Origin of the sequence: Mesorhizobium sp. M0833 (assembly GCF_040319905.1) — a bacterium.
In the GTDB taxonomy this organism is placed as follows: domain Bacteria; phylum Pseudomonadota; class Alphaproteobacteria; order Rhizobiales; family Rhizobiaceae; genus Mesorhizobium.
The window spans coordinates 57,672-173,014 of the sequence record NZ_JAMYOQ010000003.1; the positions used below are offsets into that span (position 1 = coordinate 57,672).

The following is a 115,343-nucleotide window of genomic DNA, read 5'->3' on the forward strand; positions in this document are numbered from 1 at the left end:
GACTCTGTTTTTCGGAACGCTGCAGGCGGCGTGGCGAAAAGCCCATTCTCCATTTTGTAATTCCTCACTGTCTCAGTCCAATCGGCGTTCTTCAACGAGCAAAACTGGTGTTGGTTCCGCCTCTCCGTCGGGGAATGCGGGCTGGCCAGGCGAAGCCACCATTATGGGTTCAAGCAGGCTAGTCTCGCGCGGCAAGATCAGCGTCGCGAGATCGGGGCCTCGGCGACCAAGTCGCGTAATTGCTAGCCGGCGGGATTCAGCTCGTATCCTGATGCGCCGGCTCTGGACACGGTCCGCGAAGGCTGAAATTGTGACCGGTACTTCCAGTTGCAAATTTGGTTGGGCTCGCCGGGGATGGCGCTGGTTTCTGAAGACATTGCCAGCCATCCGGCATTGCGTCGGCACGTCCAGGCTCAGTCGGGGACGCTGCTCCAGACCTATGAAGCGAACCCGCGGCTGGCTTCGGTGTTCGCCACGCAACAACGCTGGCTGATGGCCCACATCGGCCTTGCCTTGTATTTCGATCGAGAGTCGGACGACCATCGCAAAGGACTTACGTCCGCACGGTTCATGGACGGAATCCGCCGGCATTCGGTGGCCAGCCGCAACACCGCCGATGCCTTCCTGAAGGAGATGCTGCATTACGGTTTCATCCGGCATCTGCCGATTAAATACGGGCGCATCCGCCCCTTTGAGCCGGTCGCGGGCACTCTGGAGACGGTTGCCGGCTGGGTCATGGCTCATCTGAAAACGCTGGACAGCTTGGACGGTGGATCTCGACTGGCTGCATTCGTCGCACAACCGGACGTGCTCGCCAAACTGCAGCCGCTGGTGGCCGACGGCCTGCTTTCGTCGCATGCCGTGCGCGAGCCAAGACAGACCTTTTCCTTGTTCACCTGGCTCGACAATGGCGGCATCGTCATGGATTGGCTGATGTCCGGCGTCGATCCCGATCATGCCGACCTGGACCGAATTCCGACTGGTGTGGTCTCAATCGGAGATTTCGCGAACTGGCTCAAGCTTTCCCGGACCCACCTGTCACGCAAATTGCGCGCTGCCGAAGAACTTGGCAGCATTGGCTGGCTGGGCCAGCGCGGTCATTCGGTCATGTGGGTGTCGAGCGAGTTCTATCAGGAATACATGACCGCCCAGGCGGTCAAGCTCGCCATCATCGATGCAGCCTTCGACAGTTGTGTTGTAACTCCCGACGCCAGCTGAACCGCGAGCCGAACGCCGTCGTGGCGGGCTTGGAGCCGCCGCGACGAAGGTCTGGCATTTCAATCGATATCGAACGACACGCCCTGCGCAAGCGGCAGCGCCTTGGAATAATTCACCGTATTGGTAGCGCGCCGCATATAGGCCTTCCAGGCATCGGAGCCGCTCTCGCGGCCGCCGCCGGTTTCCTTCTCGCCACCGAAGGCGCCGCCGATTTCGGCCCCTGACGTGCCTATATTGACGTTGGCGATGCCGCAGTCCGATCCGTCGACGCCAAGAAAGCGCTCGGATTCCTGCAGGTCGCGGGTAAAGATCGATGATGACAGCCCCGCTCCCACCGCATTGTGTTCTTCTAGCACGGCGTCGAAGTCCGAATATTTCATGACGTAGAGGATGGGCGCGAAGGTCTCCTCCGTCACTGGCGAAACCTGCCGCGGCATTTCGACCAGCGCCGGACGCACATAGTAGGCCTCGGGATGGCCGTTCTCGACCCGCATTCCGCCGGTTATCTTACCGCCATGCGAAGCCGCCTCCTCCAGCGCCTTCTGCATATTCTCGTAGGCAGCCTTGTCGATCAGCGGGCCGACCAGCGCGCTTGTCTCCAGCGGATTGCCGACCGAGACGCTTTCATAAGCCTTCTTCAGGCGAGGAACGAGCTGGTCGTAGACGCTCTCATGCACGAACAGGCGCCTGAGCGTCGTGCAGCGCTGGCCGGCCGTGCCCATGGCGCCGAAGGCGATGGCGCGGAGCGCCATGTCGAGATCGGCCGTCGGGCAGACGATGCCGGCATTGTTGCCGCCGAGCTCCAGCACGGCACGGGCAAAGCGCTTCGCCAGCCGTGGTCCGACATCCCTGCCCATGCGCGTCGAGCCGGTGGCCGAGACCAGCGGCACCTTGGGATGATCGACCAGGATCTCGCCGACGGCGCGATCGCCGATCAGAACCGGCGCCAGCCCCTTCGGCGCATCGCCGAAACGCTCTGCTGCACGCTTGAAGATCGCTTCGCAGGCGAGCGCCGTCAGCGGTGTCTTCTCGGACGGCTTCCACACCACCGCGTCGCCGCAGACCAGCGCAAGTGCAGCGTTCCACGACCATACCGCGACCGGAAAGTTGAAGGCCGAGATGACCCCGACGACGCCGAGCGGATGCCAGGTTTCCATCATGCGATGGCCGGGACGCTCGGTGGCGATGGTCAGGCCGTACAGTTGCCGGGAAAGACCGACGGCGAAATCGCAGATATCGATCATCTCCTGCACTTCGCCAAGACCCTCGGATGGGATCTTGCCGACTTCGATCGACACCAACCGGCCAAGCTCGGTCTTGTGTGTGCGCAATTCCTCGCCGAGCAGCCGCACCAGTTCTCCACGCTTGGGAGCTGGTACCTGCCGCCACGCCAGGAAAGCTTTGTAGGCATTGTCGATGGTCGTCGTCGCATCGGCCGGCGAGATGGTCTTCAGCGCGGCGATCTGCTCGCCGGTCACCGGGCTGCGCACGATGAGGTCGCCGCCCGTGAGCGCGCCTTCGGCAACGCCCAGTTTCGCCAGAAGCCCGGCCGTTTCCTTCGCAATCGTCATTTTCATCCCTTTCAGATCCCGTCGCTCATATGGCGTCGGGCCAAGCCTGGCGCCATACCCGCCCCTGCCGGTCGGCACACCAGGCGCTGTCATGGCGTGGCATTACTCGCTTCAGGGAAAAATCGCCACCCCGGCATGGTCTAACCAAAGGTCAGACCGTTGAACCAGGCGAAGGCGTCGGATCAATGCGCCGTTTGCTTGGCGCCTTCTTTCATCAGCCGGTCGATATGCATGCGGATATGCGCTGCCTCGGCGGCGGTATTGGCAAGCGCGATGGCGCGGTCGAAAGCGACGCGCGCCTCCTCGCCGCGGTCAAGCTGCATCAGCAGTCCGCCTTTGAGGCCGAAGAAATGGAAATAGCCGGAAAGCCTTCCCTCCAGCGGCTCGATCATGGCGAGTGCGGCTTCCGGTCCACGCACCTTGGAGACCGCGACGGCGCGGTTGAGCGTCACCACCGGCGACGGCTGCATCTGCTCGAGCAGGCCGTAGAGCAGGTCGATCTCGTTCCAGTCCGTATCCTCGGGCTTTTCCGCCCGCGCATGCAGTGCGGCGATCGCCGCTTGCACCTGGTAGGGACCGGGCTTGCGATGGCGCAACGCCTTATCGACCAGCGCCAGGCCTTCATCGATCATCTTGCGGCTCCACAGGCTGCGGTCCTGGTCTTCGAGCAGCACGATCTCGCCGTTCTCGTCGAAGCGGGCAGGCGAGCGTGCATGCTGCAGCAGCAACAGCGCCGTCAGTCCCATGATCTCCGGCTCGGTCTGGAACAGCCTGAGCAGCAGCCGGGCCAGCCGGATCGCCTCTTCGCAAAGCGGCGCACGCGCCGATGCCTCGCCGCTATTGCTGGAATAGCCTTCGTTGAAGATCAGGTAGACCATGGCAGCGACGGCGGCGAGCCGTTCGGAGCGCTCGACCGCTCCCGGTGTCTCGAACGGCACCCCGGCGTCGGCGATGCGCGCCTTGGCGCGCGTGATACGCTGCTCCATGGCGCTCTCACCGACGAGGAAGGCGCGCGCGATCTGCTTGACCGTCAGGCCGGAGACGATGCGCAACGCCACGGCGATCTGCTGTGTGGCCGGCAGGTCTGGATGGCAGCAGATGAACAGCAGCCGCAAAATATCGTCACGGTAATGCGCCCCGTCCAGCCGCTCGGCGACGTCGCTCTCGGCATCTTCCAGGTCGGAGATCTGGTCCTCCTCCGGCAGCGGCGCCTGCTTGGCGCGCTTGCGCACCGCATCGATGCCGCTGTTGCGGCCGACGAAGATCAGCCAGGCGGCCGGATCGCGCGGAGGACCGTTTTTCGGCCAGTTGTTCAGTGCCCTCAGGCAGGCGTCCTGGAATGCTTCCTCCGCCGCGTCGAGGTCGCGGAAATAGCGCAGCAATGCCCCCATCGCCTGCGGGCGAGCGGTGCTGATTGCCGTGCTGATCCAGGCGAGTTCGGTCATGCGGAAACCTTGGCGGGATTGAAGAGCGAGACCGGCCGGATTTCGTAGGAGCCGCCGCTCGGGTTGACCTCGGAAAGCTCGCGCGCGAAGTCGACGGCCTCATCGAGGTCGGCGCATTCGAGCGTGTAGAAGCCGAGGAACTGTTCCTTGGTTTCGGCAAACGGGCCGTCAATGACGATCGATTCGCCCTTGACCTTCCTCAGCGTCGTCGCCGCGGTCGTCGGCAAAAGCCGCGCCACCGGGCCAAGCCGGCCCGCCTGGGCATATTTTTCCTGCACACCCAGAAGTTTTTCCATGACGGCATCGTCCTGCTCCTTGCTCCAGGAGCAGACGACGTCTTCAGAGGCATAGCAGAGGATCGCGTAGAGCATGGTTCGTCCTTTTCTCTGTCAAAGGACGAAACACTAGGACCGATGCCGACATGGCGTCGACAAAAAAAATACGCTGCGGTCCGACGTCAGCTCTCTCTCGCCTTCAGCCATCTCAAGACCAGGGCCTCCTCGTCGTCGAGCCCGGCGACCGAGCGCTTGCCTTTGTTGGCATCCGCCATTTCGTCAAGCAGCCGTCCTTCCGACCAGGCACGGAACACTTCTGGATGGATGTAGCATTGGCGACAGACCGCGCGTGTGTTGCCGAGCCGCTCGGCAACCTTGTCGATGACATTGTTCATCACCCGCTTTTGCTGCGCCTGGCTTTCGGGACGTTCGGTTTGGGCAAACAGCGACGCGGCATGAATGGTGCCGCCCCAGGTTCTGAAGTGCTTGGAGCTGAACTCCGCTCCGGCGTTTTCCCTGATATAGCGGTTGACGTCGTCTGAGCGCACCGGATGCCTGTTTCCGTCCTCGTCGAGATACTGAAACAACTTCTGCCCCGGCAGGTCCTGCGCTCCACGCACGACCTTGGCAATCCGGCGATCGACAAGCTTCAATCTCCATTCCTTGCCGGATTTGCCGACGAAGGCAAAACGCAGGCTTGAGCCCCTGATGTCGACATGGCGGTCCCGCAGCGTGGTCAGCCCAAAACTCTTGTTGTCGCGTGCATAGGCGGCATTGCCGACACGGATCATCGTGTTGTCGAGCAACCAGACTATAGCCGCCACGACGCGTTCCAGCGGCAGGCCGTGACGGCGCAAATCGACGTCGATCTGCCGCCGCAGTTCGGGCAGGCCTTCGGCGAAGGCGACCAGGCTCGAATATTTGACGCCGTCGCGCTCCTCGGCCCAGTGCGGATGATAGCGGTATTGCTTGCGCCCGCGCTGGTCCCGACCGGTCGCCTGGATGTGACCGTCGGCATCCGGCGAGATCCAGACATCCGTCCAGGCCGGGGGGATGGCGAGCGCCTTGATGCGTGCCAGCGCCTCCCCGTCGACAATCCGCCCGTCGGGTCCTTTGTACGAGAACCCCTTGCCCGAACGCAGCCGGCGAATACCGGGTTCAGTGTCGATGACATAATTGAGCGAGGCCCGAACGGCCGAGGCTTGCGCGCCGTTCTCCGGCGCTCCATTCTGCCGCACCCCGTTCTTTGGTGCAGCTTTCCTCACAGCCGATTGGCCAGACGACGATCCGGATTTGTCCAGCATGTCCTCTCCACGGAATTTCCGTAGATAAGCCGCTTGCCGGCTGCGGGTTCCACCGCCTCTTGATCTCTTGGTTCCAGCCTATCGCCGCCGCCGTGCAACGAAGACGTGCGTCATCACGCCTTTTCTAGGACGACCGGTATGACGTCGACCGCCTGTTCGCCGACCTGCCCGCCCGTGGTTTTCAACACGCCGACGATCGGCGCCACATCGGAGTAGTCGCGGCCGTAGCCGACCGTGATATGGTCGTTGCTTGCCCGCATGCCATTGGTCGGATCGAATTCCTGCCAGCCGGCATCGCGTCCGCACCACACCTTGACCCAGGCGTGCATGGCGTCGGCGCCTTCGAGCCGCGGCTTCCCGCGCGGCGGGATGGTGCGGAGGAACCCGCTGACATAACCCGCGGGAATGCCGAGGCCGCGCAGGCCGGCGATCATGATGTGGGAAAAATCCTGGCAGACGCCGCGCTTCAGGCCGAAGGCGTCGCTGGCCCGCGTCTGCACGGTGGTCGCCTCGCCGTCATAGGTGAAATCGCGGTGAATGCGGTTGCACAGAGCCATGGCCGTGCCGACTGTCGAACTGCCGGCACTGTCTTTCGCATAGGCAGTGATTGCCGGGTCGATGCCGGCATGATCGCTGGCGGCCAGAAAGTGATGCGGCGACGCCGGCGCCAGCGAGTGCACGGCGCCGAGTTCTTCCCTCAGCCGGCGTATGTCCGGCGATACGTCGAGCCCGGGCTCCGGCCGCGATACAGAAACACGCGCGCTCATCCTGATGTCGAGCGCATCATGCGCGTCACGAAAGGCGATCGAGGTGACACTGTTGCCGAAAAAGTCGGAAAAGTCGGAGCGTTCGCTGGGCGCCGGCACAAAGGACAGTGAAGCGGCGACGACGCGCTGCACGCCAGGGATGGTCGGCGGCAGCACGCGCACCTGATGGCGGCCGCCGCCGGCCGCCGCATCATAGTCGTAACGCAGGTGAAGCCTGATGTCGTAGAGCATGCTGTCTCTACCCGAAATAGGCTTTGGCGAGGCTGTTGTAGAGCCCGCCGATTTCATTGGCGAGATCGCCGAGGGCCTCGGCCGTCATGTCCGAGGGCTCCTTGATGGCGATCGACGTGTTGAGCTGCAGAATTTCCTTGGCCGCCGGCGACATATGGCCTTCAGCGCCGACGGAGGGCAGCAGCGCGATTTCGGCCTTCAGCCGTTCGAGCTGGAAAAGGATCGAGCGCGGGTTGAGCGGATCGAGCGCCAGAAGGTCGACCACCGTGCGCCGCCCCGCCTGCACCGGATATTGCCGACGGTGCGTCATGACGCTGTCGCCGATCTCCAGCATCATGTCGAGTGCGCCTTCAGGCGCCTGGGCTCTGGTCAGCCGGGCGAGCGTGCGGGCGATCTGGATGCCGCGTTCGAGCCTGCGGCCGATTTCGAGGAAACGCCAGCCGGCAAAGCGGTACATGTTCTCGTGCAGCAGGCCGGAAAACCCGGCCAGCTTGCGCAGGATCACCGTCATTGCCCTTGTCGCGTCATCGCCCGGCGCCACCGTCGCGGCAAATTGATGGATGGTCTTCGACAGATCCTTCAATGCCAGCCAGCCATCCGGGGAGAAACGGTCTCGGATCTGTCCGGCACTGTAGACGGCGCTGTCCAAGGTGCTGATGAGCCCCAATGGGATTGCCGTCTCGACATCGATGCCGAACGGCGCGAGATGGTCCCTGATATCGGCGAGCAGCGGCATCTCGGGATCGGATGTCTCGGCCAGCCGCACATGGTAGGCGCGCAGGATGCGCACCGTGTCTTCCGACCGCTCGATATAGCGCCCAAGCCATGTCAGGTTTTCCGCCGCGCGGCTGGGCAGGCTGCCTGGCAAGGTTCGGGTAAAGCTGTCGTGCTCCTGCGGCAGCAGCGTCTCGCGCTCCACCGGCCTGTCGCTGACCACCCAGACATCCGCCGCCTGGCCGCCGCGCTGCATGGCGATGGCCGTCGGGTCGAGCGAAAAGCCGACACGGGCAAAACCGCCCGGCATCACGGTCCAGCCTTCGGGCGTCCGCGCCAGATAGACGCGCAGGCTTGCCGGCCGCGGCTCCAGCCAGCCGCCGACATAGACCGGGGTGGTCGATAGCGTCACCACTTCCTGGCCGACGAAGTCGCCGCCGTCCCGTTCGATCCGGGCGACGAGTTCGGCCCGCTCCTCGACCGACAGCGCTGACCCGAGCTTGGTCGAGCCGTCATCCTCGAAGGCAAGCCGCGTCGACAGCGCCGGGCCGATCACCATGCTATCGATATTGGCGAGCACATGCTCGCGCTCCGCCTCCTGCCCGCACCACCACGTCGCGACGGTCGGCAGCAGCAGCTCCTCATTGCGCAGTGCGCGCGAAATCTTCGGCAGGAAGGCGAGCAGCGCGCGTGTCTCCATCAGGCCCGAGCCAAGCGCGTTGACGGCCGAAACCGCCCCCTGCCGAACCGCTTCGACCAGCCCCGGCGTGCCGATCTGCGAGTCCGGCCGCAGTTCGAGCGGATCGGCGAAGGCGGCGTCGAGCCGCCGCCACAAGACGCTCACCGGCATCAGCCCCGAAACCGTGCGCACCATCAGCCTGCCGCTCGAGACAGTCAGGTCCTCGCCCTCGAGCAGCATGATGCCGAGATAGCGGGCGATATAGGCATGTTCGTAATAGGTTTCGTTCAGCGGTCCCGGCGTCAGGATGGCGACACGGCCGCCGGCTTGCTTGGCCATGCCGATCAGCGCATCGCGAAAACGGCGGAAGAAGCCGGCCAGGCGGTGCACATGCATTTCGCCGTAGATGTCGGACAGCGCCCTTGTGGTGGCGACGCGGTTTTCCAGTGCGAAGCCGGCGCCGGATGGGGCCTGTGTGCGGTCGCCAAGCACCCACCAGCGGCCGTCCGGGCCACGGCCGAGCTCGAAGGCGCAGAAATGCAGGAAATGGCCGCTGGCCGGCCTGGTGCCGACGACCGGCCGCAAATATTCCGGGCTGGCCGCGATCAATCCGGCCGGCAGAATGCCTTTCTCGACCAGACGGTTCGGCCCGTAAATGTCGGCGATGGTCTCCTCGAACAGATCGGCGCGCTGGACCAGGCCGGCGCTGATGTCAGCCCATTCCTGCTCCTCGATCAGCAGCGGCACATGCGCCAGGGGCCATTCCCGCTCGTTGGCGCCGGCCTTGTCATAGACGCGGTAATAGACGCCGGCATCGCGCAGGTATTGGTCGGCGCGGGCGAAGCGCTGGGCAAGCTTTTCCGGCCCCAGGTCCTCCAGCGCCTCGATGAAGTGCCGCCAGGCCGGCCGCGGATTGCCCGACGCATCGACCATCTCGTCGACCACGCCGTCGATCGGCTGGTAGTGCTCCAGCAGACTGTGGGTTTGCGGCTTGCTGCGCAGCCTTTTGTGATTCCCCTTCGCCATGGCTGATCAGAGTCTTTGCGGTCGCCGAAGGTCAAGGGTCATCGGGAAATCTTCAGAGGCTTCTTCGTTGCGCAGCACATAGCTGGACGGCGTATGGCCACGCGGCTCGAAGCGGGCGAGCCGCCGCGCCTCCGCTTCGTTGCCGTTGACGGGGAACGTGTCGTAGCTGCGCCCGCCGGGATGTGCGACGTGGTAGACGCAACCGCCGACCGCGCGGCCCGACCAGCGGTCATAGATGTCGAAGACCAGCGGCGTGTTGACCGGCAGCGCCGGATGCAGGCCCGACGCCGGCTGCCAGGCCTTGAAGCGCACGCCGGCCACCGCGATCTCGCGGTTGTCGGTCGCCTTCATCGGCACCAGGCGACCGTTGCAGACGACCGCGTGACGCTCCGGGTTGAGCCCCTCGGTCTTCACCTGCAGCCGCTCGACGGAAGAATCGACAAAGCGCACGGTGCCGCCGATCGCGCCTTGCTCGCCCATCACATGCCACGGCTCCAGCGCTTGCCGCAGCTCCAGCTTGATACCGGCATGCTGGACCTCGCCGCAGAACGGGAAGCGGAATTCGAGCTGGGCGTCGAACCATTCCGGACGGAATGCAAAGCCGTTCAGCTTGAGGTCGTCCAGCACATCGAGAAAGTCAGCCCAGACATAATGCGGCAGCATGAAACGGTCGTGCAGCGAGGTGCCCCAGCGCACGAAGCGGCCGTCGAGCGGGTTCTTCCAGGCCCGAGCGATGATGGCGCGCACCAGCAATTGCTGCGCCAGGCTCATGCGCGCGTTGGGTGGCATCTCGAAGCCGCGGAATTCGACCAGCCCGAGCCGGCCGGTCGGCCCGTCCGGCGAAAACAGCTTGTCGATGCAGATTTCCGAGCGATGGGTATTGCCGGTCACGTCGGTCAGAAGGTTGCGGAACAGCCGGTCGACCAGCCACGGCAGGGGTGCGGCGCCCTTGTCCGGATGCGGCACCTGCGCCATCGCGATTTCGAGTTCGTAGAGCGAATCGTGGCGTGCCTCGTCGAAGCGCGGCGCCTGGCTGGTCGGGCCGATGAACAGGCCGGAGAACAGATAGGACAGCGACGGATGCCGCTGCCACTGCAGCACCAGGCTTTTCAACAGGTCGGGGCGGCGCAGGAACGGACTGTCATTGGGCGTTGCGCCGCCCACGACGACGTGGTTGCCGCCGCCGGTGCCGGTATGGCGGCCATCGATCATGAACTTGTCGGCGCCAAGCCGCGTCTGCCGCGCCTCCTCGTAGATCGCCGTGGTCGTCGCCACGCAATCCTGCCAATTCGCAGCGGGGTGGATATTGACTTCGATAACGCCGGGATCAGGTGCCACACGGATGACGTTGAGGCGCGGATCGTGCGGCGGGCCGTAACCCTCGATATGCACAGGCAGGCCAATAGCCTTTGCCGCGTTCTCCGCCGCCGCGACCAGTTCGAGATAGTCCTCCAGCGCCTCGACCGGCGGCATGAACACACAAAGCCGTCCGTCGCGCGGCTCGACCGCCCGCGCCGGGCGCCCGCCGCCGCCGATCTCGGTGATCTCCTGTTCGACACGGTCCTGCTGGCCGGTGGCGGCCGTGAAGGAAACGGCCTGCTGGCGTCGCGCCATCTCCTCGGCGCCTTCCAGCTCGGCCGGAGCGGGCGAAGAAACAGAACCGGGCAAGATCGCCTCACGCGCCGGCAACGATCCGCGCGGCAGCGATGGATCGACGGGCACGATGTAGGGGAACTGCGCCGGCGGCACGTAAGGCAGCGTGCCGAGCGGCAGGCGGTAACCTACCGGTGAATCTCCCGGCACCAGGAACAGCCTGCCGCGCCGCGTCTTCCACTTCTCCGAGCGCCAGCGCGGTCCTGACGCCTGGCTGTTCCAGCGCTGGACAGGCAGCACATAGCCCGACGGCTTGGTCAGCCCGCGTTCGAACACCCGCGCCATGCGGCTGCGCTCCTCCGGGTCCTCCAGCTTCGAATTGGAAGGATCGACGTTGTCAGGCAGCTTGCCCTCCTTGAGCAGCCATTCGGCGGGATCCTCATAGGCTTCGCTGACCATCGTCTTGTCGATGCCGAGTTCGTCGGCAATCGCGGTCAGGAGGCTCTCGGCCTGCATCGGTCCGACATCCGCCTCGCTCTTTTCATGCGCGATCAGCGACGGGTCGCTCCACACCGGCTCGCCGTCGGTGCGCCAGTAGAGCGAGAAGGTCCAGCGCGGCAGGCTTTCGCCGGGGTACCACTTGCCTTGCCCGTAATGCAGGAAGCCGCCCGGCGCGAAGCGCTCGCGCAGCCGGCGGATCAGCGCATCGGCCTTTTCGCGTTTGGTTGGCCCGACGGCGGCGGTGTTCCACTCTGCAGCCTCGAAATCGTCGATCGAGACGAAGGTCGGCTCGCCGCCCATGGTCAGCCGCACGTCGCCGGCCTGGAGCGCGGCATCGACCTCGACCCCCAGCGCGTCCAGCGCCTGCCAGCTCTCGTCGGAGAACGGCTTGGTAATGCGCGGATGCTCGGCGATGCGGTCGACCCGCATGTCGAAGCCGAACTCGACATTGGCGAAGCTCGCCATGCCGGAGATCGGCGCGGCGTTGCGGAAATGCGGCGTTGCCGCGAGCGGCACATGGCTTTCGCCGGTGAGCAGGCCGGAGGTCGGGTCGAAGCCGATCCAACCGGCGCCCGGCAGATACACCTCGCACCAGGCATGGAGGTCAGTGAAATCGGTCGCCGTGCCGGGCGGCCCGTCAAGAGCGACGAGGTCGGGCTTCAGCTGGATCAGATAGCCGGAGACGAAGCGCGCGGCGATGCCGAGGTTCCTCAGTATCTGCACCAGGAGCCAGCTCGAATCCCGGCACGACCCCTTGCCGGCGGCCAGCGTTTCCTCGGGCGAGAAGACGCCGGTTTCCATGCGCACGATATACGCGATCTCGCGCTGCAGCCGCGCATTGAGGTCGACGACAAAATTGACGGTGTTGGTCGGGTGGCGCGCGATGGTTTTCAGGAATGCCTCCAACAGCGGCCCCGCCGGTTCCGGCGTCCGGTAGATGGTCAGATCGTCCCTGATCTCTTCGGGGTATTCGAACGGAAACGTCTCGGCCGAGGGCTCGACGAAGAAATCGAACGGATTGTAGACCGTCATGTCGGCAACGAGATCGACCTCGATCTTCAGTTCCGTCACCGGCTCGGGAAAGACGAAGCGGGCCAGGAAATTGCCGTAGGGGTCCTGCTGCAAATTAACGAAGTGATTTGCCGGCCCGACCTTCAGCGAATGGCTGAGCACCTTGGTGCGGGAATGCGGCGCAGGCTGCAACCTTATGACTTGCGGGCCTAATACGACCGGCCGGTCGTATTTGTAATGGGTCAGGTGATAGACGGCTGCCAGAATTGCCATGGTGCCCCTGAAGTCGGCGTTTCAAAAGGAGTTCGCTGAACCCTGACACGAATGCTGAGCATTCTCCAAGCAGAGATGTTGCGCTGCACCTAAATTAAGCAGCTTTCATAGCTCACGAAACGGAGCGCCGACCCCGGGATTCCGCAGTGTGGCGGCAACACGTTGCAACGCTGCAGAGCCGAAGGCCGGCGGGTCAGCACCGGGCACTGTCCCGCCGATATCGATGATCGGCAGCACACGCGATGCTTGGTCGATAAGAAGCTGAAAGAAAAACCCGCCTCGGTGGGCGGGTCGTCGGCGCCGATTGGCACCATAGCGAAATTAGTAGCATAGCTGCCGGAACAAAGCAAGAACAAAATGTGGCATGGTCGACGAAAGTTGCCGATCTCCCGCTTTGCGAGGGGAGATACCAGTTACGGGCATCCTGGAAGCGGAGCCTGAACCCTAAAAGAACGCCTGCAACCCGGTCTGCGCCCGTCCGAGGATCAGCGCATGCACGTCATGCGTGCCCTCATAGGTGTTGACGGTTTCCAGGTTCTGGGCGTGTCGCATGACGTGGTAGCCGATCTGGATGCCATTGCCGCCATGCATGTCGCGGGCCTGGCGGGCGATGTCGAGCGCCTTGCCGCAATTGTTGCGCTTGACGAGCGAGATCATCTCCGGCGCCATCTTGCCTTCATCCATCAGCCGCCCGACGCGCAGGCTGCCCTGCAGGCCGAGCGCGATCTCGGTCTGCATGTCGGCGAGCTTCTTCTGGAAAAGCTGCGTCCCGGCCAGTGGCTTGCCGAACTGCTTGCGATCAAGGCCATACTGGCGGGCGCGGTGCCAGCAATCCTCGGCCGCGCCCATCGCACCCCAGGAGATGCCGTAGCGCGCCCGGTTGAGGCAGCCGAACGGTCCTTTGAGACCCGAGACATTGGGCAGCAGCGCATCTTCGCCGACCTCGACGCCTTCCATCACCACTTCGCCGGTGATCGATGCGCGCAGCGACAGCTTGCCGCCGATCTTCGGTGCCGACAGCCCTTTCATGCCCTTTTCCAGGACAAAGCCGCGAATCTGGTTGTCATGCGCGCCCCCAGTTTCGTCGGACAACTTTGCCCAGACGACGAAAACATCGGCGATCGGCGCGTTGGAAATCCACATTTTCGAGCCGGAGATCCTGTAGCCGTTCGCGGTCTTCTCGGCCCGCGTCTTCATGCCGCCCGGGTCGGAACCGGCATCAGGTTCGGTCAAGCCAAAGCAGCCGATCCATTCGCCCGACGCCAGCTTCGGCAGGTATTTCCTGCGCTGTTCTTCCGAGCCATAGGCATGGATCGGATACATCACCAGCGACGACTGCACGCTCATCATCGAGCGATAGCCGGAATCGATCCGCTCCACTTCCCGCGCGACCAGCCCGTAGGTGACGTAGTTGCCGCCGAGCCCGCCATATTCCTCGGGGATGGTAATGCCGAGCAGACCCGCCTCGCCCATTTCGCGAAAGATCCCGGCGTCGGTCTTTTCCTCGAGGTAGGCTTCCTCGATCTTCGGAGCGAGCTTGTCGGCTGCAAACGCCGCGGCGCCATCGCGCACCATGCGCTCGTCCTCCGAAAGCTGGTCCTCGATCAGGAAAGGATCATCCCAGACGAATGCGTTCTTGTCGGCGGCCATGGCTCTCGGTCTCCCAAACTCATGCATGTCGCCCAAAGCTTGCCCGCGGGCCTGACCCGAGGGTGTTCGGCAGCCTGGAGATAACGACATGCATCGAAACAGAAATCTTGAAACGCGCGGCTTATCGGCTCCCGTCCTGAAAAAATCAAACGAAATAGCTTCGCCGATCCATGAGCATTGGTGATGGATCATCAATGTCGAGCGCCGCCGTCTGACCTGCCATAGCCCGGCTCGCGAAATTATTTCCGCTTTAACGCATCGGCCAACGCGGCGCCGAACGCGCCCTGCTGCGCCGGCTGCTCCGGCTGGCGTTGGGGCGCCGGCGCGCGCGGCACCGCCCTGCTGCCATTGTCGCGTGGCTTCGGTGCGCCACCGTCGCCATCCTTGCGCATCGACAGGCCAATGCGCTTGCGCTTGATATCGACGTCGACGACACGCACCTTGACCACGTCGCCGGCCTTGACCACCTCATGCGCGTCCTTGATGAACCGATCAGCCAGTTGCGAGACGTGCACCAATCCGTCCTGATGCACGCCGATATCGACGAAGGCACCGAAGGCCGCGACATTGGTGACGGTGCCTTCAAGCTGCATGCCGGGCTTCAGATCCTTGATGTCGTCGATGCCATCGGCAAAGGTCGCGGTCTTGAAGCCGGGGCGCGGATCGCGGCCGGGCTTTTCCAGCTCCGCCAGGATGTCGCGCACCGTCGGCAGGCCGAAGCGCTCATCGACGAAGACGCGCGGATCGAGCGCCTTGAGTGCGGCGCTGTCGCCCATCAGAGAGCGAACGTCGCGCCCGCAGGCCGCAACGATCTTCTTGGCCACGCCATAGGCTTCCGGATGCACGGCGGAGGCATCGAGCGGCTCGCTGCCGTCGGGAATGCGCAGGAAGCCGGCGCATTGCTCGAACGCGCGGGGTCCAAGGCGGGAGACCTTCAACAGCTCGCGGCGGTTTGCGAACGGGCCGGTCGCGTCCCGGTGCGCAACGATCGCCTCGGCCAGCGATGCGCCGAGACCCGAAACCCGCGCCAGAAGCGGCGCTGACGCCGTGTTGAGGTCGACGCCGACGGCGTTGACCGCATCCTCGACCACCGCTTCCAGCGAGCGGCCGAGGCGGTACTGATCGACGTCGTGCTGATACTGGCCGACGCCGATCGACTTCGGCTCGATCTTGACCAGTTCGGCGAGCGGATCCTGCAGGCGCCGGGCGATCGACACCGCCCCGCGCAGCGACACGTCGAGGCCGGGAAATTCCGCCGCCGCCGTTGCCGAGGCGGAATAGACCGAGGCACCGGCTTCGCTGACGATCACCTTGAGCGGCTTCGGCCCGGACCCGGCAGGCATGTCAGCCAGCATGTCGGCCACCAGCCTTTCAGTCTCGCGGCTGCCGGTGCCGTTGCCGATCGAGATCAGCTCGACCTTATGCAGCCGGATGAGCTTGGCCAGTTCGGCCTGCGTGCCGCGGACATCATTCTTCGGCGGGAACGGATAGACCGTCGTCGTCGCCAGCAGCTTGCCGGTGCCGTCCACCACCGCCACCTTGACGCCGGTGCGAATGCCCGGATCGAGGCCCATCGTCGGCCGTGAGCCGGCAGGGGCGGCAAGCAGCAAATCCTTGAGATTGCGGGCGAAGACATGGATCGCTTCTTCCTCGGCCCGTTCACGCAAGTCCCGCATCAGATCGAGCGTCAGGTGCAGCGACAGCTTTATGCGCCAGGTCCAGCTGGCTACTTCCATCAGCCAGCGGTCTCCCGGCAACTGGCGGCCGATGGCATAAGCATCGGCAATCATCCGCTCGACCGGCTTCACCGGCGAGGCATCGTCGGCATCGACCTCGATGTCGAGCGACAGAACCTCCTCGTTGCGGCCGCGCAGCATGGCCAGCGCGCAATGGCTCGGCACGTTGGCCCAGCGCTCTACATGGTCGAAATAGTCCGAAAATTTGGCGCCGGCCTCCTGCTTGCCGTCGACGACGCGCGACCGCAGGAATGCGCGTTCCTTCATATAAGTCCGCAATCTGCCGACCAGGTCGGCATTCTCGGCGAACTGCTCGGACAGGATGTCGCGCGCACCCTCGAGCGCTGCCTTGGCGTCTGCCACGCCTTCGCTGATGTAGGCCAGCGCCAGCTCGGCGGGCATGGCCGTACGGTCGGCGAGAATAGCTTCCGCCAGCGGGCCCAGCCCACGCTCGCGCGCGATCTCCGCCTTGGTCCGGCGCTTCGGCTTGTAAGGCAGGTAGATATCTTCGAGTTCCGCCTTGGTCACGGCAGCAGCGATTTTCGCTTCAAGCTCCTCGGTCAGCTTGCCCTGCTCGCGGATCGAACCAAGGATGGTGTCGCGGCGCGCGTCGAGTTCGCGCAGATAGGCGAGCCGCTCGGCAAGATCGCGCAGCTGCGTGTCGTCGAGGCCGCCGGTGACCTCCTTGCGGTAGCGCGCCACAAACGGGACTGTCGCGCCGTCGTCCAGCAAACCGATCGCCGCCGCAGCCTGTTCGGGCCGCGCGCCGATTTCGGCGGCTATGATGGTTGCGATGCGCTTGATGTCGGATGCCATGTCCTACCTGTCGTTGGTCGAAAAGAGCAGCGACCATAGGCGGAGACGCCCGCTGCGCCAACCGCAGCGTTTTCAACCCGCTGAAAGGTCCACAGGAAAGCTGCATGAGCGGTACAGATCGGATCAGACCATCCGGCTCAGCGCCTCGAAGAAAGAAATCAAATCCAGATCGAGCGGATCGTCGACCGGTACCGGCTGCGACGACATCTTTGCGATTACCATTTCAGCCATCGGATTGACGTAAAGCCACTGGCCGTGGATGCCGATGCCGCAGAAGGCGCCGCTTGCCGCGCCCGTCTGGTACCATTTGTTGCGATAGCGGCCACGCGGAAACAGGGACGCCATCGTGCCGCGCCGCCATGCCTCGGCGTCACCGCCGGTTTCGGTCGTGTCGCGCATCCAGGCTTCCGGCACGACGCGGCGGCCATTGGCCACGCCGCCTTGCCGCATCATCTCGCCGACGCGCGCAAGGTCGCGCGGTGTCACCGAAATGCCGCCGGCGGTACGCGCCGTGCCTTCCATGTCGACTGTCACCGAGGCGTCGCCGACGGCGCCGAGCGGCTCCCATAATTTCTCGCGCATCAGATCGGCGAAACGCTGGCCAGACGCGCGTTCGAGCAGGATGCCGAGCAGGTCGGAATTGGGCGAAAGGTAGCGGAACGTCCGGCCATGCGGCTCGGTCAGGCCCTGCAGCGTCGTGAGGAAAGTGGCCAGGCTCTCGGTGCCCCCGCCTGGATTCCACAGCATTGCACGGCGATAGCGGGCGAAGGCGCTTTCCGGATCGAGATAGGCCTCTTCGAAATCGAGGCTGACACTCATGTCGAGCACGTGCCGCACACGCGCATCGCCATAGGCCGAGCCGACGGCTTCGGTCAGGTAGCGGCTTACCGGAGCCTGCGGATCGAAAATCCCCTCGCCTTCCAATATGCCGGCAACAATGGCGGTCAGCGACTTGCTGATCGAAAAGACGATGTGGCGCTCACCGAACTCCATATGCGGTGCAAACCAGTCGCCGACGAATTTGCCGGCTTTCATGATCGTCAGCGCGTCGGTATCGGAGCGCGCGAGAAACGCCGCGACAGTCTCCGCGCCGCCTGCAAGGGCGACCTTTTCGCCAAGTAGCCCGCCGAAATCCTGCGCCGGCGCCTCGCTGCTGCCCGGCCTTGCCGTCACGGCAGCGCTCGGCACCAGTTCGCCGACATTCTGGAACGACCACCGGCTGAACGGGCTTTCCCGCCAATTGCCGAGCAGCACTTGGTTTCGGGCAAAGCCATACCTGGTCTCGAACGCGGTCTTGCCGGTCATAGCGTTTCCTTCAGGATCTTTTGGCCGAGTTTCAGGCGAGCGCCGCGGCGATGGCGTGCACCGCTTTCAGCGTCGCCACAGAATAGGCGACGTTAGTGAAATCCGGATAGCTCGAAAGCTTGACCACGACCATTTTCGTATCCCAGTCGATGTGGATCAGCTGCCCGAACACGCCACGGCACATCAGCGCCCGCGAGCGCGGATCCTCGATCCAGAACTGGTTGCGATAGCTGCCTTCCGGCAGGCTGGGGCTGAAGTCCGGCCCATGCCTGCCGTTGCGCGTCGCCTCGATCCACTCGGCCGGCACGACGCCGCCGCCATTGTCGAGGATCAGCTGGCCGAAGCGGCCATAGTCGCGCAGCGTGGCGTTGAAGCCGCCGTCGGCAACCGCATAGCCGGCGCTGTCTACGGTGAAGCAGGCACTTTCATCCGCGCCGAGCTTTTGCCAGAGCTCTTCCGAGACCAGCTGCGCCAGGCGCTTGCCGCTCACCCGTTCCATGATGAAGGCAAGCACGTCGGTCTCGATCGAGCGGTATTCGAAGGCAGCGCCGTGCGGCCGGCTCTTTTCCTTGAGCCCCAGGATCAGTTCGAACATATGCGATGGCCAGCGCAATTCCGGATCGCAGTCCGGCGGCACCGGCTTCCAGCCGGTGGCGACATCGACCTGGCCGATGTCGGAATAGGGGTCGGTGTATTCCTCGGAAAAGCGCACGCCGCTCGTCATGTCGAGCACATGCTGCACGCTGGCGCCTGCCCAGCCGGTCGCTTCCAGCTCCGGCAGATAGGTGGTCACCGGCAAACCCGGATCGATCAGTCCGCGTCCGACCAGAATGCCGAACACCGAGGCCGTGACCGACTTCGCCATCGACTGTGACAGATGCAGCGTGCGCTCGGTCATGCCGTTGAAGTAGCGCTCATAGGCGACCTTGCCGCCCTTCAGCACCAGGAAGCCGTCGGTGTAAGTCTCGTCAAGCAGTCCAGCCAGCGTCGTCGGCTGCCCCATGCTGTCGCCCACCGGCAGCACGTCGAGATCGACCTCGGCTCGCTCCAGCCTGTGGCGATGGCCATTGCCGCGCCAGACCTCGACGGTCGGCAGGATTTCGCGAATATGCTGGAACGCCCAGCGGTTCCATGGCGGCCGGTCCCAGTCGAGCTTCGGCGGCACCATCCGCGGCGGCGAACCCTGCATGATCGGCGGCGCCGGTTCGCTGTTGCGATAAGAAATCATAGGCAGTCCGATCGCCGGGAAAAGGCCCGGCGGCAATTGCCGCCGGGTTTCGTCCGGATGTGGATTACTTCTGCAGTTCGGTCCAGATCTTGCTGTAGATGGCCTGCACTTCCTCTGAACACAATTTTTGCAGCTCGCCATGCGCCTTGACGTCATCCGGGATGATGACTTCCGGCGCATCCTTCATATCGGCTGGCATGTACTTGTCGGAACCGGCAATGCCGTTGGCGTAGCGGTGGAATGCGGACAGGCCGGCGGCGTTTTCCGGATCCATGATGAAGTTCTGGAACAGCTTGGCGTTCTCGACATTCTTTGCGTCCTTCAGGACCATGACATTGTCGCTCCAGAGGCCAAAACCTTCCTTGGGATAGAAATAGTGGATCTTGGGATTCGCCAGCCGCTGGCGCAGGGCAGAGCCGTTCCAGTCGCTGGTTGCCTTGAAATCGCCGGCGCCCATTTTCTCGATGGTATTGTATTCCATCGCGATCCAGTTCGGCTTGGCAGCAACCAGCGTGTCACGCACCTTCTTCAGCGTTTCCTTGTCGCTGGCGCATTGCGCGCCGCCGACATATTTGGTCGCCGCGAACATGACGTCGTTCATTTCCGGCACGACGTTGACCTTGCCCTTCAATTCGTCGGGTGTGTTGAAGATGACGCCCCAACTGTCCGACGGCCCCTTGTAGACATCGGTGTTCACCACGATGCCCACCGTGCCCCAGGCCCACGGCACGGAATATTTGCGGCCGGGATCGAAATCGGGATTGGCCCATTCTGGCGCCACGTTCTTGAAGTTCTCCATCTCGCCGGGATCGGTCTCCTGCACGAGGCCTTCCTTGATCCAGATCGGCACGAAGGTTTGCGAAGGCACCGCGATGTCGAAGCCGGTGCCGCCCTGGCGAACTTTGGCCAGCGCCGTATCGTTCGAATCGTAATCGGTGATGGTCACCTTGACGTTGTATTTCTGCTCGAACTTTTTGATCACATCGGGGCTGGTGTAGTTGCCCCAATTGTAGATGTTGAGCTCACCGTCGGCGCGAGCAAGGCTCGTCGAGGCGAGCAGCGCCAGCCCGATGGCGGTCGCCGTGGTCTTCCAGTTCATGGTCTTAGCTCCCATTTTCATGTTTAGTCCCGCTTCCTGCTGATGAAGAAAAACAACGTCACGATGGCGACCGACAAGAGCAGGAACACGGTCGATATCGCGTTGATCTCCGGCGTTATCCCTCGACGTATCTGGCCAAGCATGTAGGTCGGCAGCGTGTCCTGGCCGCCCGATTTCACGAACTCGGTGATGACAACATCGTCGAGCGAGATGACGAAGGCCAACATCAGTCCCGCCAGAATGCCGGGCCACAGCAGCGGCAATGTAATGCGCCTGAACGTCTGCCACGGCGTCGCGTAGAGATCGGCGGCGGCGCGCTCCAGCGTCAGGTCCATGTTCTCCAGCCGCGCCCGGATCGGCAGATAGGCAAAGGGAATGCAAAACGCGGTATGCGCGGCGATCAGATAGCCGAGCCCCGAATAGCCGGTGAATATCTTTATGCGCGAAAAAAAGATCAGCAACGCCACGCCAGTGACGATCTCGGGCACCATCAAAGGCTGGTTGATGGCGGCATATTTGAAGGTCAGGCCGGGATAGGGCGGCGTGCGCGTGGTAGCGAGCGCCGCCATGGTGGCGAAGACGGTGGCCAGGATCGCCGCCGTGGCGCCGATCTGAAAGGAGCGCAAGGTGGCGTCTATGACTTGCGTGTTCTGCCACGCCGACTGGAACCATTTGAGCGAAAAGCCGCCCCATTCCGACGTCGAGGTCGCGGCGTTGAAGGCATAGACGACGAGCACGACGATCGGCAGATAAAGCACGACGAAGCAGGTGGCGGCGATCGCGGTAAAGCCGGACTGATGCTTGATGGAGAAGCTGCTAGCCATGACGCATCTCCGATTGTCCGGCATTGCGCACATAGGCAAGCAGCGCCACCATGACGATGACCATCACGGCGATCGACAGCGCCGAGCCGAGCGGCCAGTTGCGGCCTTGCCCGAACTGCAATTCAATCAGGTTGGAAAGCATCATGTTCTTGCCGCCGCCCAAAAGGCTCGGCGTGACATAGGCGCCCAGCGCCGGGATGAAGACGAGGATCGAGCCAGCGACGACGCCGGGCTTGACCAGCGGGAAAATGATGCGTCTGAGCACCTGAAAGCGTGTCGCATAAAGATCGTAGCCGGCTTCGACCAGCCGGAAATCGAGCTTCTCCATGCTGGCATAGATCGGCAGCACCATCAGCGGCAGATAGACATAGGCCATGCCGATAAGGATCGCCGTGTCGGTGAAGAGTATCTGGATCGGCGCGGAGATAATGCCGAGCTTGAGCAGCACCGTGTTGATCAGCCCTTCGTTGCGGATGATCTGCAGCACGGCGAAAGTGCGGATCAGCAAGTTGGTCCAGAACGGTATGGTGATCAGGAACAGCCAGAGATCGCGCGTCTTCTCGCTGCGTGTTGCCATGAAATAGGCGGTAGGAAAACCAAGGACCAGGGTGGCGAGCGTGGTCACGATGGCAAGCTTGATCGAGCGCCAAAAGATGGTGACATGGGCAGCGGCGAGCGACAGCGTGTCGTCGAAGATGTCGCGTTCCATGAACACCGAAATCCACGCCTCCGGCGAGAATTGCCACTTCACGTCGCCATAAGGGCCGGGCGTCAGGAACGAATAGACCAACACGATCAGCAATGGGCCGGTCGCTGCCAGGAAGATGATCAGCAGGGCTGGCGCCGACAGCAGCCAGCGGTCGCGGATGTCGCGCCGTTCGGCCGCCTTGGCGACTTCTTCCGCGCTCACCATCAATCCCTCAGCACTTGCGCGGCGTCGTTGCCGATCGAGACGCCGACCTTGTCGCCCCGCTCGAAACCGCAGCCTGCGCTGCGCGTGTTCTGCTGGCGCACGGTGAAGGCTTCGCCGCTATCCAGTTGGACATGAATATGCGTGTCGGTACCGAAATAGACGATGTTTTCGACGGTTCCGGAAAGATCGCCCTTGCCGCCGGTCAGCTTTGCATGTTCCGGCCTGACCACCAGCGTGGCATTCGCCTTCGGCTGGAAGCCCTCAGCCACCGTCGCGTCGATCGTCGCGCCGGATTTTAGTGTCGCGCGCGCCTTGCCGTTGCCGATGCCGGTGATGGCCGCGGTCAGGAAATTGGTTTCGCCGATGAAGTCGGCGACGAAGCGCTCGGCCGGCTTGTCATAGATGTCCCAAGGCGTGCCGACTTGCAGGATCTTGCCGGCTGACATCACCGCGATGCGGTCCGACATGGTCAGCGCTTCTTCCTGGTCATGGGTGACGAAGATGAAGGTGATGCCGGTCTGGTGCTGCAGCCGTTTCAGTTCGATCTGCATTTCCTTGCGCAGCTTGTAGTCGAGCGCCGACAGCGGCTCGTCGAGCAACAGCACTTTCGGCTGCGGCGCCAGCGCGCGCGCCAGTGCGACACGCTGCTGCTGGCCGCCGGAGATCTGGCTGGTGCGGCGGGCACTCAGCGCCTCCATCTTGACCAGCTTCAGCATCTCGGCGACGCGCGCCTTGATTTCGGTCTTTGGCTTGCCCAGCATCTCAAGGCCGAAGCCGATGTTCTCGGCCACCGTCATGTGCGGGAACAGCGCATAGGACTGGAAGACGGTGTTGACCGGCCGCTTGAACGGCGGCAGCGGCGCGATGTCCTGGCCATGCAGCAGGATTTCGCCTTCGCTGGGGAAGTCGAAGCCGGCGATCAGCCGCAGCAGCGTTGTCTTTCCGCAGCCCGACGGTCCTAGCAGCGTGAAGAACTCGTTCTCGCGGATCGACACCGAAACCGTGTCGAGGGCGGCGACTTGTGCGTCCCCGATACCGAACACCTTGCGGACGCCGCGAACCTCGATTGCACTCTTACCCGGTTGATCCGGCACGCATTACCCCATTCTCATGTCCGCTCTTGATGGCGGATCCAGTTCCCATTCGATTGTCAGCATATGCCGGTCGGCTTGGCAACCGTGCATCTGGGCCTCGGTTCAAAACGCAAGCTCCGTGCCATCGTCAGCGCCATCATCAAACCTGATAAGTGATCTTGCCGCCGCAGATGGTGCTGACCGGATGCAGCTTGTGCAAGGAAGCCGGTTCAGTTGCCTCGATATCGGCCGACAGCACCACCAGATCGGCCAGATAGCCTGGTTTCAGCCGGCCCTTACGGTGCTCCATGAATTCGGCATAGGCGCCTTCGACCGTGTAGCCGGCAAGCGCCTCGATCAGCGAGAAGCTCTGGTCGGGGTCGCCTTCTGCCCACGGTTTGCGCAGCATCGCCGCCTGAATGCCCAAGATCGGGTCGACCCGCGACACCGGCCAGTCGGAAGCGAAAACGACATGCGCGCCCGCCTGCTTCAGCGTCCGCCAGGCATAGCTGAGCGGCCATCTTTCGCGGCCGATGCGCGAAAGCGTCGGTTCCAGCGGGAAGTCCATGGCGCCGGGCGGGTGCGGCGGCTGCATCGAGGCGATGACGCCAAGTTCGGCGAAGCGTGGCACGTCGGCGCCGGTGATGACCTCGATGTGCTCGACGCGGTGCCGGCTGTCGCGCCTGCCGTTCTTCCGCCGCGCCGCCTCGTAGCCGTCCAGAACCGCGCGCACCGCGCCGTCGCCTATCGAATGCACGGCGATCTGCAGGCCGCGTCGGTCGGCCTCCAGCGCCACCTCGGCGAAATGCTCCGGCGTGAACAGCGGCTCACCGCGCCAGCCCGGCCGGTCGGCATAGTCATCGACCATGACCGCGGTCCAGCCTTCCAGCACGCCGTCGTAAAACATCTTGACCATGCCGGACGACAGCCATTCCGACCGGTAGGCGGAGGCCATCCTCGACGCTTTTTCCAGCCTGTCGAGCGTCATGAAGTTCTTGAAATGAAAAGGTATCTTGGTCCGGCAGAGCAGCCGCCCTTCCTGCTCCAAACCGGCAATCAGCTCGAGCTGGTAGAGGTTGCCGTCCATGTTCTGGATCGAGGTGATGCCGTGGCGGGCGCACCATTCCAGCCCGCGATACATCAGGTCGCGATCGGCCGCGACTTCGGCGGCGGAAGGATAAGGGTCGGGCTCGCCGCCTGTCGCAAGGCCGAGCCGCACCCGGTTCTGCCCGGAAAGCTCGAGGATCGGCCCGAACGCCTCGCCCTCGCGCAATTCGCCGGCCGCGAGGCCGTCGGCGCCCATGACGATCTCGTTGCCGGGACCGAGTTGCCTGCCGTGCAGGATGCCGGCCAGCTCCAGCGCCTTGGTATTGGCCCACATCGTGTGGTGATCGGAAGCCGACATCGCGAACGGCCGATCGGCGATGATGCGGTCGAGATGGTGGCGGGTGACCGGCTCTTCTCTGGACAGGATGGTGTAGTCGACGCCGGCCCCAAGCAGCAGCTTGGCGTACGGTCGTGCCGCCGCGTAGGCGCGGATCGCGTCGCTCAGCGCATCGAAGCCATGCACGCCCTGAAGGTGAAGATTGTCGAGCTCGGCCGCGCCGCCGAAAAGATGCATATGCGCTTCGATGAAGCCCGGCACCACCGAACCGCCTTGCGCATCGATAACCTTCGTGGCCGGCCCTTTCAGCGCCTCGATCGTCCGGCGATCGCCAACCGCCAAGATGTTGCCGTCCTCTATCGCCACCGCCTCGGCCGCCGGATTGCCTTCGTCCATGGTCAGCACACGGGCATTGGTGACGATCAGGTCGGCATTTGAACTCATGATTACCCGCGGTTCGGTTGCGCTGCCGGCAGGCTAGACGACCGGCTGCCGGGCCAGCAAGCCATGGCTGGTTGGCCCAGCGCCTTGTGAAAGGCAGTGCAGGACGGTTAGGGTCGCCGCGTCTCACCACGGAACAATTTCATGAAGACTGTTTTTTCGCCTCTCCATGCCGGCCATTCCGGCAATGTCGAATTGATCGCCGGCGCCATCGTGCCCGCATTTGAAAAGCCTTCGCGCGCCGAGTTCATCAGGGCGCGGGTGGAGAGCGAAAAACTCGGTCCGATCCTGCCGCCGGAAATCCAGGACCTCGCCGCCGCCAGGAAGGTGCATGCCAGCGACTACATCGATTTCCTGCCGAGCGTGTGGCCGCTCTGGGAAGCATCGGGCCGCAGCGGTTCGGCCATTCCCTTCACCTGGCCGACGCGCGGCCTGCGCGGCGACGTGCGCCCGAAAGGCATCGATGCGCTGCTCGGCTTCTACTCCTTCGATGGCGGCGCGACATTCGTCAAAGGTACATGGGACGCGATCAAGTCGTCCTATGACGTCGCGCTGACCGCCGCCGCGTTGGTCAAGGCTGGCGAGCCTTCGGCCTTCGCGCTCTGCCGACCGCCGGGGCACCATGCCGGCGCAGCCTTCATGGGCGGCTATTGCTTCATCAACAACGCCGCCGTCGCCGCGCAATGGTTCCGCGACCATGGCGCCGGGCGCGTGTCGATCCTCGACGTCGATTATCACCACGGCAACGGCACCCAGGAGATCTTCTATCGCCGCGGTGATGTGCAGGTGCTGAACCTGCATGGCGATCCGATGACCGAATATCCCTTCTTCCTCGGCCATGCCGACGAACGCGGCGAGGGCGACGGCGAAGGCTTCAACGACAATTACCCGATGCCCTTCGGCACCGGCTGGGAGGTGTGGAACGCCTCACTCGAGGACGCCTGCACGAGGCTTTCGGCTTATGCTCCTGACGTCGTCGTGGTTTCACTCGGCGTCGACACCTTCGAGAAGGACCCGATCAGCCAGTTCAAGCTGAAAACGGGCGACTATCCCAGGATCGGCCGCCGCATCGCCAGGCTCGGCCTGCCGACGCTGTTCGTCATGGAAGGCGGCTACGCCGTCGAGGAGATCGGCATCAACGCCGTCGGCGTGCTGACCGGCTTCGAGGACCGCTAGAGGCGCTGCCGGTGCCCGCAACTCATATGGCGCACTCGGCGCGGCGAGCGCCACGGCGGGCCGGCGCTATCGTGTTGTTGGACCATGATGTTTTTCCAGAATGCGTTCGCCCTTTGCGAAATGATGTTCTATTTTTTGAATCCATGGCTTTGAGGGGCCGAATTCATCGGAAGAACAAACGCATTTGAGCCCGGGAAAGCATTTATGAGGGACGACACACCGGAAAGCGAAAGCGCCTCGGCGCTGGCGCCGTTCCGGCATGGCATCTTCCGGGCGGTGTGGTCCGCCAGCCTGGTTTCCAATTTCGGCGGCCTGATCCAGGGCGTCGGCGCCGCCTGGATGATGACGACGATCGCCACCTCGTCCTACCAGGTGGCATTGGTCCAGGCCTCGACCACCTTGCCGATCATGCTGTTTGCGCTGCTGGCCGGCGCCATCGCCGACAGCTTCAACCGGCGCAAAATCATGCTGATCGCGCAGATCTTTATGCTGATCGTCTCGGCTCTTCTGACCGTCTTCACCTATCTCGACCTGATGACGCCGTGGACGCTGCTCGCCTTCACCTTCCTGATCGACAGCGGCACCGCGCTCAACAGTCCGTCCTGGCAGGCTTCGGTCGGCGACATGGTGCCTCGCACCAAGGTGCCGGCGGCGATCGCGCTCAACTCGATGGGCTTCAACCTGACGCGCAGCGTCGGCCCGGCGATCGGTGGTATCATCGTTGCCGCGGCAGGTGCCGCCGCGGCCTTCGCCGTCAACACGCTGAGCTATGTCGGCCTCATCGTCGTGCTGGCCCGCTGGAAGCCGGAACTGCCGGCATCGACCTTGCCGCGCGAGACGCTGGGCGCCGCAATGGGCGCCGGCCTGCGCTACGTCGCCATGTCGCCTAACATCGGCAAGGTGCTGGTCAGGAGCTCCGCTTTCGGCTTCAGCGCCGGCGCGGTCCTGGCATTGCTGCCGCTGGTCGCGCGTGACGTCGTCAAGGGTGATGCCCTGAGCTACGGCATCATGCTCGGTGCCTTCGGCATCGGCGCCGTCGGCGGCGCGCTGATCAGCGTCAGGCTACGGCAGCTGCTGTCCAGCGAAACCATGGTGCGCACGGCATTCGCCGGTTTCGCCGTCTGCGCCTTCAACGCCGCCGTCAGCGATCATGCCTGGCAGACGTCGCTCGGCCTGCTGGTCGGCGGCGCCTGCTGGGTGACGGCGCTGTCGCACTTCAACGTCACCGTACAGATGTCGACGCCACGCTGGGTGGTCGGCCGCGTGCTTTCGGTCTACCAGACCGCGACCTTCGGCGGCATCGCGCTCGGCAGCTGGGTCTGGGGCGTCGTCGCCGACGCGCATGGCGCCGAAGTCGCCCTGATGGCGGCCAGCGTCGCCATGCTGGCCGGAGGTGCCATCGGCCTGCTCCTGCCGCTGCCGCAGCAGGCGGTGCTCAACCTCGATCCGCTCAACCGCTTCCAGGAGCCGCATCTGGCGCTTGATCTCAAGCCGCGCAGCGGTCCAATCGCCATCATGATCGAATATGTCATCCGTAACGAGGACGTGCCGGAATTCCTCGCCACCATGGCCGAGCGCGGCCGCATCCGCCGCCGTGACGGCGCCCGCAACTGGACATTGGCGCGCGATCTCGAAAATCCGTCGATATGGATCGAGCACTACCACACGCCGACCTGGGTCGAATATATCCGCCACAACAGGCGCGCCACCTACGCGGACGCCGTCATCGGCGAGCGTATAAGGGCGCTGCACAGCGGCAACGAGCCACCGCGCGTCCGCCGCATGATCGAGCGCCCGACGACGGCCGGCACGGCGCTGGTCATGCCGAAGGGGCCGATCGAGCATTAGTGGCTGGCGGTGCGTCCAGTTGGACGAGCAAAATGAAATTGCGGCGCCTGGCCCAATCCGCGAATGCACGAACAGGATGGCCATTGTCGAGAGACGGTTATATCAGTTGATGTGACTATGACCAGTAAGGGGAGACGATGCGTTACATACGTCCGCTTTCAATTGAAGACGCCGCCGGCCTGTTGGCCAGTTCGGCCGGCACGGCCGCCATCCTCGCCGGAGGCAGTGACCTCTTGGTGAGAATGAAGGGCGGCTTTATCGAACCCGACCTGATCGTCGACATCAAGGCGATCGACGGGCTTGGCGAGATCAGGGAAACAGCCGAGGGCTTCAGCATCGGCGCGGCGGTCCCCTGCGCCGTGCTGGGCGAGAACACGGCCCTGCAGAAGGCATGGCCCGGCGTCGTCGAAGCGGCCAAGCTGATCGGCTCGAAGCAGGTGCAGGGACGCTGCACCATCGTCGGCAATCTCTGCAACGCCTCGCCGGCCGCCGACAGCGTGCCGGCGCTGGTGGCCGCTGGCGCCAAGGCGGTGGTCGTCGGCCCGGGAACCAGGCGCACGATTGCCGTGGAAGCGGTGCCGACTGGGCCGGGCAAGACGTCGCTGGCCAAGGGCGAGATCATCGAGGCAATCCTGCTCGACAAACGTCTGCCGCGTTCGGGCGATGCCTATCTGCGTTTCATTCCGCGCACCGAGATGGACATCGCGGTGGTCAGCGCCGGCGTGAACCTGACGCTCGACGAGCAAGGTCGCGTCAAATCCGCCCGCCTGGCGCTGGGCGCCGTGGCGCCGACGGTGGTTCTGGTCGAGGAGGCCGCCGAGGTTCTCATCGGCTCCAAGCTGGACGAAGCCACGCTGGAGAGGCTCGCCAAGGTCTGCTCGGGCGCCTGCCGTCCGATCGACGACAAGCGAGGCACTATCGAATTCAGACGGAAAGTTGCGGGTGTGCTGGCCAAGCGGGCCGCCACGACCGCCTATACACGTGCAGGAGGCAAGTGATGGCCGGTGTAGCAGTATCAACGACAATCAACGGCGACAATGTCGAGTTCCTTTGCCAGCCGGACGAGACGCTGCTTGATGTCCTGCGCGATCGCCTGGGACTGACGGGCGCCAAGGAAGGCTGCGGCACCGGCGACTGCGGCGCCTGCAGCATCATCCTCGACGATCGGCTGGTGTGCTCGTGTCTGGTGCTCGGCGCTGAGGCCGAGGGCCGGCACCTCGAGACCATCGAGGGCATGGCGCATGGCGACAGGCTGCATCCGCTGCAGCAGAAATTCCTGGAGCACGCCGCACTGCAATGCGGCGTCTGCACGCCGGGCTTCCTCATGGCGGCCAAGGACCTTTTGGCCAAGAACCCCGATCCGACCGAGGAGGAGATCCGCTTCGGCCTCGCCGGGAACCTCTGCCGCTGCACCGGCTATGACAAGATCGTGCGTGCCGTTCAGGACGCCGCCATCGTAATGAAACAAGCGTGATGAAGGGAGCATGACGATGAATTTCGATCCGCGTTACTCCGGACGCAATTTCACCTCTGTCGGCACGCGTCCCGTTCGTCCCGACGGCGTCGACAAGGTGACGGGCCGTGCACGCTATGGCGCCGACTTCAACATGGCTGGGCAACTGGTCGGGCGCGTTCTCAGAAGCCCTCATGCGCATGCCACGATCAGGAAGATCGACACGTCGAAGGCGGAGAAGCTCGCCGGCGTCAAGGCGGTGATCACCGCGGCCGACCTGCCCGACCTGACCGACGGCGATGCCGCCATGTACGACATCCTCGACAACTGCATGGCGCGCAAGAAAGCGCTCTATGACGGCCATGCCGTGGCCGCGGTCGCTGCGGTCGATGCCCGCACGGCGAAGCAGGCACTGAAGCTGATCGAGGTCGACTACGAGGTGCTGCCGCATGTCACCGACGTCGACGAGGCGATGAAGCACTCCGCACCCCTGATCAACGACGCCATCTTCACCGAGGGCCTCGAGGAAAAGCCCGTCAAGCCTTCAAACGTCACCAAGCGCACCCAGTACGGCCATGGCGACATCCATGAAGGCTTCGGCCAGGCCGATTTCGTCGTCGAACGCTCCTTCAAGACCGAGCAGACGCACCAGGGCTACATCGAGCCGCATGCCTGCGTCGCCAATGTCAGCTCCGACGGCACCGCCGACCTCTGGGTCTGTACGCAAGGCCATTTTGTCTACCGCCAGCACTGTGCCCAGCTGCTTGGCATGGAAGCCTCGAAGCTGCGCGTCACCTCGTCGGAGATCGGCGGCGGTTTCGGCGGCAAGACCCATGTCTGGGCCGAGCCGGTGGCGCTGGCGCTGTCGCGCAAGGCCGGCCGGCCGGTCAAGCTGGTCATGACGCGCGACGAGGTGTTCCGCGCCTCCGGCCCGACCAGCGCCACCTCGATCGATGTTCGGATCGGCGCCCGCAAGGACGGCACGATCACGGCGGCCGAGGCGACTCTGCGCTATAGCTGCGGCCCCTATGCCGGCATGTGGGCCGAGATCGGCGCCATGACCGCCTTTGCCTGCTACAAGCTCGAGAACGTCAAGACGGTCGGCTACGAAGTGCTGGTCAACCGGCCCAAGACCGCGGCCTATCGCGCGCCGTCGGCGCCGATGGCGGCGTTTGCGGTGGAAAGCGCGGTCGACGAGCTGGCCAAGGAGATCGGCATGGACCCGGTCGAGTTCCGGATCAGGAACGCGGCGCAGGAAGGCACCAGATCGTCCTACGGCCCGGTATATGGGCCGATCGGCATCGGGCCGACGCTGGAGGCGGCGAAGAACCATCCGCACATGAAGGCGCCGCTCGGCAAGAATCAGGGTCGCGGCATGGCCTGCGGCTTCTGGTTCAACTTCGGTGGCCAGACCTGCACCGACCTCAACATCGGCATGGATGGCTCGGTCTCGCTTGCCGTCGGCACGGTCGATGTGGGTGGTTCCCGCGCGTCGCTGTCGCTGGTGGCGGCGGAGGAGCTTGGTATCCCCTATGAGCAGATCAAGACGGTGGTCGCCGATACCTCCAGCCTCGGCTACAACGATATGACGGACGGCAGCCGCGGCACCTTCTCGTCTTCGATGGCGACGATCTCCGCCGCTCGCAACGCCATCAAGGTCCTCAGGCAGCGCGCCGCGCAGATGTGGGACATACCCGTCGACGACGTGGTCTGGGAAGAGGGTCATGCGATTGCCAAGGGCGCGACGCACGGCAACCTCTCGCCGCTGTCGCTGAAGGAGATCGCGGCCGCTTCCGGAAAGACGGGCGGACCCATCGCAGGCCATAGTGAGCTCGTCGCCGACGGCGCCGGCGTTTCGTTCGCCACCCATATCTGCGATATCGAGGTGGATCCCGAGACAGGCTCGACCAGGGTGCTGCGCTACACCGTCGTTCAGGACGCCGGCAAGGCGGTGCATCCGACCTACGTCGAGGGGCAGTACCAGGGCGGTGCCGCGCAAGGCATCGGCTGGGCGCTCAACGAGGAGTATATCTACGGCAAGGACGGGCGGCTGCAGAACCCTGGCTTCCTGGATTACCGCATCCCGGTCTGCTCGGACCTGCCGATGATCGACACGCAGATCCTCGAGATCCCCAATCCTAACCATCCTTACGGGGTGCGCGGCGTCGGCGAGACCTCGATCGTGCCGCCGCTGGCGGCGATCGCCAATGCGGTGTCGAACGCCGCGGGCGTGCGGATGACGCATATCCCGATGTCGCCGCCGCGCATCCTGGCGGCGCTCGAGGCGGAACGGGAAGGCTGATGGTCGAAGTAACGCTCTGGGGGTCGCTCGGCGCGATCGCCGGAGGCAAGAGCAAGGTCGAGATCGAGGCCAAGGATATTCGGGAGCTGTTCAGGAAACTGGCCGAACAGTATCCCGGCCTCGAGCCATACATCGATCGCGGCATCGCCGTCGCCATCGACGGGACGATCTATCGCGACACCTGGTCGAAGGAACTGCCGGAAGGGGCGGAGATTTTTTTGTTGCCGCGGTTGGCTGGGGGGTAGGTGAGGTCGTCGGCATTGCCTAGCATCAAGGTCTCAAACGTCGTTGATGGGGCCGACAACGGACCGGCAGCTTCGAGCCCGCGGATATCGAAAGCGGACATTCACGTCGATGTGGGCATGATCATGATCTGACCCCGAACAGACTGGGAGCGAGGTGCCAAAAGCTTCAACGCCGAAGAGCGATGTAGGTCAAATCAGACGATCCTCATTATGACATCGATATTGCCCCGTGTCGCTTTGGAGTAAGGACAAATCTCGTGCGCTTCATCCACCAGAATTTGTACCATATCGCGCTCCAGACTCGGCACGGCAATATCCAGTTGGACGCTAAGAAAGTGGCCGTTTTCTCCGTAGTTCAGATTCACCTCGGCCTCGATGCTCATCCCTGCAGGCAGCGCGATTTTTCGTTCGTGGGCCGCAGATGTGATTGCGCTTGCGAAGCTGGCCGACCAGCCGGCCGCGAGCAACTGCTCCGGATTGGTGCCGATGCGCGCCGATCCAGGCGTCGATAGCCAGATGTCCAGAAGGCCGTCGGAACTGCGCGAGGCGCCATTTTCGCGGCTGCCCGTGGTTGCGGTCCTGGCCGTATAGACAACCCTTGCGATGTGGCTCATTGGCATTCTTTTGCTGGTAGCGGTAACCGCCGCTTGGGCGGTTGCCGCGAACTCCATCAGGCGTCGACTTCGACAACTGCATCGGCAAAGGCCTGCGGCGCTTCCTGGGGCAGGTTGTGCCCGATGCCGCCGGTGACGACCCGATGCGCGTATCTGGCCGGGAACATCGTGGCGTACACTTTGGCGTCCGGATGCGGCGCGCCATTGGCGTCACCTTCGAGGGTGATCGTCGGCACACCGATGACCGGTGCCTGCGCGAGTCGCTCCTCGAACGCGTCGTATTGCTGCTCGCCGGCGGCAAGTCCGAGCCGCCAGCGATAATTGTGGATCACAATGGCCACGTGATCGGGATTGTCGAAGGCTGCGGCGCTGCGCTCGAATGTGGCATCGTCGAAATTCCACTGCGGCGACGCAAGTTGCCAGATCAGCCTGGCGAAATCCCGTGTGTATTTCTCGTAGCCGGCGCGGCCGCGATCGGTGGCGAAGTAATATTGATACCACCATTGCAGCTCGGCCTTGGGTGGCAGCGGCAGCTTGCCGGCTTGCTGGTTGCCGATGAGGTAGCCGCTCACCGAGACCATCGCCTTGCAGCGTTCAGGCCATAGTGCGGCAATGATGTTCGCGGTGCGGGCGCCCCAGTCGCAGCCGCCAATCGTCGCCTTTTCGATGCCCAGTGCGTCCATCAGGGCGACAATGTCCGCGGCAATCGCAGACTGCTGACCGTTGCGCATCGTGTCATCCGACAGGAATCGGGTCGTGCCGTATCCGCGCAGGTAGGGCACAATCACGCGGTACCCCTTTGCGGCAAGCAGGGGAGCGACATCGGCATAGGTGTGGATGTCATACGGCCAGCCATGTAGCAGGATGACGGGCGGGCCGTCGGTCGGTCCAAGTTCCGCATAGCCGACGCTCAGCACGCCGGCCTCGATCCGCTTCAAGGGCCCAAAGGACGCCGCAGGCTCGCCAGTCGTCTGTTGCGCTTGTGCCGGGCCGATCAGGCCGAACTCAGTGGCGGCGACAGCCATCGCGGCGGCGCCAAAGAACCGACGGCGATCTTGGTCGATCTCATCCGGGATATTGAGTGAATGCATTTGGGAACCTCTATCCTTGCGCGGGCGATCAGCCGAACGTGAATGCAAAGACCTCCACGCCTGAGTCGAGAAACTCGATCTCGAACTGCCGATCGATGATGGGTTTCGATTGTCGGATCAGTTGGTACAGGCGCTGCTCTGTCACTGCGCCTTCGCCCTTTTCATTGACGTCGATGCCGTGAGCCGTGCCTGGCGGCTGTCCGTCGATCAGCACGCGAAATCTCACAGACGTTCCCGGCGCTGCCGGACCCATGACCAGATGAAGGTCGCGCGCGTAAAAACGGTACGCGATGCGGCCATCGGACTTGTTCAGTACGGCGGTTTCTTTCCTTACCGTCCAACTGCCAGACAGCCCCCACTCATTCAGGCGTAGTCGCGCCGGCACGTCGTAGATGTGCGGCGCGTCCAAGACCGCTTCATCGCCGGAGGCAAAATTCTGGGTGCGTTCGTAGCCGAGATAATTTTCCAGAGACTTGAGGGTCTCCCAATCGGCCGCGGCTTCGATGCCGCGGGCATCCACCGACACAGGCTCACGGTCGAATCCGCCGGCGCCAGCCTCAGTCAGCAATTCCTGGATGACCATTTCCGACTGTTGGTATGAGCCCTCGCCAAAGTGGTGATACCGGACGCGTCCTCGCGAATCGACGAAATAGAGTGCCGGCCAGTACTGGTTGCTGAAAGCCCGCCATATGAGATGGTCATTGTCGACGGCGATCGGGTAATCGATCCCCAGGTCTTTCACCGCCCGGTGCACGTTGTTCAGGTCTTTTTCGAACGCGAACTCCGGCGCGTGGATTCCGATCACCACCAGACCATGCTTCCGGTATTTCTCGTCCCAGGTCTGAACGTAGGGAAGCGTGCGCAGCCAGTTGATGCAGGTGTAGGTCCAGAAATCGATGAGGACGACCTTGCCATGCAAAGCCGACGCCGTCAGCGGCGGCGAATTTATCCACTCGTTCCCCACGCCAAGCGAAGCAAGCTCGGATTGACCCTCAAACTGGAGGGAGAAAAGTCCGTGAAGAAACGGAACCCTCATCGGTGCGGAGGCTATCGGCTGAGCCACATTCGTGTCTCCCAGAAAACTGGCAATCGGAGCCCCGATTGCCAGTGCGAGCGCCACGGCGACGAGCAGCTTGGTTGCTTTCATCGACGACGCCTTTTCAGTTTCGATCGATATCGCCGCGCAGACGATTCGGCGGCGCGCTGCGCGCTGAATCCTTCAAAGCGGAAGCTCTTTGCCGGCCTGCTCAGCCACCATGTATTCCGCGTACCAGTCCGGCCAGTTCTCATCGCGCTGGCCGCCGTTGCGCTTCTCGTGCTCGCCGTGGGCCTCCGACGCGCGTCGCAGCGCGGCAGCAAGATCCGCTCCGGAAGCGTAGGTCGTGACATTGGAGTCGATCCGGCCGGGAAAGCGGGTGGTGATTTCCTGCAGCAGCCATTCGTTGCCGTCCGGGTCCTTGAACGTCGCGAACGAGGAGTAGCTGCGCCGCTCGGGATCGCGCCCCTTGACCGCCGGCCTGCCGGGACCTGTGCGGTGAAACGCCTCGCTGACCTCGGCGCCGTGGCCAATGAGCTCGACGCGCGCCGCCTCGATGTCCGACACGACAAGATAAAGTCCGCTTGCCGAGCCGGGCGCCGCCGTCGTGATCCCCGTGCCGAAGTGGATCGAGGCAGGCGAGCCCGGAGGTGTGAACTGCACACCCCGGAACGTATCGCCGACGACGAAATCGCCGTCGAGCCGCCAGCCCAGGCCGCTATAAAAGCTCTTGGCGCGATCGACGTCCGAGACGGGGATGACCACGACCTCGAGCTTCATGTCGAGCGCCTGCTTTTTGAGGGTCCCGGTCGCAGTTTCGCGCTTTTCGTCATGGGGCGTCTTCATGGTTTGAGACATTTGTCGTTCCTTTCGAGTGAGGTGGTTGTTTGGTTTGCCGCAGCGGCCTGAACGCGGCGCGCAACTCGGCAGAAAAGAGCTCCGGCTGCTCCCACGCGGCGAAGTGGCCGCCTTTGTCGACCTCATGGAAGTAGATCAGGTTGGGGTAGGCGCGCCGGGCCCAGGTCTCGGGGGCCCGATAGCCTTCGCCCGGAAAGACCGTGATGGCCACCGGCAGCGAGACTTCGCTGGTCTTTTCAGCGCCGGCAAAAACGGGACTGCGCCCGCCGCCGTACTCCCAGTAAATTCGCCCGGACGAGGTGGCGGTGTTCGTCAGCCAGTACAGCGTGATATCGTCCAGCACTTCGTCAGGCGACTTTTCAGGGTCGCTTTTGTCGTAGGTCCAGCCCGAAAAGCCCGGATGTCCGAGCATCCAAGCGGCGAGCCCTGCGGGGGAGTCATTGATGGCGTAACCGATCGTCTGGGGCCGGGTGCCCATCATCGTGGCGTAGGATCTGTTCCCCATCTTGGCGGCCATGCTGAGCGCATCGAAGGCCGCGCGCTCCTTGTCCATGAGCCCCGCCGGCGCGGGTCCGCCGGCGGCGAGCACCGCGGCAATCTCTGGCGGTACGACAGCCGGCAGGTTGACATGAATGCCGAGCAGGCCTGCCGGGGCCAGACGTCCCATTGCATTCGAAACGGGAGAGCCCCAGTCGCCGCCCTGGGCGACGTAATCTGTGTAGCCAAGGCGCTTCATCAGCTCTGCCCAGGCTCGTGCAATGCGGTCTGTACCCCAGCCAGTATCTGTGGGTTTGCCGGAGAAGCCGAAACCCGGCAACGACGGCAGTACGAGGTCGAACGCGTCTTCCGGGCTACCGCCATGCGCCGTGGGATCGGTGAGCGGGCCGATGGTCTTGAGCAGTTCGAGCACCGAGCCGGGCCAGCCATGCGTCATGATCAGCGGCAGGGCATTGGGATGTTTCGAGCGAACGTGAATGAAGTGGATGTCCACGCCGTCGATCGTGGTCATGAACTGGGGCAGGGAATTCAGCTTCGCTTCCGCTGTCCGCCAGTCGTAGGCCGTGCCCCAATACTCGACGAGCGGCCTGATCTTCGCGAGCTGTATGCCCTGCGACTGGTCATCGACCGTCTCCCGGTCGGGCCACCGTGTCTGCGCAATGCGACTGCGAAGATCATCGAGCGGCGCTTGCGGCACATAGACTTTGAAGGGCCGGATCGAGCGATCCTCAACTGGGTTGGCGGAGGCGGGCGCGGAAAGGATGCAAAGCCCGAATGCCAGCACGGCCGCCAGTTGGTCGAGCCTCATGGCTGCACCGTCTTGTCCGGAGTGTGGAACGTCACCGTTTGTTTGGTGAAGACTTTGCCTTCTGGATCCACCACCTCGATCAGCACCATGTGCTGGCCGCTTGGCATGCCCACCAAGATGATGGTGTTGCTCTGACCGTAGTCCGCCCACGCCCAAGGCAGGTCGTCGACAGTGACGTGCAGATGCCCGACCCGCGGAGACACGTTGCGCGCGGCCGCCCCGCCCACAGGCAGGATGCGCAAGTTCTCCACCCGGTACGGGATGAACACGACGCCGCCGACCAGCGGACCCGGAAGCGGCGGCTCCACGATCAGCTTGGGTGCGGGCTCGTTGTCGATGGGAACGACCGTGCTCTGGGCAAACGCGCCCGTGGCGAGCACGGTGCAAGCCGCGAGTGCGGCGAGCGTCTTGATGAGGGGGTTCATTGCAGTCGCTCCCTTCGGAGGTTCGCTACGCAGCTATCGCTGGGCGGAAGATGACGCGCGTCCGGCGCGCCATCCCCCGCCAACACGTCATGTCTGCAACGTCTTGAATGTTGCGCGCACCTCATCGGTGAAACTCTTCGGCTGCTCCCAGGCGGCGAAATGGCAGCCCTTGTCCGTGCGGCCATAGTGCAGAAGCTTCGGGAACGCCCGTTCGGTCCAACTCTTCGGTGCGGTGTAGATTTCGCTGGGGTTCGCTGTCGCACCGACGGGAATGGTGATGCCCTTGGCGTCGAAGAAGCCGGCCTTCGCCGTTTGCGTATGTTCCCAATAGAGACGCGCCGACGAGATTGCCGTGTTCGTCAGCCAGTAGAACGTGATGTTGTCGAGGATGTCGTCGCGGGTAAGGCCCTCCGGCTCTCCATCGAAGGAGCGGGCGATCAGCGCATAACTGTCCGCATCGTGATCGAGGATCCACGCCGCCAGGCCGGCCGGTGAATCGACGATCCCGTAGAGAGTTTGCGGACGAAGAGCCATCTCGTTGGCGTAGCCCAGGCCGTTTTTGTAGAAGAACGCTACCTGCTCGTAGGCACGCTTCTCGTCGGGGCCAAGATCAGCGGGGGGCGGACCGCCGGAGGCTAGCGCCTTCACGATCTCCGGCGGAATGGTCCCCGGCATATTCGTGTGGATGGCGACCAGCTCGGGAGGTGCGATCAGGGCCATCTGTTCCGTGATGAGTGCTCCCCAATCGCCGCCCTGCGCGACGTAGCGGTCGTAGCCGAGGCGTTTCATCAGCACGATCCACGCCCGCGCGATGCGCCCCGGATCCCAACCGGTTTCGGTGGGCTTGCCGGAAAAGCCGTAGCCCGGCATCGACGGGATCACCACGTCGAACGCGTCGGCCGCGGTACCGCCGTGCGCAGTGGGATTGGTGAACGGATCGATAATCTTTAGGAGTTCGATGACCGAACCGGGCCAGCCATGCGTGATGATGACAGGCAGTGCGCCCCGATGTTTGGATTTCACGTGGATGAAGTGGATGTCGAGGCCGTCGATCTCGGTGACGAAATTCGGCAGCGCCTTCAACCGCGCCTCGCATTTGCTCCAATCATATTCCGTTCCCCAATACTGCATGAGCTTCTGCATCGTGGCGAGTTGCACGCCCTGCGTTGGCCCTACCGTCGCAGGGGTCGACCAGATCCGCCGGGAGGCCTCGTCGGATACGAGCTCGCGCTCGGGCCAGCGCGTAGCGACGATGCGCCGACGAAGCTCGGTGAGCTCCTCCTGCGGGAAGCTAACCGTGAAGGGGCGGATGCCATCGCTGGTTGATGCGGCGGCCTTTTGTGACGGGAGCAGGCTCGCGGCGCCTGCGACGGCGATGCCGACCGCGGCAGTGCCCAAGAGTCGCCGGCGATCCTGGTCGATTGTTTCGGAGGTTCTGGTCGTGTCCATGGGACTCTCCTGGGGTTGATGGATGCGATCTGCACTGCTTGACGTACCCCCGGGAGATGGGATTAGCCCGTTATGCGTCGTGAGCTCTTGTTAGTCGCTGCCCGCCAGCCGCTTTTTTGAGCAGATAGGAGGGGCCAGACAGTGGAGACTCCCTATGGTGCGGGAGCGTTCCTTGACTTAAACTGAGGCGCTGGGTGCAGGCGGCTCCCAAAAGAAGAGACGCCATGACGATAACGGCAAGTCAGGCCAAAGACAGATTGTCGTTTGGCCCTTTCTGCTTGGCTGCGGGTGAAAGGCTCCTGACAAGAGAGGGCGCTCCCGTAGAGTTGGGCTCGCGCGCCCTTGAAATTCTCATCGTCCTGACTTCCGCGCCGAATGAAGTCGTCAGCAAGAAGGATCTGATGTCGCGGGTCTGGCCCGATGTGGTTGTCGAGGAAGGCAGCCTGCGGTTCCACATGACCGGGCTGCGCAAGGCGCTGGGCGATGGAAAGGATGGCGCGCGTTACATCGCGACGCTTCCGGGGCGCGGCTATTGCTTCGTTGCACCGGTCTCGCGATCAAGCACACACGACGAAGCCCCATTCATCGCCGCTGGGTTTCCGCATGCGAATCTTCCAAACCGCTTGAGCAGAATGGTCGGGCGGGATGAGGACGTTCTCAAGCTGTCGGCGCAGCTGAATGCTTCGCGGTTCGTCACCATCGTTGGCGCCGGCGGTGTCGGTAAAACCACCGTCGCGATCGCAGTCGGGCATCATCTGATCGACGCATTTTATGGGGCAGTTCTGTTCGTCGATCTGGGAATGATCGGTGATCCCGGTCTGGTGACGACAGCCGTCGCCTCGATGCTTGGGCTGTCCGTTCAAACAGAAGATGCCACGCCCAACCTAATCGCTTACTTGCGCAACAAGCGGATTCTCTTGATCCTCGATACCTGTGAGCATCTCTTGGATGCGGTGGCGCCTTTGGCAGCAAGCATCGTCGATGCGACGTCACAGGTCCACATTCTGGCAACGAGCCGCGAGGTGCTTCGGGTTGAGGGCGAGCATATCTATCGATTGGATGCGCTTGCCTATCCGCCCGACGAACCTGGACTAACGGCGGCCATTGTCCAGACCTTCCCGGCCACCCAACTGTTCGTCGAACGAGCGGTGGCAGGCGGCGCTCGTTTGGACGTCAGCGATGCGGAAGCCCTGCTCATCGCAAGCATCTGTCGAAAGCTCGACGGCGTGGCGCTCTCGATCGAACTGGCGGCCAGGCGCGTCGAATCCTATGGGCTGCAACAGACCGCCGCGCTTCTCGATCAACGCCTGACACTGCTGTGGCTCGGTTCGCGGACCGCGCCGCCGCGTCAGCAAACCCTGCAGGCGACACTAGACTGGAGCTTGGGGCTCCTGACCGACCTTGAGCGCGTGGTGCTTCGCAGGCTCGCTGTATTCGTCGGTCATTTCACGCTCGATGCCGCACTGGAGGTGGTGACGAGCGCGACCCTCGACCGATCGACCGTCCTTGGCGCCATGGACAGTCTTGTCGCCAAATCGATCGTGGCGACGCGTCCGGTCGGAGCAATGATGCGCTACAGGCTCCTCGATACGACGCGCGCCTACGTTCTCGACATCCCGATCGATGACGCCGAGGCTGCCGATCTGGCAGTGCGCCACGCCGCCTACTATCGGAGATGGCTGGAGCAGACCGGGATCGAGTGGCCAAGCCTGGCGACCGGTGAGGAGCGGGCGCCTCACTTCGCCGCCATCAACAATGTCCGGGCTGCCTTGGAATGGTGCTTCGGCGACAGCGGAAACGCCGACATCGGCGTCGGACTCGCCACCGCTGTCGCGCCGGTTTTCCTGGCAATGTCCTTGTTACCGGAGTGTCATCGCTGGTCTGAAAGAGCAATATTCGCTTTCGACGATGCCGCCCGCGGCGGACTTGACGAGATGCATCTTCAGGCAGCCCTCGGCGTGTCCTTCATGTTCATGCGGGGAGGACGCGACAGGGCGCGCGTAGCTCTGGAGAGGAGCCTGGCGATCGCCGAGGAGCGCGGCAATCCGCTGGACCGGGTGCGTCTGTTGGGGCCGCTCAACATGTTCCATCTGCGGACGGGCAATTTCGCAACCGCCCTTGAGTTTGCAAGGCGTTGTTCAGCCACAGCCGCGACCTTGGACGACTCGGTCGCCAGCGCGCTGGCACACTCGATCCTGGGCATCTCGCTCCACCTGCGAGGCGACCTCGCGCAGGCCCGCGCAGAGCTGGAGGCGGCGCTCGACCGTGGGCCGCGCTCCCAGCGGACCACGACGATCTATCTGGGCTTCGAAGGCAAAATCCTGGCCAGGGCCATCCTGGCGAGGAACCTTTGGCTACAAGGCCATCCGGATCAAGCCATGGCACACGCCCGACAGGCCGTCGAAGAGGCTGCCGCCATGGATCATTCTCTAACGTTGGCGATCGCGTTGATCTGGGCGATATCGGTCTTCCTTTGGACCGGCGACCTGAAGAGCGCCGAGGCGTACATAGATATGCTCATCGCTCGCGCGGAATCCCATTCCATGACTCCTTACCTGCTGGTCGGTCGGGGCTTCAAAAGCGAAGTCGCGATCCGTCACGGCGATGCAAAAAGCGGCGTCGAGGGCCTGCAGACATCTCTTCAGAAGCTCCACGCGGCGCCTTATGAATTGCTCACGACGCCGCTCAATCTCTCGCTAGTTAGGGGACTGTCCGCGACCGGTCAGGTTGATGAAGCCATTGCGTTGATCGACGAGTCGCTTGGTCAAGTCGAACAGAACGGCGATCAATTGTACCTCCCGGAGTTGCTCCGGATGAAGGGAAGCCTCATTCTCCAGTCGGAGCGCAACCGTGATGAAGCTGCCGCCTACCTCATGCAGGCACTGGAGTTGAGCCGAAGTCAGCGCGCACGGGCATGGGAGTTGCGAACCGCAACCGACATGGCGACGCTGATGGCCGGGCGAAGGGAGGCGGATAGCGCTCGCGAGCTCTTGCAACCAGTCGTGGAGCATTTCGTTGAGGGCCAGGACACTGCGGATGTTAAGGCTGCCGAGCACCTTCTAGCTACGCTGAAGTAGCAATCGTCAACGAAACTTCTTTCACTGATGATGACCTCTGCTTTGGGAGTAAAGTTGCTTGGCCTGTGAATTTCGTGATGGCCGCTTTTGGCGAAGGAACGGCGCTGTCGTAGTGACTGGTATTGGGCGCAAAGCGGCCGGTCATGCCAGCCTGAACTGCACTGCAGGCACACGCGATTTCCGACGCCGAACCTCACATACCGAAGGGCTACCCCGCCCCCCCTACGCCCCCAGCGTCGGCTCCGTATTCACCTCCAGCGCCTCTTCCGCCTCGTCGTCCTCGCCGAGAATCTCCCTGTGTGCACCCCCGCGCCCGGCCTATCCAGATCGGGTCGATCAGATGGTCGCGGCGGGTAGTGTTGGGGTGGATACCCAGCCCGCCGCGCCTGTTCAACTCAATCACAGCTTTTCACCGCCTTCAGCGCTTCGGCGCGGGACGGTTTGTCCGCGATCCGTCGAACAGACGCGTAGAACCTTGGATAGTCGCCGGAACACAGGTCGAACAGGCGGAGAAATGCCGGAACCTGTTCGCCGTAGACGGAAGTCGCGGCGAGCTTGGCGTTGTTGATCGGCGTATCGAACCAGCGGTCGTATCCCCGGTATCCGGCCCAGCGCCGGTCGCGCATGTGCCGGTAGCGCATCCGCAGCCTGTCGATCGCCGCTGCCTTGGCGGCCGCCATCTGCTGCGGGGTACGGGGACCTCCATAGATCTGGGCCAGCTCGTCGCGCGTTTTCGCCACCAGTTTGAGAAAATCGGCGTTGCGCTTGCGAGCGACTTCGTAGCGGCGCAATCCTGCCCGATCGCCGGCGGCGCGGAGCCATTTCCTTGTGCCGGTGGTTTCGACGGCAACCGCGAAAGCCTCGTTGAACGCGGAATCGCCCTCCACATAGAGGCGCTGATGCGCCAGTTCATGGAAGACAAGGCTTGCGAGATAGGTGTCGTCCTGACCAAGCATGGTGCTGAGCAGCGGGTCGCTGGACCAGCCCAGCGTGGAATAGGCGGTGATGCCTGTGACGTAGACGTCCAGCCCCTGTCTCTGAAGCGCGACAGCGCTGTCCGTCGCGGATTTCCGGGAGAAGTAACCCCGGTACGGAACGCAGCCAAAAACCGGAAAGCACCATGTTTTCGGCGCGAGCGAGAATTGCGGCGCGGCAAAAACGGCCCAGGTCACAGCGTCCCGGTGGATGTCGACGTAGCTGCGGTAGCTGCTGTTATCAGGCAGAGCCAGTTCATCTGTCGCGAATTGTCTTATGGCGCTCGCCGACGTCAGCTTGCTGCGCAATGCCCTGGGCGTCGAAGGATCACGGATCAGTCTTCCAATATTCTTGCGCGCCGCCATGATCCGTACATGACCCTCCAGCGACTGCGCGTAGTAGGAAATGCTTGTGCAGCCGGCCACCCCGAACGCCATGGTCAGCGCGGCCAGTATTCGAAGAACGCGCCTCACAGTCGCCCCACCGCTTGCTTGTCTGCCCATGCAGCTCCCGTTCTCAAACAGAGCACCGATCTTCGTCAAGCAGACACCGGCCCAAAGTTACCGCACTCTTCGCCCGCCCCGACAACCGCATATGAGATTCTTGCGAGGAGGCCCCCACCCTAACCTTCCCCACAAGGGGGGGAACGCTGCCGCGCACCTTTACGTCCTCCTTGGCATTGAAAGGCATGCAATTTGCCGAGGTCAGCGCCAACAGAAGTTTCCCTCCCCCTTGTGGGGAGGGGTTAGGGGTGGGGGTACTCGTAGAGCGAAGACCTTGGTTGCCCTATGCGATTGCCCTGCTACACCCCCACCGTCGGCTGCGTATTCACCTCCAGCGCCTCCTCCGCCTCATCCTCCTCGCCAAGCACCTCGCCCTTCACCCCCAACGGCCGCCCTATCCAGATCGGGTCGACCAGATGGTCGCGCTTGGGGTTGGTGGTGTTGGGGTGGATGAGGATGCTCAGGCCGCCGTGGTTCAGCATCAGCCATGGAACCAGCGTAGCGAAAATCCCGGTGGCGAAGGAGACCTGGTACATGGCCTGCTGATGCGGGCCGACTTTCTCGTCGCGCCAATTGCCCAGGCGCACGCGGAAACGCTCGCCGATACGCAGGCGCAGCCATTCGGCATGCTGCCGCTCGGCCCGCCCGTCATAGTAGATGTGCGCGTGATAGCTGGCAATTTCCGAAAGCGGCCTTGGACTGGCGGCGTCTTCGTTCACCTTGATGCTCTCCTTCGATGATTACCGGCAGACCCGAAGCATGGAAGGTCGACCTTGTCGAGGCTGCGTTGATGCCGCCTCTCGCAGGGGAAACCGGGACAACCGTCTCACTACCATTGATGACCAAGACTTGGCCTGTCACGTGCGCTACCCCTCGCCCGACAGATCGCGCCGGGCCTTGTCGAGTTCCTCGGCATAGCGCCGCATCAGATGGCCTTCGGTCAGCAGCCCGACCACCTTGCGGTCGGTGAAATCCTCGACCACCGCCAATTCCTCGGCGCCGGCGCGCTGAAAAGTCTCGGCGGCCGATTGCACGTTCATGCTCGGCACCAGCACCGCGTCCTTGAACTTGACGAAGGACAGCACGGGCATCTCGTCGTCCGACAAATGGCTGTGCAGTTCGGCGACGATCAGCACGCCGACATAATGCAGGTCGGCGTCGACGGCGATGACGCGCTGCGAGGCACCGAGCGGCATCTGCTTGCGGAATTCCGCAAGCGTCGTCGAGGCGTCGATGGTGCGGACATCCTTTCGCATCATCGAGCCGACAGTCAGGCTGCGCAGCCGACATCATGCGCGCTGCGGATGGTTTCGCCGCGCAGGTGAAAACGCCATGTCGAGAAGGAATAGCCGAAAGTTTCGCGCACCAGGATCGCCGCCATGAGCGAGGCGGCCAGCACCACGCCGGTCAGCGTCAGGTCACGAGTCGATTCCAGCGCCAGGAAGGTCATCGTCAACGGGCCGCCGACGACGCCTACGGCGAGCGAGGTCATGCCGACGACGGCGGCGACGGCCGGGTCGATGCCGGTCGCCGGCGAGACGAACGCCATCGCGCCGGCAAACATCTTGCCGAGCAGCGCGCCGAGGAACAGCGAGGCAAAGAACAGGCCGCCGCGGAAGCCGGAGCCGAGCGAGATCGCCGACGCCGCCAGCTTCAGCACGAAGACGCTGGCCACCACGGCCAGCCCGTAATTCATTGCGAATTCGCGGTGCAGCGCGCCATGGCCGCTGGACAGGACCTGCGGGGTGACCAGGCCCATCAGCCCGACCATCACGCCGCCGATGGCTGGGCGCAGCGAGGCGTCGATCGACAGCCGCGCAAAGACGCGCTCGATCTTGCTCACCAGATGCATGATGGCGATGGAAGCGCCGCCGCCCAGAAGCCCGAGCAGCATGAACGGCAAATACTGGCTGACGGTGAGCGCCGGCAGACCGGCGAGCTCCAGCGGAAACGGCACGCCGCCGAACACCTCGGCGGTCAGCGAGGCTGAGATCGCGGCGGCCATTACCGGCGCGACATTGGCGACCGAGTAGATGCCGATGACCAGCTCGAAACCGTAGAAGGCGCCGGTCAGCGGCGCGTCGAAGGCGGCGGCGATCGCGCCGGCGGCACCGCAGCCGACCAGGATGCGGACATCGTTGCGGCGCATCCTGAACAAGCGCGCCAGCCGCGACGCCAGGCCCGAACCCACCTGCGTATAGCCGGCCTCGAGCCCGACCGAAGCGCCGAAGCCGCTCGAGATCATCGTCTGCCCGGCGATGATGAAGGTGTCGGTCAGCGACATGCGGCCGCCGTAAAGCGCATTGGCTTCGATCGGATCGACCGGCGTGCGGAACTTCCGCTTTCTCAGCCAGATCACCGTCAGCCCGAGTAAGATGCCGCCGATCGCCGGTATCAGCGCCTGCTCCGGCCTTTGCAGCGAAAACATCGCCGAAAGCCGACCGCCGGGCTGAACGCCGAACATAAGCCCATGCAGGACCTGCACCAGTCCGCTCATGCCGGTGACCAGCGCACCCGCCATCACCCCGACCAGGGCCGCCAGAATGACCACGGCAATGCCGCGTGCCTCGAGCAGCGGGATAGATCTGATCAGCACCGCGCGCAACCGGCGGGCATAGACTTGCGGTTCGTTTCTGGGCGGTTCGTTTCTGGAAAGCACCGGGCGGCTCGCCGATATCCAAGGGGGAGTGGTGCCTGATACGCCCGGCAACATCGCATGGCAACATGCCGGCCGCCAAGGTGTCATGCCCGCGTGATGCTGCGGCGATAAACCCCATCTTCATCTCGGCGAGCCGCGTTGACGTAAACGTCAACCCGAAGCTATATGCGCCGGCGACCGTGATCGCGAAATGCGCAAGACGGCGACTTCGGCCAGATCGAAGTGTCCCGGGTCGAAGTGCCAATGTGCGACAAACGCAACGAGACGAGGAGAACCGCCATGGGCGTTCAGGAGATTGCCGACAAGATCAGCGCGCGCGTGGCGAGCGCCGGGTTCGATCGCTCCGTGAAATTCGACACCGGCAGCGACGGCGTCATCGTCATCGACGGCGCCGATGTCTCGACCACCGATGCGCCGGCCGATTGCACGATAAAGCTGTCGCTCGACGATCTGGACTCGCTGATCTCAGGCGATCTCAACCCGACCATGGCTTTCATGTCCGGCAAGATAAAGGTCGAAGGCGACATGAGCGTCGCCATGGCGCTCAGCCAGTTGATCGGCTGATCCACTCCGGTCGGGGATGAAAACAAGCCGCCGTGCAATGGGCGGCTTGTTTCAGATCCGTCACGCAGCGAGCGGCAGCCGCGGAGCCTTCAGCTTGCGCCCGGCCGCCTTCAGCGTGCCTTGCGCGCCGTCGAGCGCGCCTTCCACCAGTTCCAGCGCCAACAAGCGGTGCCGTTCGTAAGGTCCCGGCATGGCCAGAGGGCCGGTCTTCGCGGCCGAAAACCCGAAGCGCTCGTAGTAGGGCGCGTCGCCGACCAACAGGATCGCCGCATGGCCAAGGCGCTCGGCCTCAGTGACCGCGTGGTGCATCAGCGCCGAGCCAATGCCGGCATTTTTCAGCGCCGGGTCGACCGCAAGCGGGCCGAGCAGCAACGCTGCCTTGCCACCTTCGCCCAGCACCACGTCCCACAGCCGTACCGTGCCGGCAACAGTGCCCGACGCGTCGCGCGCGACAAAGGCCAGGCCCTCCGACGGCCGGCGGCCGCGCCGCAGCTTTTCCGACGACTTCTTCCGGCGCTTCGGCCCCATGGCGCGATCGAGCAAAGCCTCGCGCGATGCAATATCTGCCGCAGTTTCGGCGACGATCGCAAAAGCGCCGGTTATCTCCCCCCTTGAGGGGGAGATGTCGCCGCAGGCGACAGAGGGGGTCGGCACGTCCTGACGCGACACCCTATCGTGGACGAAGAACGTCGGCGCTTCACGCGCGGCGACCCCCTCTGGCCACTTCGTGGCCATCTCCCCTTCGAGGGGGGAGATTCCCGCGGCGCCTTCAACAATGAAATCTACAATGTCCATTTCCGCGATCCTTCACGAGCGGAGATCTGTTCCACAGGCGAACCCGGGCGGGCGACAGGCGCCCACCTCGGGGTGATCTGAGGGCCGAAGCCGTCAGATCACGTAGGATCGGAGAGGCTCGAAGCCGTTGAAGGCGACCGAGGCGTAGGTCGTGGTGTAGGCGCCGGTGCCCTCGATCAGCACCTCGTCGCCGATGGTCAGCGACAAGGGCAGCGGATACGGCGTCTTTTCATACATCACGTCGGCCGAATCGCAGGTCGGGCCGGCGAGCACGCAAGGCGCGGTCTCGCTGCCGTCATGCGCGGTGACGATCGGATAGCGGATCGCCTCGTCCATCGTCTCGGCGAGACCGCCGAACTTGCCGATGTCGAGGAACACCCAGCGCACATTGTCGTTGTCGGCCTTCTTCGAGATCAGCACGACCTCCGATTTGATCACTCCGGCATTGCCGACCATGCCGCGGCCCGGCTCGATGATCGTCTCGGGGATGGCGTTGCCGAAATGCTTCCTGAGCGCCGAGAAGATCGCCTGGCCATAGGCCTGCGCCACCGGCACATCCCTGAGATAGCGGGTCGGGAAGCCGCCGCCCATATTGACCATCTTCAGCACGATGCCTTCGTCGGCCAGCGTCGCGAACACCTTCTTGGCATCGGCCAGCGCGCGATCCCAGGCAGTCAGGTCGGTCTGCTGCGAGCCGACATGGAACGACACGCCATGGGCGTCGAGGCCGAGCGCCTTGGCATGGCGCAGCACGTCGACCGCCATCGCCGGCACACAGCCGAACTTGCGCGACAGCGGCCATTCGGCGCCCTCGCCATCGGTCAGGACGCGGCAGAACACACGGGCGCCGGGAGCGACGCGTGCGATCTTCTCGACTTCCTCGACGCAGTCCACCGCAAACAGCTTGATGCCGAGCTGGTAGGCGCGCTGGATGTCGCGCTCCTTCTTGATGGTGTTGCCGAAGGAGATGCGGTCCGCCGGCGCACCGGCGTCCATCGCCATCTCGACTTCGGCAACGGAAGCGGTGTCGAAGGACGAGCCCATCGCAGCAAGCAGGCGCAGGATTTCCGGCGCCGGATTTGCTTTCACCGCATAGTAGATCTTGGAATCGGGAAGCGCCTTCTCGAAGGCGCGGAAATTGTCGCGCACGACATCGAGGTCGACGACGAGGCACGGGCCGTTCGGGCGTCGGGTGGCGAGAAAGTCAAGGATGCGCTGGGTAGCCATCGGTCTCTCCATCAGCGCCTTTCGGCGCGCACAAAGGCTTGCGGACGCGGGCTCTCGGCCCCGCGAACACGCGGTGGACAAAGGCGGGACGTCAAATCCATGGAACCAGCCGGTGGAGACCCCGGAACCATGAAGCGCCGTCTCGCGGCGGTGAACCTTGGCCTTGCCCGGCCTCGGTTCGCTTTGTCTGCCTTGGCTTGGATGGGAGACCCGTCCGCACTGCCGGCAATGAAGGTGTGCCTCTTCAGTAACCCCGGTCTTTGGACGACCGGCAGAACACCAGAAAGGCCCGCACCGTCGTTGCTTCAAGGTGTCCTCGGTTGGCGGTTGGCCGCTAAACCGACTGGAGGGGTTGGCTCCAGTTACCTTACCGATTGCCCTCACCATTCGAGGATCGGCGGACACCCACAGGCACGTGCGACTTTGGGCAAGCGCGATATAAGATCGAAAGATTTCACAATCAATAAAAATCGTATGGCAGGTTGTAAAATTTGTGGCATCGAACAATGCTGCGGCAACCAGAAGAAAAATGCTGCGGCAAGCACATCCGGATATCGAACGCATGACAGGCACTCGCGGCCCGCTGAACGCTTTTCTCGACCTTGACCCAATCCCTGTAGCCAATGCGCAATCCGGCCCGCTTGCCGGCTTGCGGCTGGCTGTCAAGGACATCTTCGACGTCGCCGGCTACCGCACCGGCTGCGGCAACCCGCAGAAGTACCGGGACGCTTCACCGGCCATGGCGACCGCGCCGGCCGTCCAGGGGCTGCTTGATTCGGGCGCGCGCTTCCTCGGCAAGACGCAGACCGACGAACTCGCATTTTCCCTGCTTGGGTTGAACGCGCATTTCCCGTCGCCGGTCAACCCGGCAGCACCCGACCGCGTCACCGGCGGGTCGTCCTCCGGTTCCGCCGCAGCAGTCGCCGGCGGGCTCGCCGACATTGCAACCGGATCGGACACCGGCGGCTCGATCCGAGCGCCGGCAAGCTTCTGCGGCCTGATCGGCCTCAGGACGACGCATGGCCGCATCTCGCTCGACGGCGCCATGCCGCTGGCGCCTTCGCTGGACACGTTCGGCTGGTTCGCAAGCGACATCATCATCTACGAAAAGGTCGGCACGCTGCTGCTCGGCGACGATCCGCATTCCCACGAACTGGCACGCCCGCTTGCCCTCGATGCGCTGGACGGCCTCGTGCTCGGCCCGCACGAGGCCGATGAATATCGCGCCATGGTCCGCGGTGTCGCTTCGGTGCTGGGTGCGCCGCGCACCGTCGGCCCGCTGTCGCATTCCACCGACGATCTCTATTGGTGCTTCCGCAAGCTGCAAGGCTATGAAGCCTGGCAAAGTCACGGCGCCTGGATCGCCGGCGGCGAGCGCATGCTGGGACCCGGGGTCAAGGAGCGTTTCGAGCACGGCGCGACCATCGACGCGGCAACCGCACAACGTGAAACGGAACGTCGCGTTTCGTTTCGCCTCGAGCTTGCCGGCCTACTTGGCGATGACGGCGTTCTTGTGCTGCCGACCGCTCCGGGTGCCGCGCCGCTCAAGGCCGCGTCATTCGACGATTTGCAGGCCTATCGCGAACGCGCGCTGAGATTGCTGTGTCTTTCCGGCCTGTCTGGCTTTCCGCAAATCACGCTGCCGCTCGGCAAGGTCGACGGGGCGCCGTTCGGCCTTTCGCTGCTCGGTCCGAAGAACAGCGACCGGCAGTTGATTGCGCTGGCCGCCCGCATCCTTTCAGCCCACCAAGGAGGCGCATGACATGGATACGCTGACCCGCATGCGCGCCTTCATCGACGTGGTCGAGGCCGAAGGCTTTTCGGCGGCGGCACGCAAGATCGGCCGCTCCAAGGCGCTGCTGTCAAAATATGTGCGCGAGCTGGAGGACGAGCTCGGCGCGCTGCTGCTCAATCGGACCACCAGGCAGTTCTCCCTGACCGAGGCGGGCCACACCTATTACCGGCGCGCCTCGGAGATCGTGCGCGAGGTCGACAGCCTTGCCGATGCGGTGCGCGAATCCTCCGGCGACGTGCGCGGCAGGATCAAGCTATCGGCGCCGCGCACTTTCGCCGACGCGCCGATCGGCCAGTCGCTGATCGACTTCGCCAAGCAGCATCCCGATATCGTACTCGACGTTCAACTCGACGACCGTTTCGTCGATCTGGTCGAGGAGGGCTTCGATCTGGCGGTGCGCATTTCGCGGCTGGAAAATTCCTCGTTGATCGCCAGGCGCCTGGCGCCGTTTTCGGTGCGGCTTTGCGCGTCTCCCGAGCTGATCGCCAAGCACGGCATGCCGGTCAGGCCGCAGGATCTGGCCCGCGTGCCTTGCATTATCGACACCAATGGCCGCTGGCTGACCAACTGGCCTTTCAAGGGCGACAGCGGCGATACGGTGAGCGTTTCGGTCTCCGGCCCGATGGAGGTCAACAGCCCGATGACGGCAAGGGCGGCGGCCGTGGCGGGCTTGGGGTTTTCCATCCTGCCGGATTTCATCGCCGCGCCCGACATCGAAAACGGCAAGCTGGTGACTGCGCTGGATGACCGCATCCTGCCTGGTGGCGGCATTTTCGCCGTCTATCCGCACCGGCGCTATCTGCCTGCGAAAGTTCGCGTTTTCGTCGACTTCCTGGTGCAGTGGTTCAAGGCGCTGGACAACGCATGAGCTTTCAGCCGCCTTGCGGTCCCATTTTCGCCCCCTTTCTGGTAACTGTCGGCAATTCACCGAAGCCGATTGAATCGCGACCGAGAATGCACCTGAAACAGCAAGCCATCATGCTGGCTTCGGCCTTGACCGCGACGTTTGCCGCCGTCGGACCGGCTGAGGTGCATCCCCACGTCTTCGCCGAAGCCCGCCTCGAAGTGGTCCTGGGCCCGGATCACCAAACTGTGAAGGCATTGCGCCATGTCTGGCGGTTCGACGATTTGTTTTCGAGCACGGTGATGATGGAGTTCGACAAGAATTCCGACCTGAAGCTCGACGACAAAGAGCTGAAGGATGTTGCCGACACCGTCCATGCCTCGCTTGCCGAATTCAACTACTTCCAGCTCGTCACCGTCGACGGCAAGGACGTGGCAATGACCCCGCCGCCGCATTTGATGGCCAATTTCGATAATGACCAGCTGATCATCCTGTTCGAATCCGAACCGAAGGTGCCGATCAAACTTAGCGGCAAGATCGATATCGGCGTCTACGATCCGACCTTCTACACCGCGATCGATTTCACCGAGGATGCCAATCTGCAGGTCGATGGCTTGCCGCCGGCCTGCACCAGCAAGGTTGTCCGCCCCAACCCGGACGAGGCGATCGCCGAGAACCAGAAGACCCTGACCGAGGCCTTCTTCAACGATCCGACAGGTACCGACATGAGCAAGATCTTTGCCACCAAGCTCGAACTGACCTGTCAGCCGGAAGGATAGATCCAGTGGCGAAACCGTCCCTGCGTTTGGCATTCGGTCTTGTGGCCGCCGCCTTTGTGATGACGCACTTTCTCGGCTCCGCCCACGCCCAGAGTTCGCTGGGCATCGGCACCAATGACGGCATGGCTCCAACCGCCACCGGCCCGTTCGCCCACATCCTGATGTGGATCAATCTGCGCCAGCAGGAATTCTATCATGCGCTTGCCGGCGCGATGAAGGCGATGCGCCAGGATGGCAGCAAGCTGTGGCTGCTCATCGGCCTGTCCTTTGCCTATGGCATTTTCCACGCCGCCGGCCCCGGTCACGGCAAGGCGGTGATCTCGTCCTACATGGTGGCCAATGAGGTGGCGCTCAAGCGCGGCATCATGCTGTCCTTCGTCTCGGCCCTGCTGCAGGCGCTGACCGCGATCGTGGTGATGCTGCTCGCCTATTTCGTGTTGCGCGGCACCGCGATATCGATGACCGACGCCGCATGGTTCCTCGAAATCATGAGCTATGTCTTCGTCACCCTGTTCGGCGCCTGGCTGCTGTGGCGCAAGGCCGGCCCGGCCATCCTTCGCCTGTTCGGCGCAAGCCCCGGCTACAGCCTCTCGGCTGCCCATGCCGGCCATTCACATGCCGGCCATTCACATTCCGCGCATGCCCATGCGGCACATTCCCACGCGCTTCATCCGCATGACCATCATGACCACGGCGCACACGACCACGCCCATGCTGCGCACGATCACCACAGCCATGCCGCGGGCGAGGTCTGCGAGACCTGCGGGCACTCGCATGCGCCCGACCCGGCGCTGCTTTCCGGCGATCGCTTCGATTGGCGCACGGCCTGGTCGGCTGTCGCTGCCGTCGGCATCCGCCCCTGCTCCGGCGCGCTGATCGTGCTGAGCTTCGCCTTGCTGAACGGGCTATGGTTCGGCGGCATCCTGTCGGTGCTGGCCATGGCCCTCGGCACCGCAATCACCGTCTCGGCTCTGGCGACGCTTGCGGTGACCGCGAAGAACTGGGCGGTGTATTTCGCCGGCGACGGCCGCATGGGCAACCGCATCCATTCCTTCGTCGAGATTGGCGGCGCCGCCTTCGTCTTCCTGTTCGGCCTGCTGCTGCTTTCGGCCAGCCTGACTGGCGCCTGACCTCGTTGCGTCCGATCGGGGCGCTTTAGCTAGGGATATTGCCGCCCAACTCGTCCTCGATATGGACGCGTATGATCTCGTCGAAGCTCGTTTCGGCGGCAAAGCCAAGCTCCCTCGAGCGCCGCGCCTCGAAGCGTGTCGGCCAGCCCTTGACGATCGCCCAGATCGTCTCGTCGGGTTCCTCGCGGATCAGTTTGACCGCCTTGGCGCCGGCGACACGCTCCAGCGCTTCGATCTGCTCGCCGACGCTGACGGCGACGCCCGGCATCGTCAGGTTGCGGCGCGGCCCGACGGCGGCGCCGTCGATCTGAGCCGCATGGATCAGGAAATTCACCGCCGAACGCGGGCTGGCGTGTGTGTGGACGACGGAGCGCGGCACCGGCAGGATCGCTTCATGGCCGCTCAGCGGTTCGCGGATGATTCCGGAGAAGAAGCCCGAGGCCGCCTTGTTCGGCTTTCCCGGCCTGACGCAGATGGTCGGCAGCCTGATGCCGATGCCGTCGAAGAAACGGCGGCGCGTATAGTCGGCAAGCAGCGCCTCGCCGATCAGCTTCTGCGTGCCGTAGGAGGTCAGCGGCGTCGGGTGGAACTCGTCCGGAATGACGTCGGGAAACGGGGCGCCGAACACGGCGATCGACGAGGTGAAGACAACGCGCGGCGCAAACCCCGCCAGCCTTATGGCATCGAACAGCGCCCTTGTGCCGTCGAGATTGACGCGGTAGCCGAGATCGAAATTGGCCTCCGCCTCGCCCGACACCACGCCGGCGAGATGAAAGATCACGTCGGGGCGCAGCGCGACCAGATTTGCGGTCGCTCCCGGTGCGGCAAGGTCGCCGGTGTGGGGGGTAATGCCGACACCTTCGAGCACCGGCGCTTGCGGCGGCACGATATCGTGAAGATCGAGCGCGGCGATCCTGCGGCCGCCGAGCGCCCCGTCCTTGGCCAACCTGGCGATGAGTTTGCGGCCGACCATGCCTGCCGCGCCGGTAATCAGAATGCGCATGTCACTTTCCCTTTTTGCGCTGGCTGCGGCTACGCAGCCAGAACACGACGAAGATTGCCACCATGAAGATCGCCGCGACGACGCCGGCAAGAACCGTCGAGATATTGCCGACCGCCAGCATCACTGTTGGAAGATAATAGGCTGCGATGCCGAACAGCAGCAAAACCCAGGCGGCGCCGATCGCCGCATTGCGGGTGTCGCGGTCCATCACGCGACCCCAGGGCGGCGAGAGTTCATGTCGATCGTTGCCAATGCCCAGAACTCCCGAAGTCAGTGATAATGGCCGCGGTGCGGTGCCGTGTCATGCGCATGCTCGTGCTCGTCATCATGCTCATGTCTGTCTGCACATTGACCGAATTCCGGTTCGACCGTGGCATGGGCTATGCCATGTTCCGCCGCAAGCCGCTTCTTGATCGCGCTTACCGCCATATGCGCGTCGACGCCGTCGTTGAGGCAGGCATGCAACGTCGCCATGTTGCTGGAGCCGTCGAGCGACCAGACATGCATGTGATGCACCTCGCGCACGCCCTTGACCGAGCCTTCGATGTCCCTCGCGATCAGGTCGCGGTCGAGGCTTGCAGGCACGCCTTCGAGCAGGACGTGGGCAGCCTGGCGCATCAGCGACCAGGCCGTGGACAGGATCAGCAGCGAGACCAGGACCGACAGGATCGGATCGATAGGTGTCCAGCCCGTCGCCAGGATCACCAGCGCCGCGACGATCGCCGCCGCCGAGCCAAGCAGATCGCCGAGCACGTGCAGGATGGCGCCGCGCATATTCAGGCTGCCGCGGTCGCCGCCGTGCAGCACGTAGAACGAGCCGAGATTGACCAGCAGGCCGGCGATCGCGACGACCAGCATCGGCCCGCCGAGCACCGGAGCCGGCGCTAGCAAGCGGCCCCAAGCCTCGTAGACGATCCACAGCGCAATGGCGAAGATGGCGATGCCGTTGGTGTAGGCGACCAGCGTCTTGACCCGGCCGAAGCCGTAGGTGAGGCGCACGGTCGCCGGCCGGCTCGCAAGATGAAAGGCATACCAGGCCAGGCCGAGCGCGACGCAATCGGCAAGCATATGGCCGGCATCCGCCAGCAGCGCCAATGAGCCGGTGAAGATGGCGCCCAGCGTCTCCGCAACCATGAAGCCGGCGGTCAAGCAAGCAGCGATCAGCACGCGCTTCTTGTCGGTCGAGCCGTGCACATGACCTGCGCCATGGCTGTGGTCGTGGCCCTGCGCAGCATGGTCGTGGGTATGGGCCATCTTTGAGCTCCCGCTAGAGCCTGATCCATCCCGGCAGACTCGGGAAGGCTCTGTCTTCATGTTTGAGCATGATCTTATCCGAAAACCGGCGTCCACTTTTCGGGATCATGGTCAGGCGCCGAACTCAGCGCGAAAATCCTCGAGCCGTCGCTTCTGCCGGCCGTCGCTGTCGAAATTGGCCGGATCGAGCCATGCCTCATAGGCTCTGCGCAATGCCGGCCACTCCTTGTCGATGATCGAGTACCACGCGGTATCGCGGTTTTCGCCCTTGACCACAAGATGCTGGCGGAAAATGCCCTCGAACTTGAAACCGAAACGTTCCGCCGCGCGCTTCGACGGCTCGTTGCGGTTGTTGCATTTCCATTCGTAGCGGCGATAGCCAAGCTCATCGAAGATGTATTTCATGAATAGGAACTGCGCTTCCGTCGCCGCCGGCTTACGCGAGATCAGCGGACCCCAATAGATGTTGCCGATCTCGATCACGCCATAGGCGGCGTCGATGCGCATCAGCGTCTGGCGTCCGGCAATTTTTCCGCTGGCCTTGTCGATGACGGTGAAGAACAGCGGGTCCTCGCTGGCTTCGGCCTTGTCCAGCCAAGGCTGGAAGGCGGCGCGGGTCTGCGGTGGGTAGTCGGGCAGCCAGGCGAAGCGGCCATCTATGTCGGGCACCGAAGATGCTTCAAACAAGCCGTCGCCGTGCTTTTCAGCGTTGAGCGGCTCAAGCCTGACAGTTCGTCCCTCCAGCACCTTGCGTTCCGGCCGCGGGCGCGGTTGCCAATTCTCAAGGTTTTCCGACACCAAAGACTCCAATCCGTTTGACTTTTGTGAGCGGACGCTCACAAAAACGCACGCTCGCTGAAAGAACCACACGGACGGGAAAAATGCTCCACACGATTTCGGCCTTCGACCGCCTCGGCGAGGAAAATGCGTTCGCGGTGCTCGCGCGGGCGACATTATTGGCCCATCAAGGCCGCGACATCGTCAATCTCGGCATCGGCCAGCCCGACTTCAAGACGCCGCAGCATATCGTCGAGGCGGCGATCAAGGCGCTGCGCGACGGCCATCACGGCTATACGCCGGCCAACGGCCTGCTGGCGACGCGCGAAGCGGTGGTACGCCGCACACTGGCCACCACCGGCGTCGAAGTCTCGCCGGAAGCGGTGATGATCCTGCCCGGCGGCAAGCCGACAATGTTCGCGGCGATCCTGATGTTCGGCGAGCCAGGCGCCGAAATTCTCTATCCTGATCCCGGCTTTCCGATCTACCGCTCGATGATCGAGTTCACTGGCGCTGCCCCCATCCCGGTGCCGATGCGCGAGGAGAACGGCTTTGCCTTTTCGGCTGCGGAGACACTGGCGCTGATCACCCCGAAGACCAGGCTGCTGATCCTCAACTCGCCCGCCAACCCGACCGGCGGCGTCACCCCCCGAGCCGAGATCGAGAAGCTGGTCAGGGGCCTGGAAGCACACCCGGACGTCGCCATCCTCTCCGACGAGATCTACGACGTGATGACCTATGACGGCGAGACGCACTGTTCGCTGCTCACCTTCCCCGAAATCCGTAATCGGCTGATCGTCCTCAACGGCTGGTCGAAGACCTGGGCGATGACCGGCTGGCGCATGGGCTGGTCGATCTGGCCGCACGGCGACAAGGGCGCGCATCTCTATGACAAGGTGCGCAAGCTGGCGGTCAATTGCTGGTCCTGCGTCAACGCGCCGAGCCAGTATGCCGGCATAGCCGCCATCGACGGCCCGCAGGACGACGTCGACAAGATGATGCGCGCCTTCGACCGCCGCAGGAAGGTCGTGGTCGAGGGGTTGAATGCCTTGCCGGGCGTTTCATGCATCACGCCGAAAGGCGCCTTCTATGCCTTCCCCAATGTTTCCAAGACCGGCTGGAAGGCCAAGAAGCTCGCCTCGGCGCTGCTCGAGGATGCCGGCGTGGCGCTGATCGGCGGCCCCGATTTCGGTATTCTCGGCGAAGGCTATGTCAGGCTGTCCTACGCGAATTCCGAAGAAAACATCCTGCGCGCGCTGGAGCGGATCGAGGCGTTCCTGGCGAAGTGAAGACGACGAAAGGAGACGCCAGATGTTCTATGCCATTCTTGCCTATCACGAGGAAGAAGCGATCACGGCGCTGACGCCTGAGCAGGATGCGGCGCTGATGACCGATCTTCTCCAGATCAACGATCGGCTCTACCGTCAAGGCACCCTTGGGCCTGCGGCCCGGCTCGGCGCGACACAAGACGCCTGCACCTTGCGCGGGCCAGGCACCGGAATGGTTATCGACGGCCCCTTCGCCGAGACCAAGGAACAATTGCTGGGACTCTATGTCGTCGACTGCGCCAACCGTGACGCCGCTATCGACATTGCGCGCGACCTTCGCCGCGTCAATCCGACCGCAGTCTACGAAATCCGCCCGATTTCGCTATATTTACCCGGCGTGCCGCTTCCGGTCACCCGGCCCTGATTTAGGACCGGGTCGAGACTAATTTAGCCTCGCCCGACAAATGGCATCTTCGTCGCCATCACGGTCATGAACAGCACGTTGGCGTCGAGCGGCAGGCTGGCCATATGGAGGACCGCTTCGGCGACGCGCTCGACATCCATCACCGCTTCGGCGGCAATGGTGCCGTTGGCTTGCGGCACGCCGACCGTCATCGCTTGCGCCATGTCGGTCAGCGCGTTGCCGATGTCGATCTGACCGCAAGCAATGTCGAAGGGCCTGCCGTCCAGCGCCAGCGTCTTGGTCAGCCCGGTGATGGCGTGCTTGGTCGCCGTATAGGGCACCGAGCCCGGCCGTGGCGCATAGGCCGATACCGAGCCGTTGTTGATGATGCGGCCGCCCATCGGCTGCTGCCTACGCATGGCGCCGAACGCGGCGCGAGCACACAGGAACGAGCCGGTGAGATTGACCCCGACGATGTCGTTCCACACTTCGACCGGGATGTCGTCGATCAATGTCGATTTGTAGCTCGTGCCGGCATTGTTGAAGAGCAGGTCGACGCGCCCGAAAGCCGCAGCCACCGTCTCGAACAGATCGTCGACCTGATCGGCCTTGCTGATGTCGCAGGCGAAGGCCAATGCCTTGGCCTGCGTCGGCCCGGCCGCGGCGATCGCATCCTCCAGCACTGGCTTGCGACGACCGCAGAAGACCGTATTCCAGCCGGCCTTGAGCAGCGCTGTGGCGACGCTCTTGCCGATGCCCGTGCCGGCGCCGGTGACGATGGCGGTTTTATGGTCGGTCATGGCTGTACTCCCTGAAAGGGATGAGGCATCGCAAATGGCGGGAACCATGGCAAGCCGGCCCAAAGCCTGTGCTCACAAAAAGGGCGGCCGTTGGCGACCGCCCCTGATCCGAACCGGGCATGGGAGGAGGAAAGCCGATCCGACTGCCTGAAATCATGCGCTTCCTCGGTTAACGAGAAGCTAACGCCAACGGCGCCGAGTTCCAAGGCTTCCTCTTCGAGCTACCAGCGCGAGCCTGCGACCGGCTTGGCTGTGCTGCCCGTTGCCGGCACCTTCGCCGCCGTCACCGTCGCCTCGACATGGTCGACCAGTGCATCCGGCAGGCCGAGACGGCCGGCAAGCAGGTCGAGATAACCGCGTTCGGCCCGCGTGTCCGGATCGATGGCAAGACGCGAGGCGGTGTAGAGTTCCAGCTTTTGCGCATCGGTCTTGGCCCCTGCGATCAGCACATCCAGATCGAGCGGCGCCTCTAGTTCCGACATCAGGAATTTCTCCGCTTCGGCGCCGACGCCGGCGAGGCTGAGCTTGCCGGCGATCTTCTGCCGCTCTTCGTCATCGACGTGGCCGTCGGCCTTCGCCGCCGAGATCATCGCCCTGACCAGCGTCAGCGTGAATTCGTCTTCGCCCTGCGGCGCTTGCGACGGATGGAAGGCGGTATCGGCCGGCGGCGGCAGCAATTCCGGTTCGCCTGCAGCTTGCGTCTCGGCCGGCGCGTTGCCGTTCTTGTAGTTCTGGTAGGCCTTGTAGGCGAGGCCGCCGATCGCAGCCAACCCACCAAGCTTCACCGCCGCACCGGTGACCTGACGGCCTGGGCCGGTTCCGAGCAGCACCGCGGCCAGCGCACCGGCTGCAAGCGGATTGTCCTTGGCCATCTGCACCGCCTGCCCGGCCTTGTCGCGGACGGTCGATCCGGTGCCAGGAATTTGCGAGCCGAGCAGATCGTCGAGGAGCTTCTTGGGATCGAACATCTATGCCTCCAGAATTGGCCCGGCCGAAGGTGCGCGGGCAGGTTTGGACGTCGAAGACCTAGGTCCCGCAGTTTGACATTACAATGACGGGTGCATCCTTTTACCCGCTGCCACGCATGACCCCGCACCGACATCTGCTGGGATTTCACGCGGAACTCAAAGTGCTGCAGCCTCCTGCCGCGCCCAAAAAAACACGCGGCGCTGGGGACATGGGATGTGTCGAAACCGCCCTCGACTTCGGGTAGTGTCGCGGCATGTCGCTTGGAAGGAGCCTGGCATGACCGATGAGACAGACCGCCAGCCGGCACGCGACCCCCAGGAACTGGAGCGCCTGCTGATTTCACGGCAATGGATCGGAGACATTGACGGCATGGCCGCGCTTTTCGAGCCGCATGCAGTCATCGACAGCGGTGGCGGACAGCTGACGTTCGGCCGCGAAGCCATCCGGGCGCTGTTCGCGGAGATCACCGCAACCGGCCGAAAATTTCAATCCGGAGATCAGCGTCCGGCTGTCGTCAATGGCGACCTGGCGCTCACCTCGACCCGGCTTCCCGACGGCACGATCACCACCGAGGTCGCGCGCCAGCAGAACGACGGGACATGGCTGTGGGTCATCGATCGCTTCTCTGTTGCTTGACGTGAAGTTGCTTCACGTGAGCTAACTTCCGATGTGGCGGGCGCCGCGTGCTTGCGCCAACTCGACCTGGCGCTGGCGCTCGGCGTAACGGGCGCGATCTTCGTCCGAGCGGGCATCGAAGCAATGCGGGCATGAAACGCCGGTAGCATATCTCGGCGACAGCCGGTCTTCCGCGGCTAGCGGATGCCGACAGGCGCGGCAGAGTTCGGCCTCGCCTTCGACCAGCCCGTGCGATACCGAAACGCGCTCGTCGAAGACGAAGCATTCGCCTTGCCAGAGGCTCTGTTCTGCGGGCACATCCTCGAGATATTTCAGAATGCCGCCCTTGAGGTGGAACACATGCTCCAAACCGAGCGACTTCACATAGGCCGTCGCCTTCTCGCAGCGTATGCCGCCGGTGCAGAACATGGCGACCTTGCGCCCGTCGAGTTCATGCCGATGCTGCTCGACCCAGGTCGGGAATTCGCGGAAGCTGGTGGTGGCGGGATCGACAGCGCCCTTGAAGGTGCCGAGCGACACCTCGTAAGCGTTACGCGTGTCGATGACGATGGTGTCCGTATCCGAGATCAGTGCGTTCCAGTCGGCCGGCGCGACATAGGTGCCTGCACCTGCCGCCGGATCGATATTGTCCACGCCCATGGTGACGATCTCGCGCTTCAACCGCACCTTCATGCGGTGGAACGGCATCGTTGCGGCGCTGCTGAATTTGATCTCGAGGCCGGCGAGACCGTCGATGGATTCGAGATGATCGATGAGCGCGGCGATTGCCGTTTCACTGCCGGCGACCGTGCCGTTGATGCCCTCACGCGCCAACAGCAGCGTGCCTTTGATGCCCCGCGCGCAGCAGAAGGCAGCAAGCGGCGCGCGCAGCACCTCGAAGGTGTCGAGCCGGGCGAAGCGGTAAAGCGCGGCAACGCGGAAGGCTTGGCTGGGCAGTGTCATCACCAAGCCACTAAACGCTCACGACAGCCGGATCAAGGCAGAGCCTGGAGTGGTCTGACTGAGGAGGTTTCGAACGCCACGCGTGACATCGCGACACGCCGCGTTTCGTGGACAGAAAAATCGCCTTCTGCTAACCGGTCGACTTGATCAACCGAGGAGATGAAGACGAATGCCCAGCACGACCGAAAAGCTCCTGTCGCTCCTCAACGGCCAGCCGGTCATACCGGTGCTGAAGATCGCCAATCTTGCCGACGCGGTGCCGCTGGCCCGGGCGCTGGCCCGCGGCGGCCTGCCGGCGATCGAGATTACGCTGCGCACCGCCGACGCGCTGGAGGCGATCCGCCGGGTGGCGGGCGAGGTCGAAAACGCCGTCGTCGGCGCCGGCACCATCCTGGACGCCCGCCAGTTCGGCGAGGCGGCGGCCGCCGGTTCGAAATTCATCGTCAGCCCCGGCATCACTCGCGAGCTTCTCGCGGCAGCCAAGGACAGCGATGTGCCGTTGCTGCCCGGCGCCATCACGCCGGGAGAGGTCATGGCCGCGCGCGAAGCCGGCCTGCGCTTTCTGAAATTCTTCCCGGCCGAACAGTCTGGCGGCATTGCCTCGCTCAAGGCTTTCGCCTCGCCGCTTGCCGACGTGAAATTCTGCCCGACCGGCGGTATCACCGGCAAGAACGCCGCCGACTATCTCAGCCTGCCCAACGTCATCTGCGTCGGCGGTTCCTGGGTGGCGCCGGACGATCTGGTCAAGGCCGGCAAATGGGAGGAGATCGAAGCCTTGGCACGCGCGGCAAGCAAGCTCGGGCGCTAGCATCTTCTGCATCAAAGTCGCCGCCGATTTTTGGCCGATCTGGTTCCCCGGCTGGTTCCCGCTCATGGACTCGAACCACGATTCACGCCTTCAAAGGGCGCTGTCCTACCATTAGACGAAGCGGGAGAACGCTGACCGCTGGTTAGCATCCCGGGATGAAGGAAGCCAGTGCCGGTGTGGAGGCAGCCGCGCGAGGTGCCGAGCGCGGCCTACTCGGTCTTGAAGCGTGCCACCGACATGAACTTGACGGCCTTGCCGGTGAACCGGTTGGCGTCGGCCATCTCGTTGCCCGGCTGGAAGCCTACCGTATAGACCTCGCTCGGCGCCGTACGGACGAAGTCGTAGGCGTAGCGCGGCGCCGTTGTCGCATCTGAAACGGTTGCTACATACTCACCGCTGTGCAGCGCCCAACGGGCGGCCTGCGGCGCGGCGGCGACCACCACCGGCTTGGGGCCGGGTTTCAGGTCGCGGGCGGTTGCCCTGGGTTCCTTGCGTGTGGTCTTCACGCCTGCACCGATGACGGCAGCCGGATCGGAGCCGGCCGGGCGGGCAACGATGGCCTCGCGCGGCGATGCCCCGTCGTTCGATGCCCGGTCGTCGCTAGCCGGTTCCTCGAACACCGATGCTTGCTCGGAAAGCGACGCGACCTTGTATTCGTCGGTCGCGCTGACCCTTTCCAGAACGGCCTTGACCTCGTCGGGCTGGGAAGTGTCGGGCCGCGCCGACGGCAATACCGAGAATGCGTCGGTGGCGGTGTTGCTCCGCTCTGCCGCACTCGCCAGCGCCAGCAACACTTGCTTGTCCTGCGGCGCAAGACCCGCCGGCGACAGGTCGGCCGGCAGCGAATGATCGGGCCGCCAGCTCGGCACGGGAATGTTGTTTGCCGCGACCTGCACCGGGCCGGCAGCGGCAGACGCGTCTGCCATGCCGAACGGAACATTTGCCGGCGCCACGCTTGCCGGCGTTTGCGCGGTCGCCACCGCCTGTTCAGTCGATCCAGCCGCATCCGCCACGCCGAACGGAACGTTTTCAGGCGGCTGAGCGCCGACGTCGGTCTTCGGACGCGGAGCAAAATCCGGCAGCGGAATGCTGCGCGCCGGCAATGCCGCGATGATCGTCTCCGGCGTGTCGTTCTCCGGTTCAGGCGCCGGAGCATCGGCGACTTCCGGAATCTCGGCGCGCTTGGCATCCTGAGGCGCCACGATGGCAATACCAGGCAGATTGCTGCTCTTGGCGGACGGCGCCGGCTTCACGTTACGGGGCTTTGGCGCCGGCTCGGCCATCGCCACATCGGCGCTGTCGTCCGCCTCGTCGTCGCCACCGCCGAACAAGGCTGCCAGGAACCCGTGGGATTTTTTGCCGCCGCTTGCGCTGGCCAGTTCAATGGCCGGCGCGCCGGCGCCCTTGCGGGCTTTGTAGGAGGCGAGCGCCTGTTGATAACCAGGCAGCGGCTTGCCGTCGCTCGGCACATGCAGCGTCTTGCCGTTGGGGAACACGCGCGCCAGTTCCTGGCGGCTGATGCCGGGCCAGTGGCGCACATTGCCGACATCCATATGCACGAAGGGCGAGCCGGAGCTGGGATAGTAGCCGACGCCGCCGCCCTGCATCCTGAGCCCGATATCACGCAGCTTCTTCAATGGGACACCGGGAATGTAGAAATCCATCGCCCTGCCGAGCATGTGCTGGCTCTTCTCGGCGACGCCCCTGCTGCGGCTGCGCAGCATCGAATTCGTGGCCGGCGAACGATAGCCGCAGACGACCTGGATGTAATCGGTGGCGCCGCTCTCCCGGTACGCTTCCCAGACCAGGTCCAGCAGGCGCGGATCCATCTTGGTCGGCTCGTTGCGACGCCAGTCGCGCAGGATGATGTTGATCTTTCGCAAGCCCGCCTGGTCGTAGCGGCCGTTGCGCTTGTAGACGATCTCCGCCTTTTCATGCGTGTGGAGATGATAGAGCTTCAGCGAACGTGTCTCGGCGCTGGCGCCGGTTGCCGCCGCTGCAAGGAACCCGACGGCAACAATCACCGCTGCCAGCCATCTCGGCCAGACGCTCATGTGATAATGCCGCCCGTTTTCGTGTCGTTCGATTCTGTTCAAATCAAAAGGCCTTGCAGGCTGCCGTTTTGTCCCCGGATTTGACCAAACGGATGCGTGGTGTGTGCATCCGAATATCGATCCTAATGGTTAATCATCGCTTATTGAAGCCGAAATGCGGTAACACGGTGGCGATATCCCGCCAAAAATATTGCGCCGGATATCTTGGTAAACCGCTGGTTTAGATCATGTTTTGGCGTCAGCTCGAAACACGATCTGTTACCGTCCGCCTTAATACGTGAACACTGTGGCGAACACATCATGTCGAGGCGCAGGTGCGTGGAATGATGTCCGGATGCGAACCGGCTTGGCCCTGTGACTCACGAAGCGAGCCGTTCGACGCGGCCGGTTTCCGGGTCGATGCCGTATTCCTTGAGCTTGCGGTAGAGCGTCGACCGACCGATGCCGAGGCGGCGGGCGACTTCGCTCATCTGGCCGTTGTAGTGATCGATGGCGAGCTTGATCATTTCGAGTTCGACGTCGGCCAGCGCACGCACATTGCCGCGCTCGTCGAGCGCCCGCAGCGTGCCGAAACGAGGCTTGGCCGGTGCATCGGCGTCGGCGGCTGCGATGCCGCCAGCGGCCGATATGTTATCACGCGGCAGGCTTCCCGAAGCCAACCCGGAAACTGGCCACCCTGAAGCTGGCCCCACTGAATTGGGCAAGGCGATACCCGAATCGAGATTGACCGTGCCCTCGACCTGCGCCCGGATCTGCGGGAATTCCTCTTCGGTCAGCATGTCGCCGTCGGCGAGCACCGAGGCCCGGAAGACGGCGTTTTCGAGCTGCCTTATGTTGCCCGGCCAGTCATAGGCCTGCAGCATGGCAAGCGCCGCAGCCGAGATGCCTCGCAGACGGTGGCGCGGATTGGCGGGCGCCACCTTCTCCATGAAGTGCTCCACCAGATAGGGGATGTCGTCGCGACGGTCGCGCAATGGCGGCACGAAGATTGGATAGACGTTCAGCCGATAGAACAGGTCCTCGCGGAACTTGCCGTCCTTGACCTGCTGCAGCAGGTTGCGATGGGTTGCCGAGATCAGCCTGATGTCGACCCTGACGGTCGAGCGCCCGCCAACCGGATCGACCTCGCCGTCTTGTACCGCGCGCAACAGCTTGACCTGCACGTCGAGCGGCAGGTCGCCGATTTCGTCAAGGAACAGCGTGCCGGTGTGCGCTTCGACGAACTTGCCGGTATGTTTTTCGGTGGCGCCGGTGAACGAGCCCCTCTCGTGCCCGAACAGAATCGATTCGACCAGATTGTCGGGGATGGCGCCGCAATTGACGGTGACGAAGGGTTTCGAGCGGCGGTCGCCGCTGCCCTGGATGGCGCGCGCCACCAGTTCCTTGCCGACGCCGGATTCACCTTCGATCAGGATCGGAATGTTGGACGCCGCCGCCTTGCGGCCGAGCCGAATCACCCGATCCATCGCCGGACTGTGGGTGATCATGTCCTTGAATGTCAGATGGCCGCCGCGCTGCCGTGACGAGCGCTTCACTTCGCCTTCGAGCGCTTCGACCTTGAGGGCGTTGCCGATCGACGCCTGCAGCCTGTCGGGGGAGGCCGGCTTGACGACGAAGTCGAAGGCGCCGTGACGCATTGCCGAAACGACGGTTTCGATGCCGCCCTGCGCGGTCTGCACGATGACGGGAATGTGGATGCCACGCTCGCGCATCGCCTTCAGCACGCCGATGCCGTCGAGCCCAGGCATCATAAGGTCGAGGATGACCACCGACACGTCGCGCGCATTGGGTCCGTCGACAAACTCGAGACCCGCCTCGCCGCCATCGGCGACGATCGCGGTGTGGCCGAATTTCGTCACCGCCGCCTCGAGCAGCCTGCGCTGCACGGGATCGTCATCGACTATGAGTATGGAAGCTGCCATGACTGATCCGACCGTGCCCGCCCGAGAATGCGCCCTATGGATCATCTTGGCACAGGGTTCTAAATAAGCTTTCAAAAAACCCGGTGAATGAATTCCTTAGGATTTGACCGGCTTCTCGTTTCCTCGAATTTTTGTGTCTGGAAGGATCGGCAATGCGCATGGTTTTTGCTCGAAAGCTGGCGGCGGCGCCCGGTCAGGGCGTGGCGGAGCTTGGCGACCTGCCGGAATGGAATCTGGCCGATCTCTATTCGGGCATGGAAGCGCCCGAGTTGAAGCGCGACATCGCCAAGGCCGCCGCCGATGCCATCGCCTTCGAGAGCCGTTGGAAAGGCACGCTCGCCGCCGAGGCCGGGCGTGGCAGCGCCGGCAGGCTTGGCGAGGCGCTTCAGGCCTATGAAGCGCTGGAGGAGCTGATCGGCCGCATCGTCTCCTATGCCGGGCTTGTCTATGCCGGCAACACGTCGGATCCGCAGCGCGCCAAGCTCTATGGCGACATCCAGGAAAAGATGACCGATGCCAGCGCCCACCTGCTGTTTTTCGCGCTCGAGCTGAACCTCATCGACGATGGCGCGATCGAAACCGCACTCGCCGCCGATCCGGCCTTCGCCCACTACCGGCCCTGGGTGCTCGATCTGCGCAAGGACAAGCCCTATCAGCTCGAAGACCGCATCGAGCAGCTCTTCCATGAAAAATCGATCACCGGGCGCGGGGCCTGGAACCGCCTGTTCGACGAGACGATGACCGATTTGCGCTTCGACGTCGACGGCGAGGAGCTGACGCTGGAGCCGGCGCTCAATCGCCTGCAGGACGCAGACAGCGAGGTGCGCCGCCGGGCGTCCGAGGCGCTGGCCACGACCTTCCGCAAGAATTTGCGCGTCTTTACTCTGGTCACTAACACGCTGGCCAAGGACAAGGAGATTTCTGACCGCTGGCGGGGCTTCGAGGATATTGCCGATTCCCGCCATCTCGCCAACCGCGTCGAACGCAGCGTGGTGGATGCACTCGCGGCCGCGGTTCGCGACGCCTATCCGCGCCTGTCGCATCGCTATTATGCGATGAAGGCGCGCTGGCTCGGCATGGAGGTGATGAACCACTGGGACCGCAATGCGCCCCTGCCGGAGACCCCGCAGGCGGTCATCGGCTGGGACGAGGCCAAGAACACCGTGCTTTCCGCCTACCAGCGCTTTTCGCCCGACATGGCGGAGATCGCCAGAACTTTCTTCGACCGCAACTGGATCGATGCACCGGTGAGACTCGGCAAGTCGCCTGGCGCCTTCGCGCATCCGACCGTGCCTTCGGCGCATCCCTATGTGCTGCTCAACTACATGGGCAAGCCGCGCGACGTGATGACGCTGGCGCACGAGCTCGGCCATGGCGTGCACCAGGTGCTGGCCGGCGGCCAGGGCGCCTTGATGGCGTCGACGCCGCTGACGCTGGCCGAAACGGCATCGGTGTTCGGCGAGATGCTGACCTTCCGCTCGCTGCTCGAGCAGACCACCGACAAGCGCGAACGCAAGGCCATGCTCGCCCAGAAGGTCGAGGACATGATCAACACCGTCGTGCGCCAGATCGCCTTCTACGAGTTCGAGCGCAAGGTGCATGCCGAGCGCAAGAGCGGCGAATTGACCTCCGACAAGCTCGGCCAGTTCTGGCTGGAAGTGCAGGCGGAAAGCCTCGGGCCGGCGATCAAGCTGCGCGAGGGGTACGAGGTTTTCTGGACCTATATTCCGCATTTCATCCACTCGCCTTTCTACGTCTATGCTTATGCATTCGGCGATTGCCTGGTGAACTCGCTCTACGCGGTCTACCAGAACGCCGAGCGCGGCTTTCAGGAGAAATATTTTGCCATGCTGCGCGCCGGCGGCACCAAGCATCATTCCGAGCTTCTGGCGCCGTTCGGCCTCGACGCGGCCGACCCTGCCTTCTGGCAAATCGGGCTTGGCGTGATCAGCGGACTGATCGACGAGCTGGAAGCACTGGACAATTGATGCGCAACACTGGGTGATGCGCAACACCGGATGACCGGGTTTCCAGAACAGTTTAGCTGCAATGCATATTGTCGGTGGTTCTATTCTTGTCTTGGTTATTTGTTCTTAAATAACTTTCCATGGAAGTTTTCCGTTAGATTCCCGTAAGCTGTATGATAGCGTCCGCCCTCAAGCTCAGCCGGGCACGAATGGGTCTGGTCGGAAAGCCCCGACCTGGTCATGGCGTGTCGGCGGATGCGACAATGGCTGTTGGCCAGGGGCAAACCGGTCGCCGACAGCTCGATCGAAGCCGGCTGTTCTGCAAATTGCGGAACCACCATCGAATGGTCCTTCGCCGAGGTCATGGCTCTACAGGCCAGGGCGGACGGATCGGACTGGAGAGAGAAAGACAATGGGCACTTTTTTCTACATGCTCCTGGCGTTCCTGGTAGGTGTGTTGGTTGGCTGGTTCATTTGGGGACGCCTGCGTGGCGAACTCGACAGTTTGCGCGGCGATCTCGACCGCACGCGCAGCGAACGCGACAGATTGCGGGCCGATAGCGACCGTCTGACCGGCGAGTTGGATGCATGCGGCCGCGCCCGCGCCGATCTCGAACGCCGGCTGGGCGAGCAGGCGCCAACCGCGAAGGCGGCAACAGCCAAGGCGCCAGCCGCCAAGACCGGCGCGACCAAGGCGGCGATGCAGGCGCCGTCAACGCTGATGTCGACATCCGCACCAGCCAAACCGGCGCCGAAGAAATCTGCAACGGCCAGGGCTGCGACCGCGCCACGCGCAAGTGCCGCGAAAACGGCAACGCCGAAACCGCCTGCATCGAAAGTGAGTGCGCCCAGGACCGCGCCGGCGGCAAGCAAGGCTGCGCCGGCGGCAAGCAAGGCTGCGCCGGGTGCAAGCAAGGCCGCACCAGCTGCAAAGAAAGCCGCGACCGGCAACGCAACAGCCACGGCCCCAGGCAAAGCCAACGATCTGCGTCGCCTGATCGGCATCGGCCCGACCAACGAGCGGCTGCTCAAAGGGCTTGGCGTCACGACCTATGCCCAGATCGCCGCCTGGACGCCCGACGATGTCAAGCGGATCGAGGCGACGTTGAATTTCGACGGCCGCATCGAACGTGAACGCTGGATCGAGCAGGCGAAACTGCTTGCCGCCGGTGACGAGAAGGAATTCGCGCGCCGCTTCCCGACCGCGGGGGAAGCCAGCAACACCTGATCCATCGCAAGGTGGCCTTTTGGAACAAGGCGGCGCCCATTGGCGCCGCATTTGTTTTTGCCCCGCGCCTTTGCGTCTTGAGACGCCGCTCCCTCGATTGCACACGGTCGAGCCCCCATATAGATCGATCGCTGGTGACCGCAGCATTCGAGCCTTATGCCCCTGCCCTTTGCAATTTTCCGGAACGACGAGACCGCGCGTCAGCTCGTTTTCGACCGGCCGGCCGAGATAATCGCAGCGCATGGCGAGGCGGACTTTTTGCCGGCCCTGGAAGCCGCGCAGGCAGCACATGACGGCGGCAAATGGCTGGCCGGCTATTTCTCCTACGAGGCCGGTTACCTGCTCGAACCCAAGCTCGTTCCGCTGCTGCCGGCCGGCCGCCGCGCCCCGCTTTTCTGCCTCGGCGTGTTCGACGCGCCAGTCGAAGAGACGGTCGCGCCAGGCGATCTGCTGGTTAGCAACGGCCCAATCTTTGACGCCAAGGCAGCCTGGTCTTCGGACGACTACGCCAAACGCTTTGCCAGGCTGCATGACCATATCCGCAAGGGCGACTGCTACCAGGGCAATCTGACCTTTCCGGTCCACGCACAATGGTCGGGCGATCCACTGGTCGCCTTCAACGCGCTAACCGAACGCCAGCCGGTGAAGTATGGGGCGCTGGTCGCGCTCGGCGATCCGATCGTCTTGTCGCGTTCGCCCGAACTGTTCTTCGAGGTGGACGCGGAAGGCATGATCGAGACGCATCCGATGAAGGGCACCGCGCCGCGCGGCGCAACAAAAGCCGAGGATGATCGCCTGAAAGCATTCTTGCGCAACGACGAGAAGAACCAGGCCGAGAACCGGATGATTGTCGATCTCCTGCGCAACGACATCTCACTGATCAGCGAGGTTGGCACGCTCGACGTGCCGGAGCTTTTCCGCATCGAGAGCTACCCGACCGTCCACCAGATGGTGAGCCGCGTGCGGGCGAAACTCTTGCCCGGCCTCACCATCCGGCAGATTTTCGCCGCGCTGTTCCCCTGCGGCTCGATTACCGGCGCACCGAAGATCCGCGCCATGGAGATCCTGCGCGAGCTGGAAGGTGGCCCGCGCGATGTCTACTGCGGCGCCATAGGCTGGATCGCGCCCGGCGGCCGGATGCGCTTTTCGGTGGCGATCCGCACCATCTCGCTCTTTGCCAATGGCGAGGCGGTCTACAATGTCGGCGGTGGCGTCGTCTTCGATTCGACAGCCGAAGAGGAGTACCAGGAGTGTCTGCTGAAAGCCCGTTTCGCGACGGGAACACTGCCGATTTCGAACTGATCGAAACAATGCGCTGGGAACCCGGCTCGGGTTTCCTCCGTTTAGACCGCCATCTCGCGCGGCTTTACGGCTCGGCAAACGAACTCGGCTTCGCCTGCGATCCGAAACGGGTCGGCGAAGCGCTGATGAATGCGGTCGGCCGCCAGCACATCGCGTTGCGCACCCGCCTCGTCCTGTCGCGCAATGGCGAAGTCGCGGTTTCGGTGCAGCCCTACGAGCCGCTCGCCGCAGACAAGGTCTGGACGCTGCAGCTGGCACGGGTGCGGCTTGATTCGAGCGACACGCTGCTGCGTCACAAGACCAGCCGCCGACAAACTTATACGCGCGCCCGCGCCGAATATCTGGCCGGCCGGGCCGACGAGGTGCTGCTCGCCAATGAGCGCGGCGAAATCTGCGAGGGCACGATCACCAACGTCTTTGCCGATTTCGGCGACGGCGTGCTGGCCACGCCGCGGCTCGATTGCGGCCTGCTGCCTGGCGTCCTGCGCGGCGAACTGCTGGATCAAGGCCGCGCCGGTGAAGCGGTCTACACGTGGAACGAACTGAAATCGGCCAAGGCGCTGTTCGTCGGCAACTCGCTGCGCGGATTGATCCCGGCGCGGCTGGGCTGAAGCATCGGGAGACAACAATGTTCGTGGTTTCGCTGAACTACAAGGTGCCGCTGACCGAGATCGACCGCCTGCAGCAAGCGCATGTCGAGTGGCTGAAGGCCTGCTATGCGCAAGGTATTTTTGTCGCCTCCGGGCCGAAGCGGCCGAGGACCGGCGGCATCATCATCGCTCGCGGTCCACGCGAAGTGCTCGATGCCAGATTGGCGGACGATCCCTTCGCCAAGGCAGGTGCCGCCGATTATGAAATCACCGAATTCACGGCGAGAATGGCCGCTGCCGCACTGGAAGCCTACAAAGAAGCATGAGTTTCCGCCCACCGACTCACACACCCTATGACGGCTCCTCGAAACTGTTCACCATCGGGTTGAAGCCGCTCAGTCTCGATAGATGGATCGAGGTCGACGAATATCTGCTGCCCCATCTTGCCGAGAAACGCCGGCTTTACACGGAAATTCCAGACAAGGTTTTTGTCGAGGAGCAAGCAACGCGCGACGCCCAGCGCGAAGTGCTCGATCTGCTCGGTGTGCATCTGGCGGCGAACTTTCCTGAGACCCACAGGCGTACCGACAATGCGATCGAGGTGATCGACGGCATCGACAATCTCGAGGGCTCACGCACCTCAGCTTCTTTCAGCGATGCGCCGCTTGTCGCGGCCTCGTTGCTCGTCCAGGAGGATTTGATCCTGATGCGCCGCGATGAGAGCGGCTGGCGTCTGGCGGCCGGCTCGCTTTGCTTCCCGTCCTCATGGTCGCTGATCGAAAAATTCGGCAAGCCGCTGCAGCAGATCCACGCGCCGGTACCGGGTTTCGGTCCAGGCACACGCCCGGCCGATCTCATCAACCGCATGTTCGATGGCCTCCAGGGCCAAGCCGTCGAGCGCTACAACTGGTCGATCCAGGCGGGCGACGCACTCTACCATCCGCTCTCCAACATCGAACGCATCGACCGCGCCAGCAATCGCCCGTCGAAATTCCCGGACGGCGACATCGACGCTCATGCTTTCATCCGCGTCGAGCGTCAGACGCTGAGAAAGCTCCCGGTCTCCGGCGACATACTCTTCACCATCCGCATTCATCTCGACCCGCTCGCCGTGCTGGAGCGCCACCGCGACCGCGCGGCGCTCGCAGCGTCCTTTGCCGAACAACTTCTGGCGCTGGACGAGGCACAGCTCGACTACAAGGGGATGACCGCCGACCGTGACCGGTTGGTCGAGCGGCTCGGGGCGCTGGCGCTGTCCTAGTACTACAGTTGCTAGAGCAGTTCGTCGTTTCACGGAAACGCCGAACCGCTCTATCTCTTTGTTCTTGCGCAATTCCGGACGGAAAACCGTTTCACACTTTTCCTGGGAATTCCCTAAATCGCAGCCACGCCCAGCAGCAGGATCGCGGACATCGCGGTAAAGACGGTGACGTTGACATCCCACCGCCAGCCCGCCGGCCCAAACGGCGGCCGGAACGGTAGATAGCCGTTCTCGTCATACAGCACGCCGCCGTAGATCGGCCGCGAGAGCATGGCCGCGAAGAATGCTCCATACATGGCCGCGGCCAATCCGCCCGCCAGATAGAGCCGCTCGGCTTCGAGTTGCCCCTTGATCCAGATGAGTCCGAGCGCAATCAGCGCCACTCCGGTGTAGCTCAACACCTGCCAGACGACGTGAAACCGGGCGTGGGGAGTCCAGAGCGGATTGGTGGCGTGGGTGGCGTTGAAGTCGGCTTTGATCGTCACCACACCGTAGCCCACGGTCGCGACGCTCAGCAGAATTCGGGCAAGCAGATGACTGTCGTAAGCGAGTTCCATCGCATTTTCCTCCCTTATGCAGGAACGACTTGAATGGCGCCCTGGGCACAGAAGAGCTGCCCATCGGCCAGCCGCGCATAATTATGGACGATCCCCTCCTCGTGGTCCTGCAACTGCACAATGAAGTTGCCGCTCTGCTCCGTCCAGCTCGCGAGCACGACATTCGGGCGCACGCTGATCAGGCCGACGTTGACCACCTCATCGATTTCGGTGGTCCCGATCGACGCCTGGATATGCAATTCCTGAGGCGAGAGAAACGTCAACCGCGGTACGAAGGGGCCGAAAACGCAGTCGAAAGTCTTGCCGACGAGCGAGGCTGGAAAAACATCGGTTTCTGCCATCATCCTCTCCTTGGGCGTGGCCGCTGCGGCCACGCCATTTGACGATCTTCAATTTCTAGTCGCAAAAATCCTCAGAATAAATGTTCTTGGAGCGCTCCAAGAGACACGATCCGCCAATTTCGATTTTGAGTCAATAAAATTCTTGGAGCGCTCCAAAAAATGGTCTACCTCAAGAAAAACGAGTGAATCGCCCAATGCCCACCCTAGCCGATGTCGGCAAGGCTGCCGGAGTTTCCCGGGGGACTGTCTCCAACGTCTTCAACCGGCCGGAGCTGGTCAGGCCTGAATTGCGCGAGCGCGTCGAAGCGGCCGCGCGAGAGCTCGGGTTTGGCGGCCCCGATCCGAAAGGACGATTGCTGCGGGACGGCAAGTTCAATGCCATCGGGTTCATGCCGCCTGGCGCCTATGCCATCTCCGAAGTGATGAGAAGCCCATATGGCCGCGAGCTGGTGCTCGGCGTTTCGCTCGCCTGCGACGAGGCTGGAACGACGCTCAGCCTTGTAAACGGCACCGACAACACGCGCTTCGCCAGCATCCGCGATGCCCTGGTTGACGGCTTTATCCTTGGTCACAGCGCCGACATTGGTCTCATAGTTTCGGTCCAGAGACGGCGTCTGCCCTTCGTCATTCTCGAAAGCGACGCAGGTCCCGATATCAACTCGATAAAGATCGACGGCCGGAGCGGCGCGGTTGCTGGAGTCCGGCATTTGACCGGGCTGGGGCACCGGCATTTTGCCATCCTTTCGGTGCGCCGGACTCCCGGCCCGCCGATTGTCCACATGCCAAGCCAGGCAACGCGCCCGCTTCTGGCCGGCTTCCCGCTGGATGACGAAAGGCTCGACGGTTTCAAACAGGGTTTGGCGGAGGCGAATTTATCGATCGACGATGTCCCGATCATCGAGACGATACCAGGCGAGCCGTCTGCCGGAGCAGTAGTGTTCGACAGGGCGCCTGAAGCAACCGCGATCCTGACCATGTCGGATTGGCAGGCAATCACGATATTGGACGAGGCCGTTCGCCGCGGCATAGACGTGCCGGGCCACGTATCGGTCGTCGGCTTTGACGGCACCGCTGAATCCGCACGCACCACGCCTCCGATGACTACTGTCGCGCAAGACGTGATCGGAAAAGGCAGGCTTGCCGCCCGAATGGTTCTTGACAATGAAGCCCCCCGCCAGGTCGTTCTGCCGGTAGAACTGGTGGTTCGAGCCTCCACAGCCGCGCCGAGGACAAAAATCCGCTGAAACGGGCGGATGCGGCATCCGCACCAGGGGCGGCGTCGCAGCTTTTTTTCGCTGAGCAGCGTCTGGTGCTGGACGAGGCACAACTTGACTAAAAGGGCCTGACAGCCGACCGTGACTGCTGGCGGACGACAACTCTAACTTGTGGCTTGGGGAGCAATGATCCAGCATCTTAGCAGGCCGGTCACGTTCATGGCCGCGATCCTGGTACTGTCGACAGCAGCCGAGGCAGAGCCGGTGACTTATGCCGGCAAGCTTGGAAAGAGCGATATCGTCGTCGAATTCACCGACGACCCCGCGGCGCCCGGCAGCCCGCTGGCCGGCCGCTATTTCTACCGCTCGAAGGGCGTCGACATCCCGCTGCAGGCCCGGTCCCAAAAGGGCAGCAGGTTCGAACTGGCCGAGGAGGAGGCATGCGGCGCCGACAATTGCGATGACGGAAAGGCCGCGCCGATTGCCGCCGTGTGGCGCCTGGCCTCATCCAGTAACGGCAAGACCCTTGAAGGCAGTTGGAACGGAAAGAGGGCGCTGCCGCTCAGATTGGAGCGGGTCGCAAGTCGGCAGGTGACCGGGAACGAGCCCGGCAGCCCGCTCGATCTCTACGATTTCAGCTTCATGAAGTTCTTCGCCAATGACACGCCGATCACCATGGAGACGTCCCCGTATGACTATCTGCGGCTGAACACTCAGCTTGATAACGGCAAGACGACTGGCTGGCCGGACGCGACCTACCGTTATGTCGTCGACCCCCGCACCAAATTCGCCACGCCGCGCATTGTCGAACTGTCCGGCAACGTTCCGATCGAGGCCGCGAATGCTCTGCTGCAAGACAGGCACTGGCGCGCAAACATCGGCGCACTGGGCTGCGTGGCGGCGCAATATGCCGGTTTCAACGAAGGCGGGCCGATTGACGGCGTGAAGGACGGCACGCTCGGAGGCTATGCGGACAGCACATTCGAAGTGAGCTCGCTGACGCCGCGGCTGATGAGCTGGCGGGAGTCCGGCAGCATCTTCTGCGGCGGAGCGCATCCGACCAACTATTCGGACGCCTACATCATGGATGTGCGGCGCGGCGTCCTGCTTGGCCTCCAGGACATTTTCTCGGATACGGTGGATGGCAAGCCCGGTCCTTCCCTCGTCTCGTTGGTCAAGCAGCGGCGCAAGAAACCGACCGATCAGACCGATATTGATCACGAAGCCGAATGCGGTATGGACGATCTCATCGGCGAATATCTGGCGGTCAGCCTCTGGCGTGAGGGCGACAAGCAGGTTCTGGTGTTCGGGCTCCAGACCCTACCGCATGCCATCCAGGCCTGCGCCGACGATCTGCTGGAACTGCCGGTCTCCGAGGCACATGCCCTCTTCAAGCCTGAATTCGCAAGACTGGTCGAGCCGTAGCCGGGATGGCGCGGCGTGAGGCCGGCCGTCCGCTTTTCGCTTTATTGTGACAATGATCTATGGTTTGTCGCGCCGCGGCCAAGCCGCTGTTCCGAAGCGTTTTTTGAGGGAGTAATCGATAAATGGCGAATGAAAACTGGCCCGTTTACGGTGAGATCACCGGCCCTGTCGTGATGATCGGCTTCGGCTCGATCGGACGGGGAACGCTGCCGCTGATCGAGCGCCATTTTAAATTCGACAAGTCGCGCATGACCGTCATCGACCCGCGCGACGCCGACCGCAAATTGCTCGACGAGCGCGGCATCACTTTCATGCAGGATGCAGTGACCAAGAAGAACTACAAGAAGCTGCTGACGCCGCTTTTGACCAATGGCGGCGGCCAGGGCTTCTGTGTCAACCTGTCGGTCGACACTTCCTCGCTCGAGTTGATGAAGCTCTGCCGCAAGCTTGGCGTCCTCTATATCGACACGGTGGTCGAGCCCTGGCTCGGCTTTTATTTCGACGAAAAGGCCGACAACGCCTCACGCACCAATTATGCGCTGCGCGAAACGGTGCGTACCGAAATCGCGAAGAACCCGGGCGGCACCACGGCGATCTCATGCTGCGGCGCCAATCCCGGCATGGTCTCGTGGTTCGTCAAGCAGGCACTGGTCAACCTCGCCACAGATCTTGGCCTCGACTTCGCGGAACCCGCACAGCACGATCGCAAAGGCTGGGCCAAGCTGATGAAGAAGGCCGGCGTCAAGGGCATCCATATCGCCGAGCGCGACACCCAGCGCACCAAGAAACCCAAGCCGATGAACGTGTTCTGGAACACCTGGTCGGTCGAAGGCTTCATTTCGGAAGGCCTGCAGCCGGCCGAGCTCGGTTGGGGCACGCACGAGGCGTGGATGCCGAAGAACGCCAAAAAGCACAAGAACGGCTCGAAGGCCGCTATCTTTCTGGAGCAGCCCGGCGCCAACACGCGCGTGCGTACATGGTGCCCGACGGCCGGTCCGCAATACGGCTTCCTGGTGACGCATAATGAGGCGATTTCGATTGCCGATTTCTTCACCTTGCATGGCAAGAAGGGCAAGGTGCAGTACCGGCCGACCTGCCATTACGCCTATCATCCCTGCAACGACGCCGTGCTGTCGCTGCACGAGATGTTCGGTGCCGCCGGCAAGGCTCAGCCCGTGCATCACGTACTCGACGAAAACGAATTGGTCGATGGCATCGACGAACTCGGCGTGCTGCTCTACGGCCACGCCAAGAACGCCTACTGGTACGGCTCGCAGCTGTCGCTGGCCGAGGCGCGCAAGCTGGCGCCCTATCAGAACGCCACCGGCATGCAGGTCACGTCGGCGGTACTGGCGGGCATGGTCTGGGCGTTGGAAAATCCGGAGGCCGGCATCGTCGAAGCCGACGAAATGGATTACAAGCGCTGCCTCGACGTGCAGAACCCCTATCTGGGGCCGGTCAGGAGCTATTATACGGACTGGACACCGCTCGACAATCGGCCTGGTCTGTTTCCCGAGGACCTCGACACCAAAGACCCGTGGCAATTCCGCAACATCCTCGTTCGATAGCAGCGTTGCCTCGACACTCCGCCAGCTTGCAATCGCCCGGAAATCGGGCGATTGAAGAGGGGCGGCCTAGAGCGACGTGCGTCCATTTGGACGCACAAAGTATGCTCCAGCACTTTGAATGTGCGCATCGTGCTTTCCGAAAATCGGATCGATTTTCGAGCCGATGCGAGAGGAGAGGATCTTGATGATGACGATTGCGCAAAGACTGCTTTCGGCTGGCATTGCAGCGGCCGCTGCCGTCACGTTGGCGGCCTGCACCACTACCGGCCCGGGCGAGCCACCGGTAATCACCGCCAAAGGGGTCGAAGGCTCCTGGATCGACGCGCAGGGCACCGGCTTATCCACCTTCAAGGGCGGCAGCTTCGCGACCGTCGCCACCGACACCGGCCAGAAGCTTGCCGATGGCAGCTACACCATGACCGGCGGCACCTCGGTCGAGATCCATGGCACTTCGCTGATCCGCCAGACGCCGATCAGCTTCAACTGCTTGATGGTCTCCACCAGCCAGCTCAATTGCACCAGCGCGAGCGGACAAAATTTTGTGCTGACCAGGCGCACCTGAAGTTCGATTCCGAATTGACTTTGCACAAGGGCGGCGGCTTCAAGCCGCCGTCTTCTTGCGCCGGCAAAGCTGATGCCGATTTCCGCTTGCATCGACTGAAACGCGATGTGAACATGGCCCGAGAGGGCTGTTACATCCAAGTCAAACAAGAGCGTTAAACGCGTCTGCGCATGACCCCGAAAATCGGAGTCGATTTTCGGAAAGGATCATGCGCAAAATAAAAATGGTACAGCGTCCTTTGCGCGTCCCAAATGACGCGCGGCGCTGTACTCGAGTCATCCGGGAGACGAGAATGAAGAAGATCGCTGCCATCGCCGCGCTGTCGGCATCGGCGCTTGGCCTGTCGGCAGGGGTATCCTTTGCCGACTACACGCTGAACATCCTGCACATCAACGACTGGCACAGCCGCATCGAGAGCAACAACAAGTACGAATCGACCTGCTCGGCCGAGGAGGAGACCAAGGGTGAATGCGTCGGCGGCGCAGCCCGCCTGGTCACAGCGATCGCGCAGGAGCGCAAGAAGCTGGCAGGCCAGAACGTGCTGCTGCTCAGCGCTGGCGACAATTTCCAGGGCTCGCTCTTCTACACGACCTACAAGGGCAAGACAGAAGGCGAATTCCTCAACCAGATGAAGTTCGATGCCGAGGCTCTCGGCAATCATGAGTTCGACGATGGCGAGTCGGCGCTGGCGCCGTTTCTCGACATGATCCAGTTTCCGGTGCTCGGCGCCAACGTGAAGGCCAATGCGCAATCCAAGCTCGGCGACCGCGTCAAGCCATCGATCGTGGTCGAGGTCGGCGGCCAGAAGATCGGCATCGTCGGCGCGGTCACCAACGACACGCCGGAGCTTGCCTCGCCTGGCCCGAACATCGCCATCGAAGACGACGTCAAGTCGATCACCGCCGAGGTCGAGAAACTGAAGGGAGAGGGCGTCAACAAAATCATCGCGGTCACCCATATCGGCTACAAGCGCGAGCGCGACGTGATCGCCAAGATCCCGGGCGTCGACGTGGTGGTCGGCGGCCACAGCCATTCGCTGCTCTCCAACACCGACCCCAAGGCGGAAGGCCCTTATCCGACGATGGTCGACAATCCGGACGGCTACAAAGTGCCGGTCGTCCAGGCGGCGTCCTATTCGAAATATCTCGGCGAGTTCAAGGTCGTGTTCGACGACAAGGGCGTTGTCAAAGAGGCCAGCGGCGATCCCATCCATCTCGACAAATCGATCACGCCCGACCCCGCCGTGCTTGCCCGCATCAAGGAACTCGGCGCGCCGATCGAGGCTCTGAAGAACAAGGAAGTTGCCGAGACCACCAAGGCGATCGACGGCAGCCGGGAAAACTGCCGCGCCCGGGAATGCGAGATGGGCAATCTAGTCTCCGACGCCGTCCTCGACCGGGTCAAGGGCCAGGGTGTCGAGATCGTCATCTCGAATGGCGGCGGCTTGCGCGCCTCGATCGACCAGGGCACCGTCACCATGGGTGAGATTCTCACCGTTCTGCCGTTTCAGAACACGCTGGCGACCTTCCAGATCTCCGGCAAGGATCTGGTTGCCGGCCTCGAAAGCGGCCTCAGCCAGGTCGAGGACGGCGCCGGGCGCTTTCCGCAGGTTGCCGGCATGAAATATGCGTTCGACAAATCGGCGCCGCCTAACGGACGCGTCAAATCGGTCGAGGTCATGGAAGGCGGCGTCTGGACGCCGATCAAGCCGGACAAGGATTACCTCGTCGCCACCAACAACTATGTCCGCCAGGGCGGCGACGGCTATAAGGTGTTCGCCGAGAAGGCCAAGAACGCCTATGATTACGGCCCGGGGCTGGAACAGGTCGTCGCCGATTACCTCGGCGCGCACCGGCCCTACACGCCCAAGCTCGACGGCCGCATCACCGAGATCGCCGCGACCGTGGCTCCGGCCGCGGAACCGGCCAAGCCTGCCGAACCGCCAAAACCTGCTGAGGCTGCGCCGGTAAAGCCTGCTGAACCGGCAATGCCCGAAATGCCGGCCGGCTCAGGCGACATTTCCAAGACGCCGCCGGCCGTCCCGGCGGAAACCGCGCCGGCGGCACCTGCGGCTCCCGTCACACCGGCTCCGGCGACCCCTGCTCCGGCCAAGCCCGCCGAGACAGCGCCTGCCCCGAATCAGCCGGCCCCAAGTGAACCGGCGCCAACCGAGCCGGCAAAACCTGCCGAGCCCGCCAAGCCCGCTGAGCCGGCACCGGCCGAAAGCAGCCATGTAATCGTCGCCGGCGATACCTATTGGGATCTCGCGGTGAAGGCCTATGGCGACGGCACCAAATGGAAGATAATCTCCGATGCCAACAAAGCCTACGAGCCACGCCGGCTGCCGGTCGGCGCGACCTTGACGATCCCGGCGGCGTCGAAGTAATCCGGCCTCAGGAACGCAATGCACCCGCCCGGCAGACCGGGCGGGTGTTGCATTTCTGGGGACAAGGTGCGGCCAGACGCGGCATTTGAAAACCGGCGCGGCATCGCTACTTTCGCCGCGGCACCGTTGGTTCGCGGTGTTGGAGAACCTCATGACGCTCGCCAACCCTGCTGAAATCAAAGCCGAGAAGACCGCCGCCTCGCCGTCGGGAGGGCGCCCTCCGGTCAGGACCGGCAAGGTCGGTGTCATGCTGATCAATCTCGGCACCCCCGACGGCACCGGCTTCAAGCCGATGTGGCGCTACCTCCGGGAGTTCCTGTCCGATCCACGCGTCATCGAGCTAAACAAGGCGATCTGGTATCCGATCCTCTACGGCCTGGTCCTCACCACGCGGCCGAGGAAGTCGGGCGCCAACTATGCCAGGATATGGAACCGGGAGCGCAACGAGTCGCCGCTGCGCACCTACACCCGCGCCCAGGCCGAGAAGCTCGGGCTCGCGCTCGACGACCTACCCAATGTCGTTGTCGACTGGGCGATGCGCTACGGCAACCCTTCGACCGCGAACGTGGCCGAGAGGCTGGTCGAGCAAGGCTGCGACCGCATCCTGTCTTTCCCGCTCTATCCGCAATATTCGGCGACGACGACTGCGACTGCCAACGACCAGCTGTTTCGCGCGCTGATGAAGATGCGCCGCGCCCCGGCCATTCGCAGCGTGCCGCCCTATTACAACGAGCCGGCCTATATTGAGGCGCTCGCCCGTTCGATCGAAAAGCATCTGGCGAACCTCGACTTCGAACCGGAAATTGTCATCGCTTCCTATCACGGCATTCCGAAACCCTATTCCGACAAGGGCGATCCCTACCAAGCCCATTGCCTCGAGACGACGCGGCTGCTGCGCGAAAAGCTCGGCTGGGATGAAAACAAGCTGATCACCACCTTTCAGTCGCGCTTCGGCGCGCAGGAATGGCTGCAGCCCTACACCGACAAGACGGTCGAAAGACTAGGGCGCGAAGGCGTAAAATCGATCGCCATCGTTAACCCCGGCTTTTCCGTCGACTGCATCGAGACGCTGGACGAGATCGGCAGGGAAGCGGCCGAGACCTTCCATCATGCCGGCGGCGAAAAGTTCGCACACATCCCTTGCCTCAACGACAGTACCGAGGGCATGGCGGTGATCGAGGCAATGGTGCGGCGCGAGCTGTCCGGCTGGGCCTGAACAGATCACCCGTCTATTCACCGGCAATCCATGATCACCTGATTGTAACGTTGCTGAAACACACTTAAGTGTTTGATCAAGCCGGCCGCGTGGAACTGTCCGGCATGGCCGGCCTTTGAGGGGAGAGCCAAATGGGTTTCAGTGGTTTCGATATCGCGCTTCTTGTTCTTGTCGCCCTTGTCGTGCTGGTGCTTTTCAAAGGCATCCGGACAATTCCGCAAGGCTATAATTATACCGTCGAACGCTTCGGCCGTTACACCAAGACATTGAGCCCGGGCCTCAACCTCATCATGCCCTTCGTCGATCGTATCGGCGCCAAGATGAACATGATGGAGCAGGTGCTCGACGTCCCGACGCAGGAGATCATCACGCGCGACAACGCCACTGTTGCCGTCGATGGCGTCGCCTTTTATCAGGTGCTCAACGCGGCGCAGGCCGCCTACCAGGTCGCCGGCCTACAGAACGCTATCCTCAATTTGACGATGACCAACATCCGCACCGTCATGGGCTCGATGGACCTCGACGAGCTGTTGTCGAACCGCGACGCCATCAACGAGCGCCTCCTGCGCGTCGTCGACGAGGCCGCGCATCCCTGGGGCATCAAGATCACCCGTGTCGAGATCAAGGACATCAACCCGCCGGCCAATCTCGTCGAATCGATGGGCCGCCAGATGATGGCCGAGCGCAATAAGCGCGCCCAGATCCTCGCCGCCGAGGGCCTCAAGCAGTCGCAGATTCTGGAGGCCGAGGGGCGCAAGGAAGCCGCCTTCCGCGACGCCGAGGCGCGCGAGCGATCGGCCGAGGCTGAAGCACGCGCCACGCAGGTGGTGTCGGAGGCGATTTCCAAGGGTGACGTGCAGGCGCTCAACTACTTCGTCGCGCTGAAATACACCGAAGCGCTGACCAGGATCGGCTCCGCGACAAACAGTAAACTCGTGCTGATGCCGATAGAGGCTTCCTCACTGATCGGCACGCTTGGCGGCATTGGCGAAATCGCCAGGGAAGTTTTCAAGGGCGAAGGGACCGCCGGTCCAGCACGACAGGCCCGCCCGCCCGTGGTTCGTCCCAGCGAGACCTGAGGCCATGTTCGACCGCATTGTTTCCGAACTCGGCCCGTGGAGCTGGATGGTCCTCGGCCTCATCCTGCTGGTGATGGAGGTCATCGCGCCCGGCATTTTCATGCTGTGGATCGGCATTGCCGCGCTGTTGATCGGCGTCGTCTCGTTGCTCATCTGGGACGCCGGTTTCTGGACCTGGCAGGTCCAGGTCGTCGCCTTCCTCGTGCTGTCGCTGGTCTCGGCCTATGTCGGCAAGCGGCTGGTGGGCGGACGCCACGATGAGACCGACCAGCCCCTGCTCAACCGCCGCGGCGCACAGATGGTCGGCCGGACGGCGACCCTTGCCGAGCCGATCAAGGACGGGCGCGGGCGCATCAAGCTGGGCGACACGTTGTGGCGTGTCTCCGGCCCCGACCTCCCGGCCGGCACGCAGGTGCGCGTGACGGGTGCCGCTGATACCGATCTGGAACTGACGGTCGAGGCGGTCTAGAAAACTCGCCAGACTAGGCAGCACCGATACGCAGCAGGTCGTGCAGATGGACGAGCCCGATCGGCCGCCTGCCTTCGACCACCATCAGGCTGGTAATGGCCGAGTCGTTGATCGTCTGCAGCGCCGTCGCCACCAGCGTGTCGGGCGCGGCCATTTTTGGCTCTCTGGTCATCACCTGATCGACGCTCATGGCCAAGAGATCGCTGCCGATATGGCGCCTGATGTCACCATCGGTGATGATGCCGATCAGCTTGCCGTCCGCGGCAGTGACCGCCACGCAGCCAAACCCCTTGCGCGACAATTCGAGGATTGCCTCGCGCATGCCGGTGCCGGACGACACCAGCGGCAGCCTGTCGCCGACATGCATGATCTCGCGGATCTGCGTCAGGTTGGCTCCGAGCTGGCCGCCGGGATGGAACGTGCGGAAATGGTCCGGGGTGAAGCCGCGTGCCTCGAGCAGCGCGATGGCCAGCGCATCGCCCATCACCATTTGCAGCAGCGTCGAGGTCGTCGGCGCAAGCCCGTGCGGGCAGGCTTCCGGTGCTCGCGGCAGCAGAAGCACCACGTCGGCCGCACGCGCCAGTGCCGATTTTTCGCCCGCAGTGACCGCAACCAGCGGGATCGAGAAGCGCCTCGAATAGGCGATGATGCCCTTGAGCTCGAGGCTTTCCCCCGACCACGACAGCGCGATGATGGCGTCGTTCCTGGCGATCATGCCGAGGTCGCCGTGATTGGCTTCGGCAGGGTGAACGAAGAAGGCCGGCGTGCCGGTCGAGGCGAGCGTTGCGGCAATCTTCGAGCCGATATGGCCGCTTTTGCCGACCCCGGTGACGATGACGCGGCCATCGATCTGCGACACCATGTCGACGGCCCGTGCGAACGGCTCGGCCAGCCCGTTTTCGAGCGCGTCGGCCAATGCCGCGACGCCGGCCTGCTCTGTCGCCACCGTTCTCAGCGCCGAAGCAATCGCGGCCTGCCCGTCGTGCCGCTTCCTGTCTGGGGATTTCACGTCCATGGACGATGCGATTAGCGCTTCGGCGCGCGCCTGTCCAACGGAATTGCCGCCCCGAACACCCTGGCGGGCCATCCCTCAACGCTCCGTTAACCATCCCCATTTACGGTTTCGTAAGTATGGCGCGCGTGCGCCGCGCAAGCAGTGGTGCCGATGTCCGGGTTTCAGCCTCAAAACAAAATGGGACGAAAGGGCAAGGCGGTCTGCTCATTGCTGCTGGCAACCACTGTCTTTGCGTTGTCGCGCCCGACACTGCTTTGCGCCCAGGAAACCGAGCTGCGCGGCGAGGTTTCGGATTCGCCAATCCTGGACGACCAGCAGTACAAGATCAGGCAAACGAGCATGGCTGGAACCGAAGCCGCCCAGGCGGCTGCAACTCCCAACGACAATACGCCGCTGCCTACCTATCGTCCGGCCAGCCAAGGGGCGTTGCCTGACGACGGCACGGGCGAAGCGGCCGCAACCGGCGGCACTTTCGATCCGCCGGCGGCCAGCGGCGACCCATTTCCCGACAACCCTCCTCCGCCGCCGCGACGGCGGCCAAGCGCAACGCGCGCCGCCAACGCCGCCTACGCCGAAGCCGAGACCACGGACAGCCATACGAGCAAGAGAACCGCGACTGCAGCGACGACCAAGGACACCGATACCGCCGCCATAGACGAGCAGGATACGGCCAACCGCCGTGCGGTGACCATCGATTCCGCCGAAAGGCTCAGGCTCGACCCCGGCGCCGAGCGCACCGAAGCCATCGAAGGCCAGAACAAAAAGAACGAGGACGACCCGTTCGCCGCCACCGGCATCAAGCTCGGCTCGTTCGTGATCCGGCCGACGCTCGAGCAAGGCCTGACGTCTTCGACAAACGCCGATTCGAGCAGCCTCGGCAAGCCGGCCCTGCTGTCGGAAACGACGCTGCGCTTCAACGCCGTCTCCGATTGGCGGGAGAATTCGGCGACGGTTGAGGGCTATGGCATCTTCCGCGAAACCTTGTCCGGCTATGACATTCACGAGGCGCAAGGCCACATCGACGGCACACTCAACATCGATCTCGACAATGATCTGCGCGCCATCGCCAAGCTGGGCTATGAGGCCGTGCCCGAATCCGCCTCGGCGCCGGACGCAGTCGTCGGCGCCGTTGGCCAGCCGGTGCGCCAGACAGTGAACGGCAGTCTCGCCGTCGAGAAGGATGCCGGCAAGATGCGCTTCGCGCTGACCGGCGCGGTCGAGCACGACATCTTTGGCGACGCTAAGCTTTCGTCGGGCGGATCACTGTCACAGAAGGGCCGCGACTCGACGCTCTACACGGCGATTTTGCGCACTGGTTACGAGATCTCGCCTGCCATCACGCCGTTCACCGAAATCGAGATCGGCCGGCGCGCTTATGATTTGCGCGTCGATCCAAACGGCTTCCAGCGCTCCTCGACAAGGCTTGGCGCACGGGCCGGCGTCGAGCTCGATCTCCGCGAGAAGCTTACCGGCGAGTTCTCGGTCGGCTGGCTGCGCGAAGCTATCGACGACGACGCCCTGCCGGCGATTTCGGGCGCGACGGTCAATGCCGATCTCAAATGGTCGCCCGAACGCGGCACCACGATCGGGCTCACCGCACAGACGACCGCCGAGAACACGACGAATGCGGGCGAAAGCGGCTCCATGCTCTATTCCGGCAGCCTCACGGGCGAGCGGCAGATCCGCGCCAACCTGACCGGAAATGCCGCGCTCGGCCTTGAATGGCGCGACTATACCGGCTCCGACGATCATGATTTGACGCTGAGCGCCGAGGCAGGGCTGACGTGGTGGCTGAACCGCTACACCGGGCTCACCACCCGCGCCAGGACTGAAAAACTGACCAGCAACCTGGTTGGACGCGACTACACGGCCAATAGCATTTTCGTTGGCGTGAAGTTGCAGCGCTAAATGCATGTCGCGCAAAGGTGTGCAGCGGTTTTGCGATAACGACTGGCATAAAACAAGAGCCTAAGCGCGTCGCATGAGGCCGATCGAACGCGGCGCGCTTTCGCCGACCAGCGCGGCAACCGGTGCTGACACTACAAGGCTAGGCCGCGGCGCTCTGACGGCGCGAGTTCGTCGAGAAGCGTGCGAATGACGCCGGCCATGCTTCCATTCATGTCGCTGCGCCACAGCGCGAAGGCAACGTTGGCCTCGACGAAGCCTTCGGGCGAGCCACAGTCGAACGTGCGCCCGCGATAATGATAGCCGTAGAAGGGCTGTTGTTTCTGCAGCTTCAGCATTGCATCGGTGAGCTGGATCTCGTTGCCGGCGCCTTTTTCCTGGCCTTCGAGTATCTTGAATATCTCAGGCTGCAGGATGTAGCGTCCGTTGATGTAGAGGTTCGACGGCGCCGTGCCGGTCTTCGGCTTTTCCACCATGCCGGTGATGCGGAAACCGTGATGTGCGTCATCGCCGCGGCCGACAATGCCGTATTTGTGCGCCTCGGCCGGATCGCATTCCTGCACGGCGACGATGTTGTTGCCGGTCTCGGCGTAAAGCTCGACCATATCCTTCATGCAGCTTTTTTCCGACTGCATGATCATGTCGGGTAACAGCAGCGCAAAGGGCTCGTCGCCGACAAGCTCGCGCGCGCACCAGACGGCGTGACCAAGGCCGAGCGGTACCTGCTGGCGGGTGAAGCTGGTCTGCCCCGGCGCCGGCTGCAGCCGCTGCAGGCGGGCGAGCTGGTCGTCCTTGCCGCGCTGCGCAAGCGTGTCGTAGAGCTCGAACTGGACATCGAAGTGATCCTCGATGACCGCCTTGTTGCGGCCGGTCACGAAGATGAAATGCTCGATTCCGGCATCGCGCGCCTCATCGACCACATACTGGATGACCGGCCTGTCGACGACCGTCAGCATTTCCTTGGGAATGGCCTTGGTAGCAGGGAGAAAGCGCGTGCCGAGACCGGCAACCGGGAACACTGCCTTGCGAACTCTCTTCATGTGCCAATTATCCATTTGCATGCCTGTTCGGCAATCCCGATTCGAGACATTTTCATGCCGAAATCGAGGATTACTGAACGGCGGGTCATAAATCTCAGCTGATAAAGCATTGACGCATCTTTTCACCCCGCACGGCACCTATGGTAAACCAAATGCTAACCGGGTTCGGCGATGAATAGTCTTCCTGAGATGAAGAAGGAGGAAAAGATGTCCGTTCGCAACGCCGCAAGGCGCTTCACCAGCGTCCTGACGGCCGCCAGCCTCTCGCTTGCTTTGCTCATGCCCAGTGGGCCGGCTTTTGCCGATGCCGGCTTCCGCCAATGGGTCGCCAGCTTCCGTGCTACCGCCGTGGCGAGCGGCGTTTCCGGCTCCGTCTACGACCAGGCATTCAAAGGCATCAACGATGCTGATCCGGTGGTGCTGGAAAAGGCTCGTACTCAGCCCGAATTCACCGCACCCGCCTGGGATTATTTCGACAACCGCGTCCATGACCAGTCGGTCGCCGTCGGCCAGCAAATGGCAAGGAAATGGAAGCCTTGGCTGGACAGGATCGAGGCAAGATACGGCGTCGACCGCTACATCCTGCTGGCGATCTGGTCGATGGAATCGAACTACGGCGAAACCCTCAAGCGCGATGATATCATGCGCAATGTCGTGCGCTCGCTGGCGACGCTTGGTTATGCCGACCCCAAGCGAGCGAAATTTGCCCGCACCCAGCTGATCGCGGCGCTGAAGATCCTGCAGACCGGCGACATCGACGAAAGCCATCTCAGCGGCTCATGGGCCGGCGCGATGGGCCATACCCAGTTCATCCCTACCAGCTACCTGTCCTATGCGGTCGATATGGACGGCAACGGCAAGCGCGACATCTGGAATTCGATTCCCGACGCACTGGCGACAGCCGCCAATTTGCTGCGGAAGAACGGCTGGCAGGCAGGCAAGACCTGGGGCTATGAAGTCAGCCTTCCGGACGGCAAGAAGCTGCCCGGAGGCTCGAAGTCGCTGTCGCAATGGCAGGCGCTGGGCGTCACCCGTGCCAACGGCAAGCCGTTCAAGAACGGTGCCGACAAGGCGACGTTGAAACTGCCCGGCGGCCGCGGCGGGCCGGCTTTCCTGATGATCACGAATTTCTCGGTCATCAAGCGTTACAACAATGCCGACAAATATGCGCTCGCCGTGGGCCTTCTTGCCGACGAAATCGCCGGCTATGGCGGGCTTGTGCAGGACTGGAAGCGACCGTTTACCAAGCTCTCCTTTGAGGAAAGGCAGGAGCTTCAGAAGCGACTTTCCGAGCACGGCTTTTACGACGGCAAGTTCGACGGCAAGATCGGTGACGGATCGAAAACCGCCATCATGGCCTTCCAGGCAAAGGCCGGCTTGACCCAGGACGGGTATCCGAGCAAGGAAGTGCTCAAATGGCTCAGGCAGAACTAGAGCCGGTTACGGGATGGAGAGGGTGATTGGTTTCGGCTGCGCGCATCCGGTTAATCGTTCGTCGCGTGCCGATTCTGGTTCTGGCGATCGCCGTTCTGGCCGTCTGCGCCGCCAGTGCCTTTCATACCTCGGCCATGGCGCAGGAGCCGGAAAGTCGTGGCTGGTCGCTGCGCGACCTGTTGTTTCCGCGCAGAAGCGAGCGGTTTGAGCAGCCGCCGCCCGAATTCCAGAGAGAATTCCAGAGAACAAAGCCCAGGCCCAAGCTGAGAAAGCCCCGGTCAGTTCGCCGGCCGCCGCCGGCCGAGCCGACAACCCCAGTGGCCGAGAAGGCGCCGGATGCACGCGTCGTTCTGGTGGTCGGCGATTTCATGGCGTCTGGGCTGGCTGAGGGGCTCGACGCCGCCTTTGCCGAAAACACCGGCGTCAGGATCGTCGTCCGTGCCAACGGATCGTCCGGCTTCGTGCGTGACGATGTCTACAACTGGCCAGAACAGGTCAAGTCGCTGATCGCTGCCGAAAAACCGGCAGCCGTCGTCGTCATGCTCGGGTCCAACGACCGGCAGCAGATGCGCGTCGGCGATGTGCGCGAGCAGCCGCGATCCGAGAACTGGACCAAGGAATACGAGCGCCGGACCGATGCGTTCGGCAAGGCCATCGCCGCAACCAAGGTGCCGTATTTGTGGGTTGGCATGCCGGCCTTCCGGGTCTCGAAAATGACTTCCGACATGCTGGCCTTCAACGATATCTTCCGCTCGTCCGCCGAAAGCCACGGCGGCGAATTCGTCGACGTCTGGGACGGGTTTGTCGACGAGAACGGCGCCTTCATCACCAGCGGACCGGACATCAACGGCCAATCGGTGCGCCTGCGCTCCGACGACGGCATCAACATGTCGAAGGCCGGCAAGCGCAAGCTCGCCTTCTATACCGAAAAGCCGCTGATGAAGATCCTGGGGCTGGCCGCGCCGGGAAGCGTGGTGACGGCTTCTGCCCCGGCCGGCGCTCCCGTCGAGGCGCCGGCACCTGCTGCCGCGCCGATAGCTGTCGATCGCACCGTGCCGATGCTGCTCAGCGATCCGGCGCTGGACGGCGGTTCGGAACTTCTCGGCGCCGCCCCGCCGGCAAAAGCTGACAAGAATTTGCCGGGCGAAAGGCTGATCGTCGAGGGCAAGGCGCCCGACGCCTCACCGGGCCGCGCTGACGATTTCTCCTGGCCGCCCAAGACACAGCCTGCGACGGCGGCCGCATCCGATACGACGACGGCGATCCGGCAGTAAAGCTGGCGCCTCTTTCTGGAGAGTTTCGGAACAGGCTCAGCGCGGCAGCACGCTCGATCCCATCAGCGCCTCGTCGATTGCACGCGCCGCCTGGCGGCCCTCGCGGATCGCCCAGACGACCAGCGACTGGCCGCGCCGCACGTCGCCCGCCGCATAGAGCTTTTCGACGCTGGTCCTGTAGTCCCGGTCATTGGCCTCGACATTCTTCGAGCGGCGGCTGTCGGTTACGATCTTCATCTGCCCGTCGAGTTCCGAGACCGGCCCGCGAGCGGCTGGCCCGGCAAAGCCGATGGCGATGAACGCGAGATCGGCGCGGATGACGAATTCCGTGCCCGCGATCGGCTTGCGCTTTTCGTCGACTTCGCAGCATTTTACCCCGGTCAGCTGGCCGTCTTCGCCAATGAATTCAAGCGTCGCCACCTGGAATTCGCGCTCGGCGCCTTCGGCCTGCGAGGATGACGTGCGCATCTTGGTCGCCCAGTAGGGCCACACCGACAGCTTGTCCTCCTTTTCCGGCGGCTGCGGCCGGATGTCGAGCTGGGTGACGCGCACCGCGCCTTGGCGGAAGGCGGTACCGACGCAGTCGGAGGCAGTGTCGCCGCCGCCGACGACGACGACGTGCTGGCCGCCGGCGACGATCGGGCGCGACGGCCATGCCACCGACTGGATCGGCTCGCCGCCGATACGCTTGTTCTGCTGAACCAGATACGGCATCGCGTCGTGCACGCCGTCGAGATCGTCGCCAGGGATGTTGGCCGGACGCGGTGTTTCGGAACCGCCGCAATAGAGGACCGCGTCATATTCGGCGAGCAGTTCGGCGACCGGCTTATCGACGCCCACATTGACGCCACACTGGAAGCTGACACCTTCGCCCTGCATCTGCTCGATGCGCCGGTCGATATAATGCTTCTCGATCTTGAAGTCGGGGATACCGTAGCGCATCAGCCCGCCCGGCCGGCTCTCGCGCTCATAGACGTGAACGTCATGGCCGGCGCGGCCGAGTTGCTGGGCAGCCGCCATTCCCGCCGGCCCCGAGCCTATGATCGCGACGCGCTTGCCGGTCTTCCGTTCCGGCGGATAGGGCCGAATATGGCCGGTTTCATAGGCTTTGTCGGCAATCGCCTGCTCGATCGTCTTGATGGCGACCGGAATATCCTCGAGGTTCAGCGTGCAGGCTTCCTCGCAAGGTGCGGGGCAGATGCGGCCGGTAAATTCCGGAAAATTGTTGGTCGAATGCAGGTTGCGGATCGCGTTTTCCCAGTCGCCATTGTAGACGAGGTCGTTCCAGTCCGGGATCTGGTTGTGGATCGGGCAGCCGGTCGGTCCATGGCAATACGGAATGCCGCAATCCATGCAGCGCGCGGCCTGTTTCTCGACCTCCTTGTCCGACATCGGCAGCGTGAACTCACGGAAATGCCGGATGCGGTCGGAAGCCGGCTGGTACTTGTGCACCTGCCGGTCGATCTCGAGAAACCCTGTTACCTTGCCCATAGTCCAGTCCCTGCTGTCCGGAAGGTACGCCTGGCGACGCACCCGTTAACCTCATAAGGCAGCCGTGGCAACCTTCAGTCCGAGGTCAGGATTGTTGATGAAGATGGTTGCCAGGACGCATGGGCCCCCGGCAATTTCCAAATCTATTCCGCCGCCACGTTCATGCGCATCCGCTCCATCTCGATCAGCGCGCGGCGGTATTCGACCGGCATGATCTTCCGGAATTTCGGCCGGAAAGTCGCCCAATCGTCGAGGATTTCGCGACCTCGTACCGAGCCCGTGTAGTGGACGTGGTTGGAGATCAGCTGGTAGAGCCGCTCCTCGTCGTGGCTGGTCATATCGCCCGATACGTCGACACGGCCCTTATGGTCGAGATCGCCGCCGTGGTGGAGCAGCTTCTCCATCAGGTCGTCCTCTTCCGGAACCGGCTCCAACTCGACCATCGCCATGTTGCAGCGTTCGGCGAAATCGCCCGCCTCATCGAGCACATAGGCGACGCCGCCCGACATGCCGGCGGCGAAGTTGCGGCCGGTCTGGCCGATGACGACGACGATACCACCAGTCATGTATTCGCAACCGTGGTCGCCGACGCCTTCAACGACCGCGGCGACACCCGAATTGCGCACAGCAAAACGCTCGCCGGCAACGCCGCAGAAATAGGCCTCGCCCTCGGTTGCGCCGTAGAGCACGGTGTTGCCGACAATAATGGACTCGGCAGCAACGATTTTCGTGTTCTCCGGCGGGCGGATGACGATGCGGCCGCCCGACAGACCCTTACCGACATAGTCATTGGCAGCGCCCACCAGTTCGAACGAAATCCCACGCGCCAGAAAGGCGCCAAAGGATTGGCCGGCCGTGCCGGTGAGCTTCACCGAGATCGTGTCCTCGCGCAGGCCCTTGTGCTTGAAGCGCTTTGCCACTTCACCCGACAGCATGGCGCCCGTCGAACGGTCGACGTTGCGGATCGGCAGTTCGATGCTGACCGGCTGCCTGGCTTCGAGCGCCGGCTTTGCCAGTTCTATCAGCTTGCGGTCGAGCACGTCGTCGATCGGATGCTTCTGCCGCTCGGTCCAGTGCACCGCCGCGTGTGGCGCATCGGGCTTGTAGAACATCTTGCTGAAGTCGAGTCCGCGCGCCTTCCAGTGCTGGATCAGCTCGCGCTTTTCCAGAAGGTCGGTGTCGCCGATGATCTGGTCGAGATGGGTGTAGCCCATCTCGGCAAGCAGCGCCCGCACCTCTTCCGCCACATAGAAGAAGAAGTTGATGACGTGCTCGGGCGTGCCCTTGAAGCGCTTGCGCAGCACCGGGTCCTGCGTCGCGACGCCGACCGGGCAGGTGTTGAGATGGCACTTGCGCATCATGATGCAGCCGGCCGCGATCAGTGGCGCGGTCGAGAAGCCGAACTCGTCGGCGCCGAGCAGCGCGCCGATGATGACGTCACGCCCTGTGCGCAGGCCGCCATCGACCTGCAGCGCGACGCGCGACCTGAGGCCGTTGAGCACCAGCGTCTGGTGCGTCTCGGCAAGGCCCATCTCCCACGGGCTGCCGGCATGCTTGAGCGAGGTCAGCGGCGAAGCGCCGGTGCCGCCGTCATAGCCTGATATGGTGATGTGGTCGGCACGCGCCTTGGCGACGCCGGCCGCAACCGTGCCGACGCCGACTTCCGAGACCAGCTTGACCGATACGTCGGCCGCCGGATTGACGTTCTTCAGGTCGTAGATGAGCTGCGCCAGATCCTCGATCGAATAGATGTCATGATGCGGCGGCGGCGAGATCAGGCCGACGCCCGGCGTCGAATGCCTGACCTTGGCTATGGTTGCGTCGACCTTGTGGCCCGGCAGCTGGCCGCCCTCGCCGGGCTTTGCCCCTTGCGCGACCTTGATCTGCATCATGTCGGAATTGACCAGATATTCGGCAGTGACGCCAAAGCGTCCCGAAGCGACCTGCTTGATCGCCGAGCGTTCGGGGTTCTTGCCGCCGCCCGGCAGTGGCAGATAGCGGTCGGCCTCTTCGCCGCCCTCGCCGGTATTCGACTTGCCGCCGATGGCGTTCATGGCGCGCGCCAGCGTCGTATGCGCTTCCCTGGAGATCGAGCCGAAGGACATCGCCCCGGTCGAGAAGCGCTTGACGATTTCGGCCGCCGGCATCACCTCGTCGAGTTCGACCTTCTTGCGCCCGGTCTCTTGCGCAAGCTTGATCTTGAACATGCCGCGAATGGTCTGCGCCTGCGCCGTCTCGCTATCGATCTGGGCGGAATAGTCCTTGAACGTCTCCCACGAGCCCTGGCGCACAGCGTGCTGCAAGGTCGCCACTGCATCGGGCGACCAGATATGGGCCTCGCCGCGCATGCGGAACATGTATTCGCCGCCAACCTCGAGGCTGTTGCGCAGCACCGGGTCGTTGCCGAAGCCATCGGTGTGGCGGCTGACGGTTTCGGCGGCGATCTCGTCCAGCCCGACGCCTTCGATCAGCGTCGCCGTACCGGTGAAGTACTTGTGCACGAACTCCGACTTCAGCCCGATGGCATCGAAGATCTGCGCGCCGCAATAGGACTGATAGGTCGAGATGCCCATCTTGGACATCACCTTCAGGATGCCCTTGCCGATCGACTTGATGTAGCGGGAGACGACCTCGTAGGCATCGACCTCCGCTGGCAATTCGCCACGCTTGTGCATGTCGAGCAGCGTGTCGAAAGCGAGATAGGGATTGATCGCCTCGGCGCCGTAGCCGGCGAGACAGCAGAAATGATGCACCTCGCGCGGCTCGCCGGATTCCACGACGAGCCCGACCGAGGTGCGCAATCCCTTGCGGATCAAATGATGATGCACGGCCGCCGTTGCCAGCAGCGCCGGAATGGCGATGCGGTCCGGGCCGAGCTGACGGTCCGACAGGATGATGATGTTGTAGCCGCCGGCGACCGCCGCCTCGGCGCGCTCGCATAGCCGGTCTATAGCGCCCTGCATGCCGGCCGCGCCTTCATTCGAAGCATAGGTGATGTCGATCGTCTTGGTGTCGAAACGGTCCTCGGTGTGACCGATGGAGCGGATCTTTTCGAGATCGCCATTGGTCAGGATTGGCTGGCGCACTTCGAGCCGCTTGCGGCGCGAATTGCCGACCAGGTCGAAGATGTTGGGCCGCGGCCCGATGAAGGACACCAGGCTCATCACCAGTTCCTCGCGGATCGGGTCGATCGGCGGGTTGGTGACCTGGGCGAAATTCTGCTTGAAATAGGTGTAGAGCAGCTTCGATCTGTCCGACATCGCCGAAATCGGCGTGTCGGTGCCCATCGAGCCGACTGCTTCCTGGCCGGTGGTCGCCATCGGCGACATCAGCAGCTTGGTGTCTTCCTGGGTGTAGCCGAACGCCTGCTGGCGGTCGAGCAGGCTGACGTCCCTGCGCAGGGCGCGCGGCTCGACCGGCTTCAAATCTTCGAGGATGAGCTGGGTGTTGGCGAGCCAGCTCTTGTAGGGGTGCCTGGTCGCGATCTCCGACTTGATCTCCTCGTCGGAAACGATGCGGCCCTTGTCCAGGTCGATCAGCAGCATGCGGCCGGGCTGCAGCCGCCACTTCTTGACGATCCTTTCCTCCGGCACCGGCAGCACGCCGGCTTCCGAGGCCATGATGACGCGGTCGTCATCGGTAACGATGTAGCGCGCCGGCCGCAGCCCGTTGCGGTCGAGCGTGGCACCGATCTGGCGGCCGTCGGTGAAGGCAACCGCCGCCGGCCCGTCCCACGGCTCCATCAGGGCTGCGTGATACTCATAGAAGGCTTTGCGGTCCTGACCCATCAGCTTGTTGCCGGCCCAGGCTTCCGGGATCAGCATCATCATGGCGTGGGCGAGCGAATAGCCGCCCTGCGTCAGGAATTCGAGCGCATTGTCGAAGCAGGCGGTGTCCGACTGCCCTTCGTAGGAGATCGGCCACAGTTTCGAGATGTCGTTGCCGAACAGTTCGGAATCGACCGAAGCTTGGCGCGCCGCCATCCAGTTGACGTTGCCGCGCAACGTGTTGATCTCGCCATTGTGGGCGACCATGCGGTAGGGATGCGCCAGCTTCCACGACGGGAACGTGTTGGTCGAGAAGCGCTGGTGGACCAGGATCAGCGCCGTCTCGAAACGCGGGTCGGTGAGGTCCTTGTAGTAGGCTCCGACCTGATAGGCCAGGAACATGCCCTTGTAAACGATGGTCCGCGACGACATCGAGACGACATAGAAGCCGTTGTCGACGCCTTTGGTCTCCTCGTGGATGCGGCCGGAAATGACCTTGCGCAGGATGTAGAGCCGCCGCTCGTAATCGTCGTCGTTCTCGATCTCGGCGCCGCGGCCCAGGAACACCTGCCGGTGCACCGGCTCGGAAGCGGCGATGTCGGGCGCCTTGGACAGCGACGAATTATCGACCGGCACGTCGCGAAAGCCGAGCAGCGGCTGGCCCTCGAGTTGCGCCACCTCGGCGATGATGCCTTCGATATGCGCCTGCAGCTCCGGGTCGCGCGGCATGAACACCTGGCCGACGGCATAGTGGCCGGGCTTCGGCAGTTCGACCCCTTGCTTGGCCATCTCCTCGCGGAAGAAGCGGTCCGGCAGTTGCACCAGCACGCCGGCGCCGTCGCCCATCAGCGGATCGGCGCCGACCGCGCCGCGATGCGTCAGGTTTTCGAGCACGGCAAGGCCGTCCTCGACGATCTGATGCGACATCACGCCCTTCATGTTGACGATGAAGCCGACGCCGCATGCATCACGCTCGTTGCGCGGATCATAGAGGCCGTGCGCGGTATAGCCGGTGTTGGTTCGCCGAATATTGGTCAGGGACGGATTTTTGACGGCTGCCGCTTTCGTCTGCGCGGCCTTCGTCGCAGATGGCGTCATGTCCGTCATCGTCCTGTCCTCCGTTCCGTCCCCTTCGGGCGCTGGTTTCCGTCGGGAAGCGCGTGGCTCCCCTTTCAATCTTGCGGCACGTCTTGCGAAATTCTTGCCGACGGTGCGGCTTTCCGCATCGTTCGCATATGGTATTCGTACAGGCCGGAGCCAGGCTGTCTAGCTGTCGCTCGCGGTAAACGGCCGCAGAGGCGCAATCATATGCCAATGCGGCCAGTTTTGTGCGACAAAATAAGACAGCACTACTGTCCTAAATTTTTATGACAGAAATTTGGGATGCACACAAGACCGATTCACAAAATTCTTGAAGCTTTCGCGACAGAAAATTGCGCGGAAACCCGGTGCCAGCGTAACCTTCCGTCGCTGCATGTACGCTCATGCGTTTCGCTGGCTTTAGCGGATTTTCGGTATCTGCCCCTTGCGGCCGGCATGCGAAAGCGGCCAAGCTCGCACCGATTTCCCCAACATAGGCAGACGCATGATTTTCGCTTCCGACAATTGGGCAGGCGCCCATCCCCGTATCGCTGCCGGCCTCTCGGCCCATGCCGACGGCTTCTCCACCGCCTATGGCGACGGTGTCCTCGACAAGGCAGTTTACCAGCGCTTCAATGAAATCTTCGAATGCGAAGTCGCGGTGTTTTTCGTCGCCACCGGCACCGCTGCCAATTCGCTGTCGCTGACTACCTATAACAAGCCAGGCGGCATTTCCTTCTGCCATCGCGAATCGCACGTCATCGAGGACGAATGCGGTGCACCGGAATATTTCACCGGCGGTTCGCGGCTTTATACAGTCGAAGGCGCACTCGGCAAGATCGATGCCGGCAATCTGGAACGGGCGGTGGACCGTTTCGCACCGGAAAACGTCCATTCCGGGCGGCCGGTTGCCGTTTCGATCACTCAGTCGACCGAGGTCGGTACCGTCTACACGCTGAACGAAATCGCCAGGATTTCGGCGATCGCAAAGCAGCATGGACTGCCGCTGCACATGGACGGGGCCCGCTTTGCCAATGCGCTCGTCGCGCTGGAAACGACGCCGGCCGAAATGACCTGGAAGCACGGTATCGACATCCTCTCCTTCGGCGGCACCAAGAATGGCTGTTGGTGCGCCGAGGCGATCGTGCTGTTCGACCTCGAGCGAGCCAAGGAATTGGCCTTTTTGCGCAAGCGCGCGGCTCAGTTGTTCTCGAAATCGCGCTTCATCGCCGCGCAATTCGATGCTTATTTCAGGGGTGGGCTATGGCTCGATACGGCACGGCACGCCAATGCGATGGCGGCACGGCTTGCCGCGGCGATAGAAGATTCCCCTTCCGCCCGGCTGGCCTGGCTGCCGCAGGCGAACGAGGTCTTCGCGGTCATGAAAAAGGCCGAGGCCGAAAGCATGCAAGCGGCAGGCGCGGCCTTCCATGACTGGCACAGGCCGCTCGGCTACGACGGCCACATCGGCGAGGACGAAGCGCTCTACCGCTTCGTCACCAGCTTCGCGACCACGCCCGACGAGGTCGACCGTTTCGGCTACCTGCTCGCCGGATAGCAAGCCTTACCCAGCAAAAAGAGCGGCGCATTGCTGCACCGCCCTTTCTTCCCGGGGAGTTGGCGTCCCCGGAGAACGTAGCTGCCTGGCTTAGGCGGCAGTCTTGGCCTCGATCTGCTTGGCCTTGGCCGGAGCCGAGGTGATCGCGATCTTGCGCGGCTTCAGCTCTTCGGGGATGTTGCGCTTGAGGTCGACGGAGAGCAGCCCGTTCTTCAGCGCGGCGCCGACAACCTCGACGTGATCGGCAAGCTGGAAGCGGCGCTCGAAGGCTCGGCTGGCGATACCGCGATAGAGCAGTTCGGAGCCTTCGCCATTGCCTTCCTCCTTGCGCTCACCCTTGACGGTCAGCACATTGCGGTGAGCTTCGATCGAAATCTCATCTTCCGAGAAGCCGGCCACAGCCATCGAGATGCGATAGGCATCCTCGCCCGTGCGCTCGATGTTGTAAGGCGGATACGTCTGGCCTTCCGGCTGCGCAAGCGAATCGAGCATGGTGAACAGCCGGTCGAAACCGACGGTCGAACGGTAGAGCGGGGAAAAATCAACGTGACGCATGATGTGTTCTCCTGTTGAGCAACAAGGTTGCGTATGGCCGGTGCGAAACCCGTAACAGCGTTTCGGATGGGCCAGCGGCCCCGACATTGGCGACCGCATGACAGATTTGGGAAGCGGACGACGGCATTTCAAGATTTCCCGCGTCCAAACGGGACCGATCGCGGCCGACGTCCCGATGCCGATGAACGGCAGATGAACCGTGGCTTCGGCGAGCGTTCAGCCAGGCGGCATTAAAACTGTTCTCGAGATAACGAACAGGTCGCGAAAAAGGCGACACGACGAGGCCGAACCGGGTGCAACGTCCCTTCCTCCCGGGTCGACAGAGGCCGGAAGTACGCCCAAGGCTGCTTCCGGCCTTATTTCTTCGCTGCCTGTCGACCTCCCCGGCGTCCCGAATTCCTTTGCTTTTGGCGCATGGGCGTTTATGCCTGACTTGCGCCCGTCGGCACCGACACCAGCCAAACACCGTATGACCGATCTTTTCCACCAGACCCCCGTCTTCCACGAAACTCCGGACAATCCGCTGCCGGAAAACGCAGCCGGTGGCTTCTTCACCACGCGCGACGGCAAGAAGATCCGCTATGGGCTGTTTGCCGCTGTTGCCCGCCCCATGAAGGGCACCGTGGTCGTCCTGACCGGCCGCAACGAGTGCATCGAGAAGTATTTCGAGACCATTCGCAACCTTGCCGACCGGGGCTTTGGCGTGGCAACCCTCGACTGGCGCGGCCAGGGCGCTTCCGACCGGATGATCGGCGACCGACAGCGCGGCCACGTCCAGAGCTTCTTCGACTATACCGGTGATCTGGAGCAGTTCTTCGAAGAGATCGTGCTGCCCGATTGCCGAGGGCCCTACTACATACTGGCCCATTCGGCTGGCGCGGTGATTGCGCTGCTTGCCGCGCCCTCAATGGCGAACCGCGTGCGCCGCATGGTGCTGATCGCACCGTTCTTCACAGTGCCCGACCTGCCGGTTTCGGTAAAAACCGTTCGCCGCATCTGTTCGCTGTTCTGCCTTCTCGGCCTCGGCCGGCTCTATGCCGCATGGGGGCCGCGGCCGAAGGAATCGGTGCCCTTCGCCATGAACAAGCTGACCAGCGACCCGGCGCGCTATCGACGCAATACGCTGATCTACGAAACCTATCCGCAGCTGGCGCTCGGCGGACCGACGATCCGCTGGCTGAAGGCGGCCACGGAGGCGTCCTTGATCGTCAGCGACCCGGATTTCATGGCCAAGATCCAGGTGCCCTTGTTGATGATCGCCGCCGGCGCCGACCAGGTCGTCTCGACCAGGGCAGTCGAAGCCTATGCGAGACGTCTGCGCGTCGGCTCGCTAGTGATGATCGACGGCGCCCGCCATGAGATCCTCCAGGAAGCCGACCTCTATCGCGAGCAGTTGCTTGCGGCATTCGATGCCTTCATCCCCGGAACCGGCGACGCTGTTTGACCACTTCGCCAGCGCCCGCCAACAAAGCCCGTACGGGTCGCTTGTCCGGCGCAGCGTGCTCCCCTTATTCCCGTTCAGGCATCGAGCGCTAGCTTGCTGCCAAAGAGGTTGGAGGCCATTCGCCGGGAGAAAAACGACCATGAACGCATCGAACACGCTGTCACGTCAGGGGCATCGGCTACTGCAGATTGGCGTCGCGCTGCTGCTGTTTTCGTCATTCGAAGGGTTTGCAATACCGTATCTCGCCGCACCGCGGCTCGGACTGTCCGCGCACACGCTCAGCGCCCTGGAGGACGTTCTCTTGCTGGCGCTAGGCCTCACATGGTCTAGGCTCAATCTCGGCGCGGCGACGTCGCGGATTGCATTCTGGCTGCTGATCTATTCGGCTTTGGCGATCCTGGCCGCCTACGTGATCGCCAGCGCCTGGGCGGCCGGCAACGAGACTATGCCGTTAGCGGCCGGAGCCTTCCACGGAAGTGCCCTTCAGGAAGCAGTGATCAAAGGTGTGGCGTATTCGTCCGCGCCGACCGGCCTCATCTCTTTCGTGCTCATTTTGTGGGGCCTGCGTCTCTCGGACGCTTGGCCTGCCGATGGCTAATTTAGAACCATACCAGGGTTCCCGTCGGATTTGCGCAAAACAGACGCTTGGGTACACCGGATGCTCAGCCGCGCAGCGCCGCCATCGCTGCTGCGTGCAGCTCCGGTGTCGCGGCCGCCAGGATGTCGCCGCCCTTTTCCGCCGGTCCGCCCTCGAAAGTGGTGACGACGCCGCCTGCCTTCTCGATGATCGGGATCAGCGCGACGATGTCGTAGGGTTTCAATCCGGGATCGGCGACGATATCGACGCTGCCCGCCGCCACCATGGCGAAGGCATAGCAGTCGGTGCCGTAACGGGCGAGTTGGACCTGTTGCTCGAACAGGTCGTAGCGCAGGCGCGCGTCTCCCTTGAACAGCGCCGGCGTGGTGGTGAACAGCGTCGCCTCGGCGAGATTCGTCGTCTTGCGCGTTGCGAGTTTTCGCGGGCCACCGGGACCTTCATAATGCGAACCGGAGGCATTGGCGTAGAACAGCTCGCCGGTGAAGGGCTGCGACATCATGCCGGCGACGGCATCGCCGTCGACCGTCAGCCCGACCAGTGTTCCCCATACCGGCAGGCCGGAAATGAAGGCGCGCGTTCCATCGATCGGATCGATCACCCAGACATGCCGGCTGGAGATGTTTTCGCTGCCATGCTCCTCGCCGAGGATGCCGTGATCGGGGTATTGCGCGTTGATCAGCGCGCGGATGGCCCGCTCGGCCTCGCCGTCGGCCTCGGTGACGGGGTCGAAGCTGCCGCGCTCCTTGTTGGTGACCGCGCCCTGATTGCGGAAGCGCGGCAAGGTCTCGGCCGCGGCGGCATGCGCAACGCGCCGCATGAACTCGATGCTGACGTCCAACTGATTCTCCCGATCCAGCATGTTTGAGATGCCCGTTAGCCCACGGTCTTATGCCGAAACAAGGGCGTTTGTGCCGAAACAAGGGCGTTCGGAGCCTTTCGCTGGACGCTAACTGTTGCTCGAATGCAACGCAATCATCGTGGAAATGCAATTTCCACTTCACAGTGAATTAAAAAACCCGGAACGCGCCTTGACATTTGTGCAGCGCACAATACGTTTGTTCTCGGACAGGGTTCCTGTCCATGCCCTCCTTGGGCGTTTCCTCCCTAGACTTCGACCGTGTCGTGCAAACGATGCGGTCTTTTTTTATGCCGCATGAGCGGCGAGTGCCGCGATTTCGGCGCTATTCTGCGGCCAGAGGCAGATCCATGAAATTGTGATCGGGCATCGCCATCAGTTCGGCTGAAAACCGCGCCAGATCGTCCGCCAGGGCGTCGAAACCAGATGATCTCTGGAACGTCCGCTCATTCATGTAGAGCCCGCGATTGACCTCGATCTGCAGCGCATGCAGATGGCGCACGGGCCGGCCATAGTGCTCCGTGATGAAGCCTCCGGCATAGGGCTTGTTGTGGGCGACGCTGTAACCCATGCCGTTGAGCAGGCCGATCGCGGTCTCGGTCAACGCCGCCGCGGCCGAGATGCCGAAACGGTCGCCGACGATGAAATCCGGCCGCAATCCGCTGTCGCCGACCCTTATGCTTGCCGGCATCGAGTGGCAGTCAATCAGCACAGCATAGCCGAAGCGCGCATGGGTTCTGGTCAAGAGCCGTTTCAGCGTCTCGTGATAGGGCTTGTAGACCGCTTCGATGCGCGCCACGGCCTCCGCCAGCGGCAAGCGGCCGGAATAGATGTCGAGCCCCTCGCCTACAAGTTTGGGCACGGTGCCGAGTCCGCCGGCCACCCGCGCTGAGCGGATGTTGCAGAATGACGGCACCGGTTCGGCGAACATGCGCGGGTCGAGTTCCCACGGCTCCCGGTTGACGTCGAGATAGGCACGCGGGAAGTTTGCCGCCAGCATCGGCGCCCCTAGCGCGACGGCACCGCCGAACAATTCCTCGACATAGCAGTCCTCGGAGCGACGGATCGCGTTGCGGTCCAGCTTGGCCATCGCCATGAACCGGTCCGGATAGTAGCGGCCGCTATGCGGCGAGTTGAAGAGGAAGGGAACGCGCTGTTCGGCGCCCGATCGGATTTCGAAGGGTGGAACGACCGAAAAATCCTCGGCTGCCGTTTTCAATTTGAACGAACCCGGGAATACCAATGCATCATGATAGGAAGGTGCCACCTCGCCGCTCGCATGTCCAGCCGCCGAAGCGCCAGCCAAATCAGGATTGTGCGCCCAACGTTCACTTGATGTTTACCGTCACCTCCTCATATACAGCATGGTTAACGGGCTTGCCGCACGGCATTGTCGGTTGGGTGATTCGGACGGGACAAGATGGCACGCATTCTGCTGGCGGAAGACGACGACGACATGCGCCGGTTCCTCGTCAAGGCGCTGGAGCGCGCCGGTTATCAGGTCAGCGATTTCGACAATGGCGCCAGTGCCTATGAGCGGCTGCGCGAGGAGCCTTTTTCGCTGCTTTTGACCGACATCGTCATGCCCGAGATGGATGGCATCGAGCTCGCCCGTCGCGCCACCGAGATCGATCCTGACCTCAAGGTGATGTTCATCACCGGCTTCGCCGCCGTCGCGCTGAACCCTGACTCCAAGGCACCGAAAGACGCCAAGGTGCTATCGAAGCCGTTCCACCTGCGCGACCTCGTCAACGAGGTCGAAAAGATGCTGCAGGCCGCCTGACGCGCTTTTTGTCGCGTCTTGACTGACGCCGCAAGCCAGCCATTCTTTCCCCTTTCCCGCTATTGACGTGCCGAACCAAAAATGGTGTATGCGCGGCTTCGGATGGGCGTGTAGCTCAGCGGGAGAGCACTGCATTGACATTGCAGGGGTCACAGGTTCAATCCCTGTCACGCCCACCATCCAGACAATCCCTCAATTGGCCGTCGGTATTTTCATCCGCTGGCGTTCCCGGCCTCATCCGATCCTGATGCCGAGCTTGCCTATTCCAGCCTCAGGCCGCGCCGAGGCGGAGATCACCGGTCTCGACGTGCTGGAGAAACCACGCATAGGTCTGTTCCAATCCGCTGCGCAGCGAGTAGCGCGGGCGCCAGCCGGTGGCGAACAGGCGCGACACGTCCATCAGCTTGCGCGGCGTGCCGTCCGGCTTCGTCGCATCGAATGTTATTGCGGCATCGGCGCCGGCGACCGACACGATGGTGCGGGCAAGGTCGGCAATGGTGATGTCTTCCCCCGAGCCGACATTGATGTGGCTGTCGCCCGAATAATTCTTCAGCAACCAGACCAGCGCGTCGGCGGCGTCGTCGACATGCAGGAATTCACGCATCGGCGTGCCTGATCCCCACACCTCCAGGCTCTTGCGGCCGGCGCGCTTGGCCTCGTGCGCCTTGCGCATCAGAGCGGGCACGACATGGCTGGAATTGAGGTCGAAATTGTCGCCCGGACCGTAGAGATTGGTCGGCATCGCCGAGATGTAGTCGACGCCGTGCTGGCGCCGATAGGCCTGGCACAGTTTCAGCCCGGCGATCTTGGCGATCGCATACCATTCGTTGGTGGGCTCGAGCGGCCCGGTCAGCAAGGCGTCCTCGGAGATCGGCTGCGCCGCGAATTTGGGATAGATGCAGGATGAACCGAGAAACAGCAGCTTCTGCACCTCGTTGCGGAAGGCGCTGTCGATGACATTGTTCTGCATGACGAGATTGTCCTGCAGAAAATCCACCGGAAGCCTGTTGTTGGCCAGGATACCGCCAACCTTGGCCGCCGCCATCACCACTGCATCCGGCTTGCAGTCGGCCATCCAGCGCCGCACGCAGGCCTGGTCGAGAAGATCGAGGTCGGCGCGCGAGGCGGTCAGGATCTCGCAATCCTCGTCGGCCAATCGGCGCAGGATGGCCGAGCCGACCATGCCGCGATGTCCGGCCACGAAAACACGCTTGCCCTGAAGGTCGAAGGTCATCAGCTTACCCCAATGCAGAACGGCAGCTATGCCAGTTGGCCGGCGGAGCGCCGGATCGGCTTCTCTGTTGCCGGACGCATACCGCATACAGATTTGCCCAGACAAGGCAAATCGCAAAGCCACGCGAAGCAACCTTTGGATCGGACGCTGTAGCGCTCGCGATCAGACGCCCGCTACCGCGCAGAGGCTTGTCATTCTGGCAATGGCAAGCTCGGGGTCGGCCAGCAACCCTGCCTGGTCGGCAAGGCGAAAGACATCGGAATAGTGGCGGATGCCGCGTGCCGATTGCATGCCGCCGATCATCGAAAAATGCTCCTGGTGGCCGTTCAGCCATGCCATGAAGACGATGCCGGCCTTGTAATATTCGGTCGGCGCCTCGAAGATTTTGCGCGACAGCGGCACTGTCGGCGCCATCAGCGTGTCATAGCCGGCGCGGTCGCCGTCGGCCAGCTTTGCCAGCGCTGCATTGGCGACCGGCGCGATCGCATCGAAAATGCCGAGCAGCGCGTGCGAATGTCTGTCGCCGTCGCCGGCGATCAGCTCGGGGTAATTGAAGTCGTCGCCGGTGAACATCACCACGCCCTCGGGCAGCCGGTCCCTGAGCGCGATCTCCTTGCCGGCATCGAGCATCGATATCTTTATGCCCTCGACCGTGCCGGCGTGGCGTTCGATGATCGCGATCACCGTCTCGAGCGCAGTTTCGAAATCGCTGCTGCCCCAGTAGCCTTTCAGCGCCGGGTCGAACATGTCGCCCAGCCAGTGCAGGATCACCTGGCCGGACGCCTGGGACAGGACGCGGTCGTAGACGCTGGCATAATCGTCGGGGCCTTTGGCGATCGCCGCAAGCGCGCGGCTGGCCATCATGATCGCCTTGCCGCCAAGCCCTTCGATGAACCCGAACTGCTCCTCATAGGCCGCGATGACATCGTCGAGCGTGCTCGCCGCCCCCGGCGTCAGATGGTCGGTGCCTGCGCCTGACGCGAGAGCGGCGCCCTCGACGCTCCGCGCCTCGGCGATCGAGCGGCGGATCAATTCCCTGGCATTTACCCAGTCGAAGCCCATGCCGCGCTGCGAGGTATCCATCGCTTCGGCGACACGGAAGCCGAGCCGCCAGAGGTGATGGCGAAACGTCATCGTCTTGTCCCAGTCGACCGCCGGCCTCGACCATGGATCGGTCATGGCGAAGGGATCGGCGACGACGTGGGCCGCGGCGTAGGCGATACGCGAGAACCGCGCGCCGGCCACAGGCTGCACCGGCTGGCCGATAAGCCGGTAGAGGATGCGGCCGCCGCCTTCCCCGGGCAAGGTGATGTCCATGGCTCTCTCCTTCCCAGCGCCTATTAAATGGAACGTTCCAATAAATCAAGAGACTTTGCCGCCCTGCCTCGCGCAGCTCAAATTGCTGCATCGCAGCAGGTGAAAGCCGTGCTTACTGGACGATTGTGCCCACTGAGCCGCATTTTTCTCGGGTTCGCAAAAACACGATTGACTCAAATGCCTCGCAGAGATTAGATCGTTCCAATAAAATCGCATAAGAAACCTCCGGGAGGACAGATCTGGATGGCCAGCCGGGCCAAGGCAACGATACTCGACATCGCCCGTGAGGCGGGCGTGTCCAAATCGACGGTATCGCTGGTGTTGCAAGGCAGCCGGCTGATCCGGCCTGAGACCGCGCTCAAGGTGCGCAAGGCGATCGAGGATGTCGGCTATGTCTACAACCGCGGCGCCGCCAATCTGCGCAAGGCCCATTCCAACGTCATCGGCATGGTCATCAACGATCTTACCAATCCGTTTTTCGCCGAGATGGCGGTCGGCATGGAGCGCGTCTTCCAGTCGGCCGGCATCGTGCCTTTCATCGCCAACACGGCGGAGAGCCCGGTGCGCCAGGAAGAGGTTCTGAAATCGCTGATGGAGCAGGGTGTCGCCGGGCTCGTCGTGTCGCCGGCGCGCGGCACCACGCCTGGCGCGTTCCGCCGCCTTGAGACCGCAGGCGTTCCGGTCGTCTTCGTCATGCGCCGCCTCCCCGAAAGCCGCATCCCGGTGATCACGCCCGACAATCATCGCGGCGCCTATCTTGCCACCGCCCATCTGATCGGCAAGGGCCACCGCCGGCTGGCCTTCTTCGGCGGCTCGTCCGACCTTGTCGTCTATCACGAGCGGCTGGGCGGCTTTCGCGAGGCCTGTGAAGCGCTCGGCATCGCACCAGCCGACAGGCTGGTCTTCGAGGGCGAAACCAGCCGCAAGGGCGGCATTGCCTGCCTGGAAACCGCGCTCGCCATGGCCGCGCCGCCGACCGCGGCCCTTTGCTTCAACGATGCGGTCGCCTTCGGCGTCTTGCTGGCGCTGCGCAAGCGCGGCCTTGAGCCCGGCGCGGACTTTGCCGTCGTCGGCTTCGACGACGTCGCCGAGGCCGAGCACTACATGCCGGCGCTGACCAGCGTCGCGGTGAACACCGCCGGCCTCGGCGAGCGCGCCGCCCATGTCGTGCTGAAGATGATCCAATCGCGCACCACGCGCGCCGAGGATCATATCGGCGCCGTCAACCTCGTGGTCAGGGAAAGCTGCGGTCCCGATCGCAAGGAGCATGGCTGCGCAGGAATGGGAGACGCGGCATGACCGTCAGTTGGGGGCTGATCGGCGCCAGCACGATCGCAAGACAGTTCATGATCGGCGCCATCCGCGCGCAGCCGGACGGCGAGATCGCCGCAGTGATGAGCTCCAGCCCGGAGCGGGCTACCGCCTATGCTCGGGAAAACCGCATTCCGGCGGCGGTCTCGACGCTTGATGAATTGCTCGGCTCCGACATCGACGCCGTCTACATCTCGACCACGAACGAATTGCATCTCGAACAGGCACTCGCCGCCATTGAGGCGGGAAAGCATGTGCTTTGCGAAAAGCCGCTGGCGCTGACCAGCGCCGACGCCCGCAAGATGGTCGCAGCGGCCAGGGCCGCCGGCGTCGTGCTCGGCACCAATCACCATCTGCGCAATGCGGGCTCGCATCGGGCGATGCGCGAAGCGATCGCTGCCGGCCGCATCGGCAGACCGATCGCCGCGCGCGTCTTCCACTCCGTCTATCTGCCGGAAAACCTGCAGGGCTGGCGCATCACCAGGCCGGACGCCGGCGGCGGCGTGGTGCTCGACATCACCGTCCACGATGCCGACACGCTGCGCTTCGTGCTCGGCGACGATCCCGTCGAGATCTCGGCGTTCACGCAATCGGCCGGCATGGCCGCCTGCGGGCTGGAAGACGGCGCCATGTGCCTCTGGCGCTTCGCATCGGGCGTCATCGCCCAGTCGCATGAGGGCTTCACCACCAGATTCGCCGGCACCGGCTTCGAGGTGCATGGCAGCGAAGGCTCGCTGATCGCCAGGGATGTGATGACGCAGAAGCCGGTCGGCTCGGTGTTGCTGCGCACGGCACAGGGCGAGGAGGAATTGAGCTTCGACCGCGAAGATCTCTATGCCCGTTCGCTGCGCCAATTCCACGCGGCGATCCGTGGCGAGGGCCAGCCTTCCGCCACCGGCGAAGACGGCGTCTGGTCGCTGACATCAGCCGAAGCGGCATTGCAGTCGGCCAGGTCCGGCAAGGCCGTTGCCCTCGACCCGAAGCTCGGGAGTGCTGGATGAGCAAGCTCGTTTCCGCGGCTGAGGCTGCCGGCCTGATCAGGGATGGCGTGGTCGTTTCCGTGTCGTCGTCGAGCGGCCTCGGCTGCCCGGATGCGGTGCTTGCCGCGATCGGCGAGCGCTTCGACGCCGAAGGCCATCCCAAGGACATCACGACGCTGCACCCGATCGCCGCCGGCGATATGTACGGCATCAAGGGCATCGATCATTTAGCCAAGCCCGGCCTGTTGAAGCGCACTTTGTGCGGCTCCTATCCATCCGGGCCGTCATCTGCCGAACCGCCGCAGATCTGGAAGATGATCGGCGACAATTCGGTCGCTGCTTACAACGTGCCGTCCGGCATCCTGTTCGACATGCATCGCGAAGCCGCCGCCAAGCGTCCCGGCGTGCTGACCAAGGTCGGGCTCGACACCTTTGCCGACCCGCGCCACCAGGGCTGCGCCATGAATGCGGCCGCCAGCGAGCCGATCGTTTCGGTGCAGCAGTTCGATGGCGAGGAGTGGCTCTATTTCCGCTCGATCGTGCCGCAGGTGGCGATCATCCGCGCCACCACCGCCGATGAGCGCGGCAACCTCACCTATGAGCATGAAGGTGCTTATCTCGGCGGCCTTGAACAGGCGCTGGCCGCCCGCAACAATGGCGGCATCGTCATCGCGCAGGTCAAGCGCGTCGTCGAGAACGGCACGCTGAAGCCACACGATGTGCGCGTGCCCGGCGTGCTGGTCGATCATATCGTCGTGGCGCCCGACCAGTTGCAGACGACGCTGACGCCCTACGATCCGGCCATCTCCGGCGAGATCTTCCGGCCGCTGTCGAGCTTTCGCAACGCCGAGATGAACGTCCAGAAGGTCATCGCCCGCCGCGTCGCCATGGAGCTTGCCGACGGCATGGCGGTCAATATCGGCTTCGGCATCTCGGCCAATGTGCCGCGCATCCTGATCGAGGAAGGCCAGCACGGCAAGATCACCTGGGTCATCGAACAGGGGGCGGTCGGCGGCGTGCCGCTGCTCGACTTCAAGTTCGGCTGCTCGTCGAACGCCGACGCCTTCATGCCTTCGCCGCACCAGTTCATCTACTTCCAGGCCGGCGGCTTCGACGCCTCGCTGCTGTCCTTCCTGCAGATCGACCGCCACGGCTCTGTCAACGTCTCGAAGCTTTCGGCGCGGCCCCACGTCACCGCCGGCGCCGGCGGCTTCGTCGACATCACCGCGCGAGCGAAGAAGATCGTCTTTTCCGGTTTCTTCAACGCCGGCGCCAAGCTGTCGCTTGCCGGTGACGGCATCCGCATCGACCAGGAGGGCAAGGTCAAGAAAGTCGTCGACGAGGTCGAGCATATCTCCTTCTCGGGCAAGCGTGCCGTCGCGCAGGGACAGGATATCACCTATGTCACCGAGCGTTGCGTGATGAAGCTGACGCCGGCGGGGCTGATGGTGACCGAGTTGGCGCCGGGGATCGACCTCGAGCGCGATGTGCTGGCGCAGGCCGAGATCCCGCTCGCCGTCGCCAACGACCTGAAAATCACACCGGATGCGCTCTACCGGGACCGGCCGATCGGCCTGTCGCTCAATGGCGGCGCCTCGCTTGGAGGCGCACATGGGTGAGCGTCTGGTAACCTTTGAAACCGACGGCGCCATAGGCATTGTCACGCTGCGCCGGCCGGAGAAATTCAACGCGCTCGATATTCCGATGCTGCGGGGGTTGGAAGCAGCGCTCGACGAAGCCGAGGCGGCGCAGACCGTCCGCGTCGTGCTGATCTGCGGCGAAGGCAAAGGCTTTTGCGCCGGCGGCGATGTCGAGGCTTGGGCAGAAATGAGCGCCGCCGATTTCCAGGTGCAATGGGTGCGCTACGGCCACCGCGTCTTTGATCGGCTGGCGCGGCTGCGGCAGCCGACGATCGCCGTGCTTGCCGGCCATGCGCTGGGCGGCGGGCTGGAACTGGCGGCGGCTGCAGACTTCCGCGTGGCGGAAACACAGGTGAAGCTGGGGTTCCCCGAAACCTCGATCGGCGTCGTTCCCGGCTGGTCCGGCACCCAGCGCGCCGTGCGCCGCTTCGGCGCGCAGGCGGTGCGGCGGATGGCGCTCGGCGGCGAAGTGTTTCTGGCTACCGAGGCTCTTGCTCTGGGGATTGTCGACCGGGTGGTCGAGACCGGTAAGGCGTTCGCCGAAGCCAAGGCCTGGGCCGGCAAGATCGCCGAGCGCGGCCCGCTCGCGACCGAGGCCGCCAAGCTGATGATTGCCATCGCCGAAGGCGAGGACAGTGCTGCCGCGACCGAAGCGCTGGCCAGCGGCTTCATCGCGCTGACAAGCGATCTCAGGACCGGCGTCGAGGCTTTCAGCGCCAAGCAGAAACCGGCGTTCTCAAGATCTTAGGAACCTGAAACTCACATGAACGCACCTCTCAACATCGCCATGCCCGCCGAGGCAGCCGCAGCGCCGAAAAGCTACCGGCTGCTGATCGACGGCAAGTTCGTGGACGCTCGGGACGGCCGCACGCTGGGGCGCAGCAGCCCCGGCCACGGCTTCACCGTCTCGCGCTATGCACAGGCCGGCGCGGCGGACGTGGAGGCTGCGGTACAGGCCGCGCACAGGGCCTTCGAGACCGGCCCGTGGCCGCGCATGAAGGCCGCCGAGCGCGCCGCGATCCTACTCAAGGCTGCTGACCTGATCGAGGCGCGGCTGGACGAGATTGCCCGGCTCGACGCGCTGGAATCCGGCAAGCCGATTGCCCAGGCGCGCGGCGAGATCGGCGGCGCCGTCGATATCTGGCGCTATGCCGCGGCACTTGCCCGCACGCTTCACGGCGAAAGCTACGCCAATCTCGGCGACGCCATGCTCGGCGTCGTGCTGCGCGAACCGATCGGCGTCGTCTCCATCATCACGCCGTGGAATTTCCCGTTCCTTATCGTCTGCCAGAAACTGCCCTTCGCGCTCGCCGCCGGCTGCACCGCGGTGGTCAAGCCGAGCGAGATGGCCTCGGCCTCGACTTTCGTGCTCGGCGAGATCCTGATGCAGGCCGGCCTGCCGGATGGCGTCGTCAACATCCTTGCCGGTCTGGGCGCCGATGTCGGCGCACCGATGGTCAGCCATCCGCTGGTCGAGATGGTGTCGTTCACCGGCTCCACCCGCGTCGGCAGGATGACCATGGCGTCTGCCGCCAACTCGCTGAAGAAAGTCTCGATGGAGCTCGGCGGCAAGAACGGCCAGATCGTCTTTCCCGATGCCGACCTCGATGCCGCCGCCGACGCGGCGGTATTCGGCGGCTTCTTCAACGCCGGCGAATGCTGCAATGCCGGCAGCCGGCTAATCGTCCATGAGGCGATCGCCGATGAGTTCCTCGGCGCCGTCAAAGCCCTCACCGCCAAGGTGACTGTTGGCGACCCGCTCGACGACCGCACCAAGGTCGGCGCGATGATCTCCGCCGACCACATGGCCAAGGTCACCGGCTACGTGACGGCAGCGGAAAACGGCGGCGGCCGGATCTATAGCGGCGGCAAGCAGCTTGCTGCGAGCGCCGGCCAGTATCTTGATCCAACCATCGTTCGCGACGTCACCGAAGACATGGCCATTGCGCGCGAGGAAGTGTTCGGTCCGGTGCTCTCGGTGCTGACTTTTGAATCGATTGAAAGGGCGTTGCACATCGCCAACAACACGCCCTATGGTCTGTCGGCCGGCGTGTGGAGCGCCAGCATCGATACCTGCATGTCGGTGGCGCGGAATGTGCGTTCGGGAACCGTTTGGGTGAACACGTTCATGGAAGGTTATCCCGAACTGCCTTTCGGCGGCTACAAGCAGTCCGGTCTGGGACGCGAACTCGGCAAGCGCGCCGTCGAGGATTATACCGAGGAAAAGACAATCCAGTTTCATCGCGGCCAGCGCACCGGATGGTGGGTCGGCTGAGTTGGGAAGAACCCGGTGGCCATCCGCCGGTCGTTGTAAGTTCAACAAGGGAGGAAGTACATGTTGCGCAAACTGCTTATCGGGACGGCTCTCGCAGCGGGCGTTGCGTTCGCGGCCCATGCCGAGGACGTCAAGGAAGTCCAGATGCTGCATTGGTGGACGTCGGGCGGCGAAGCTGCCGCTCTGAACGTGCTCAAGCAGGATCTGGCCAAGGAAGGCTTTGCCTGGAAGGACGTGCCGGTGGCCGGCGGTGGCGGCGACGCCGCCATGACCGCGCTGAAGGCGATGGTGGCGGCCGGCAACTACCCGACCGCCTCGCAGATGCTTGGCTATACCGTGCTCGACTACGCCGCGGCCGGCGTCATGGGCGACCTGACCGAGACGGCGATAAAGGAAGGCTGGGACAAGTCCGTTCCCGCCGCCCTGCAGAAATTCTCCGTCTATGACGGCAAGTGGGTCGCGGCTCCGGTCAACGTCCACTCGGTCAACTGGCTGTGGATCAACAAGGCGGTGATGGACAAGATCGGCGGGACCGAGCCCAAGACCTTCGACGACTTCATCGCGCTGCTCGACAAAGCCAAGGCGGCGGGCGTCATCCCGCTCGCACTGGGCGGCCAGAACTGGCAGGAAGCGACCATGTTCGACTCGGTCGTGCTGTCGACCGGCGGACCTGAGTTCTACAAGAAGGCCTTCAACGACCTCGACGAGGAATCCCTGAAGTCCGACACGATGAAGAAGTCGTTCGACAATCTCGCCAAGCTCGTCACCTATGTCGACCCGAACTTCTCGGGCCGCGACTGGAACCTCGCCACCGCCATGGTCATCAAGGGCGACGCCTTGGTACAGGTGATGGGCGACTGGGCCAAGGGCGAATTCAACGCCGCCAAGAAGGTCCCGGGCACCGACTTTCTCTGCTATCGCTTCCCGGGCACCGACGGCAGCGTGATCTACAACTCCGACATGTTCGGCATGTTCAAGGTTCCGGAAGACCGCAAGGCCGCCCAGATCGCTCTGGCCACCGCAACTCTGTCGAAGAGCTTCCAGTCGGCCTTCAACGTGGTCAAGGGCTCGGTCCCGGCCCGCACCGACGTGCCGGACACCGACTTCGACGCATGCGGCAAGAAGGGCATGGCCGATTTGAAGGCCGCCAACGAAGGCGGCACCCTGTTCGGCTCGCTGGCGCAAGGCTACGGCGCCCCTCCGGCGGTTGCCAACGCCTACAAGGATGTCGTCTCGAAGTTCGTCCACGGCCAGATCAAGACCTCGGACGAGGCGGTGACCCAACTGGTCAGCGCGATCGAAGACGCCAAGTAAGCACCCGCCCATGTGAACGATCTCCCCGGCGCAAGCCGGGGAGATCCCCTGCGGAGGGGTTTTGCGGTTGCGCTGACCGGCACGCTTCGTGCCGCAGAGGCCGCGACGACAGAATTCCGGACCCGCGATACGGAATGGATCGATGAGCATAGTTGCTGAAACCAGTATCACGCTGACGCCGGAGCACGACGCCCGTCCGGGCGCTTCGGTGCGCTCGCGCCTGCAGGATGCGCTGCCGAAGCTCGTGCTGGCGCCGAGCTTCGCCGCCACCATCGTCTTCGTCTACGGCTTCATCCTGTGGACGATCTATCTGTCCTTCACCAATTCCAAGACCTTTCCCTCCTATGCGATCACCGGGCCACGCGCCTATCAGCGGCTGTGGCGCTGGACTTTCGAAAGCGATCCGCCGTCCTCCTGGTACACCTCGATCACCAATATGGGGATTTTCGGCTTCCTCTATATTTCCATCTGCCTGGCGCTCGGGCTGTTCCTGGCGATCCTGCTTGACCAGAAGATCCGCGGCGAAGGCATGTTGCGGCCGATCTATCTCTACCCGATGGCACTGTCCTTCATCGTCACCGGCGTTGCCTGGAAATGGTTTCTCGACCCCGGCCTCGGCCTCGAGCAGACGCTGCACCAATGGGGCTGGACGAGCTTCCATTTCGACTGGATCAAGAACAAGGACTTCGTCATCTACACTGTGGTCATCGCCGGTGTCTGGCAGGCGTCAGGCTTCATCATGGCGATGTTCCTGGCCGGCCTGCGCGGCATCGACGGCGAGATCCTGAAGGCGGCGCAGATCGACGGCGCCACCACCTTCCAGCTCTACCGTCGCATCGTCATCCCGCTGCTGCGGCCGATCTTCCTGTCCGCCTTGATCGTCCTCGCGCATCTCGCCATCAAGTCCTACGATCTGGTCGTCGCGCTGACCAGCGGCGGGCCTGGCGGCTCGGCCTGGCTGCCGTCGAACTTCATGTATGAGTACACCTTCAAGCGCAACGAAATGGCCGTCGGCTCGGCCAGCGCCGTGATCATGCTGATGACTATCACCGCGATCATCGTTCCCTATCTCTATTCCGAGCTTCGGGAGAAGCCGCGATGAGCGCCATAGCCACTCCTGCTCGCCAGAGCACTGGCGGTATCAGCGCCAGGACGGTCAACCGTATCGTCATCTACGGGCTGCTGGCGCTGTTTGCGCTGTTCTATCTGATGCCGCTGCTCGTTATGCTGGTGACCTCGTTCAAGACCATGGACGAGATCCAGAACGGCAACATGCTGGCGCTGCCGCAGGCGCCGACCTTCGCACCCTGGATAAGGGCATGGAGCGAAGTCTGCTCGGGTCTCACCTGCGTCGGCATGAAGGGTTATTTCTGGAACTCGATCAAGATGGTGGTTCCGGCGGTCATCATCTCGACCCTGCTCGGCGCGCTCAACGGCTATGTGCTGACGAAGTGGCGCTTTCGCGGGGCGACGCTGGTGTTCGGGCTGATGCTGTTTGCCTGCTTCATCCCGTTCCAGTCCGTGCTCTTGCCGATGGCAACGATCCTCGGCAGCCTCGGCCGGTTCGGCGTCAAGCTGCAGAACGCGACCGGCTTCACCTTCGGCTTCGGCAATCCAACCGTGAACCTGGTGTTCGTTCACGTCGTCTACGGCATCGGCTTCACCACCCTGTTCTTCCGCAATTATTACGAAGCGTTTCCGAACGAGCTGGTGAAGGCGGCGCAGATCGACGGCGCCAGCTTCTTCCAGATCTTCCGGCGCATCATGCTTCCCAACTCGCTGCCGATCATCGTGGTGACGGTGATCTACCAGTTCACCAACATCTGGAACGACTTCCTCTTCGCCTCCGCTTATGCCGGCTCAGGCGACGTGATGCCGATGACGGTGGCGCTGAACAACGTCGTCAACACCTCGACCGGCGTCGTCGAATACAACGTCAATATGGCGGCGGCGATGATCGCCGCGCTGCCGACGCTCCTCGTCTATGTGCTCGCCGGCCGCTATTTCGTGCGCGGCCTTATGGCCGGCGCCGTCAAAGGATAATCGCATGGCTTTTCTGGAAATTGACGGGCTGAAGAAGCGGTTCGGAGCGGTCGAGATCCTGAAAGGCATCGACCTCGACCTGGAAAAGGGCGGCTTCCTCGTGCTGGTCGGGCCTTCCGGTTGCGGCAAGTCCACGCTGCTCAACACCATTGCCGGCCTGGAAACCGTCACCGAAGGGGAAATCCGCGTCGACGGACGCA

At 63.4% G+C, this 115,343-nt stretch carries 94 protein-coding genes, 2 tRNA genes and 1 pseudogene (1 of these 97 only partly in view); 48 read left to right on the plus strand and 49 right to left on the minus strand.

All coding sequences use genetic code 11. The features are described from left to right. Positions 1-354 precede the first annotated feature (354 nt). On the plus strand, positions 355-1,218 hold the full coding sequence (locus NKH98_RS04390; RefSeq protein ID WP_352896853.1) for a hypothetical protein: 864 nt from the start codon (positions 355-357) through the stop codon (positions 1,216-1,218). Positions 1,219-1,277: 59 nt separating this feature from the next. On the opposite strand, the gene amaB is transcribed toward NKH98_RS04390, so the two are convergent. The 16 genes from amaB to NKH98_RS04470 form a co-directional block, all read right to left on the minus strand. After that, positions 1,278-2,789, minus strand: a complete 1,512-nt coding sequence (gene amaB, locus NKH98_RS04395) for an L-piperidine-6-carboxylate dehydrogenase (protein WP_352478432.1) — start codon at positions 2,787-2,789, stop codon at positions 1,278-1,280. Positions 2,790-2,971: 182 nt separating this feature from the next. Continuing rightward, positions 2,972-4,234, minus strand: a complete 1,263-nt coding sequence (locus NKH98_RS04400; RefSeq protein ID WP_352896855.1) for an RNA polymerase sigma factor — start codon at positions 4,232-4,234, stop codon at positions 2,972-2,974. Next, positions 4,231-4,605 (minus strand): YciI family protein, encoded by a 375-nt coding sequence (locus tag NKH98_RS04405; RefSeq protein WP_254817007.1) that lies wholly within the window; start codon positions 4,603-4,605, stop codon positions 4,231-4,233. Before NKH98_RS04405 ends, NKH98_RS04400 begins: the two co-directional genes overlap by 4 nt. Positions 4,606-4,691: 86 nt before the next feature. Next, positions 4,692-5,813 carry a DNA topoisomerase IB gene (locus NKH98_RS04410; RefSeq protein WP_352896857.1) on the minus strand — a complete coding sequence of 374 codons (1,122 nt, stop codon included), beginning with the start codon at positions 5,811-5,813 and terminating at the stop codon, positions 4,692-4,694. A gap of 113 nt (positions 5,814-5,926) precedes the next feature. After that, positions 5,927-6,811 (minus strand): transglutaminase family protein, encoded by an 885-nt coding sequence (locus NKH98_RS04415; protein ID WP_352896859.1) that lies wholly within the window; start codon positions 6,809-6,811, stop codon positions 5,927-5,929. Between the two features lie 7 nt (positions 6,812-6,818). Then, positions 6,819-9,230 carry a circularly permuted type 2 ATP-grasp protein gene (locus NKH98_RS04420; RefSeq protein ID WP_352896861.1) on the minus strand — a complete coding sequence of 804 codons (2,412 nt, stop codon included), beginning with the start codon at positions 9,228-9,230 and terminating at the stop codon, positions 6,819-6,821. A 6-nt stretch (positions 9,231-9,236) separates the two neighbouring features. Then, on the minus strand, positions 9,237-12,608 hold the full coding sequence (locus NKH98_RS04425) for a transglutaminase family protein (RefSeq protein ID WP_352896862.1): 3,372 nt from the start codon (positions 12,606-12,608) through the stop codon (positions 9,237-9,239). A 444-nt stretch (positions 12,609-13,052) separates the two neighbouring features. After that, positions 13,053-14,258: an acyl-CoA dehydrogenase gene (locus NKH98_RS04430; RefSeq protein WP_352896863.1), complete on the minus strand. Its 1,206-nt coding sequence runs from the start codon at positions 14,256-14,258 to the stop codon at positions 13,053-13,055. A gap of 239 nt (positions 14,259-14,497) precedes the next feature. Next, on the minus strand, positions 14,498-16,810 hold the full coding sequence (locus tag NKH98_RS04435) for a Tex family protein (RefSeq protein ID WP_352896864.1): 2,313 nt from the start codon (positions 16,808-16,810) through the stop codon (positions 14,498-14,500). A 123-nt stretch (positions 16,811-16,933) separates the two neighbouring features. Further along, on the minus strand, positions 16,934-18,115 hold the full coding sequence (locus tag NKH98_RS04440) for a serine hydrolase domain-containing protein (protein ID WP_352896865.1): 1,182 nt from the start codon (positions 18,113-18,115) through the stop codon (positions 16,934-16,936). A gap of 31 nt (positions 18,116-18,146) precedes the next feature. Continuing rightward, on the minus strand, positions 18,147-19,343 hold the full coding sequence (locus NKH98_RS04445) for a serine hydrolase domain-containing protein (protein WP_352896866.1): 1,197 nt from the start codon (positions 19,341-19,343) through the stop codon (positions 18,147-18,149). Positions 19,344-19,407: 64 nt separating this feature from the next. Continuing rightward, positions 19,408-20,442 (minus strand): ABC transporter substrate-binding protein, encoded by a 1,035-nt coding sequence (locus NKH98_RS04450; protein WP_352896868.1) that lies wholly within the window; start codon positions 20,440-20,442, stop codon positions 19,408-19,410. A 23-nt stretch (positions 20,443-20,465) separates the two neighbouring features. Continuing rightward, positions 20,466-21,266, minus strand: coding sequence for an ABC transporter permease (locus NKH98_RS04455; RefSeq protein WP_352478301.1), 801 nt, complete (start codon positions 21,264-21,266; stop codon positions 20,466-20,468). Beyond that, complete coding sequence (locus tag NKH98_RS04460; protein ID WP_352896869.1) at positions 21,259-22,179, minus strand: ABC transporter permease; 921 nt, start codon at positions 22,177-22,179, stop codon at positions 21,259-21,261. The genes NKH98_RS04455 and NKH98_RS04460 overlap by 8 nt, the downstream gene beginning before the upstream one ends. Next, positions 22,179-23,273, minus strand: coding sequence for an ABC transporter ATP-binding protein (locus NKH98_RS04465; RefSeq protein ID WP_352478297.1), 1,095 nt, complete (start codon positions 23,271-23,273; stop codon positions 22,179-22,181). The genes NKH98_RS04460 and NKH98_RS04465 overlap by 1 nt, the downstream gene beginning before the upstream one ends. 139 nt (positions 23,274-23,412) lie before the next feature. Continuing rightward, positions 23,413-25,080 (minus strand): amidohydrolase, encoded by a 1,668-nt coding sequence (locus NKH98_RS04470; RefSeq protein WP_352896870.1) that lies wholly within the window; start codon positions 25,078-25,080, stop codon positions 23,413-23,415. Between the two features lie 141 nt (positions 25,081-25,221). On the opposite strand from NKH98_RS04470, the gene NKH98_RS04475 reads away from it, so the two are divergent. From NKH98_RS04475 to NKH98_RS04500, 6 genes are all read left to right on the plus strand, one after another. Next, on the plus strand, positions 25,222-26,253 hold the full coding sequence (locus NKH98_RS04475) for a histone deacetylase family protein (RefSeq protein ID WP_352896871.1): 1,032 nt from the start codon (positions 25,222-25,224) through the stop codon (positions 26,251-26,253). Between the two features lie 204 nt (positions 26,254-26,457). After that, positions 26,458-28,101, plus strand: a complete 1,644-nt coding sequence (locus NKH98_RS04480) for an MFS transporter (protein WP_352896872.1) — start codon at positions 26,458-26,460, stop codon at positions 28,099-28,101. Between the two features lie 137 nt (positions 28,102-28,238). Beyond that, a complete protein-coding gene (locus tag NKH98_RS04485; RefSeq protein WP_352896873.1) occupies positions 28,239-29,099 on the plus strand; it encodes an FAD binding domain-containing protein in 861 nt (286 codons plus the stop codon). Beyond that, positions 29,099-29,575 carry a (2Fe-2S)-binding protein gene (locus tag NKH98_RS04490; protein ID WP_352478287.1) on the plus strand — a complete coding sequence of 159 codons (477 nt, stop codon included), beginning with the start codon at positions 29,099-29,101 and terminating at the stop codon, positions 29,573-29,575. Before NKH98_RS04485 ends, NKH98_RS04490 begins: the two co-directional genes overlap by 1 nt. 16 nt (positions 29,576-29,591) lie before the next feature. After that, positions 29,592-31,856, plus strand: a complete 2,265-nt coding sequence (locus NKH98_RS04495; protein WP_352897128.1) for a xanthine dehydrogenase family protein molybdopterin-binding subunit — start codon at positions 29,592-29,594, stop codon at positions 31,854-31,856. Further along, positions 31,856-32,101, plus strand: coding sequence for a MoaD/ThiS family protein (locus NKH98_RS04500; protein WP_023675441.1), 246 nt, complete (start codon positions 31,856-31,858; stop codon positions 32,099-32,101). The genes NKH98_RS04495 and NKH98_RS04500 overlap by 1 nt, the downstream gene beginning before the upstream one ends. Before the next feature lie 194 nt (positions 32,102-32,295). On the opposite strand, the gene NKH98_RS04505 is transcribed toward NKH98_RS04500, so the two are convergent. From NKH98_RS04505 to NKH98_RS04535, 7 genes are all read right to left on the minus strand, one after another. Continuing rightward, on the minus strand, positions 32,296-32,715 hold the full coding sequence (locus NKH98_RS04505) for an Ohr family peroxiredoxin (RefSeq protein ID WP_352896874.1): 420 nt from the start codon (positions 32,713-32,715) through the stop codon (positions 32,296-32,298). A 56-nt stretch (positions 32,716-32,771) separates the two neighbouring features. Next, entirely contained in the window at positions 32,772-33,791 is a 1,020-nt protein-coding gene (locus NKH98_RS04510) for an alpha/beta fold hydrolase (protein ID WP_352897129.1), read from the minus strand. Positions 33,792-33,834: 43 nt separating this feature from the next. Beyond that, complete coding sequence (locus NKH98_RS04515) at positions 33,835-34,953, minus strand: redoxin family protein (protein ID WP_352896876.1); 1,119 nt, start codon at positions 34,951-34,953, stop codon at positions 33,835-33,837. A gap of 72 nt (positions 34,954-35,025) precedes the next feature. Further along, positions 35,026-35,622, minus strand: coding sequence for a VOC family protein (locus NKH98_RS04520; RefSeq protein ID WP_352478279.1), 597 nt, complete (start codon positions 35,620-35,622; stop codon positions 35,026-35,028). A 49-nt stretch (positions 35,623-35,671) separates the two neighbouring features. Then, on the minus strand, positions 35,672-37,006 hold the full coding sequence (locus NKH98_RS04525) for an epoxide hydrolase family protein (RefSeq protein ID WP_352896877.1): 1,335 nt from the start codon (positions 37,004-37,006) through the stop codon (positions 35,672-35,674). Beyond that, the gene (locus NKH98_RS04530; RefSeq protein WP_352506306.1) at positions 37,003-37,431 is read right to left on the minus strand and encodes a DUF6130 family protein; all 429 of its coding nucleotides are present in this window, start codon (positions 37,429-37,431) and stop codon (positions 37,003-37,005) included. The genes NKH98_RS04525 and NKH98_RS04530 overlap by 4 nt, the downstream gene beginning before the upstream one ends. 87 nt (positions 37,432-37,518) lie before the next feature. Further along, entirely contained in the window at positions 37,519-38,880 is a 1,362-nt protein-coding gene (locus NKH98_RS04535) for an epoxide hydrolase family protein (protein WP_352896878.1), read from the minus strand. Between the two features lie 224 nt (positions 38,881-39,104). On the opposite strand from NKH98_RS04535, the gene NKH98_RS04540 reads away from it, so the two are divergent. Next, entirely contained in the window at positions 39,105-41,957 is a 2,853-nt protein-coding gene (locus NKH98_RS04540; RefSeq protein ID WP_352896879.1) for an ATP-binding protein, read from the plus strand. A gap of 395 nt (positions 41,958-42,352) precedes the next feature. Here the strand turns inward: NKH98_RS04540 and NKH98_RS04545 are convergent, their stop codons facing one another. The 3 genes and pseudogenes from NKH98_RS04545 to NKH98_RS04555 all read right to left on the minus strand — a co-directional run bounded on the left by NKH98_RS04545 (position 42,353) and on the right by NKH98_RS04555 (position 46,031). Further along, positions 42,353-43,369: an aminopeptidase gene (locus tag NKH98_RS04545; protein WP_352478429.1), complete on the minus strand. Its 1,017-nt coding sequence runs from the start codon at positions 43,367-43,369 to the stop codon at positions 42,353-42,355. Between the two features lie 365 nt (positions 43,370-43,734). Then, positions 43,735-44,154 (minus strand): DOPA 4,5-dioxygenase family protein, encoded by a 420-nt coding sequence (locus NKH98_RS04550; RefSeq protein ID WP_352896881.1) that lies wholly within the window; start codon positions 44,152-44,154, stop codon positions 43,735-43,737. A 147-nt stretch (positions 44,155-44,301) separates the two neighbouring features. After that, positions 44,302-46,031: pseudogene (locus NKH98_RS04555) on the minus strand (chloride channel protein). A gap of 342 nt (positions 46,032-46,373) precedes the next feature. On the opposite strand from NKH98_RS04555, the gene NKH98_RS04560 reads away from it, so the two are divergent. Beyond that, positions 46,374-46,658: an SCP2 sterol-binding domain-containing protein gene (locus tag NKH98_RS04560; RefSeq protein WP_352478267.1), complete on the plus strand. Its 285-nt coding sequence runs from the start codon at positions 46,374-46,376 to the stop codon at positions 46,656-46,658. 60 nt (positions 46,659-46,718) lie between these two features. On the opposite strand, the gene NKH98_RS04565 is transcribed toward NKH98_RS04560, so the two are convergent. Further along, positions 46,719-47,393, minus strand: a complete 675-nt coding sequence (locus NKH98_RS04565) for a GNAT family N-acetyltransferase (RefSeq protein WP_502894200.1) — start codon at positions 47,391-47,393, stop codon at positions 46,719-46,721. Positions 47,394-47,546: 153 nt separating this feature from the next. Next, on the minus strand, positions 47,547-48,680 hold the full coding sequence (gene odc2, locus NKH98_RS04570) for an ornithine/lysine decarboxylase (protein ID WP_352896882.1): 1,134 nt from the start codon (positions 48,678-48,680) through the stop codon (positions 47,547-47,549). 562 nt (positions 48,681-49,242) lie between these two features. Between odc2 and NKH98_RS04575 the strand changes: the two genes are divergently transcribed. The 4 genes from NKH98_RS04575 (at position 49,243) to NKH98_RS04590 (ending at position 53,228) form a co-directional block, all read left to right on the plus strand. Beyond that, positions 49,243-50,442 carry an amidase gene (locus NKH98_RS04575; protein ID WP_352896884.1) on the plus strand — a complete coding sequence of 400 codons (1,200 nt, stop codon included), beginning with the start codon at positions 49,243-49,245 and terminating at the stop codon, positions 50,440-50,442. A gap of 1 nt (position 50,443) precedes the next feature. Then, positions 50,444-51,343: a LysR family transcriptional regulator gene (locus NKH98_RS04580; RefSeq protein ID WP_352478264.1), complete on the plus strand. Its 900-nt coding sequence runs from the start codon at positions 50,444-50,446 to the stop codon at positions 51,341-51,343. Positions 51,344-51,429: 86 nt separating this feature from the next. Next, on the plus strand, positions 51,430-52,098 hold the full coding sequence (locus tag NKH98_RS04585; protein WP_254816980.1) for a DUF1007 family protein: 669 nt from the start codon (positions 51,430-51,432) through the stop codon (positions 52,096-52,098). Further along, positions 52,095-53,228, plus strand: coding sequence for a nickel/cobalt transporter (locus NKH98_RS04590; protein ID WP_352800174.1), 1,134 nt, complete (start codon positions 52,095-52,097; stop codon positions 53,226-53,228). Before NKH98_RS04585 ends, NKH98_RS04590 begins: the two co-directional genes overlap by 4 nt. A 25-nt stretch (positions 53,229-53,253) precedes the next feature. On the opposite strand, the gene denD is transcribed toward NKH98_RS04590, so the two are convergent. The 4 genes from denD to NKH98_RS04610 all read right to left on the minus strand — a co-directional run bounded on the left by denD (position 53,254) and on the right by NKH98_RS04610 (position 56,283). Next, entirely contained in the window at positions 53,254-54,231 is a 978-nt protein-coding gene (denD, locus tag NKH98_RS04595; protein ID WP_352896886.1) for a D-erythronate dehydrogenase, read from the minus strand. A gap of 1 nt (position 54,232) precedes the next feature. Next, complete coding sequence (locus tag NKH98_RS04600) at positions 54,233-54,439, minus strand: hypothetical protein (RefSeq protein WP_352896887.1); 207 nt, start codon at positions 54,437-54,439, stop codon at positions 54,233-54,235. 62 nt (positions 54,440-54,501) lie between these two features. Further along, a complete protein-coding gene (locus tag NKH98_RS04605; RefSeq protein ID WP_352896889.1) occupies positions 54,502-55,485 on the minus strand; it encodes a cation diffusion facilitator family transporter in 984 nt (327 codons plus the stop codon). A gap of 111 nt (positions 55,486-55,596) precedes the next feature. Next, a complete protein-coding gene (locus NKH98_RS04610; RefSeq protein ID WP_352896890.1) occupies positions 55,597-56,283 on the minus strand; it encodes a GNAT family N-acetyltransferase in 687 nt (228 codons plus the stop codon). Between the two features lie 83 nt (positions 56,284-56,366). Here NKH98_RS04610 and NKH98_RS04615 point away from each other — a divergent pair, with 83 nt between their 5' ends. Continuing rightward, positions 56,367-57,551, plus strand: a complete 1,185-nt coding sequence (locus NKH98_RS04615) for a pyridoxal phosphate-dependent aminotransferase (protein WP_352896892.1) — start codon at positions 56,367-56,369, stop codon at positions 57,549-57,551. A gap of 22 nt (positions 57,552-57,573) precedes the next feature. Further along, positions 57,574-57,954: a YciI family protein gene (locus NKH98_RS04620; protein WP_254816974.1), complete on the plus strand. Its 381-nt coding sequence runs from the start codon at positions 57,574-57,576 to the stop codon at positions 57,952-57,954. Between the two features lie 23 nt (positions 57,955-57,977). On the opposite strand, the gene NKH98_RS04625 is transcribed toward NKH98_RS04620, so the two are convergent. After that, positions 57,978-58,733 carry an SDR family oxidoreductase gene (locus tag NKH98_RS04625; RefSeq protein WP_352896893.1) on the minus strand — a complete coding sequence of 252 codons (756 nt, stop codon included), beginning with the start codon at positions 58,731-58,733 and terminating at the stop codon, positions 57,978-57,980. A 221-nt stretch (positions 58,734-58,954) separates the two neighbouring features. Further along, positions 58,955-59,701, minus strand: coding sequence for a tellurite resistance TerB family protein (locus tag NKH98_RS04630; RefSeq protein WP_352896894.1), 747 nt, complete (start codon positions 59,699-59,701; stop codon positions 58,955-58,957). 277 nt (positions 59,702-59,978) lie between these two features. Here NKH98_RS04630 and NKH98_RS04635 point away from each other — a divergent pair, with 277 nt between their 5' ends. After that, entirely contained in the window at positions 59,979-60,338 is a 360-nt protein-coding gene (locus NKH98_RS04635) for a YybH family protein (RefSeq protein WP_352506320.1), read from the plus strand. 21 nt (positions 60,339-60,359) lie between these two features. Here NKH98_RS04635 and trhO read toward each other — a convergent pair whose 3' ends face one another. Further along, on the minus strand, positions 60,360-61,280 hold the full coding sequence (gene trhO, locus NKH98_RS04640) for an oxygen-dependent tRNA uridine(34) hydroxylase TrhO (protein ID WP_502894196.1): 921 nt from the start codon (positions 61,278-61,280) through the stop codon (positions 60,360-60,362). Between the two features lie 169 nt (positions 61,281-61,449). On the opposite strand from trhO, the gene NKH98_RS04645 reads away from it, so the two are divergent. Then, positions 61,450-62,088 (plus strand): 2-dehydro-3-deoxy-phosphogluconate aldolase, encoded by a 639-nt coding sequence (locus tag NKH98_RS04645; RefSeq protein WP_352647582.1) that lies wholly within the window; start codon positions 61,450-61,452, stop codon positions 62,086-62,088. 52 nt (positions 62,089-62,140) lie between these two features. On the opposite strand, the gene NKH98_RS04650 is transcribed toward NKH98_RS04645, so the two are convergent. The 3 genes from NKH98_RS04650 to NKH98_RS04660 all read right to left on the minus strand — a co-directional run bounded on the left by NKH98_RS04650 (position 62,141) and on the right by NKH98_RS04660 (position 66,064). Next, a tRNA-Gln gene (locus NKH98_RS04650) sits at positions 62,141-62,214 on the minus strand. A gap of 83 nt (positions 62,215-62,297) precedes the next feature. Then, positions 62,298-64,142 carry a peptidoglycan L,D-endopeptidase MepK gene (gene mepK, locus NKH98_RS04655; RefSeq protein WP_352647584.1) on the minus strand — a complete coding sequence of 615 codons (1,845 nt, stop codon included), beginning with the start codon at positions 64,140-64,142 and terminating at the stop codon, positions 62,298-62,300. Positions 64,143-64,501: 359 nt separating this feature from the next. Further along, the gene (locus tag NKH98_RS04660; protein WP_352736986.1) at positions 64,502-66,064 is read right to left on the minus strand and encodes a sigma-54-dependent transcriptional regulator; all 1,563 of its coding nucleotides are present in this window, start codon (positions 66,062-66,064) and stop codon (positions 64,502-64,504) included. Positions 66,065-66,216: 152 nt separating this feature from the next. Here NKH98_RS04660 and NKH98_RS04665 point away from each other — a divergent pair, with 152 nt between their 5' ends. The 6 genes from NKH98_RS04665 to NKH98_RS04690 all read left to right on the plus strand — a co-directional run bounded on the left by NKH98_RS04665 (position 66,217) and on the right by NKH98_RS04690 (position 72,412). Then, positions 66,217-68,052 (plus strand): M3 family oligoendopeptidase, encoded by a 1,836-nt coding sequence (locus NKH98_RS04665; protein WP_352896897.1) that lies wholly within the window; start codon positions 66,217-66,219, stop codon positions 68,050-68,052. Between the two features lie 391 nt (positions 68,053-68,443). Next, positions 68,444-69,259, plus strand: a complete 816-nt coding sequence (locus NKH98_RS04670; RefSeq protein WP_352896899.1) for a helix-hairpin-helix domain-containing protein — start codon at positions 68,444-68,446, stop codon at positions 69,257-69,259. Between the two features lie 156 nt (positions 69,260-69,415). Next, positions 69,416-70,561 (plus strand): aminodeoxychorismate synthase component I, encoded by a 1,146-nt coding sequence (locus tag NKH98_RS04675; protein WP_352896901.1) that lies wholly within the window; start codon positions 69,416-69,418, stop codon positions 70,559-70,561. After that, on the plus strand, positions 70,510-71,172 hold the full coding sequence (locus NKH98_RS04680; protein WP_352896903.1) for an aminotransferase class IV family protein: 663 nt from the start codon (positions 70,510-70,512) through the stop codon (positions 71,170-71,172). Before NKH98_RS04675 ends, NKH98_RS04680 begins: the two co-directional genes overlap by 52 nt. A gap of 17 nt (positions 71,173-71,189) precedes the next feature. Beyond that, a complete protein-coding gene (locus NKH98_RS04685) occupies positions 71,190-71,477 on the plus strand; it encodes a YciI family protein (protein ID WP_352448216.1) in 288 nt (95 codons plus the stop codon). Beyond that, positions 71,474-72,412, plus strand: coding sequence for a heme-dependent oxidative N-demethylase family protein (locus tag NKH98_RS04690; RefSeq protein ID WP_352896905.1), 939 nt, complete (start codon positions 71,474-71,476; stop codon positions 72,410-72,412). Before NKH98_RS04685 ends, NKH98_RS04690 begins: the two co-directional genes overlap by 4 nt. A gap of 113 nt (positions 72,413-72,525) precedes the next feature. Here NKH98_RS04690 and NKH98_RS04695 read toward each other — a convergent pair whose 3' ends face one another. Then, complete coding sequence (locus NKH98_RS04695; protein ID WP_352802101.1) at positions 72,526-72,969, minus strand: DUF6640 family protein; 444 nt, start codon at positions 72,967-72,969, stop codon at positions 72,526-72,528. Positions 72,970-72,983: 14 nt separating this feature from the next. After that, positions 72,984-73,313 (minus strand): MoaF-related domain-containing protein, encoded by a 330-nt coding sequence (locus NKH98_RS04700; protein WP_352896907.1) that lies wholly within the window; start codon positions 73,311-73,313, stop codon positions 72,984-72,986. Positions 73,314-73,504: 191 nt separating this feature from the next. On the opposite strand from NKH98_RS04700, the gene NKH98_RS04705 reads away from it, so the two are divergent. The 8 genes from NKH98_RS04705 to NKH98_RS04740 all read left to right on the plus strand — a co-directional run bounded on the left by NKH98_RS04705 (position 73,505) and on the right by NKH98_RS04740 (position 83,229). Continuing rightward, positions 73,505-74,554: a LacI family DNA-binding transcriptional regulator gene (locus NKH98_RS04705; protein ID WP_352896908.1), complete on the plus strand. Its 1,050-nt coding sequence runs from the start codon at positions 73,505-73,507 to the stop codon at positions 74,552-74,554. Between the two features lie 156 nt (positions 74,555-74,710). Continuing rightward, positions 74,711-75,949 (plus strand): hypothetical protein, encoded by a 1,239-nt coding sequence (locus NKH98_RS04710; RefSeq protein WP_352896909.1) that lies wholly within the window; start codon positions 74,711-74,713, stop codon positions 75,947-75,949. 122 nt (positions 75,950-76,071) lie between these two features. Continuing rightward, positions 76,072-77,517: a homospermidine synthase gene (locus NKH98_RS04715; RefSeq protein ID WP_352896910.1), complete on the plus strand. Its 1,446-nt coding sequence runs from the start codon at positions 76,072-76,074 to the stop codon at positions 77,515-77,517. 187 nt (positions 77,518-77,704) lie between these two features. Then, on the plus strand, positions 77,705-78,079 hold the full coding sequence (omp10, locus tag NKH98_RS04720) for an outer membrane lipoprotein Omp10 (protein WP_254817073.1): 375 nt from the start codon (positions 77,705-77,707) through the stop codon (positions 78,077-78,079). Between the two features lie 292 nt (positions 78,080-78,371). Then, positions 78,372-80,465 carry a 5'-nucleotidase C-terminal domain-containing protein gene (locus NKH98_RS04725; RefSeq protein WP_352896912.1) on the plus strand — a complete coding sequence of 698 codons (2,094 nt, stop codon included), beginning with the start codon at positions 78,372-78,374 and terminating at the stop codon, positions 80,463-80,465. A 151-nt stretch (positions 80,466-80,616) separates the two neighbouring features. Beyond that, complete coding sequence (gene hemH, locus NKH98_RS04730; RefSeq protein ID WP_352896914.1) at positions 80,617-81,681, plus strand: ferrochelatase; 1,065 nt, start codon at positions 80,617-80,619, stop codon at positions 81,679-81,681. Positions 81,682-81,812: 131 nt separating this feature from the next. Beyond that, a complete protein-coding gene (locus NKH98_RS04735; protein ID WP_254816928.1) occupies positions 81,813-82,760 on the plus strand; it encodes an SPFH domain-containing protein in 948 nt (315 codons plus the stop codon). Positions 82,761-82,764: 4 nt separating this feature from the next. After that, complete coding sequence (locus tag NKH98_RS04740) at positions 82,765-83,229, plus strand: NfeD family protein (RefSeq protein WP_254816927.1); 465 nt, start codon at positions 82,765-82,767, stop codon at positions 83,227-83,229. 13 nt (positions 83,230-83,242) lie between these two features. Here the strand turns inward: NKH98_RS04740 and NKH98_RS04745 are convergent, their stop codons facing one another. Then, a complete protein-coding gene (locus NKH98_RS04745; protein ID WP_254817072.1) occupies positions 83,243-84,244 on the minus strand; it encodes a KpsF/GutQ family sugar-phosphate isomerase in 1,002 nt (333 codons plus the stop codon). Positions 84,245-84,394: 150 nt separating this feature from the next. Here NKH98_RS04745 and NKH98_RS04750 point away from each other — a divergent pair, with 150 nt between their 5' ends. Continuing rightward, positions 84,395-86,152, plus strand: a complete 1,758-nt coding sequence (locus NKH98_RS04750) for an outer membrane beta-barrel protein (protein ID WP_352896916.1) — start codon at positions 84,395-84,397, stop codon at positions 86,150-86,152. Between the two features lie 131 nt (positions 86,153-86,283). Here the strand turns inward: NKH98_RS04750 and galU are convergent, their stop codons facing one another. Further along, the gene (gene galU / locus NKH98_RS04755) at positions 86,284-87,189 is read right to left on the minus strand and encodes a UTP--glucose-1-phosphate uridylyltransferase GalU (protein ID WP_352736997.1); all 906 of its coding nucleotides are present in this window, start codon (positions 87,187-87,189) and stop codon (positions 86,284-86,286) included. Between the two features lie 207 nt (positions 87,190-87,396). Between galU and NKH98_RS04760 the strand changes: the two genes are divergently transcribed. Further along, a complete protein-coding gene (locus NKH98_RS04760) occupies positions 87,397-88,623 on the plus strand; it encodes a lytic murein transglycosylase (RefSeq protein ID WP_254816924.1) in 1,227 nt (408 codons plus the stop codon). 26 nt (positions 88,624-88,649) lie between these two features. Further along, positions 88,650-89,897: an SGNH/GDSL hydrolase family protein gene (locus NKH98_RS04765; protein ID WP_352896917.1), complete on the plus strand. Its 1,248-nt coding sequence runs from the start codon at positions 88,650-88,652 to the stop codon at positions 89,895-89,897. A 36-nt stretch (positions 89,898-89,933) separates the two neighbouring features. On the opposite strand, the gene NKH98_RS04770 is transcribed toward NKH98_RS04765, so the two are convergent. Continuing rightward, positions 89,934-91,388 (minus strand): glutamate synthase subunit beta, encoded by a 1,455-nt coding sequence (locus tag NKH98_RS04770; RefSeq protein ID WP_352799950.1) that lies wholly within the window; start codon positions 91,386-91,388, stop codon positions 89,934-89,936. Positions 91,389-91,531: 143 nt separating this feature from the next. Further along, the gene (gene gltB / locus NKH98_RS04775; RefSeq protein ID WP_352896919.1) at positions 91,532-96,262 is read right to left on the minus strand and encodes a glutamate synthase large subunit; all 4,731 of its coding nucleotides are present in this window, start codon (positions 96,260-96,262) and stop codon (positions 91,532-91,534) included. 478 nt (positions 96,263-96,740) lie between these two features. On the opposite strand from gltB, the gene NKH98_RS04780 reads away from it, so the two are divergent. Next, positions 96,741-97,793: a threonine aldolase family protein gene (locus NKH98_RS04780; RefSeq protein ID WP_352896921.1), complete on the plus strand. Its 1,053-nt coding sequence runs from the start codon at positions 96,741-96,743 to the stop codon at positions 97,791-97,793. A 90-nt stretch (positions 97,794-97,883) separates the two neighbouring features. On the opposite strand, the gene NKH98_RS04785 is transcribed toward NKH98_RS04780, so the two are convergent. Further along, the gene (locus NKH98_RS04785; RefSeq protein WP_352478207.1) at positions 97,884-98,348 is read right to left on the minus strand and encodes an Hsp20 family protein; all 465 of its coding nucleotides are present in this window, start codon (positions 98,346-98,348) and stop codon (positions 97,884-97,886) included. Positions 98,349-98,817: 469 nt separating this feature from the next. Here NKH98_RS04785 and NKH98_RS04790 point away from each other — a divergent pair, with 469 nt between their 5' ends. Next, entirely contained in the window at positions 98,818-99,792 is a 975-nt protein-coding gene (locus NKH98_RS04790; protein ID WP_352478206.1) for an alpha/beta fold hydrolase, read from the plus strand. A 139-nt stretch (positions 99,793-99,931) separates the two neighbouring features. Next, positions 99,932-100,390: a styrene oxide isomerase gene (locus NKH98_RS04795; RefSeq protein WP_352896923.1), complete on the plus strand. Its 459-nt coding sequence runs from the start codon at positions 99,932-99,934 to the stop codon at positions 100,388-100,390. Positions 100,391-100,454: 64 nt separating this feature from the next. Here the strand turns inward: NKH98_RS04795 and hisN are convergent, their stop codons facing one another. Next, entirely contained in the window at positions 100,455-101,228 is a 774-nt protein-coding gene (hisN, locus tag NKH98_RS04800; RefSeq protein ID WP_352896924.1) for a histidinol-phosphatase, read from the minus strand. 343 nt (positions 101,229-101,571) lie between these two features. Beyond that, positions 101,572-102,513 carry an N-formylglutamate amidohydrolase gene (locus NKH98_RS04805; protein WP_352896926.1) on the minus strand — a complete coding sequence of 314 codons (942 nt, stop codon included), beginning with the start codon at positions 102,511-102,513 and terminating at the stop codon, positions 101,572-101,574. Between the two features lie 153 nt (positions 102,514-102,666). On the opposite strand from NKH98_RS04805, the gene cpdR reads away from it, so the two are divergent. Next, positions 102,667-103,029 carry a cell cycle two-component system response regulator CpdR gene (gene cpdR, locus NKH98_RS04810; protein WP_006199474.1) on the plus strand — a complete coding sequence of 121 codons (363 nt, stop codon included), beginning with the start codon at positions 102,667-102,669 and terminating at the stop codon, positions 103,027-103,029. Between the two features lie 104 nt (positions 103,030-103,133). Beyond that, positions 103,134-103,208: transfer RNA gene (locus NKH98_RS04815), tRNA-Val, on the plus strand. Positions 103,209-103,300: 92 nt separating this feature from the next. Here NKH98_RS04815 and fcl read toward each other — a convergent pair. Together fcl and NKH98_RS04825 are read right to left on the minus strand one after the other, a co-directional pair. After that, positions 103,301-104,263 (minus strand): GDP-L-fucose synthase, encoded by a 963-nt coding sequence (gene fcl, locus NKH98_RS04820; protein ID WP_352896928.1) that lies wholly within the window; start codon positions 104,261-104,263, stop codon positions 103,301-103,303. A gap of 162 nt (positions 104,264-104,425) precedes the next feature. Beyond that, a complete protein-coding gene (locus NKH98_RS04825; protein WP_352896930.1) occupies positions 104,426-105,580 on the minus strand; it encodes a dihydrodipicolinate synthase family protein in 1,155 nt (384 codons plus the stop codon). Positions 105,581-105,823: 243 nt separating this feature from the next. Between NKH98_RS04825 and NKH98_RS04830 the strand changes: the two genes are divergently transcribed. From NKH98_RS04830 to NKH98_RS04870, 9 genes are all read left to right on the plus strand, one after another. Continuing rightward, positions 105,824-106,879, plus strand: a complete 1,056-nt coding sequence (locus tag NKH98_RS04830) for a LacI family DNA-binding transcriptional regulator (RefSeq protein ID WP_352702768.1) — start codon at positions 105,824-105,826, stop codon at positions 106,877-106,879. After that, entirely contained in the window at positions 106,876-107,892 is a 1,017-nt protein-coding gene (locus NKH98_RS04835) for a Gfo/Idh/MocA family protein (protein ID WP_352688016.1), read from the plus strand. The genes NKH98_RS04830 and NKH98_RS04835 overlap by 4 nt, the downstream gene beginning before the upstream one ends. Next, positions 107,889-109,490, plus strand: a complete 1,602-nt coding sequence (locus NKH98_RS04840) for an acyl CoA:acetate/3-ketoacid CoA transferase (RefSeq protein WP_352702766.1) — start codon at positions 107,889-107,891, stop codon at positions 109,488-109,490. The genes NKH98_RS04835 and NKH98_RS04840 overlap by 4 nt, the downstream gene beginning before the upstream one ends. Continuing rightward, entirely contained in the window at positions 109,483-110,259 is a 777-nt protein-coding gene (locus NKH98_RS04845; protein ID WP_352896932.1) for an enoyl-CoA hydratase/isomerase family protein, read from the plus strand. The genes NKH98_RS04840 and NKH98_RS04845 overlap by 8 nt, the downstream gene beginning before the upstream one ends. Before the next feature lie 15 nt (positions 110,260-110,274). Beyond that, a complete protein-coding gene (locus tag NKH98_RS04850) occupies positions 110,275-111,786 on the plus strand; it encodes an aldehyde dehydrogenase family protein (protein WP_352896933.1) in 1,512 nt (503 codons plus the stop codon). Between the two features lie 60 nt (positions 111,787-111,846). After that, a complete protein-coding gene (locus NKH98_RS04855; RefSeq protein WP_254816907.1) occupies positions 111,847-113,100 on the plus strand; it encodes an ABC transporter substrate-binding protein in 1,254 nt (417 codons plus the stop codon). A gap of 142 nt (positions 113,101-113,242) precedes the next feature. Next, entirely contained in the window at positions 113,243-114,202 is a 960-nt protein-coding gene (locus tag NKH98_RS04860; RefSeq protein WP_254816906.1) for a carbohydrate ABC transporter permease, read from the plus strand. Then, complete coding sequence (locus NKH98_RS04865) at positions 114,199-115,143, plus strand: carbohydrate ABC transporter permease (protein ID WP_352478185.1); 945 nt, start codon at positions 114,199-114,201, stop codon at positions 115,141-115,143. The genes NKH98_RS04860 and NKH98_RS04865 overlap by 4 nt, the downstream gene beginning before the upstream one ends. A 4-nt stretch (positions 115,144-115,147) precedes the next feature. Continuing rightward, positions 115,148-115,343 carry the 5' portion of an ABC transporter ATP-binding protein gene (locus tag NKH98_RS04870; RefSeq protein ID WP_352896935.1) on the plus strand. Its footprint extends 920 nt past the window's final position, so 196 of the gene's 1,116 nt are visible here — the first part of the coding sequence; it begins with the start codon at positions 115,148-115,150; the stop codon falls past the right edge of the window.

Excerpts from the sequence above, each read along its gene's own strand:
- NKH98_RS04390 (WP_352896853.1), top strand. The coding sequence starts at position 355 with ATGGCGCTGGTTTCTGAAGACATTGCCAGCCATCCGGCATTGCGTCGG.
- amaB (WP_352478432.1), bottom strand. The coding sequence starts at position 2,789 with ATGACGATTGCGAAGGAAACGGCCGGGCTTCTGGCGAAACTGGGCGTT.
- NKH98_RS04400 (WP_352896855.1), bottom strand. The coding sequence starts at position 4,234 with ATGACCGAACTCGCCTGGATCAGCACGGCAATCAGCACCGCTCGCCCG.
- NKH98_RS04405 (WP_254817007.1), bottom strand. The coding sequence starts at position 4,605 with ATGCTCTACGCGATCCTCTGCTATGCCTCTGAAGACGTCGTCTGCTCC.
- NKH98_RS04410 (WP_352896857.1), bottom strand. The coding sequence starts at position 5,813 with ATGCTGGACAAATCCGGATCGTCGTCTGGCCAATCGGCTGTGAGGAAA.
- NKH98_RS04415 (WP_352896859.1), bottom strand. The coding sequence starts at position 6,811 with ATGCTCTACGACATCAGGCTTCACCTGCGTTACGACTATGATGCGGCG.
- NKH98_RS04420 (WP_352896861.1), bottom strand. The coding sequence starts at position 9,230 with ATGGCGAAGGGGAATCACAAAAGGCTGCGCAGCAAGCCGCAAACCCAC.
- NKH98_RS04425 (WP_352896862.1), bottom strand. The coding sequence starts at position 12,608 with ATGGCAATTCTGGCAGCCGTCTATCACCTGACCCATTACAAATACGAC.
- NKH98_RS04430 (WP_352896863.1), bottom strand. The coding sequence starts at position 14,258 with ATGGCCGCCGACAAGAACGCATTCGTCTGGGATGATCCTTTCCTGATC.
- NKH98_RS04435 (WP_352896864.1), bottom strand. The coding sequence starts at position 16,810 with ATGGCATCCGACATCAAGCGCATCGCAACCATCATAGCCGCCGAAATC.
- NKH98_RS04440 (WP_352896865.1), bottom strand. The coding sequence starts at position 18,115 with ATGACCGGCAAGACCGCGTTCGAGACCAGGTATGGCTTTGCCCGAAAC.
- NKH98_RS04445 (WP_352896866.1), bottom strand. The coding sequence starts at position 19,343 with ATGATTTCTTATCGCAACAGCGAACCGGCGCCGCCGATCATGCAGGGT.
- NKH98_RS04450 (WP_352896868.1), bottom strand. The coding sequence starts at position 20,442 with ATGAACTGGAAGACCACGGCGACCGCCATCGGGCTGGCGCTGCTCGCC.
- NKH98_RS04455 (WP_352478301.1), bottom strand. The coding sequence starts at position 21,266 with ATGGCTAGCAGCTTCTCCATCAAGCATCAGTCCGGCTTTACCGCGATC.
- NKH98_RS04460 (WP_352896869.1), bottom strand. The coding sequence starts at position 22,179 with ATGGTGAGCGCGGAAGAAGTCGCCAAGGCGGCCGAACGGCGCGACATC.
- NKH98_RS04470 (WP_352896870.1), bottom strand. The coding sequence starts at position 25,080 with ATGAGTTCAAATGCCGACCTGATCGTCACCAATGCCCGTGTGCTGACC.
- NKH98_RS04475 (WP_352896871.1), top strand. The coding sequence starts at position 25,222 with ATGAAGACTGTTTTTTCGCCTCTCCATGCCGGCCATTCCGGCAATGTC.
- NKH98_RS04480 (WP_352896872.1), top strand. The coding sequence starts at position 26,458 with ATGAGGGACGACACACCGGAAAGCGAAAGCGCCTCGGCGCTGGCGCCG.
- NKH98_RS04485 (WP_352896873.1), top strand. The coding sequence starts at position 28,239 with ATGCGTTACATACGTCCGCTTTCAATTGAAGACGCCGCCGGCCTGTTG.
- NKH98_RS04490 (WP_352478287.1), top strand. The coding sequence starts at position 29,099 with ATGGCCGGTGTAGCAGTATCAACGACAATCAACGGCGACAATGTCGAG.
- NKH98_RS04495 (WP_352897128.1), top strand. The coding sequence starts at position 29,592 with ATGAATTTCGATCCGCGTTACTCCGGACGCAATTTCACCTCTGTCGGC.
- NKH98_RS04500 (WP_023675441.1), top strand. The coding sequence starts at position 31,856 with ATGGTCGAAGTAACGCTCTGGGGGTCGCTCGGCGCGATCGCCGGAGGC.
- NKH98_RS04505 (WP_352896874.1), bottom strand. The coding sequence starts at position 32,715 with ATGAGCCACATCGCAAGGGTTGTCTATACGGCCAGGACCGCAACCACG.
- NKH98_RS04515 (WP_352896876.1), bottom strand. The coding sequence starts at position 34,953 with ATGAAAGCAACCAAGCTGCTCGTCGCCGTGGCGCTCGCACTGGCAATC.
- NKH98_RS04520 (WP_352478279.1), bottom strand. The coding sequence starts at position 35,622 with ATGAAGCTCGAGGTCGTGGTCATCCCCGTCTCGGACGTCGATCGCGCC.
- NKH98_RS04525 (WP_352896877.1), bottom strand. The coding sequence starts at position 37,006 with ATGAGGCTCGACCAACTGGCGGCCGTGCTGGCATTCGGGCTTTGCATC.
- NKH98_RS04530 (WP_352506306.1), bottom strand. The coding sequence starts at position 37,431 with ATGAACCCCCTCATCAAGACGCTCGCCGCACTCGCGGCTTGCACCGTG.
- NKH98_RS04535 (WP_352896878.1), bottom strand. The coding sequence starts at position 38,880 with ATGGACACGACCAGAACCTCCGAAACAATCGACCAGGATCGCCGGCGA.
- NKH98_RS04540 (WP_352896879.1), top strand. The coding sequence starts at position 39,105 with ATGACGATAACGGCAAGTCAGGCCAAAGACAGATTGTCGTTTGGCCCT.
- NKH98_RS04545 (WP_352478429.1), bottom strand. The coding sequence starts at position 43,369 with ATGGCGTTCGGGGTGGCCGGCTGCACAAGCATTTCCTACTACGCGCAG.
- NKH98_RS04560 (WP_352478267.1), top strand. The coding sequence starts at position 46,374 with ATGGGCGTTCAGGAGATTGCCGACAAGATCAGCGCGCGCGTGGCGAGC.
- NKH98_RS04565 (WP_502894200.1), bottom strand. The coding sequence starts at position 47,393 with ATGGCCACGAAGTGGCCAGAGGGGGTCGCCGCGCGTGAAGCGCCGACG.
- odc2 (WP_352896882.1), bottom strand. The coding sequence starts at position 48,680 with ATGGCTACCCAGCGCATCCTTGACTTTCTCGCCACCCGACGCCCGAAC.
- NKH98_RS04575 (WP_352896884.1), top strand. The coding sequence starts at position 49,243 with ATGACAGGCACTCGCGGCCCGCTGAACGCTTTTCTCGACCTTGACCCA.
- NKH98_RS04580 (WP_352478264.1), top strand. The coding sequence starts at position 50,444 with ATGGATACGCTGACCCGCATGCGCGCCTTCATCGACGTGGTCGAGGCC.
- NKH98_RS04585 (WP_254816980.1), top strand. The coding sequence starts at position 51,430 with ATGCACCTGAAACAGCAAGCCATCATGCTGGCTTCGGCCTTGACCGCG.
- denD (WP_352896886.1), bottom strand. The coding sequence starts at position 54,231 with ATGCGCATTCTGATTACCGGCGCGGCAGGCATGGTCGGCCGCAAACTC.
- NKH98_RS04600 (WP_352896887.1), bottom strand. The coding sequence starts at position 54,439 with ATGGACCGCGACACCCGCAATGCGGCGATCGGCGCCGCCTGGGTTTTG.
- NKH98_RS04605 (WP_352896889.1), bottom strand. The coding sequence starts at position 55,485 with ATGGCCCATACCCACGACCATGCTGCGCAGGGCCACGACCACAGCCAT.
- NKH98_RS04615 (WP_352896892.1), top strand. The coding sequence starts at position 56,367 with ATGCTCCACACGATTTCGGCCTTCGACCGCCTCGGCGAGGAAAATGCG.
- NKH98_RS04620 (WP_254816974.1), top strand. The coding sequence starts at position 57,574 with ATGTTCTATGCCATTCTTGCCTATCACGAGGAAGAAGCGATCACGGCG.
- NKH98_RS04625 (WP_352896893.1), bottom strand. The coding sequence starts at position 58,733 with ATGACCGACCATAAAACCGCCATCGTCACCGGCGCCGGCACGGGCATC.
- NKH98_RS04630 (WP_352896894.1), bottom strand. The coding sequence starts at position 59,701 with ATGTTCGATCCCAAGAAGCTCCTCGACGATCTGCTCGGCTCGCAAATT.
- NKH98_RS04635 (WP_352506320.1), top strand. The coding sequence starts at position 59,979 with ATGACCGATGAGACAGACCGCCAGCCGGCACGCGACCCCCAGGAACTG.
- trhO (WP_502894196.1), bottom strand. The coding sequence starts at position 61,280 with ATGACACTGCCCAGCCAAGCCTTCCGCGTTGCCGCGCTTTACCGCTTC.
- NKH98_RS04645 (WP_352647582.1), top strand. The coding sequence starts at position 61,450 with ATGCCCAGCACGACCGAAAAGCTCCTGTCGCTCCTCAACGGCCAGCCG.
- mepK (WP_352647584.1), bottom strand. The coding sequence starts at position 64,142 with ATGAGCGTCTGGCCGAGATGGCTGGCAGCGGTGATTGTTGCCGTCGGG.
- NKH98_RS04660 (WP_352736986.1), bottom strand. The coding sequence starts at position 66,064 with ATGGCAGCTTCCATACTCATAGTCGATGACGATCCCGTGCAGCGCAGG.
- NKH98_RS04665 (WP_352896897.1), top strand. The coding sequence starts at position 66,217 with ATGCGCATGGTTTTTGCTCGAAAGCTGGCGGCGGCGCCCGGTCAGGGC.
- NKH98_RS04670 (WP_352896899.1), top strand. The coding sequence starts at position 68,444 with ATGGGCACTTTTTTCTACATGCTCCTGGCGTTCCTGGTAGGTGTGTTG.
- NKH98_RS04675 (WP_352896901.1), top strand. The coding sequence starts at position 69,416 with ATGCCCCTGCCCTTTGCAATTTTCCGGAACGACGAGACCGCGCGTCAG.
- NKH98_RS04685 (WP_352448216.1), top strand. The coding sequence starts at position 71,190 with ATGTTCGTGGTTTCGCTGAACTACAAGGTGCCGCTGACCGAGATCGAC.
- NKH98_RS04690 (WP_352896905.1), top strand. The coding sequence starts at position 71,474 with ATGAGTTTCCGCCCACCGACTCACACACCCTATGACGGCTCCTCGAAA.
- NKH98_RS04695 (WP_352802101.1), bottom strand. The coding sequence starts at position 72,969 with ATGGAACTCGCTTACGACAGTCATCTGCTTGCCCGAATTCTGCTGAGC.
- NKH98_RS04700 (WP_352896907.1), bottom strand. The coding sequence starts at position 73,313 with ATGATGGCAGAAACCGATGTTTTTCCAGCCTCGCTCGTCGGCAAGACT.
- NKH98_RS04705 (WP_352896908.1), top strand. The coding sequence starts at position 73,505 with ATGCCCACCCTAGCCGATGTCGGCAAGGCTGCCGGAGTTTCCCGGGGG.
- NKH98_RS04710 (WP_352896909.1), top strand. The coding sequence starts at position 74,711 with ATGATCCAGCATCTTAGCAGGCCGGTCACGTTCATGGCCGCGATCCTG.
- NKH98_RS04715 (WP_352896910.1), top strand. The coding sequence starts at position 76,072 with ATGGCGAATGAAAACTGGCCCGTTTACGGTGAGATCACCGGCCCTGTC.
- omp10 (WP_254817073.1), top strand. The coding sequence starts at position 77,705 with ATGACGATTGCGCAAAGACTGCTTTCGGCTGGCATTGCAGCGGCCGCT.
- NKH98_RS04725 (WP_352896912.1), top strand. The coding sequence starts at position 78,372 with ATGAAGAAGATCGCTGCCATCGCCGCGCTGTCGGCATCGGCGCTTGGC.
- hemH (WP_352896914.1), top strand. The coding sequence starts at position 80,617 with ATGACGCTCGCCAACCCTGCTGAAATCAAAGCCGAGAAGACCGCCGCC.
- NKH98_RS04735 (WP_254816928.1), top strand. The coding sequence starts at position 81,813 with ATGGGTTTCAGTGGTTTCGATATCGCGCTTCTTGTTCTTGTCGCCCTT.
- NKH98_RS04740 (WP_254816927.1), top strand. The coding sequence starts at position 82,765 with ATGTTCGACCGCATTGTTTCCGAACTCGGCCCGTGGAGCTGGATGGTC.
- NKH98_RS04745 (WP_254817072.1), bottom strand. The coding sequence starts at position 84,244 with ATGGACGTGAAATCCCCAGACAGGAAGCGGCACGACGGGCAGGCCGCG.
- NKH98_RS04750 (WP_352896916.1), top strand. The coding sequence starts at position 84,395 with ATGTCCGGGTTTCAGCCTCAAAACAAAATGGGACGAAAGGGCAAGGCG.
- galU (WP_352736997.1), bottom strand. The coding sequence starts at position 87,189 with ATGAAGAGAGTTCGCAAGGCAGTGTTCCCGGTTGCCGGTCTCGGCACG.
- NKH98_RS04760 (WP_254816924.1), top strand. The coding sequence starts at position 87,397 with ATGTCCGTTCGCAACGCCGCAAGGCGCTTCACCAGCGTCCTGACGGCC.
- NKH98_RS04770 (WP_352799950.1), bottom strand. The coding sequence starts at position 91,388 with ATGGGCAAGGTAACAGGGTTTCTCGAGATCGACCGGCAGGTGCACAAG.
- gltB (WP_352896919.1), bottom strand. The coding sequence starts at position 96,262 with ATGACGGACATGACGCCATCTGCGACGAAGGCCGCGCAGACGAAAGCG.
- NKH98_RS04780 (WP_352896921.1), top strand. The coding sequence starts at position 96,741 with ATGATTTTCGCTTCCGACAATTGGGCAGGCGCCCATCCCCGTATCGCT.
- NKH98_RS04785 (WP_352478207.1), bottom strand. The coding sequence starts at position 98,348 with ATGCGTCACGTTGATTTTTCCCCGCTCTACCGTTCGACCGTCGGTTTC.
- NKH98_RS04790 (WP_352478206.1), top strand. The coding sequence starts at position 98,818 with ATGACCGATCTTTTCCACCAGACCCCCGTCTTCCACGAAACTCCGGAC.
- NKH98_RS04795 (WP_352896923.1), top strand. The coding sequence starts at position 99,932 with ATGAACGCATCGAACACGCTGTCACGTCAGGGGCATCGGCTACTGCAG.
- cpdR (WP_006199474.1), top strand. The coding sequence starts at position 102,667 with ATGGCACGCATTCTGCTGGCGGAAGACGACGACGACATGCGCCGGTTC.
- fcl (WP_352896928.1), bottom strand. The coding sequence starts at position 104,263 with ATGACCTTCGACCTTCAGGGCAAGCGTGTTTTCGTGGCCGGACATCGC.
- NKH98_RS04825 (WP_352896930.1), bottom strand. The coding sequence starts at position 105,580 with ATGGACATCACCTTGCCCGGGGAAGGCGGCGGCCGCATCCTCTACCGG.
- NKH98_RS04830 (WP_352702768.1), top strand. The coding sequence starts at position 105,824 with ATGGCCAGCCGGGCCAAGGCAACGATACTCGACATCGCCCGTGAGGCG.
- NKH98_RS04835 (WP_352688016.1), top strand. The coding sequence starts at position 106,876 with ATGACCGTCAGTTGGGGGCTGATCGGCGCCAGCACGATCGCAAGACAG.
- NKH98_RS04840 (WP_352702766.1), top strand. The coding sequence starts at position 107,889 with ATGAGCAAGCTCGTTTCCGCGGCTGAGGCTGCCGGCCTGATCAGGGAT.
- NKH98_RS04845 (WP_352896932.1), top strand. The coding sequence starts at position 109,483 with ATGGGTGAGCGTCTGGTAACCTTTGAAACCGACGGCGCCATAGGCATT.
- NKH98_RS04850 (WP_352896933.1), top strand. The coding sequence starts at position 110,275 with ATGAACGCACCTCTCAACATCGCCATGCCCGCCGAGGCAGCCGCAGCG.
- NKH98_RS04855 (WP_254816907.1), top strand. The coding sequence starts at position 111,847 with ATGTTGCGCAAACTGCTTATCGGGACGGCTCTCGCAGCGGGCGTTGCG.
- NKH98_RS04860 (WP_254816906.1), top strand. The coding sequence starts at position 113,243 with ATGAGCATAGTTGCTGAAACCAGTATCACGCTGACGCCGGAGCACGAC.
- NKH98_RS04865 (WP_352478185.1), top strand. The coding sequence starts at position 114,199 with ATGAGCGCCATAGCCACTCCTGCTCGCCAGAGCACTGGCGGTATCAGC.